This is a genomic window from Microbacterium sp. KNMS (assembly GCF_053851835.1).
In genome coordinates, this window is sequence record NZ_JBSQBP010000011.1 from 1 (window position 1) to 113,985 (window position 113,985).

General features: G+C 72.4%; 107 protein-coding genes, 1 tRNA gene and 1 pseudogene (1 of these 109 only partly in view). 86 read left to right on the forward strand and 23 right to left on the reverse strand.

Annotated elements, in window-relative coordinates:
- Positions 1-54: 54 nt before the first annotated feature.
- The gene (locus ACWXWW_RS08335; protein ID WP_455969601.1) at positions 55-1,458 is read right to left on the reverse strand and encodes an MFS transporter; all 1,404 of its coding nucleotides are present in this window, start codon (positions 1,456-1,458) and stop codon (positions 55-57) included.
- A 185-nt stretch (positions 1,459-1,643) separates the two neighbouring features.
- Between ACWXWW_RS08335 and trmD the strand changes: the two genes are divergently transcribed.
- A complete protein-coding gene (gene trmD, locus ACWXWW_RS08340; protein ID WP_271171723.1) occupies positions 1,644-2,342 on the forward strand; it encodes a tRNA (guanosine(37)-N1)-methyltransferase TrmD in 699 nt (232 codons plus the stop codon).
- 15 nt (positions 2,343-2,357) lie between these two features.
- Here trmD and ACWXWW_RS08345 read toward each other — a convergent pair whose 3' ends face one another.
- The 8 genes from ACWXWW_RS08345 to map form a co-directional block, all read right to left on the reverse strand.
- Positions 2,358-2,642, reverse strand: a complete 285-nt coding sequence (locus ACWXWW_RS08345) for a DUF6457 domain-containing protein (protein WP_271171724.1) — start codon at positions 2,640-2,642, stop codon at positions 2,358-2,360.
- Positions 2,626-3,204 carry a molybdenum cofactor guanylyltransferase gene (gene mobA / locus ACWXWW_RS08350; protein WP_455969602.1) on the reverse strand — a complete coding sequence of 193 codons (579 nt, stop codon included), beginning with the start codon at positions 3,202-3,204 and terminating at the stop codon, positions 2,626-2,628. The genes ACWXWW_RS08345 and mobA overlap by 17 nt, the downstream gene beginning before the upstream one ends.
- Complete coding sequence (locus ACWXWW_RS08355; protein ID WP_455969603.1) at positions 3,201-3,905, reverse strand: sirohydrochlorin chelatase; 705 nt, start codon at positions 3,903-3,905, stop codon at positions 3,201-3,203. Before ACWXWW_RS08355 ends, mobA begins: the two co-directional genes overlap by 4 nt.
- Positions 3,902-5,032 carry a uroporphyrinogen-III synthase gene (locus tag ACWXWW_RS08360; protein WP_271171727.1) on the reverse strand — a complete coding sequence of 377 codons (1,131 nt, stop codon included), beginning with the start codon at positions 5,030-5,032 and terminating at the stop codon, positions 3,902-3,904. The genes ACWXWW_RS08355 and ACWXWW_RS08360 overlap by 4 nt, the downstream gene beginning before the upstream one ends.
- Complete coding sequence (cobA, locus tag ACWXWW_RS08365; protein ID WP_455969604.1) at positions 5,029-6,264, reverse strand: uroporphyrinogen-III C-methyltransferase; 1,236 nt, start codon at positions 6,262-6,264, stop codon at positions 5,029-5,031. Before cobA ends, ACWXWW_RS08360 begins: the two co-directional genes overlap by 4 nt.
- Positions 6,265-6,268: 4 nt before the next feature.
- Entirely contained in the window at positions 6,269-6,679 is a 411-nt protein-coding gene (gene nirD, locus ACWXWW_RS08370) for a nitrite reductase small subunit NirD (RefSeq protein WP_271171729.1), read from the reverse strand.
- Positions 6,676-9,255: a nitrite reductase large subunit NirB gene (gene nirB, locus ACWXWW_RS08375; protein ID WP_455969605.1), complete on the reverse strand. Its 2,580-nt coding sequence runs from the start codon at positions 9,253-9,255 to the stop codon at positions 6,676-6,678. Before nirB ends, nirD begins: the two co-directional genes overlap by 4 nt.
- 139 nt (positions 9,256-9,394) lie before the next feature.
- Positions 9,395-10,168, reverse strand: a complete 774-nt coding sequence (gene map, locus ACWXWW_RS08380) for a type I methionyl aminopeptidase (RefSeq protein ID WP_271171731.1) — start codon at positions 10,166-10,168, stop codon at positions 9,395-9,397.
- Positions 10,169-10,413: 245 nt separating this feature from the next.
- Here map and rplS point away from each other — a divergent pair, with 245 nt between their 5' ends.
- From rplS to dprA, 7 genes are all read left to right on the forward strand, one after another.
- The gene (gene rplS / locus ACWXWW_RS08385) at positions 10,414-10,764 is read left to right on the forward strand and encodes a 50S ribosomal protein L19 (protein WP_271171732.1); all 351 of its coding nucleotides are present in this window, start codon (positions 10,414-10,416) and stop codon (positions 10,762-10,764) included.
- 113 nt (positions 10,765-10,877) lie between these two features.
- Entirely contained in the window at positions 10,878-11,645 is a 768-nt protein-coding gene (gene lepB, locus ACWXWW_RS08390) for a signal peptidase I (RefSeq protein ID WP_271171733.1), read from the forward strand.
- Positions 11,642-12,301, forward strand: coding sequence for a ribonuclease HII (locus ACWXWW_RS08395; RefSeq protein WP_455969606.1), 660 nt, complete (start codon positions 11,642-11,644; stop codon positions 12,299-12,301). Before lepB ends, ACWXWW_RS08395 begins: the two co-directional genes overlap by 4 nt.
- 53 nt (positions 12,302-12,354) lie before the next feature.
- Positions 12,355-12,681: a DUF2469 family protein gene (locus ACWXWW_RS08400; protein ID WP_271171735.1), complete on the forward strand. Its 327-nt coding sequence runs from the start codon at positions 12,355-12,357 to the stop codon at positions 12,679-12,681.
- A gap of 108 nt (positions 12,682-12,789) precedes the next feature.
- Entirely contained in the window at positions 12,790-13,152 is a 363-nt protein-coding gene (locus tag ACWXWW_RS08405) for a YraN family protein (protein WP_271171736.1), read from the forward strand.
- Positions 13,149-14,675 (forward strand): YifB family Mg chelatase-like AAA ATPase, encoded by a 1,527-nt coding sequence (locus ACWXWW_RS08410; RefSeq protein ID WP_455969608.1) that lies wholly within the window; start codon positions 13,149-13,151, stop codon positions 14,673-14,675. Before ACWXWW_RS08405 ends, ACWXWW_RS08410 begins: the two co-directional genes overlap by 4 nt.
- Before the next feature lie 158 nt (positions 14,676-14,833).
- Positions 14,834-15,832 carry a DNA-processing protein DprA gene (gene dprA / locus ACWXWW_RS08415; protein WP_455969659.1) on the forward strand — a complete coding sequence of 333 codons (999 nt, stop codon included), beginning with the start codon at positions 14,834-14,836 and terminating at the stop codon, positions 15,830-15,832.
- Positions 15,833-16,669: 837 nt separating this feature from the next.
- Here the strand turns inward: dprA and ACWXWW_RS08420 are convergent.
- From ACWXWW_RS08420 to ACWXWW_RS08430, 3 genes and pseudogenes are all read right to left on the reverse strand, one after another.
- Positions 16,670-16,885: pseudogene (locus ACWXWW_RS08420) on the reverse strand (helix-turn-helix domain-containing protein); the annotation flags it as partial.
- Positions 16,886-16,952: 67 nt separating this feature from the next.
- Positions 16,953-17,426: a hypothetical protein gene (locus ACWXWW_RS08425; RefSeq protein ID WP_455969609.1), complete on the reverse strand. Its 474-nt coding sequence runs from the start codon at positions 17,424-17,426 to the stop codon at positions 16,953-16,955.
- Positions 17,423-17,833 (reverse strand): DUF4383 domain-containing protein, encoded by a 411-nt coding sequence (locus tag ACWXWW_RS08430; protein ID WP_455969610.1) that lies wholly within the window; start codon positions 17,831-17,833, stop codon positions 17,423-17,425. Before ACWXWW_RS08430 ends, ACWXWW_RS08425 begins: the two co-directional genes overlap by 4 nt.
- A 129-nt stretch (positions 17,834-17,962) precedes the next feature.
- Between ACWXWW_RS08430 and ACWXWW_RS08435 the strand changes: the two genes are divergently transcribed.
- Entirely contained in the window at positions 17,963-18,865 is a 903-nt protein-coding gene (locus ACWXWW_RS08435; protein ID WP_421075466.1) for a tyrosine recombinase XerC, read from the forward strand.
- A 28-nt stretch (positions 18,866-18,893) separates the two neighbouring features.
- On the opposite strand, the gene ACWXWW_RS08440 is transcribed toward ACWXWW_RS08435, so the two are convergent.
- Positions 18,894-19,424: a murein hydrolase activator EnvC family protein gene (locus ACWXWW_RS08440; RefSeq protein ID WP_282977642.1), complete on the reverse strand. Its 531-nt coding sequence runs from the start codon at positions 19,422-19,424 to the stop codon at positions 18,894-18,896.
- 308 nt (positions 19,425-19,732) lie between these two features.
- Here ACWXWW_RS08440 and rpsB point away from each other — a divergent pair, with 308 nt between their 5' ends.
- The 9 genes from rpsB to ACWXWW_RS08485 all read left to right on the forward strand — a co-directional run bounded on the left by rpsB (position 19,733) and on the right by ACWXWW_RS08485 (position 26,298).
- Complete coding sequence (gene rpsB, locus ACWXWW_RS08445) at positions 19,733-20,560, forward strand: 30S ribosomal protein S2 (protein ID WP_282977643.1); 828 nt, start codon at positions 19,733-19,735, stop codon at positions 20,558-20,560.
- Positions 20,561-20,637: 77 nt separating this feature from the next.
- A complete protein-coding gene (gene tsf, locus ACWXWW_RS08450) occupies positions 20,638-21,465 on the forward strand; it encodes a translation elongation factor Ts (RefSeq protein ID WP_282977645.1) in 828 nt (275 codons plus the stop codon).
- A 142-nt stretch (positions 21,466-21,607) separates the two neighbouring features.
- A complete protein-coding gene (pyrH, locus tag ACWXWW_RS08455) occupies positions 21,608-22,321 on the forward strand; it encodes a UMP kinase (protein ID WP_271171746.1) in 714 nt (237 codons plus the stop codon).
- A 65-nt stretch (positions 22,322-22,386) separates the two neighbouring features.
- Positions 22,387-22,941, forward strand: coding sequence for a ribosome recycling factor (frr, locus tag ACWXWW_RS08460; RefSeq protein WP_455969611.1), 555 nt, complete (start codon positions 22,387-22,389; stop codon positions 22,939-22,941).
- A 7-nt stretch (positions 22,942-22,948) separates the two neighbouring features.
- Positions 22,949-23,938 (forward strand): phosphatidate cytidylyltransferase, encoded by a 990-nt coding sequence (locus tag ACWXWW_RS08465; RefSeq protein WP_271171748.1) that lies wholly within the window; start codon positions 22,949-22,951, stop codon positions 23,936-23,938.
- Entirely contained in the window at positions 23,935-24,495 is a 561-nt protein-coding gene (locus ACWXWW_RS08470; RefSeq protein ID WP_455969612.1) for a DivIVA domain-containing protein, read from the forward strand. The genes ACWXWW_RS08465 and ACWXWW_RS08470 overlap by 4 nt, the downstream gene beginning before the upstream one ends.
- Before the next feature lie 56 nt (positions 24,496-24,551).
- Positions 24,552-25,286: an aggregation-promoting factor C-terminal-like domain-containing protein gene (locus ACWXWW_RS08475; RefSeq protein WP_421075467.1), complete on the forward strand. Its 735-nt coding sequence runs from the start codon at positions 24,552-24,554 to the stop codon at positions 25,284-25,286.
- Between the two features lie 3 nt (positions 25,287-25,289).
- Positions 25,290-25,574, forward strand: coding sequence for a hypothetical protein (locus ACWXWW_RS08480; RefSeq protein ID WP_271171751.1), 285 nt, complete (start codon positions 25,290-25,292; stop codon positions 25,572-25,574).
- Positions 25,575-25,584: 10 nt separating this feature from the next.
- On the forward strand, positions 25,585-26,298 hold the full coding sequence (locus ACWXWW_RS08485; RefSeq protein ID WP_271171752.1) for an alpha/beta hydrolase: 714 nt from the start codon (positions 25,585-25,587) through the stop codon (positions 26,296-26,298).
- Here ACWXWW_RS08485 and ACWXWW_RS08490 read toward each other — a convergent pair whose 3' ends face one another.
- Positions 26,299-27,348, reverse strand: a complete 1,050-nt coding sequence (locus ACWXWW_RS08490; RefSeq protein ID WP_421075468.1) for an AI-2E family transporter — start codon at positions 27,346-27,348, stop codon at positions 26,299-26,301.
- 177 nt (positions 27,349-27,525) lie between these two features.
- Between ACWXWW_RS08490 and ACWXWW_RS08495 the strand changes: the two genes are divergently transcribed.
- From ACWXWW_RS08495 to ligA, 5 genes are read left to right on the forward strand one after another with little or no spacing between them, the layout of a single operon-like run.
- Positions 27,526-29,343: a glycosyl transferase gene (locus ACWXWW_RS08495; RefSeq protein ID WP_282977650.1), complete on the forward strand. Its 1,818-nt coding sequence runs from the start codon at positions 27,526-27,528 to the stop codon at positions 29,341-29,343.
- Positions 29,344-29,381: 38 nt separating this feature from the next.
- Complete coding sequence (locus ACWXWW_RS08500) at positions 29,382-30,323, forward strand: tetratricopeptide repeat protein (RefSeq protein WP_271171755.1); 942 nt, start codon at positions 29,382-29,384, stop codon at positions 30,321-30,323.
- Between the two features lie 13 nt (positions 30,324-30,336).
- Positions 30,337-31,530, forward strand: a complete 1,194-nt coding sequence (locus ACWXWW_RS08505) for a cysteine desulfurase family protein (protein ID WP_455969613.1) — start codon at positions 30,337-30,339, stop codon at positions 31,528-31,530.
- A gap of 10 nt (positions 31,531-31,540) precedes the next feature.
- Entirely contained in the window at positions 31,541-32,644 is a 1,104-nt protein-coding gene (gene mnmA / locus ACWXWW_RS08510; protein WP_421075471.1) for a tRNA 2-thiouridine(34) synthase MnmA, read from the forward strand.
- Between the two features lie 39 nt (positions 32,645-32,683).
- Positions 32,684-35,044, forward strand: a complete 2,361-nt coding sequence (gene ligA, locus ACWXWW_RS08515; protein WP_324011375.1) for an NAD-dependent DNA ligase LigA — start codon at positions 32,684-32,686, stop codon at positions 35,042-35,044.
- A gap of 6 nt (positions 35,045-35,050) precedes the next feature.
- Here ligA and ACWXWW_RS08520 read toward each other — a convergent pair whose 3' ends face one another.
- On the reverse strand, positions 35,051-36,754 hold the full coding sequence (locus ACWXWW_RS08520; RefSeq protein WP_455969614.1) for a long-chain-fatty-acid--CoA ligase: 1,704 nt from the start codon (positions 36,752-36,754) through the stop codon (positions 35,051-35,053).
- Between the two features lie 58 nt (positions 36,755-36,812).
- Here ACWXWW_RS08520 and gatC point away from each other — a divergent pair, with 58 nt between their 5' ends.
- The 11 genes from gatC (at position 36,813) to ACWXWW_RS08575 (ending at position 49,480) form a co-directional block, all read left to right on the forward strand.
- On the forward strand, positions 36,813-37,115 hold the full coding sequence (gene gatC, locus ACWXWW_RS08525) for an Asp-tRNA(Asn)/Glu-tRNA(Gln) amidotransferase subunit GatC (RefSeq protein ID WP_455969615.1): 303 nt from the start codon (positions 36,813-36,815) through the stop codon (positions 37,113-37,115).
- A complete protein-coding gene (gene gatA, locus ACWXWW_RS08530) occupies positions 37,112-38,641 on the forward strand; it encodes an Asp-tRNA(Asn)/Glu-tRNA(Gln) amidotransferase subunit GatA (protein ID WP_455969616.1) in 1,530 nt (509 codons plus the stop codon). Before gatC ends, gatA begins: the two co-directional genes overlap by 4 nt.
- The gene (gene gatB / locus ACWXWW_RS08535) at positions 38,641-40,155 is read left to right on the forward strand and encodes an Asp-tRNA(Asn)/Glu-tRNA(Gln) amidotransferase subunit GatB (protein WP_282977656.1); all 1,515 of its coding nucleotides are present in this window, start codon (positions 38,641-38,643) and stop codon (positions 40,153-40,155) included. The genes gatA and gatB overlap by 1 nt, the downstream gene beginning before the upstream one ends.
- 282 nt (positions 40,156-40,437) lie before the next feature.
- A complete protein-coding gene (locus tag ACWXWW_RS08540; protein ID WP_455969617.1) occupies positions 40,438-41,397 on the forward strand; it encodes a hypothetical protein in 960 nt (319 codons plus the stop codon).
- Positions 41,398-41,633: 236 nt separating this feature from the next.
- Positions 41,634-42,200, forward strand: coding sequence for a crossover junction endodeoxyribonuclease RuvC (gene ruvC / locus ACWXWW_RS08545; RefSeq protein WP_282977658.1), 567 nt, complete (start codon positions 41,634-41,636; stop codon positions 42,198-42,200).
- Between the two features lie 45 nt (positions 42,201-42,245).
- Positions 42,246-42,866 carry a Holliday junction branch migration protein RuvA gene (gene ruvA / locus ACWXWW_RS08550; RefSeq protein WP_455969618.1) on the forward strand — a complete coding sequence of 207 codons (621 nt, stop codon included), beginning with the start codon at positions 42,246-42,248 and terminating at the stop codon, positions 42,864-42,866.
- On the forward strand, positions 42,859-43,899 hold the full coding sequence (gene ruvB, locus ACWXWW_RS08555) for a Holliday junction branch migration DNA helicase RuvB (protein ID WP_271171766.1): 1,041 nt from the start codon (positions 42,859-42,861) through the stop codon (positions 43,897-43,899). Before ruvA ends, ruvB begins: the two co-directional genes overlap by 8 nt.
- An 87-nt stretch (positions 43,900-43,986) precedes the next feature.
- A complete protein-coding gene (locus ACWXWW_RS08560; protein WP_455969619.1) occupies positions 43,987-44,433 on the forward strand; it encodes a preprotein translocase subunit YajC in 447 nt (148 codons plus the stop codon).
- A gap of 64 nt (positions 44,434-44,497) precedes the next feature.
- Positions 44,498-46,195: a protein translocase subunit SecD gene (secD, locus tag ACWXWW_RS08565; protein WP_324011368.1), complete on the forward strand. Its 1,698-nt coding sequence runs from the start codon at positions 44,498-44,500 to the stop codon at positions 46,193-46,195.
- Entirely contained in the window at positions 46,195-47,166 is a 972-nt protein-coding gene (secF, locus tag ACWXWW_RS08570; RefSeq protein WP_271171769.1) for a protein translocase subunit SecF, read from the forward strand. Before secD ends, secF begins: the two co-directional genes overlap by 1 nt.
- A 43-nt stretch (positions 47,167-47,209) precedes the next feature.
- A complete protein-coding gene (locus ACWXWW_RS08575) occupies positions 47,210-49,480 on the forward strand; it encodes a RelA/SpoT family protein (RefSeq protein WP_374727728.1) in 2,271 nt (756 codons plus the stop codon).
- On the opposite strand, the gene ACWXWW_RS08580 is transcribed toward ACWXWW_RS08575, so the two are convergent.
- The 3 genes from ACWXWW_RS08580 to ACWXWW_RS08590 all read right to left on the reverse strand — a co-directional run bounded on the left by ACWXWW_RS08580 (position 49,459) and on the right by ACWXWW_RS08590 (position 52,114).
- Positions 49,459-50,046, reverse strand: a complete 588-nt coding sequence (locus ACWXWW_RS08580; protein WP_455969620.1) for an SAM-dependent methyltransferase — start codon at positions 50,044-50,046, stop codon at positions 49,459-49,461. The two genes, ACWXWW_RS08575 and ACWXWW_RS08580, sit on opposite strands and share 22 nt — an antisense overlap.
- A gap of 97 nt (positions 50,047-50,143) precedes the next feature.
- Entirely contained in the window at positions 50,144-51,724 is a 1,581-nt protein-coding gene (locus tag ACWXWW_RS08585; protein ID WP_455969621.1) for a DUF349 domain-containing protein, read from the reverse strand.
- Positions 51,725-51,811: 87 nt separating this feature from the next.
- Positions 51,812-52,114, reverse strand: coding sequence for a dioxygenase (locus ACWXWW_RS08590; RefSeq protein WP_324011365.1), 303 nt, complete (start codon positions 52,112-52,114; stop codon positions 51,812-51,814).
- Between the two features lie 125 nt (positions 52,115-52,239).
- Between ACWXWW_RS08590 and ACWXWW_RS08595 the strand changes: the two genes are divergently transcribed.
- From ACWXWW_RS08595 to ACWXWW_RS08815, 45 genes are all read left to right on the forward strand, one after another.
- Complete coding sequence (locus ACWXWW_RS08595; RefSeq protein WP_455969622.1) at positions 52,240-53,598, forward strand: replication-associated recombination protein A; 1,359 nt, start codon at positions 52,240-52,242, stop codon at positions 53,596-53,598.
- 164 nt (positions 53,599-53,762) lie between these two features.
- Complete coding sequence (gene rpsD, locus ACWXWW_RS08600; protein WP_271171775.1) at positions 53,763-54,392, forward strand: 30S ribosomal protein S4; 630 nt, start codon at positions 53,763-53,765, stop codon at positions 54,390-54,392.
- A gap of 147 nt (positions 54,393-54,539) precedes the next feature.
- Positions 54,540-54,728, forward strand: a complete 189-nt coding sequence (locus tag ACWXWW_RS08605) for a hypothetical protein (RefSeq protein ID WP_271171776.1) — start codon at positions 54,540-54,542, stop codon at positions 54,726-54,728.
- 71 nt (positions 54,729-54,799) lie between these two features.
- On the forward strand, positions 54,800-57,457 hold the full coding sequence (alaS, locus tag ACWXWW_RS08610; RefSeq protein WP_455969623.1) for an alanine--tRNA ligase: 2,658 nt from the start codon (positions 54,800-54,802) through the stop codon (positions 57,455-57,457).
- The gene (gene ruvX / locus ACWXWW_RS08615) at positions 57,454-57,921 is read left to right on the forward strand and encodes a Holliday junction resolvase RuvX (RefSeq protein ID WP_324011362.1); all 468 of its coding nucleotides are present in this window, start codon (positions 57,454-57,456) and stop codon (positions 57,919-57,921) included. Before alaS ends, ruvX begins: the two co-directional genes overlap by 4 nt.
- A gap of 8 nt (positions 57,922-57,929) precedes the next feature.
- Positions 57,930-59,261 carry an endolytic transglycosylase MltG gene (gene mltG / locus ACWXWW_RS08620; RefSeq protein WP_421075485.1) on the forward strand — a complete coding sequence of 444 codons (1,332 nt, stop codon included), beginning with the start codon at positions 57,930-57,932 and terminating at the stop codon, positions 59,259-59,261.
- On the forward strand, positions 59,254-60,111 hold the full coding sequence (locus ACWXWW_RS08625; RefSeq protein WP_282977671.1) for a shikimate dehydrogenase family protein: 858 nt from the start codon (positions 59,254-59,256) through the stop codon (positions 60,109-60,111). Before mltG ends, ACWXWW_RS08625 begins: the two co-directional genes overlap by 8 nt.
- A 5-nt stretch (positions 60,112-60,116) precedes the next feature.
- Entirely contained in the window at positions 60,117-61,328 is a 1,212-nt protein-coding gene (aroC, locus tag ACWXWW_RS08630) for a chorismate synthase (RefSeq protein WP_455969624.1), read from the forward strand.
- Positions 61,312-61,893, forward strand: coding sequence for a shikimate kinase (locus ACWXWW_RS08635; protein WP_271171782.1), 582 nt, complete (start codon positions 61,312-61,314; stop codon positions 61,891-61,893). The genes aroC and ACWXWW_RS08635 overlap by 17 nt, the downstream gene beginning before the upstream one ends.
- Positions 61,890-63,011, forward strand: coding sequence for a 3-dehydroquinate synthase (gene aroB / locus ACWXWW_RS08640; protein WP_455969625.1), 1,122 nt, complete (start codon positions 61,890-61,892; stop codon positions 63,009-63,011). Before ACWXWW_RS08635 ends, aroB begins: the two co-directional genes overlap by 4 nt.
- A 55-nt stretch (positions 63,012-63,066) precedes the next feature.
- A complete protein-coding gene (locus tag ACWXWW_RS08645; protein WP_309299952.1) occupies positions 63,067-63,858 on the forward strand; it encodes an ABC transporter substrate-binding protein in 792 nt (263 codons plus the stop codon).
- 12 nt (positions 63,859-63,870) lie between these two features.
- Positions 63,871-64,665, forward strand: coding sequence for an amino acid ABC transporter permease (locus ACWXWW_RS08650; protein ID WP_455969627.1), 795 nt, complete (start codon positions 63,871-63,873; stop codon positions 64,663-64,665).
- 17 nt (positions 64,666-64,682) lie between these two features.
- Positions 64,683-65,462, forward strand: a complete 780-nt coding sequence (locus ACWXWW_RS08655) for an amino acid ABC transporter ATP-binding protein (RefSeq protein WP_421075491.1) — start codon at positions 64,683-64,685, stop codon at positions 65,460-65,462.
- Positions 65,463-65,533: 71 nt separating this feature from the next.
- Positions 65,534-66,094 carry an elongation factor P gene (efp, locus tag ACWXWW_RS08660; protein WP_271171786.1) on the forward strand — a complete coding sequence of 187 codons (561 nt, stop codon included), beginning with the start codon at positions 65,534-65,536 and terminating at the stop codon, positions 66,092-66,094.
- 10 nt (positions 66,095-66,104) lie between these two features.
- A complete protein-coding gene (nusB, locus tag ACWXWW_RS08665) occupies positions 66,105-66,515 on the forward strand; it encodes a transcription antitermination factor NusB (RefSeq protein WP_271171787.1) in 411 nt (136 codons plus the stop codon).
- Between the two features lie 16 nt (positions 66,516-66,531).
- Positions 66,532-69,819 carry a DEAD/DEAH box helicase gene (locus tag ACWXWW_RS08670; protein ID WP_455969628.1) on the forward strand — a complete coding sequence of 1,096 codons (3,288 nt, stop codon included), beginning with the start codon at positions 66,532-66,534 and terminating at the stop codon, positions 69,817-69,819.
- 70 nt (positions 69,820-69,889) lie between these two features.
- On the forward strand, positions 69,890-70,426 hold the full coding sequence (gene pyrR / locus ACWXWW_RS08675; RefSeq protein ID WP_271171789.1) for a bifunctional pyr operon transcriptional regulator/uracil phosphoribosyltransferase PyrR: 537 nt from the start codon (positions 69,890-69,892) through the stop codon (positions 70,424-70,426).
- Positions 70,426-71,385: an aspartate carbamoyltransferase catalytic subunit gene (locus ACWXWW_RS08680; RefSeq protein ID WP_271171790.1), complete on the forward strand. Its 960-nt coding sequence runs from the start codon at positions 70,426-70,428 to the stop codon at positions 71,383-71,385. The genes pyrR and ACWXWW_RS08680 overlap by 1 nt, the downstream gene beginning before the upstream one ends.
- Complete coding sequence (locus ACWXWW_RS08685) at positions 71,382-72,692, forward strand: dihydroorotase (RefSeq protein WP_282977678.1); 1,311 nt, start codon at positions 71,382-71,384, stop codon at positions 72,690-72,692. The genes ACWXWW_RS08680 and ACWXWW_RS08685 overlap by 4 nt, the downstream gene beginning before the upstream one ends.
- Complete coding sequence (locus tag ACWXWW_RS08690; RefSeq protein WP_455969629.1) at positions 72,689-73,198, forward strand: PH-like domain-containing protein; 510 nt, start codon at positions 72,689-72,691, stop codon at positions 73,196-73,198. The genes ACWXWW_RS08685 and ACWXWW_RS08690 overlap by 4 nt, the downstream gene beginning before the upstream one ends.
- Positions 73,195-74,376 carry a glutamine-hydrolyzing carbamoyl-phosphate synthase small subunit gene (gene carA / locus ACWXWW_RS08695; protein WP_282977680.1) on the forward strand — a complete coding sequence of 394 codons (1,182 nt, stop codon included), beginning with the start codon at positions 73,195-73,197 and terminating at the stop codon, positions 74,374-74,376. Before ACWXWW_RS08690 ends, carA begins: the two co-directional genes overlap by 4 nt.
- Positions 74,369-77,671, forward strand: a complete 3,303-nt coding sequence (carB, locus tag ACWXWW_RS08700; RefSeq protein ID WP_282977681.1) for a carbamoyl-phosphate synthase large subunit — start codon at positions 74,369-74,371, stop codon at positions 77,669-77,671. Before carA ends, carB begins: the two co-directional genes overlap by 8 nt.
- Positions 77,671-78,522: an orotidine-5'-phosphate decarboxylase gene (pyrF, locus tag ACWXWW_RS08705; protein WP_421075496.1), complete on the forward strand. Its 852-nt coding sequence runs from the start codon at positions 77,671-77,673 to the stop codon at positions 78,520-78,522. Before carB ends, pyrF begins: the two co-directional genes overlap by 1 nt.
- Positions 78,515-79,438 (forward strand): guanylate kinase, encoded by a 924-nt coding sequence (gene gmk, locus ACWXWW_RS08710; protein WP_271171796.1) that lies wholly within the window; start codon positions 78,515-78,517, stop codon positions 79,436-79,438. The genes pyrF and gmk overlap by 8 nt, the downstream gene beginning before the upstream one ends.
- A 64-nt stretch (positions 79,439-79,502) precedes the next feature.
- Positions 79,503-79,757 (forward strand): DNA-directed RNA polymerase subunit omega, encoded by a 255-nt coding sequence (gene rpoZ / locus ACWXWW_RS08715; RefSeq protein ID WP_156241330.1) that lies wholly within the window; start codon positions 79,503-79,505, stop codon positions 79,755-79,757.
- 117 nt (positions 79,758-79,874) lie between these two features.
- A complete protein-coding gene (metK, locus tag ACWXWW_RS08720) occupies positions 79,875-81,065 on the forward strand; it encodes a methionine adenosyltransferase (RefSeq protein ID WP_271171797.1) in 1,191 nt (396 codons plus the stop codon).
- 16 nt (positions 81,066-81,081) lie between these two features.
- On the forward strand, positions 81,082-83,058 hold the full coding sequence (locus tag ACWXWW_RS08725) for a primosomal protein N' family DNA-binding protein (RefSeq protein WP_455969631.1): 1,977 nt from the start codon (positions 81,082-81,084) through the stop codon (positions 83,056-83,058).
- Positions 83,059-83,071: 13 nt separating this feature from the next.
- Complete coding sequence (gene fmt / locus ACWXWW_RS08730; RefSeq protein ID WP_455969632.1) at positions 83,072-84,007, forward strand: methionyl-tRNA formyltransferase; 936 nt, start codon at positions 83,072-83,074, stop codon at positions 84,005-84,007.
- A complete protein-coding gene (locus ACWXWW_RS08735) occupies positions 84,004-85,404 on the forward strand; it encodes an RsmB/NOP family class I SAM-dependent RNA methyltransferase (RefSeq protein ID WP_455969633.1) in 1,401 nt (466 codons plus the stop codon). The genes fmt and ACWXWW_RS08735 overlap by 4 nt, the downstream gene beginning before the upstream one ends.
- A gap of 27 nt (positions 85,405-85,431) precedes the next feature.
- Positions 85,432-86,115, forward strand: a complete 684-nt coding sequence (gene rpe / locus ACWXWW_RS08740) for a ribulose-phosphate 3-epimerase (protein WP_282977689.1) — start codon at positions 85,432-85,434, stop codon at positions 86,113-86,115.
- Between the two features lie 9 nt (positions 86,116-86,124).
- The gene (locus ACWXWW_RS08745) at positions 86,125-86,388 is read left to right on the forward strand and encodes a phosphoribosyl-ATP diphosphatase (protein WP_271171802.1); all 264 of its coding nucleotides are present in this window, start codon (positions 86,125-86,127) and stop codon (positions 86,386-86,388) included.
- Positions 86,389-86,432: 44 nt separating this feature from the next.
- Positions 86,433-87,272, forward strand: coding sequence for an ATP phosphoribosyltransferase (gene hisG, locus ACWXWW_RS08750; protein WP_271171803.1), 840 nt, complete (start codon positions 86,433-86,435; stop codon positions 87,270-87,272).
- Positions 87,272-88,033, forward strand: a complete 762-nt coding sequence (hisF, locus tag ACWXWW_RS08755) for an imidazole glycerol phosphate synthase subunit HisF (protein ID WP_271171804.1) — start codon at positions 87,272-87,274, stop codon at positions 88,031-88,033. The genes hisG and hisF overlap by 1 nt, the downstream gene beginning before the upstream one ends.
- Positions 88,030-88,404: a phosphoribosyl-AMP cyclohydrolase gene (gene hisI / locus ACWXWW_RS08760; protein ID WP_271171805.1), complete on the forward strand. Its 375-nt coding sequence runs from the start codon at positions 88,030-88,032 to the stop codon at positions 88,402-88,404. The genes hisF and hisI overlap by 4 nt, the downstream gene beginning before the upstream one ends.
- Positions 88,401-89,024: a Trp biosynthesis-associated membrane protein gene (locus ACWXWW_RS08765; protein ID WP_455969634.1), complete on the forward strand. Its 624-nt coding sequence runs from the start codon at positions 88,401-88,403 to the stop codon at positions 89,022-89,024. The genes hisI and ACWXWW_RS08765 overlap by 4 nt, the downstream gene beginning before the upstream one ends.
- A gap of 71 nt (positions 89,025-89,095) precedes the next feature.
- Positions 89,096-89,326 carry a DUF6704 family protein gene (locus ACWXWW_RS08770; protein WP_271171807.1) on the forward strand — a complete coding sequence of 77 codons (231 nt, stop codon included), beginning with the start codon at positions 89,096-89,098 and terminating at the stop codon, positions 89,324-89,326.
- Positions 89,326-90,132 carry an indole-3-glycerol phosphate synthase TrpC gene (gene trpC / locus ACWXWW_RS08775; RefSeq protein WP_455969636.1) on the forward strand — a complete coding sequence of 269 codons (807 nt, stop codon included), beginning with the start codon at positions 89,326-89,328 and terminating at the stop codon, positions 90,130-90,132. Before ACWXWW_RS08770 ends, trpC begins: the two co-directional genes overlap by 1 nt.
- Positions 90,129-91,337: a tryptophan synthase subunit beta gene (trpB, locus tag ACWXWW_RS08780; RefSeq protein ID WP_282977692.1), complete on the forward strand. Its 1,209-nt coding sequence runs from the start codon at positions 90,129-90,131 to the stop codon at positions 91,335-91,337. Before trpC ends, trpB begins: the two co-directional genes overlap by 4 nt.
- The gene (gene trpA / locus ACWXWW_RS08785; RefSeq protein WP_282977693.1) at positions 91,334-92,140 is read left to right on the forward strand and encodes a tryptophan synthase subunit alpha; all 807 of its coding nucleotides are present in this window, start codon (positions 91,334-91,336) and stop codon (positions 92,138-92,140) included. Before trpB ends, trpA begins: the two co-directional genes overlap by 4 nt.
- Before the next feature lie 10 nt (positions 92,141-92,150).
- A complete protein-coding gene (gene lgt, locus ACWXWW_RS08790) occupies positions 92,151-93,125 on the forward strand; it encodes a prolipoprotein diacylglyceryl transferase (protein WP_455969638.1) in 975 nt (324 codons plus the stop codon).
- A gap of 123 nt (positions 93,126-93,248) precedes the next feature.
- On the forward strand, positions 93,249-97,823 hold the full coding sequence (gene gltB, locus ACWXWW_RS08795) for a glutamate synthase large subunit (RefSeq protein WP_455969639.1): 4,575 nt from the start codon (positions 93,249-93,251) through the stop codon (positions 97,821-97,823).
- A complete protein-coding gene (locus ACWXWW_RS08800) occupies positions 97,816-99,273 on the forward strand; it encodes a glutamate synthase subunit beta (RefSeq protein ID WP_455969641.1) in 1,458 nt (485 codons plus the stop codon). Before gltB ends, ACWXWW_RS08800 begins: the two co-directional genes overlap by 8 nt.
- Positions 99,274-99,474: 201 nt before the next feature.
- Entirely contained in the window at positions 99,475-100,920 is a 1,446-nt protein-coding gene (pyk, locus tag ACWXWW_RS08805; RefSeq protein WP_271171814.1) for a pyruvate kinase, read from the forward strand.
- Positions 100,921-100,987: 67 nt separating this feature from the next.
- Positions 100,988-101,070 (forward strand) — tRNA-Leu (locus ACWXWW_RS08810).
- A gap of 35 nt (positions 101,071-101,105) precedes the next feature.
- Positions 101,106-101,723: an ANTAR domain-containing response regulator gene (locus ACWXWW_RS08815; protein WP_271171815.1), complete on the forward strand. Its 618-nt coding sequence runs from the start codon at positions 101,106-101,108 to the stop codon at positions 101,721-101,723.
- Between the two features lie 134 nt (positions 101,724-101,857).
- Here ACWXWW_RS08815 and ACWXWW_RS08820 read toward each other — a convergent pair whose 3' ends face one another.
- Positions 101,858-102,268 (reverse strand): hotdog fold thioesterase, encoded by a 411-nt coding sequence (locus ACWXWW_RS08820; RefSeq protein ID WP_282977697.1) that lies wholly within the window; start codon positions 102,266-102,268, stop codon positions 101,858-101,860.
- A 47-nt stretch (positions 102,269-102,315) separates the two neighbouring features.
- Here ACWXWW_RS08820 and polA point away from each other — a divergent pair, with 47 nt between their 5' ends.
- From polA to ACWXWW_RS08835, 3 genes are read left to right on the forward strand one after another with little or no spacing between them, the layout of a single operon-like run.
- Positions 102,316-104,946 carry a DNA polymerase I gene (gene polA, locus ACWXWW_RS08825; protein ID WP_455969642.1) on the forward strand — a complete coding sequence of 877 codons (2,631 nt, stop codon included), beginning with the start codon at positions 102,316-102,318 and terminating at the stop codon, positions 104,944-104,946.
- A 16-nt stretch (positions 104,947-104,962) separates the two neighbouring features.
- Entirely contained in the window at positions 104,963-106,636 is a 1,674-nt protein-coding gene (locus tag ACWXWW_RS08830) for a DUF885 domain-containing protein (protein ID WP_455969643.1), read from the forward strand.
- Between the two features lie 54 nt (positions 106,637-106,690).
- Positions 106,691-107,725: an LLM class flavin-dependent oxidoreductase gene (locus ACWXWW_RS08835; protein ID WP_455969644.1), complete on the forward strand. Its 1,035-nt coding sequence runs from the start codon at positions 106,691-106,693 to the stop codon at positions 107,723-107,725.
- 2 nt (positions 107,726-107,727) lie between these two features.
- Here the strand turns inward: ACWXWW_RS08835 and ACWXWW_RS08840 are convergent, their stop codons facing one another.
- The gene (locus ACWXWW_RS08840) at positions 107,728-109,011 is read right to left on the reverse strand and encodes an MFS transporter (RefSeq protein WP_455969660.1); all 1,284 of its coding nucleotides are present in this window, start codon (positions 109,009-109,011) and stop codon (positions 107,728-107,730) included.
- Between the two features lie 122 nt (positions 109,012-109,133).
- On the opposite strand from ACWXWW_RS08840, the gene ACWXWW_RS08845 reads away from it, so the two are divergent.
- From ACWXWW_RS08845 to ACWXWW_RS08860, 4 genes are read left to right on the forward strand one after another with little or no spacing between them, the layout of a single operon-like run.
- Positions 109,134-110,483: an MFS transporter gene (locus ACWXWW_RS08845; RefSeq protein ID WP_421075508.1), complete on the forward strand. Its 1,350-nt coding sequence runs from the start codon at positions 109,134-109,136 to the stop codon at positions 110,481-110,483.
- A 9-nt stretch (positions 110,484-110,492) separates the two neighbouring features.
- Positions 110,493-111,248: an SGNH/GDSL hydrolase family protein gene (locus tag ACWXWW_RS08850; RefSeq protein WP_455969645.1), complete on the forward strand. Its 756-nt coding sequence runs from the start codon at positions 110,493-110,495 to the stop codon at positions 111,246-111,248.
- Between the two features lie 47 nt (positions 111,249-111,295).
- Positions 111,296-112,318: an LLM class flavin-dependent oxidoreductase gene (locus ACWXWW_RS08855; RefSeq protein ID WP_282977703.1), complete on the forward strand. Its 1,023-nt coding sequence runs from the start codon at positions 111,296-111,298 to the stop codon at positions 112,316-112,318.
- A 19-nt stretch (positions 112,319-112,337) separates the two neighbouring features.
- A complete protein-coding gene (locus ACWXWW_RS08860) occupies positions 112,338-112,625 on the forward strand; it encodes a hypothetical protein (RefSeq protein WP_455969646.1) in 288 nt (95 codons plus the stop codon).
- Between the two features lie 3 nt (positions 112,626-112,628).
- On the opposite strand, the gene ACWXWW_RS08865 is transcribed toward ACWXWW_RS08860, so the two are convergent.
- The 3 genes in view from ACWXWW_RS08865 to ACWXWW_RS08875 are tightly spaced (at most 10 nt apart) and all read right to left on the reverse strand, a layout consistent with a single transcriptional unit that may run on beyond the window.
- Positions 112,629-113,357, reverse strand: a complete 729-nt coding sequence (locus ACWXWW_RS08865; RefSeq protein WP_282977705.1) for an SDR family NAD(P)-dependent oxidoreductase — start codon at positions 113,355-113,357, stop codon at positions 112,629-112,631.
- A 10-nt stretch (positions 113,358-113,367) separates the two neighbouring features.
- On the reverse strand, positions 113,368-113,709 hold the full coding sequence (locus tag ACWXWW_RS08870; protein WP_271171825.1) for a DMT family transporter: 342 nt from the start codon (positions 113,707-113,709) through the stop codon (positions 113,368-113,370).
- Position 113,710: 1 nt separating this feature from the next.
- Positions 113,711-113,985 carry the 3' portion of a DMT family transporter gene (locus ACWXWW_RS08875; RefSeq protein WP_271171826.1) on the reverse strand. The gene runs 40 nt beyond the window's last position, so 275 of the gene's 315 nt are visible here — the last part of the coding sequence; the start codon falls outside the window, past its right edge; it ends in the stop codon at positions 113,711-113,713.

Here is a 113,985-nt window from a genome sequence, read left to right on the forward strand (position 1 = left end):
GATACGACGATGGCCCGGTCTCGAGACCGGGCCATCGTCGTATCCGCGCGGAGCTCAGATGCGGTGACGCGCGAGCGACGCGCGCGGCACGGCGTACACGAGCGCCGTGATCGCGAGCAGCACGGCATAGAGGGCGATGAAGCCCCAGAAGGCGAGCGTGTAGCCGCCCGTCGCGGCCTGCGACGCGTTGAGCACCTGAGGGATGACGAAGCCGCCGTAGGCGCCGATCGCCGAGATGAGCCCGAGCGCCGCCGAGGCCTTGCGCTGGGTGCCGACCGAGTGCGCCTCTCCGGCCGTGGCCGCGCCGCGCGCGGCGAAGATGCTCGGGATCATCCGGTACGTCGCGCCGTTGCCGATGCCCGTCGCGAGGAACAGCACGAGGAAGCACGCGAGGAAGATCCAGAAGCTCCCGAGGGGGAGGGTGAGGATGAGCGCGAGCGTGGCGGCGATCATGAGCGCGAACGCGGCGATGGTCATCCGCGCGCCGCCGATGCGGTCGGCGAGCCGGCCGCCGTACGGGCGGGCGACCGATCCGACGAGCGCTCCGAGGAAGGCGAGCGTGAGCGACGCCGAGCCGACCTGGAAGGTGGAGAACGCGGGGAACTGATCGGCGATGAGCTTGGGGAACACGCTCGCGAAGCCGATGAACGAGCCGAACGTGCCGATGTAGAGGAGTGCCATGAGCCACAGGTGCGGCTCGCGGAGCGCGGCGGCCGCGCCCGCGACGTCGGCCTTCGCCGTCGAGAGGTTGTCCATGAAGCGCCATGCGCCCCACATCGCGACGAGGATGAGCGGAACCCACATCCATCCGGCGAGCTGGATGTTCAGCGTGCCGGCCGCGCCGAGCGTCACGACGATCGGGACGAGCAGCTGCGCGACCGACGTGCCGATGTTTCCGCCCGCGGCGTTCAGGCCGAGCGCCCAGCCCTTCTCCCGCTGGGGGAAGAAGTAGGTGATGTTCGCCATCGAGCTCGCGAAGTTGCCGCCGCCGGCGCCCGCGAGCGCGGCGACGAGGAGCAGCACGCCGAACGGGGTGTCCGGGTTCTGGACGACGATCCCGAGCAGGATCGTCGGGACGAGCAGGAGCCCCGCCGACACGATCGTCCAGTTGCGGCCGCCGAAGCGCGCGACCGCGAAGGTGTACGGGAAGCGCAGCGTCGCGCCGACGAGGCTCGGCAGGGAGATGAGCCAGAACTGCTCGCCGCTCGCGAGCGCGAACCCGGCGCTCGGCAGCATCACGACGACGATGCTCCAGAGCTGCCAGACGATGAAGCCGAGGAACTCGGCGAAGATCGACCATCCGAGGTTGCGCCGCGCGATGCGCCGGCCGGTGCTCTGCCAGAACGCCGGATCCTCGGCGTCCCAGCCGTCGACCCAGCGGCCGGGGCGGACGACGAGAGACGAGGCGGATGAGGGGAGGGTGGTGCTCTCGGGGGTGGTGCTCGTTGGCGTGGCCATGGCGTCTCCTGATGAGAGGTCCGACAGCGGAAAGGGATGCGCCTCCGACGCTAGGGGGCGCATGTTTCCGCGTGCGGGGGAGGCGGTGACGGACGCATCACCGTCCCGTCACGCGCCGCGCCCGGCCGCGATGACCGTCGTGTGACATGCCGGAAACACGGCTCCGGCGCTCCTAGACTGGGGGGATGCGCATCGACATCGTCACGATCTTCCCGGCGTTCTTCGATGTGCTCGACGTCTCCCTCATCGGCAAGGCGCGCGATCGCGGGCTGCTCGACCTGCGCGTCCACGATCTGCGCGATGCGACGCACGACCGGCACCGCACGGTCGACGACACGCCGTACGGCGGCGGGGCCGGCATGGTCATGAAGCCCGAGCCGTGGGGCGAGATGCTCGACGACGTGCTCGGCGACGACGCGGTGCTCATCGTCCCGTCGCCCGCGGGGGAGCGGTTCACGCAGGCCGTCGCGCGCGAGCTCGCCGACGAGCGCCAGCTCGTCTTCGCGTGCGGGCGCTACGAGGGGATCGACCAGCGGGTCATCGACCACTACGCCGAGCGCGGTCGCGTGCGGCTCGTGAGCCTCGGCGACTACGTCCTCAACGGGGGCGAGGTCGCCGCGATGGCGATGATCGAGGCCGTCGCGCGGCTCGTGCCGGGGGTCGTCGGCAACCCGGAGAGCCTCGTGGAGGAGTCGCACGAGATCGGGCTGCTCGAGTACCCGATCTACACGAAGCCCGCCGTCTGGCGCGGCCTCGAGGTGCCGCCCGTGCTGCTGAGCGGGAACCACGGTGCGGTCGACGCCTGGCGCAGGGAGCAGAGCATCGAGCGGACGCGCCGCGTCCGCCCCGACCTCCTGCCGGACGAGCTCCGCGCGGGCGAGTAGCGCCGCGAGGCGGCCCTACCGAGCCGCGCCGTCGCGCCACTGCGCGGCGAGAGCCGCGACGAGGCGCACGGCAGCCTCCGCCTCGTCGGCGGATCCGCCGCGCCGTCCTGCCGCGAGGCCCGCGAGGAAGGCGCTCACGGGCGCGGCCGGCCGCGCGACGTCGTGGGCCACATCGCGCGCGAGGTCGAGGACGAGCGCGATCGAGACCTCCTCGCGCGGCAGGTCGAGCCGTTCGCACACGGCGTCGACCCAGGTGTCGAGTGCCTCCGGAGGGAGGGTCCGGTCAGTGGTCTCGGTCATGGTGCCGCCCTTCGCCGCGTGCCCGCTCCAGATCCTGCCAGGTGTCGACGTCGGCGACCACTCCCTCATGCGCGCGGACGACCGAGATCGAGAGCTCGGCGATGAGCTCGCGGAACGACGCACCGGCGACGGGGATGCGCTTGGCGCGCTCGCGCAGCGCGCGCGTGCGGTAGCGGCCCACGAGCCACTGCGGACGCCCGCTCTCGTCGGCGAGGCACACGCCGTCGCCCGGGGGCAGGAGCGCCGCCGCGTCGTCGAGCACTCGGACCGCCTCCTCGACGCGAGGGAGGTCGGTGGCGAGCACGAGCACGCTCTCGGCGTCGACATGCGGCAGCGCGGCGGCCACCGCGGCGACGGGGCCGCCGTACTCCGGCTCCTCGCGCACCCAGAGGACGCCCTCGACTCCCGCACGCGGAGGGCCCACGACGACGACCGGGGCGCAGCCCGCGGCGGCGTCGAGCGCGCGGGCGAGGAGGGAGCGCCCATCGACGTCGAGCAGGGGCTTGTCGACGCCGCCGAGCCGGGACGCGCGCCCGCCCGCGAGGAGGATGGCCGCGGTCATGCCGCGGGCAGGAGCGCGAGCGCGTCGCGGTACCGCTCCGCCACGATGGCCGCGACGCGGCGGTCCGCGCCGAGCGGCGCGGTCACGACGTCGGCGCCGGCCTGGCGCACGAGGTTCGCGAAGAAGCCGGGCGCGAGGACGTAGCTCGCCGCGATGACGCGCGTTGCACCGGCCGCGCGGGCGGCCTCGACGGCGTCGGGGATGCGCGGATCGGCCCCCGCCGCGTACCCGATCGTCACGGGGACGGGCAGCACGCGACGCAGGCGCGCGGCGACCCCCTCGACATCGGCGACCGAAGCCGGGTTGGTCGATCCCGCCGCCGCGAGCACGACGTGATCGCCGTCGCGTCGGCCGGCCTCTGGCGCGTCGGCCTCGTCGAGTCGGGCCTCGAGGACGAGCGCGAGCAGGTCGTGGGGCCCGAGCGCCGGGGCCTTGACCACGTGCGGGAACGGCGCCACGGCGCGCGCGATGTCGACCTCGGTGTGGAACCCGGTCGAGAGGAGGAGCGGGACGACGACGGCGGGCCCGTCGGCTGCCACCCGGGCGACGACGTCGCCGACCTCGGGCTCCTCGACGTCGACGAACGCCTGCTCGACGCGCACATCCGGCAGGAGCGTGCGCACCTCGTCGACGAGCGCCCGCACGGCCTCGCGGCCCTCCTCGAAGCGGGTGCCGTGCGAGCACGCGATGAGCGTCGTCATTCCTGGTCCTCCACGTTGAGACGATAGCCGCGCTTGACCACCGTCTTGATGACATCCGGCACCCCGAGCGCCTCGCGCAGGCGCGCCACGGCCATCTCGACCGCATGCGAGTTCTGGCTCGAGCGCGGGAGGGCGTGCTGCAGCTCGGCGCGCGTGACGACCGCGCCGCGCGCGCGGAACAGCATGTCGAGCACGTCGATGCCCGTGCGCGAGAGCGGCACGAAGCGCCCCTCGATCACGGCGCCGCCGCTGCGCAGCTCGAAGCGGCCGGCGCTCGTCTGCGCGTGCGGGGCACCGCCCGCGCCGAAGTAGGCGACGACCGTGCGCACGAGGGAGCCGAGCCGACCCCGCTCGGCGACGACGGGGTGGAGTCGCGCGTCCTGCAGGGGGCCGGCCGTGATCGGTCCCACGGCGGCGAGGAGGAGCCGGCCCTGGGCTGCGCGGTCGCGGATGTCCTCGAGCGCGTGCGCCGCGGAGGCCGCGGCGACCCACTCGGCCGCGCCCGGCGCGGACGTGAAGAGCACGGCGTCGACCTCGCCGTCGCCGGCCTGGATGACCGACCGCAGCACGACCTGGGGGTCGGGCGGCGGGCCCCATCGGTACACGGTGAGGCTCACGACGTCGGCGCCGTGGCTCTCGAACAGCTCGTCGAGGCCGTCGGCGCCCGATCCATGGTGCTGCACGGCGATCCTGCGCCCCTCGACGCCCTGCGTCACGAGGTACTCGCCGAGCTCCGCGGACGTCTCGGACTCCGCGACCCAGTCCGCGGTGAAGCCCGCCTGCTGGACCGCGCCGCGCGCCTTCGGGCCGCGCGCGACGATCTGCGCGCGTGAGAGGGCGGCCGCGAGCTCGTCGGCGAGATCCGCCTCGAAGGCGGCCTCCATCCAGCCGCGGAAGCCGACTCCGGTCGTGGCGACGACGATGTCGGGCGGGTTGGCGATGAGCGCGCGCGTCGCGTCGACGAGCGCCTCGTCGTCGATGTGGGAGACGATCGTCACCGCGGGCGCCTGGCGCACCTGCGCTCCGTGGCGCTCGAGCGCGGCGGCGAGCTCGCCCGCGCGACGGTCGACGGCGATGACGACGGTGCAGCCGTCGAGGGCTGCGGAGAGGGGAGGACGTGCGGTCACGTGGTGGTGTCACCTGCCAGCTCGGGTTCGGGGAGGAGGAGGGATGCGCGCGCGACGTCTCCGATGACGATCACGGCCGGGTTGCGGACCCCCGCGGCGCGTGCATCGGCGACCGCGGCGGCAAGGGTCGTGCGTGTCGTGCGCTGCTGCGGGGTGTGCCCGCTCTCGACGATCGCCACCGGGCGGTCCTCCGGCACGCCGTGCGCGAGCGCCGCCGCGACGATGCGCGGGAGCGCCGCGACGCCCATGAGGAAGACCGTCGTGACAGCGGCATCGGCGAGCGCGGCGAGCGTCGTGTCGGCGATCTCGCCCTGGCCGTTCACGATGTGCACGGACGCGGCGGTTCCGCGGTGCGTGACCGGGATGCCCGCCGCCTGCGGCACGGAGACGGCGCTCGTCGGCCCGGGGACCACCTCGACCGGCACGCCGGCCGCGAGGCAGGCGGCGAGCTCCTCACCGCCGCGGCCGAAGACGAAGGGGTCGCCGCCCTTCAGCCGGACCACGCGGCGCCCGGCCTGCGCATGCGCCACGAGGAGCCGGTTGATCTCGTCCTGCGGCACGGGATGGTGGCCGGGGCGCTTCCCCACATCGATGACGAGCACGTCGGGGTCGAGCTCGGGCAGCAGCGCATCCGCCGGGCCGAGCCGGTCGGCGACGACGACGTCGGCCTCGGCGAGGAGCCGCCGCGCCCGCACGGTCATGAGGTCGACGGGGCCCGGGCCCCCTCCGACGAGGTCGACGCGGCCGGCCGCGCCGCCGCGGCGTCGGCGCAGCGGGAGGCGTCCCGAGACGAGGAGCCGCTCGATCGCGTCGCGGAGGCGCGCCGCGCGACCCGGGTCGACCCCGGCGTCGGACATCACGCCGACGACCACGTCGCCCGAGCGCGTGTCGGCGGCGATCCGCGCGGTGCCGTGCGCGCCATCCGATGCGTTGACGCACAGGACGCGCTGCGCCTCGCAGAGCGCGGCCACGCGCAGGTCGACCTGCAGGTCGCCCGTCGCCGTGTGCACGAGCCACGCTCCGTCGAGGTCCTCGCGGCGGAACCGCCGCGGCGCCCAGGGCACGCCGTGAGCCTCCACGAGGTCGCGGACCGCGGGCGAGAGGTCGGGGGCGACGACACGCGGGAGGGCGCCGTCGTCGAGGAAGCGCTGGAGCCGCCGCGCCGTGACCGCGCCGCCGCCGACGAGGAGCACATCGCGACCGGACAGCGAGACGCCGAGCATCGTGGTCATCGGCTCACTCCCATCGGATGTAGACGTCGTCGCCCTGCTGCGACACGGGCCAGACCCGCAGCGAGCGGGGATCCTTGCCCTGCGTGTCGAGGCACGCCCCCGTCCGGAGGTCGAACACCTGCTTGTACATCGGGGACGCGACGGTGGGGGTGTCCTGCCCCGACTCGACGTCCTGTCCGGTCTCGACGAAACGCCTTGTGCCGACGATACCGCGAGACATGACGTGCGCGTCGCTGTACGGGTCCAGGTTCGACACGGCGTGGATGGCGCCGCCGGGCAGGAGGAACAGGGCGATCTGCGTGTCGCCGATGAGCGCGGCGCGGCCGCGCTCGACCTCGAGGTCGGAGACGGCGCACACGCGCACCCAGGAGCGGGCGACGGGGGCCGTCGCGGGATCGGTCTGCGTGAGCGTCATCGACGCACCTCCAGGGTCGTGCCGGCGATGAGGACGCCGCCGGCGGCGCGCTCCTCGGGGCTGGCGGGGCGGATCTGACCGCGTTCCGGCACGAACGCGATCGAGGGATCGGGGGTGTCGGGGGCGTTCACGAAGGACTGGAAGCGCTTGAGCTTCTCGGGGTCGCGGAGCGTGGCCGCCCACTCGTCCTCGTAGTTGTCGATGTGCGCCGCCATCGCCGCGTCGAGGTCGGCGCAGATGCCGAGGCTGTCCTCGAAGATGACCTCCCGGAGGCCCTCGATGCCGCCCTCGAGCTCCTCGAACCACGGCGCCGTGCGCTGCAGGCGGTCGGCCGTGCGGATGTAGTACATGAAGAAGCGGTCGATGGCCGTGAGCAGCTCGGCGTCGCTGAGGCCCTCGGCGAGGAGCTGCGCGTGGCGCGGGGTGAAGCCGCCGTTGCCGCCCACGTACATGTTCCATCCCGTCTCGGTCGCGATCACGCCGACGTCCTTGCCGCGGGCCTCTGCGCACTCGCGCGCGCATCCCGAGACGCCGAGCTTGAGCTTGTGCGGGGCGCGCAGGCCGCGGTAGCGCAGCTCGAGCTGCACCGCCATGCCGACCGAGTCGAGGACGCCGTACCGGCACCAGGTCGATCCGACGCACGACTTCACCGTGCGCAGCGACTTGCCGTAGGCGTGGCCCGACTCGAACCCGGCGTCGATCAGCCGTGCCCAGATGGCGGGCAGCTGCTCGAGCCGCGCGCCGAACATGTCCACGCGCTGCCCGCCCGTGATCTTCGTGTACAGGCCGAAGTCGCGCGCGATCTCTCCGACCGCGATGAGGCCCTCCGGCGTGACCTCGCCGCCGGGCATCCGCGGGACGACCGAGTAGGTGCCGTCCTTCTGCATGTTGGCCATGACGTGGTCGTTCGTGTCCTGCAGCGTCGCGTTCTCGCCGTCGAGCACGTGGCGGCCGACGAGGACGGACAGGATGCTCGCGAGAGCGGGCTTGCAGATGTCGCAGCCGCGCCCCCGCCCGAAGCGCTCGATGACGGCGGAGAACGTGTCGAGACCCGAGACGCGGACGGCGTCGAAGAGCTGCCGCCGGGACATGTCGAAGTGCTCGCAGAGCGCGTTCGAGACGGTCTGCCCCATCTTCGCGAGCTCCTGGCCGACGATCTTCTTCACCGTGGTGAGACACGAGCCGCACGTGGCCCCCGCCTTCGTGCACGCCTTCACCTCGCCAGCGTCGGTGCAGCCGTCGTCGTGCACGGCCGAGCGGATGCGCCCCGCCGTGACGCTCGAGCACGAGCAGATGATCGCCTCGTCAGGGAGGTCGCCGCCGGGAGCCTCGACTCCGCCCTCGGGCATGAGGTAGGCGACGGGGTCGGCGCCCAGCGCGCTGCCCAGAAGCGGGCGCAGCGAGCCGTATGCCGACGCGTCGCCGACGAGGATGCCGCCGAGCAGGGTCTTGGCGTCGTCCGACAGCACGAGCTTCTTGTACACGCCGGCCACCGGGTCGGCGTAGCTGACGTCGAGAGCGCCCGGCGTGCGCGCGAACGCGTCGCCGAAGCTCGCGACGTCGACGCCCGAGAGCTTGAGCTTGGTGGAGTCGTCGAAGCCGGGGAAGGTCGCGTCGCCGCCCAGCAGCCGCGTCGCCGCGACCTCGGCCATGGCGTACCCGGGTGCGACGAGGCCGATGCACTGGCCGTCGAAGCTCGCGACCTCGCCGATCGCGAGGATCGACGGGTCGGCCGTGCGGCAGCGGTCGTCGATGACGACCCCGCCGCGTGGGTCCGCGGGGAGCCCGGCGGCACGGGCGAGCTCGTCGCGCGGGCGGACGCCCACCGTGAACACGACGATGTCGGCGCCGACGTAGGAGCCGTCCTGGAACTCGAGCCCCGCGACGCTGCCCGAGCGGTCGGGGTCGAGGCGGGTCGTGCGGGCCTGGGTCAGCACCTCGATCCCGCGCGCCTCGATGAGGCGCCGCAGCGCGTTGCCGCCGGCGAGATCGAGCTGGGCCGACATGAGGCGGTCGGACGACTGAACGACCGTGCAGGCGACGTCGAGGCCCTGGAGCGCTCCTGCCGCCTCGAGCCCGAGGAGCCCGCCGCCGATCACCTTGCCGACGAGCGGCCTGCCCAGCTGCGCCGACCGCGCGGCGACGAAGTCGCGCATGCGCTGCACGTCGTCGATCGTCCGGTAGACGAAGCAGCCGGGGAGGTCGGAGCCGTCGACGGCGACCTTCGCGGCGTAGGAGCCCGTCGCGAGGACGAGCGTGTCATAGGGGATGTCGCGGCGCGCGGCGGTCGTGACGGTGCGCTCCGCGCGGTTGATGCGGATGACCGGCTCTCCGGGGAGGAGCTCGACCCGATCGTCGTCGAAGACGCCGGGGTCGAGGGTCAGGTCGTCGGGGGTGGCTCCCGAGAAGAACGACGTGAGGCCGACCCGGTCGTATGGCAGACGGCGCTCCTCGCCGAGCACGGTGACGTGCCAGGGGTCCGTCGTGCGGCTGAGGAGGCTCTCGACGAAGCGATGCGCCACCATCCCGGCGCCGACGACGACGATGCGAGAGGGGAAGGGGTCCACGGCGGTCATGGCGGCTCCTGCGTTCGAGGGTCACTTCGAGGTCGTGACACGAACGTAGGAGCGCGGTGTTTCCCGTCTGCGCGGCCCGGGGTTTCCCCGAGCGAACGTTTCGCTCACAACCGCCTGAGCGGCGGATGTGAGGACGGCGTCAGAGGTGCGAGCGGTCCGTCAGGACGATCGGGCCGTCCTCCGTGATCGCGATGGTGTGCTCGCTGTGCGCGCCGCGCGAGCCGTCCGCGCTGCGCAGCGTCCAGCCATCCGGGTCGGTGACGAGCTCGTCGGTGCTCTGCAGGAACCACGGCTCGATCGCGATGACGAGACCCGGCTTGAGCGGGAAGCCGCGCCCGGGGCGGCCGTCGTTCGGGATGTGCGGGTCGCCGTGCATGATGCGGCCCACGCCGTGGCCGCCGAAGTCGGTGTTGATCGAGAGGCCGTCGGCACGCGCGATCTGCGAGATGGCCGCGGAGATGTCGCCCACGCGATTGCCCACCGTCGCGGCGGCGATCGCCGCGTCGAGCGCGCGCTCGGTCGTGTCGATGAGGGCGAGGTCCTCGTCGCGCGGGGTGCCGACGACGAACGAGACAGCGGAGTCGGCGACCCAGCCGTCGATCGAGACCGCGAAGTCGAGCGTGACGAGGTCGCCGTCGCGCAGCGCGTAGTCGTGCGGGAGCCCGTGGAGGACCGCGTCGTTGATCGACGTGCAGATGACCTTGCCGAACGGGCTCGCGCCGAACGACGGGTGGTAGTCGATGTAGCACGACTCGGCCCCTGCCCGGCGGATGAGCTCGTGTGCGCGACGGTCGATCGCGAGGAGGTTCGTGCCGACCTTCGTCTCCTCGCGGAGGGTCGCGAGGGTCTCCGCGACGAACCGGCCAGCCGGCCGCATCTGCTCGATCTCGGCCGGGGTGCGCAGTTCGATCATGGGTGTGTCCTCTCGCTCGAACCTCCATTCTCCCCGATGCGCGGCGAGGGGCGGCACCCGCGGATCGTGGCGCGGGTCCTGGTGTGAGACAATGGGATGTCGTGCTGTGACGACCGCGCCCGTCGGCGCGGGCCGTTTCGCGCTCTGCCGCAGGGGAGCCGAGGGTCCACGGGATCCCACATGCACGTGCGATACCCCATTTTCGAAGGCGGTCGACCTGAGGCGGCCGCAGGAAGAGAACCGTCATGCACATTCTCGACGCCGTCGATGCGGCTTCGCTCCGCTCCGACGTCCCCGCGTTCGGCCCCGGTGACACCGTCAAGGTGCACGTGAACATCGTCGAGGGCAGCCGCTCGCGCATCCAGGTGTTCCAGGGCGTCGTCATCCGCCGCCAGGGCTCGGGCGTGCGCGAGACCTTCACGGTCCGCAAGATCAGCTTCCAGGTCGGCGTGGAGCGCACGTTCCCCGTGCACTCGCCGGTCATCGACCACATCGAGGTCGTCACGCGCGGTGACGTGCGTCGCGCGAAGCTGTACTACCTGCGCGAGCTGCGCGGCAAGAAGGCGAAGATCAAGGAGAAGCGCGAGAACGCCTGATCTCACGCGATCCGAGCAGACACCCCGTGCCCCGCGGCACGGGGTGTCTGCGTTCATGTGAGATTCTGGAGGAACGCCCCCGTCACCTCGGCGGCGCGGACGCGAAGGACCCCATGACGAGCGACACCACGACCGCCGAGCAGCCGGAGCAGCGCGGACGGGGCATCCTCATGTTCCTGCGCGACATCGCCGTCATCGTGGTGGTCGCGCTGGTGGTGTCGTTCCTCATCAAGACGTTCATCGTCCGGTCGTTCTTCATCCCGTCGGCGTCGATGGAGGACACCCTCCAGATCGACGACCGCATCCTCGTGGACGAGCTCACGCCGCTGTGGACGGGCTACGAGCGCGGGGACATCGTCGTGTTCGAGGATCCGGGCGGCTGGCTCGATCCGCAGCCGAAGGCGCCCGAGCAGTCGCCGTTCATGGAGGCCGTCGACGGGCTCCTGACCCTCGTGGGGCTGTCGGCCGGCGATTCGGACGACCACCTCGTGAAGCGCATCATCGGGCTGCCGGGCGATCACGTCGAGTGCTGCAACGCTCTGGGGCAGATCACCGTCAACGGGGTGCCGGTCGACGAGCTCGGCTACCTCAAGCTGCCCGAGGGCGACACCCAGGCCTCGAACGACCCGTTCGACGTCGTCGTGCCGGAGGGCGCCCTGTGGGTGCTCGGCGACAACCGCGACAACTCGCGCGATGCGCGCTTCCACACGGACCAGCCCGGCGGCGGATTCGTGCCGATCGACAACGTCGTGGGCCGGGTGTTCCTCCTCACCTGGCCGCTCGACCGCTTCGGGACGGTCGACGGGCACCACGAGGTGTTCCGGGGCATCCCCGACCGCGAGGACGAGGCCGAGGAGGAGAAGGCGAGCGCCGCGGGATGACCGTCGTCGCACCGACCATCGCGCACGAGCGGGCGCTCCTCGCGGAGGCGCCGCTCGTCTTCGCGCTCGACGAGGTCGGGCGCGGCGCCCTCGCCGGGCCCGTGACCATCGGGGCATCCGTCGTGGACGCGGAGGCCGTCGCCTGCACGGTTCCCGAGGGGCTGCGCGACTCGAAGCTCGTCCCCGCCGGACGCCGCGCGGACGTCGCCGACCGCGCGGCCGCGTGGGTCAGGGCCAGCGCGCTCGGCTGGGCGACGGCCGCGGAGGTCGACGAGATCGGGATCATCCGCGCCCTGGGCCTCGCGGCCGTCCGCGCGCTCGCGTCGCTCGAGGAGCAGGGCTACGCGCCCGCGGCCGGGGTCGTGCTCCTCGACGGCAACCACGACTACATCTCGCCCGTGCGCGGCGCGGGGCTCGACATCCGCACGGTGGTCAAGGGCGACCGCGACTGCGCGTCGCTCGCTGCGGCATCGGTCATCGCGAAGGTCGCGCGCGACGGCCTCATGACCGGACTTCACGACGAGCTCCCGGTCTACGAATGGGCCAGCAACAAGGGCTACGCGAGCGCGACGCACCGTGCCGCGATCCGCGAGCACGGTCTGAGCGCGCACCACCGCCGGTCGTGGGCGATCGCCGACGCGCCCGCCCTGTTCTGAGCCGTCCTCGAGCGGCGCGACGCGGCATCCCGGACGCCTAGGATGGGAGGACCATGGATGACGATGTCTTCGAGGATTACGACCGCGAGCTCGAGCTGGCTCTGTTCCGCGAGTACCGCGACGTGGTCTCGCAGTTCCAGTTCGTGATCGAGACCGAGCGCCGCTTCTACCTCGCGAACGAGGTCGACGTCGTCCGTCACGACACCGAGACCGACTTCTACTTCGAGATCACGATGAAGGACGTCTGGGTCTGGGACATCTACCGCTCGGATCGCTTCGTGAAGTCGGTGCGCGTGCTCACGTTCAAGGACGTGAACATCGAGGAGCTGTCGCGCCGCGACTTCGAGCTGCCCGACGAGCTCTCGCTCGACGGCAAGTAGCATCCCCGCGCGGCGACGCCGTCTGCACAGGCGCGCCCCGCGGCGCGCCGTCTCCCCACCCGGCCGTCCGCCGCCGCATCCGGTCGTCCGTCCAGGCAGTCTGCCGTCATGGCACGGAAGGACGACCTCGGTCGAGCGGGCGAGGAGCGCGCGGCGCAGTACCTCTCATCGATCGGGTACGAGATCCTCGACCGCAACTGGCGGTGCGCTGACGGGGAGATCGACATCGTCGCGTGCCGCGGCACACGGCTCGCGGTCGTCGAGGTCAAGACGCGCACGGGCACGGCCTTCGGCCATCCGCTCGAGGCCGTCGACCGGCGCAAGCTGCGTCGGCTGTGGCGGCTCGCGGCGGCGTGGACCCGCGCGCACCCCGGAGCGCTGCTCGGCCGATCCCTCCGGATCGACGCGGTCGCGATCGTGGGCGCCGATCCCGGGACGGGCGCCCTCGAGCATCTCGAGGACCTCCGATGACGGTCGCGCGGACGTGGGCGGTCGCGCTCACCGGGCTCACGGGCGAGCTCGTCGAGGTGGAGGCCGACGTCACGTCGCATCAGCCGGAGATCCGGATCATCGGCCTCGCCGACCGCGCGCTCGGCGAGGCCGCGCGCCGGGTCACGAGCGCGTGCGAGAACAGCGGGCTCATGCTCCCGTACCGGCGCCTCACCGTGAACCTGTCGCCGGCGGGGCTCCCGAAGCACGGGACCGCATTCGATCTCGCGATCGCGGTGACCGCGCTGGCGACCGACGACCGCCTGCGCCGGTCATCGGCGGCCGAGGTCGTGCATCTCGGCGAGCTGGGGCTGGACGGGCGACTGCGGCCCGTGCCGGGCATCCTGCCGGCCGTGCGCGCCGCGGTCGCCGCGGGCCGCACCCGGGTCGTGGTCCCCTGGGCGAACCGGGAGGAGGCCGAGCTCGTCGCGGGCGCCGAGGTGCGCGGGGCGATCTCGCTCGCTCAGGTCGCGGCGTGGCACGGCTCCGAGGTGGAGGTGCCGGACGTCCCGCCGATCCCCGGCCCGCCGGCGCCCGAGGCCGACGAGGACGACGTCGACCTCGCTGACGTCGTGGGGCAGCGCGACGCCGTCGAGGCGCTCGTCGTGGCCGCGGCGGGCGGTCACCACGTGCTCATGTCGGGCCCGCCGGGAGCGGGCAAGACCATGCTCGCCCGACGTCTGCCCGGCATCCTCCCGCCGCTCGACGACGAGGCAGCCCTCGAGGCCGCATCGCTGCGGTCGCTCGCGGGGGAGCGGGTCGTGCGCCTCGACCGGCGGCCGCCGTTCGAGGCGCCCCACCACTCGGCGTCGACCGCCGCGCTCGTCGGCGGCGGGTCGCGCACCGTGCGGCCGGGTGCGATCGCGCGCGCGAGCCGCGGGGTGCTGTTCATCGACGAGGCGACCGAGGCGTCGTCGTCGACGCTCGACGCGCTGCGCCAGCCGCTCGAGCAGGGGCGCATCGACATCCACCGCGCGGGGTTCTCCGCGCGCTTCCCGGCGCGCTTCCAGCTCGTCCTCGCGATGAATCCCTGTCCGTGCGGGGAGTACGGCGTGCGCGGCGGGTCGTGCACGTGCTCTCCGCACATCATCCGCCGGTACGCGCAGCGCCTCTCGGGTCCGCTGCTCGACCGCATCGACATCGATCTGCACGTCGAGCGGATCGCGAGCATCGCGCAGACGCGCGCGGGAGACGCCATGTCATCGGAGGAGGGGCGGCAGCGCGTGCTCGCGGCGCGGGATCGGGCGCGGGAGCGGCTGTCGGGAACGCCCTGGCGTATCAACGCCGAGGTCCCCGGGACGTGGCTGCGGCGCGGGCCGCGAGCGCCTGACGCCGCGGCGCTGCGGGGGCTCGACGCCGCGCTCCAGCGCGGGCTCATCACCCTGAGGGGCTACGACCGCGTGCTGCGGGTCGCCTGGACGGTCGCCGATCTGGCCGGCAGGGACCGGCCGGACGCGGCGGATGTGGGCAGGGCGCTGTTCCTGAAGAAGGGGGTCGTGGCATGACGCTGCTCGACGACGATCGCGTGCGCCGAGCGGGCGCGCCGCACAGCCGGGAGGATCCGGCCCGTCTGGCGCGCGCGGTGTGGACCGCCATCGTCGAGCCGGGCGACGGGACCGCGGGCGCGCTCGTCGCGGCGCACGGTCCGGATGAGGCTCTGCGGATGGTCGAGGCGGGGCTGCACGACGGATCGCTCACGGAGCTGGGGCTGGGCGCGCAGGCGCTCGCGGCCGCTCGGTCGCGGTGGCAGCCGCGGCTCGACCCCGCGCACGTCGCGCAGGCCCTCGCGCAGGGCGCTCGCGCGGGGCTGGTGCTCGTGACCCCGGAGGACGCGGGGTGGCCCGAGCAGCTGACCGACCTCGGCACGCACGCGCCGCTCGCCCTGTGGACGAGAGGCGACGTGACGGGCCTCTCGCGCATCGCACGCTCGGTCGCGATCGTGGGCGCACGCGCGGCGACGCCATACGGGGAGCACGTCGCGGCCGAGCTCGCGGGCGAGCTCGCGTCCCGCGGCATCGGCGTGATCTCGGGCGCCGCGTACGGCATCGACGGCGCTGCCCATCGCGCGACGCTCGGCGTCGGCGGGCTGACGGTCGCGGTCGTCGCCGGCGGCGCCGACCGCGTGTATCCCGCCGGGCACGCTCGCCTGTTCGCCGACATCGCGCGCGTCGGCGCGATCGTGAGCGAGACGGCGCCGGGCGCGACGCCGACCAAGTGGCGGTTCCTCCAGCGGAATCGGTGCATCGCCGCGCTGAGCGCCGCGACGGTCGTCGTCGAGGCCGGCGCGCGCAGCGGCACGCTGAACACGGCAGGGCACGCCGCGGCGCTCGGGCGGCCGCTCGGAGCCGTGCCCGGACCCGTGACGAGTGCGACCTCGGCCGGCTGTCATCGCCTGCTGCGCGAGTTCGACGCGCAGTGCATCACGTCGGCCGCCGACGTCCTCGAGCTGATCGGCGAGGGAGCCGACGACGCGACCGCTCTGGGCGGTCCATCCGCGGAGGAGGTCCGCGTCCGCGATGCGCTCGCCTCCCGCTCCCCACGCGATGTCGATGAGATCGCACGGCGCAGCGGGATGGCCGTGGAGGCCGTGCAGGCCGCGCTCGGCCTGCTCGAGCTGGCCGGCGCGGTGCGACGGACGGACGGCGGCTGGGTGCTCGCCTGAGATCCGAGGGTTCCTGCGCTCACGACCCTCCGGCGATCGCCGCAGCCAGCCAGCGGCCGAGGTCTCCGAGACTCGGGCCGTCTCCGTCACCCCGCGTGCGGTGGGCGCCGTCGAGAAGGGCGGCATCCGGGTGCGGCCGCCGTTGACGATCGCGACCAGCTCGAGATAGCGGCCCTCGGTCGTGCGGTACTCCTCGTCCTCAAGGGACTCGAGGGTGAGGCTGTCGACCGTGCGATAGCGCTCGGCGAGCCGTGCGCGGAGGTCGTCGTCGGCCGCGACGCCGAACGTCCCGGCGAGCTCGTCGACCAGCTGTGCGGCGAGGGAGGCCACGTGGGGATCGTCCGCCGCGAGACCCGCCTGGTGAGCGGCCGTGAGCCGGCGCATCAGGTCGGCGCCTGCCGAGTGGATGAAGTCCTGCACGGGAGGCGAGGACATCTCCGGACCGGGGAACTGCGCGTACGTCGCGTGCAGGTAGGAGCGGATCGCCGCGCGGAACCGATCATCCTGCAGGAGCTCCGCGAGGCTCAGCCAGGCGTCGAGATGCTCGGGGGCCGGGTCGGGCGGCAGCACCGGCCGCACGTCGCGGATGCGCTCGGACGCCTCCTGCGGAAGGCCGGCGGTGACCTCGTCGAGGAAGTCGTCGATGAGCCGCTGACGCTCGGCATCGGGCATCGTCACGAGCCTGCGCAGGAGGTTCGCGCGCTCCGCCGTGCCCTCCTGTCGCACGAGCGCGCGGAGGACGGCGCGCTTCGCGTCCAGATCCGCGGCCCGCGTCTCGATCACGTGGAGATGCTCGGCGAGCACATCCCGCAGCGAGCTCGTCCCGGCGAGCACGCGGCGCACCTGCGGCAGACCGGTCTCGAGGTCGCGCAGCGTGCGGACGAGCTCGAGCCGGGCGATCGCGTCCACGTCGTAGAGGCGATGGCCTCCGTCGGTGGCGTCGGTCGCGTCGACGAGTCCCTCGTCGTCGTAGTAGCGGATGGCGCTGACGCTGAGTCCGGTGCGATGCGCCACCTCGCCGATGGAGGAGAGAGCGTTCTCGGAAGTGTTCATGTCCTCACCCTGAGGCCTCAAGCGGCTTGAGATGCAACCCCGATCTCGCGACAGCGGCTCCTCGCTCTCAGTGCGCGTGCCCGCCGTGCATCTCGCCGTGCGGCACCGCCTGCGTCCCGGGCTCGGTGAGCGACAGGGCAGGCGTCGTGACGGCGGCCACGAGCGTCGCGCCCAGGAGCATGCCGAGGACGGCGCGCGCGGTGCCGCCGCGCGCGGGGCGGGCCCTGCGGCGCACGGTGCGCGCGGCGGCCGCCGCCGCGACGAGCAGGAGCGCGATCGCGACGGCCATCGGAGCGGGACCCATCCCGCCCGCGACGCCGATCACCGTCGTCAGGAGGGCGAGGGCGAGCGAGCCGCCGAGCGCCGCGCGCGACGCGACGATGCGCCCGGCACGCAGGGCGGCCGCGCCCCAGCCCAGCTCGGCGACTCCGGCGGCGCACAGGAGAGCCAGCAGCCACCAGGGGGACCCCGCGGCGACGGCGAGATGGGCCAGGCCCGCCCCGCACGCGGCGAGGGCGGGCCAGGTGCCGGTGAACGTCACGCGATCGAATCCCGCCCCACGGACCGCTCGGCGCCGAGCCCCACCGCGAGGAGCACGAGAGCGCTCGCGAGGTGCAGGACGTGGTCTGCGGTGTTGAGCGCGAGGATGTTCAGAGCCGTGCCGGCGAGGAAGAAGCCCGCGATCCCGAGGAGGAGGTACGCGGCGCCGACGGTCGCGTTCACGGCCCTCGCCGCACGGACCCCCGCCATCCCGGCCGCGACGAGCGCGGCGCCGATCGCGAGGTGCGCGATGTTGTGGAGCGGATTCACCTGGAAGATCCCGAGCAGCAGCCCGCCCTCCGTGGCGAGGAATCCGACGCCGCCCGTCACGGCGAAGCCGAGCAGCCCGACGAGGACGTACACGGCTCCGAAGACGGTGGCGACGATCCGATTGACTGAGGTGCGCATGAGTTTGCTCCGTTCTGGCACGGTCCATCCGTGTCGATCTCTCTTCGGAGCCGCCGCCGATCCGGATGGGCGGCGTGCGAACCGGCGCGGCGCGCCCGGTCCCCGCGCGGGCCGGGGCACCATCGGAGGATGCAGCTGCTCCGCGCGATCGACGCGTTCGGCGCGCATCTCGAGACGGTGCGGCGCCTCTCGCCCGCGACCGTCCGCGCCTACCGAGCCGACCTCGCCGATCTCGCCGATGCGGTCGGCGATCGCGATCTCGCCGACGTCGACCTCGACGCGCTGCGCGACTGGCTGTGGCGCGCGACGCAGCGCGGCGACGCGCGCTCGACCGTCGCCCGGCGCACGTCGTCGGCGCGCGCGCTCTTCCGCTGGGCTCGCGAGGAGGGCCTCATCGAGGTGGACCCGAGCCTGCGCCTGGTCACGCCGAAGCGCGGCCGGACCCTGCCGCACGTCGCCGCGGCACCTGCCCTCGACGACCTCCTGCGCCGGATGGCCGCGGCTGCGGCCGACGGCGACCCGCTCGCGCTGCGCGACCACGCGCTCATCGAGCTCCTCTACGGCGCGGGCGTGCGGGTCTCGGAGCTGTGCGGCCTCGATGTCGACGACGTCGATCTCGATCGCGCCACGGCGCGCGTCGTCGGCAAGGGCGCCAAGGAGCGTGTCGTGCCGTTCGGAGCGCCGGCCGCGCGCGCGATCGGCGCGTACCTCACGCGCGGGCGCCCGGCGCTGGCCGCGCGCGGAGATGGAGCAGGCGCCGCGCTCTTCCTCGGCGCACGCGGTCGGCGCGTGGGGCCGCGCACGGTCTACGAGCTCGTCGCCCGCACCGTCGCGCCCGCGATGGGCGTCGAGACGGTGGGGCCGCACGCCCTGCGGCATTCCGCCGCGACGCACCTGCTGGATGGCGGCGCCGACCTCCGCGCGGTGCAGGAGATCCTCGGTCACGCGAGTCTCGGCACGACCCAGATCTACACGCACGTCTCCTCCGAGCGCCTCGCGGCGGCCTACCGCCTCGCGCATCCGCGCGCCTGACGCGCGATCGCCCGGAGGCGAGCCGCGCTCAACAGCAGGGGAGGAGCACCGCCCGGGGAACCCCGCCGAGCAGGAGGAGCGGGTTGATGTACTCGCCGTGGAGGCGCACCCCGAAGTGCACCGCGCCGGGCGCGGCGTGGCCGCCCGACGCGAGCGCGCCGATCTCCTGCCCGCGGGAGACCGCGTCGCCCACGGCGAGCTCGGTCGTCGCGGGCTCGAGCGTCGTGACGAGCCCGTCGCCGTGGTCGATCGTCAGGAGCGGCCGGTCGACCACGACCCCCGCGAATGCGATCACTCCCGACGCCGGGGCGCGCAGGGGAGCGGCATCGGCCGCGAGGTCGATGCCGCGGTGCCCCGGACCGTAGCGGTGCGGCGGCGCCTCGAAGGGGCGGACGATCCGGACGTCCTGGCTCACGGGCCACACCCACTGCTCGGCGGTCTCGATGCGGACCTCGGTGTCGGCCGGTGCCGCGGACGGCGCATGCGCCGCCGCGGGAGCCGCGCCGGCGCACACGAGTGCGACCAGGAGGACGAGGACGGAGCGGGCTGTGCGCTGCATGTCCTCAGCCTCGGCGCGCGCGGCGGCCCGCTTCGCTCGAATGCGCGGCGGGGGACGAGGGAGCCGCGTGTCGCGCGCCTGTGCACGCGCCGTGGGGGAGACGAGCGCCTGGTATGCTGGGGGATGCATCCCGTCTCGGGATGACTACGCGTGCCCTCAGCGACCTCGTCTCCGGACGATCGTCGTGGCGCGACTCCCCTCGGTCCCTTCTCGAAGGGCGGGAGTGCGTCGGGCACCAGGCTCGCCGATCGTCCGATCGGCGGAATCAACCGCATGGCGCGCGAGCGCCCAGATCAAGGAGCACGACCATGGCCGTCGTCACCATCCGCCAGCTGCTCGACAGCGGCGTCCACTTCGGACACCAGACCCGTCGCTGGAACCCGAAGGTCAAGCGCTTCATCCTCACGGAGCGCAGCGGCATCCACATCATCGACCTCCAGCAGTCGCTCGGCTACATCGACAAGGCCTACGACTTCGTCAAGGAGACCGTCGCGCGCGGCGGCACCATCCTCTTCGTCGGTACGAAGAAGCAGGCGCAGGAGGTGCTCGCCGAGCAGGCGACCCGCGTGGGCCAGCCCTACGTCAACGAGCGCTGGCTCGGCGGTCTGCTCACCAACTTCTCGACCGTGTCGAAGCGCCTCGCGCGCATGAAGGAGCTCGAGGAGCTCGACTTCGACGACCCGGCCGGCACGGGCTTCACCAAGAAGGAGCTCCTCCTCAAGCGCCGCGAGCTCGACAAGCTCCACAAGTCGCTCGGCGGCATCCGCAACCTCAGCAAGACGCCGTCGGCCCTGTGGGTCGTCGACGCCAAGCGCGAGCACCTCGCGATCGACGAGGCGAAGAAGCTCGGGATCCCCGTCATCGGCATCCTCGACACGAACGTCGACCCCGACGACCTGCAGTACCCGATCCCGGGCAACGACGACGCCATCCGCTCGGTCTCGCTGCTGACGCGCATCATCGCCGACGCCGCCGCCGAGGGCCTCCAGCAGAAGCACAACCCCGAGGGCGAGGCCGAGCCTCTCGCCGAGTGGGAGCGCGAGCTCCTCGAGCAGGGCTCGACCGAGGCGCCCGCCGAGGTCGCGGAGGCTCCCGCCGCCGAGGCCGCGCCGGCCGAGGCTCCCGCAGCGGAGTAATGCTCGACGAGGCGGGCCCCACCGGGCCCGCCTCGCTCAGGTCACCGTTCCACCACGAACAAGGAGAGCCAGCACCCATGGCCAACTTCAGCATCGCCGACATCAAGGCTCTGCGCGAGCAGCTCGGCACCGGCATGGTCGACACCAAGAAGGCGCTCGAGGAGGCTGACGGCGACGTCGAGAAGGCCGTCGAGATCCTCCGCCTCAAGGGCGCCAAGGGCAACGCGAAGCGCGCCGACCGCGCGACGAGCGAGGGCCTCGTGGTCGCCCGCGAGCAGGGCGGCAAGGCGACGCTCGTCGAGCTCGCGTGCGAGACCGACTTCGTCGCGAAGAACGACCGCTTCATCGCGCTCGCCGACAAGGTCGCCGACGCCGCCGCCGCGGCCGCCGCCGACTCGGTCGAGGAGGCCCTCGCGGCCACCGCGGGCGACCAGACGGTCGAGCAGCTCATCTCCGATGAGGCCGCGATCATCGGCGAGAAGGTCGAGCTCCGCCGCGTCCGCACCCTCGAGGGCGACGCGTTCCAGGTCTACCTGCACCGCACGAGCAAGGACCTGCCCCCGCAGGTCGGCGTCATCGTCGCGTACACGGGCGACGACGCGGAGACGGCGCGCAGCATCGCGCAGCACATCTCCTTCGCGAACCCGTCCTACCTCTCGCGCGACGAGGTCCCCGCGGCCGACGTCGAGAAGGAGCGCGAGATCGTCACCGAGATCTCCCGCAACGAGGGCAAGCCCGAGGCCGCCCTCCCGAAGATCGTCGAGGGACGCGTGAACGCGTTCTTCAAGCAGGTCGCGCTGCTCGACCAGGACTACGCGAAGGACAACAAGCTGTCCGTCGCGAAGGTCGCGCAGGACGCCGGCATCACGATCACGGGCTTCGCGCGTTTCAAGGTGGGCGCGTAACGACGTGACGGAAGGGGGCTCGGATCCGCGGATCCGAGCCCCCTTTCTCTGCGCGCGGAGGTCGACACGCGACATCCGCGTGCCTGCACAGGGAGCTGCCGCCTGCGACCGGTAGCGTGTATCGGCGACGAGAGGATCCACAGTGAGCGAAGTGACCAAGCGGCGGGTGCTGCTGAAGCTGTCCGGCGAGGCGTTCGGGGGAGGGCAGCTCGGGGTCAACCCGGATGTCGTCAGCCAGATCGCGCGCGAGATCGCGGAGGCGTCGCAGGACGTCGAGGTCGCGGTCGTCGTCGGCGGAGGCAACTTCTTCCGCGGCGCTGAGCTCTCCAAGAGCGGCATGGACCGGGCGCGCGCCGACTACATGGGCATGCTCGGGACGGTCATGAACGCCCTCGCCCTGCAGGACTTCCTCGAGCAGGCGGGCGCCGCCACGCGCGTGCAGTCCGCGATCGAGATGCGCCAGGTCGCCGAGCCGTACATCCCGCTGCGCGCGGAGCGCCACCTCGAGAAGGGCCGCGTCGTCATCTTCGGCGCGGGCGCCGGCCTGCCCTACTTCTCGACCGACACGGTCGCCGCGCAGCGGGCCCTCGAGATCCGCGCGACCGAGGTGCTCGTCGCGAAGAACGGCGTCGACGGCGTCTACACGGCCGATCCGCGCACGGACGCGACGGCGACGCGACTCGACCACGTCACCTACTCGGACGCCCTCATGCGCGGCCTCAAGGTCGTCGACGCGACGGCCTTCAGCCTCTGCATGGACAACGGGATGAACATGCGCGTGTTCGGCATGGAGCCCGCCGGCAACGTCACGGCCGCCCTGCGCGGCGAGCCCATCGGCACGCTCGTCACGGCGTGACCTCGCCGGGCGCCGGCACGGCGCCCACTAGACTTTCCCCAGCACCACCGACGAATGGAGTCACCGTGATCGCGGACGTTCTTGCCGATGCCACTGCCCGGATGGATCGGGCCGTCGAGGCGGCGAAGGAGGACTTCGCGACCGTGCGGACCGGCCGCGCGAACCCGCAGCTCTTCCAGCGCATCCTCGTCGACTACTACGGCACGCCCACGCCGCTCCAGCAGCTCGCGTCGCTCGCGAACCCCGAGGCGCGCACGCTCATCGTCACGCCCTACGACAAGTCGGCCCTCAAGGCGATCGAGGACGCGATCCGCGAGATGCCGAACCTCGGCGCCAACCCGACGAACGACGGCAACATCGTGCGCATCACGATGCCGGAGCTCACGCAGGAGCGCCGCAAGGAGTTCGTCAAGATCGTGCGCACGAAGGGCGAGGACGCCAAGGTCCGCCTGCGCGGCATCCGCCGTCAGGTGAAGGACGACCTCGACGCGCTCCGCGACGAGATCGGCGAGGACGACATCGTGCGCGGCGAGAAGGAGCTCGACGCCGTCACCAAGGCGCACGTGGACAAGATCGACGAGGCGCTGAAGCACAAAGAGGCAGAGCTCCTCGAGGTCTGACCTGGCGATGACGGACGTCCCCGGATCGGAGCCCCCGAGCGAGCCGCGCGGCGAGCAGGGCACGTTCCACGAGCGCGTGCACGCGGCGCGCGGCGAGTTCGAGCATCAGGTCGCGCATGCGCGCGAGCAGTTCGAGGAGAAGAACGAGCGCATCAAGCAGCGCACGGGGCGCGACCTCATCGCGGCGATCCTCGTCGGCGTCGCAGCGGGCGCGGCGGTCGTCGTCTCGCTGCTCGTCGTGAAGTGGCTCTTCGCCGTCGTCGCGCTGCTCGTGTCGGTGCTCGGCGTGCACGAGCTGTGGCGCGCGCTGCGCGACGGCGGCCGGCGCATCGACCTCGCTCCGCAGCTCGCGGCGGTCGTCCTCATCCTCGCCGCCGGCTACTTCGCCGACCTCTGGCTCCACTGGGTCGCCCTTTTCGCCGCCATGGCGCTCATCGTCGTGTGGCGCCTCCTCGCGCAGATGACGGCGCAGGACGGCCGCACGCCGCAGGACGTGCTGGCCGACGTGCTCGTCGGGGCATTCGTGCCGCTGTACGTCCCGTTCCTCGCGAGCCTCGCGCTCGTGCTCCTCCGCGAGGACCGCGGCGAGTGGTGGATCCTCGCGTTCCTCATCGTCGCGGTGGTCGCCGACACCGCGGCGTACGCATCCGGACTCGCGTTCGGCCGCCATCCGATGGCCCCGCGCATCAGCCCGAAGAAGACCTGGGAGGGATTCGCGGGCGCTGCCCTGGGTGCGCTCGTGGCGGGCGCGCTCCTCGCGCAGTTCATGCTGGGGATCCCGTGGTGGGCCGGTCTCGTCTTCGGCGCGGTCATCCTCTGCACGGCGACCGCGGGTGATCTCGGCGAGTCGATGATCAAGCGCGATCTGGGCATCAAGGACATGTCGTCCGCGCTCCCCGGCCACGGCGGAGTGCTCGACCGGCTCGACAGCATCCTGCCGTCGGCGGTGGCGACGCTCGCCCTGCACTTCCTCCTCTCACCTCTGGCGGTATCGTGACGGACTCCTCGACCACCCTGCCGTTCCCCCTCGCGACGGGCCGCGAGAAGGGCTACCAGCGCGACGCGGTGGATGCCTTCCTCGCTCGCGCCCGTGCCGCCTTCGAGCAGCAGGGGGACGACGAGCTCGATGCCGAGCAGGTGCGCTCGGCGGCCTTCCCGCTCGTGCGCGGCGGATACCGGATCTCCGCGGTCGATGCGGCCCTCGCCCGAGTCGAGGACGCGTTCGCCGCTCGGGAGCGCGAGCGCGCCGTCAGGACGGAGGGCGCCGACGCCTGGGTCGAGCGCACCCGCCGCGAGGCGCAGGTGGTGCTGGACCGACTCCAGCGGCCCGAGGGGGAGCGCTTCGCGCGCGTCGGCCTCCTGCGGTACGGATACGCCCGCTCCGAGGTCGACCTCGTGGCCGATCGCATCGTCGCCTACCTCGCGCAGGGCGCCCCGCTCACGGTCGAGCAGATCCGCCAGATGGCGTTCCGGATGACGCGCGACGGCTACCGCGAGGAGCAGGTCGACGCGGTCCTGGACGCGGTCATCGAGATCATGCTCGCCGTGCGCTGACCACCCGGGGGCCGGGTATGTCACAGTCGCATAACACACGCTAGACTCGAGGAACTGTGACTTCCGGACCCGAGCAGACCCGAGCCCTCACGCGCCGCGAGGCGCGCGCCATCGCGACCCAGCACGCGGCGCTCCTGCAGACGTCGACGCACGAGCGCACGCCCCGCCGTCGCGTGATGTCGGTGCTCGCGGGGCTCGCGGCCTTCGGCCTCCTGGGCGGCACGATCGTCACGACCGGCGCCTCGATGGCGCAGGCCGAGCAGGCGACCGAGGGGATGTCGTCGTTCGCCACGGCAGCCGACGAGGCGCAGGTCTACATCGCCGCGGCGGACCTCGCGCACGCGGGCAGCCTCGACTTCGGCGCCTACGAGGTGTACGTCAAGCCGACCCCCACGCCGACGCCCACCCCCGAGGTCGCGGAGGTCCCCGAGGGCGGCCAGCAGGCCCCTCAGCAGGAGAGCTGGGCCGCGCCGTTCGTCGCACCCGACCCCGGCACGGCGCAGGCGATCGCCTACGAGATGGTGACCGGCCGCGGCTGGAACGACAGCGAGTTCGCCTGCCTCGTCGCGCTCTGGAACCGCGAGTCGGGGTGGAACGTGAGCGCGTACAACCCGTCCAGCGGCGCCTACGGCATCCCGCAGTCGCTCCCGGGCAGCAAGATGGCGAGCCACGGCGCCGACTGGCAGACGAATCCCGCGACGCAGATCGCGTGGGGGCTGGACTACATCGGCGGCCGCTACGGCACGCCCTGCGGCGCGTGGGGGCACTCCGAGTCGGTCGGCTGGTACTGAGCCGTGCCGCGGTCGAACCGCCGCCGGCGCGACAGCGGCGGCGACGCCTCGCTCGACCGCCTCATCGCCGGCTGGCGTCGCACGGAGTTCCGGCGCGGGCACGAGTGGTCGGTGCAGCCGGTCGGTCCCGGCCGCTCGGAGAAGACGTACGCCTGCCCCGGCTGCGCGAACCTCATCGAGATCGGCGCCGCGCACGTCGTGGTGTGGCGCGAGGACGGCGTCCTCGGCCCCCAGGCGGATCTCGCGGCGCGCCGTCACTGGCACACCCACTGCTGGAAGCTGTTCTGAGGAGGACCGGATGGAGATCCGCGGAGCCGCCCTGCTGCCCGCGCGCCGCGAGGACATCGAGCTGCGCACGTCCGACGGGCTGACGCTCGTCGGCGAGCTCGCGACGCCGCTCGAGCGCGAGCCGGTCGCGACCCTCGTCACGCTCCACCCGCTGCCCACGGCGGGCGGCTTCATGGACTCGCACATCATCCGGAAGGCCGCAGCGCGCCTCCCCGCGCTCGCGGACCTCGCTGTCCTGCGCTTCAACACACGAGGGACGACGTCCCCGCGCGGTACGAGCGAGGGGGCCTTCGGAGACGGCGTCGCGGAGGCGGCCGACCTCGCGGCCGCCATGGACCTCGTCGCAGAGCGCGGTCTTCCCCGCCCCTGGCTTCTCGGATGGTCCTTCGGGACCGAGGTCGCGCTCAAGCACGGCCGTCCGCATCCGATCGAGGGCGCCATCCTGCTCTCCCCGCCGCTGCACCGGGCCGGGGACGACGACCTGCGCGCCTGGCAGGGCGACCCCCGGCCGCTCGTCGCGCTCATCCCCGAGTTCGACGACTACCTCCGCCCCGCGGAGGCCGCCGAGCGCTTCGCGCTCATCCCGCACCTCCGGCTCGTGCCCGTCGAGGGCGGCAAGCACCTGTGGGTGGGCGAGAAGCAGACCGCGCGCGTGCTGAACGAGATCGTCGAGGTCGTGAATCCCGCCGCGGCCCCCCTGCCGACGGAGTGGCCCGACGCCTGATCAGCGCGCGTTCATGCGCGGGATGAGCACCTGCCGGTAGATGATCAGCACGCTCGCGGCCACCGGGATCGCGATGAGCGCGCCGAGGAGGCCCAGCAGCGCGCCGCCCGCGAGCGCCGCGATCACGACGACGCCGCCGGGGACGGAGACCGCCCGGCTCATGATGCGGGGAGACAGGACGTACGCCTCGATCTGCATGTACACGAGGTAGTAGACGGCGGCGATGATCGCCGTCGTGGGGGAGCCGAGTCCGGGGATCAGACAGGTGAGAGCGATGATCGTCGAGCCCGAGATCGTGCCGACGAGCGGGATCATCGAGCCCAGGAAAGCGACGACCGCGAGGACGGTCGGGTAGGGGGCGTCGATGATCGTGAGGAAGATCGCGCTGAGCACGCCGTTGATCGCGGCGAGCGTGATCTGGCCCATGACGTAGTAGCCGACCGAGTCGGTGATCTGCTCGGCGATGTTCGTGAAGCCCTCGCGCTTCGACGCGGGCACCATGCGGTAGAGGGCCGACTTGAGCGACGGGGTCGACGCCGTGAGGTAGATCGTCAGGATGAGCACGATGAACGCGCCGAAGAGACCCTGGACGACATTGAGCGTGACGCCCACGACGCCTTCGCTGATCGTGTCGATGTTGCTCGTGAGCCAGTCGTTCACGAAGTCGAGGACGGTGTCGATCTCGAGCGTCGGGAAGGTCACGAGCGACCACTCGCGCAGATCGTCGAGGAAGGTCCCGCGGTTGACGATGAGCGTGATCTGGCCCACCAGCTGCCCGATCTGATCGACGAGCACCGGCAGGATGATCAGGACGATCCCGGTGAAGAGCCCGAGGACGGCGAGGATCGCGATCGTGACGGCCAGCCAGCGCGGGAGGCGGCGGCGCTCGAGCCACGAGACCACGGGGTCGAGGCCGAGCGAGATGAACAGCGCCGTCCCCACGTAGAGGATGATCGTCGAGAGCGACTGCAGGCCCTCGATGAGCAGCAGCCCCAGGCCGACGCCGAGCGTCGCGACGAGCGCGAGCCGGAACGGGTTGTGGATCTTCATACGCGCCCTTCTCCCGGCCGACGGCTGCGCGCCGCGGGCCTCTCGCCAGGATAGGGGTGCGTCGGCGCCGCGCCCGAGAGCGACCTGCTCGTGGGCGCCTTTCAGTTCGATTCGCTAACCTGAGCAGTCGGATGTCGAGACCCGCCGCCCTCGCGCGGGTCGGCGAGGAGTCATTTCGTGCGTTTCGTGTGGGCGGTTCTGGCCTTCGTGCTCGCGGCGGCGTCGTTCGGCGCCGGACTGGCGCAGCGCACCGTGTTCCTGGGCCCCGAGTCCGCCGAGCAGACCGTCTCGGTCGACGAGGAGCTGCCGTACCTCGTGATCGACGGCGACGCGTTCGCGCTGCGCCCCGGCGCGCAGACCCTCACGGTCCGGGGAGAGGGCCCCCTCTACACGGCCTACGGCCGCACCGCCGATCTCGAGGCGTGGCTCTCGGACCAGCGCTACAACCGCGTGAGCGCCGGCGACGGCGACGAGCTCGTGACGAGCGTCGTCGAGCCGGAGGTCGAGCCCACCGACGGCACCGAGGGTCGGAACCCGCAGGGATCCGACCTCTGGATCGAGGAGCAGACCGCCGAGGACGAGATCGTCCGGACGGATCAGCTCCCCGAGGGGATGAGCATGCTCGTCGCGGTCGACGGCAGCCAGCCGGCGCCGTCGGACGTGTCGATCGTGTGGCCGCTCGACCAGAAGACCCCCTGGTTCGGGCCGCTCATGGTCCTCGGCGGCATCTTCCTGGTGACGGGCCTCGTGCTGTACATCCTGGCGCTGCGCCACACCCGACGCCGGCGCGGCCCCATCCGCAAGGGCCCGGCCCTTCCTCCTGCCGAGGGAGACGACGACGGCGCATCGAAGGGCGTCATCTCGACGTCGCGCCGCGGTCGGCGGGCGCTCGTCGCCGTGCCCGCACTCGGCCTCTCCGTCGGCCTGCTCGCAGGGTGCACGGCAGACTCGTGGCCCGAGCTCGGCGGCGCCCCGACGCCGACCCCGACCCCGACGGCGACCGCCACGCTCGCGCCCGATCAGCAGCCGTCCTCCCTCACCGAGGCCCAGGCCGACCGCATTGTCGGCGAGATCTCGGAGACCGTCGCCGCGGCCGACGAGAGCCTCGACATCGACCTCGCCTCGCACCGCCTCTCGGGCCTCGCGCTCGAGACGCGCGAGGTCAACTACCGGCTCCGCGCCGAGATCGAGGACTACCCGCAGGCGGTCTCGATCCCGACCGGCCCCGCGAGCATCGTCCTGCCGCAGGCCGTCGAGGGATGGCCGCGGACGGCGCTGCTCATCGTCGCCGACGAGGACGACACGACGGTCGCCCCCACGATCCTCTCGATGACGCAGGACGACCCGTGGTCGCGCTACCGGGTCACCTACCTCGCCAACCTCGAGGCGGCGGCCGAGACGCCGCAGCTCGCGCCCGCGTGGCTGGGTGCCGCGCTCGTCGCCCCCGACTCGCCGTTCCTCGCGCTGGCGCCCGATCAGGTGGCGGCGGCCTACGCCGACATCATCGGCCGCGGCGAGGAGAGCGAGTACGCCGATCTCTTCGACATCTCGAACGACGGCTTCCTGACCGCCGTGGCCGAGAAGCGCCAGGCGACGATCGACAGCTTCAACGAGACCGGCGCCGAGACGGGCACGATCGAGTACGCGCAGGGGGCGAACCCGACGCCTCCGATCGCGCTGGCCACGCTCGACAGCGGCGCGATCGTCGCGGTCGGCGTCGACGAGACCGAGACCGTCCGCCCGACGAACGAGGACGCCGTCATCCGCTTCGAGGATGACGCGGCCCTCTCCCTCCTCACGGGGGAGACCGAGTCGCCCACGGGCGTCGAGACGCGCTACACCGATCAGCTCTTCTTCTTCGTGCCCGCGCAGGGGTCGGACGAGCGGATCCGCCTGCTCGGCTACACGTCCGCCATCCAGTCGGCCGAGCTCCTGCCCGAGCCCGAGGACGCCGAGGCCTCGGAGGGCGACGCCGACGCCCCGGAAGGCGAATAGGCTCGAAGTCTCCCCATCCCCGTCTCGGAAGGTGATCCATGAGTGACGTCGCCCCCGGCGCCGTGCTGCGCGGCGCTGTCGACCTGTCGACGCTGAAGAACCGCCCGGCCGCGCCCGCGTCGCCCCCGGCGGGCGGAGCGCCCGGCGCGCCGGCGCCGGCGCTCGTCTTCGATGTCACCGACGCGACCTTCGGCGAGGTCCTCGAGCTCTCCCAGCGCGTGCCGGTCGTCGTCGACCTGTGGGCCGAGTGGTGCGGCCCCTGCAAGCAGCTGAGCCCCGTTCTCGAGAAGGTCGTCGTCGAGCACGGCGGCCGGCTCGTCCTCGCGAAGGTCGACGTCGACGCGAACCCGCAGCTCTCGCAGGCGTTCCGCGCGCAGTCGATCCCGATGGTCGTCGCCCTGGTCGCCGGACAGCCCGTCCCGCTGTTCACCGGCGCCGTCCCGGAGGAGCAGGTGCGCCAGGTGTTCGCGCAGCTGCTGCAGCTCGCGGCGCAGAACGGGGTCACCGGGACGGTCCCCGTGCCGTCCGACGGCGATGCGCCGGCGGACGAGGCGGCCGCGCCCGCCCTGCCGCCGCTCCACCAGGAGGCGTTCGACGCGATCGAGGCGGGCGACTACACCCGCGCCGCCGACGCCTACGAGCGCGCGCTCAAGGAGAACCCGCGCGACGCGGAGGCCTCGGCCGGCCTCGCGCAGGTGCGGCTGCTGCACCGGATCCAGGGCGTCGACCTCCACGCGGCGCGCGCAGCCGCCGCCGCGGCGCCGGAGGACGTCGATGCCCAGCTCCTCGTGGCGGACCTCGACGTCGCGGGCGGGCACGTCGACGACGCCTTCGACCGGCTGCTGGACCTCTTCGCAGCGCTCCCGTCCGATCGGCGCGCCCCCGTGCAGGAGCGCCTCGTGGAGCTCTTCGGCGTCATCGGAGCCACCGACGCGCGGGTCGTCCGCGCGCGCGGGCGCCTGAGCTCGCTGCTGTTCTGACCGCGCGGTCGCTGTGAGCTCGTACCTCGACCACGCCGCGACCACGCCGCTGCGTCCCGAGGCGCGCGAGGCGTGGATCGAGGCGAGTGCGCTCGTGGGCAACGCGTCATCCGTGCACGGCGCGGGGCAGCGCGCGCGACGCGCGCTCGAGGACGCTCGCGAGCGCATCGCGCGCGCACTCGGATGCGAGCCGATCGAGGTCGTCCTGACCTCGGGCGGGACCGAGTCCGTCAACCTCGCCCTCAAGGGCCTCTGGTGGGCGCGCGCGGAGGGGCGCGACGTGATCGTGCTGCCAGACGGAGAGCACCACGCCGTGCTCGACACGGTGGACTGGCTTCGACGCGTCGAGGGCGCCGAGGTCGCGCCGGTCCCGATCGACGACCGTGCGCGCATCGATCCCGCGGCCTTCGCGCGCGTCGCCGCCGATCCGCGCGTCGCGCTCGCGACCGCGCTCGTCGCGAACAACGAGACGGGAACCGTGCAGGATGCGCCCGCCCTGAGCGCGGGCGCGGCGGAGGCGGGCGTGCCCCTTCACCTCGACGCGGTCGCCGCGCTCGGGCACCTCCCGGTCGACTTCCGCGCGTGGCGCGGTTCCGTCGACGGCGCGCGCGGACTGGTCGCGCTGAGCGTCTCCGGCCACAAGGTGGGAGCGCCGGTCGGCACAGGCGCGCTCGTCGTCTCGCGCGCGGCTGCGCCGCACGCTCTGCTCCACGGCGGCGGGCAGCAGCGCGCGCTGCGCTCGGGGACCCAGGACGTCGCGGGCGCCGCGGCCCTCGCGGTCGCCGTGGAGCTCGCGGAGCGCGAGCGCGAGACCGAGACCATCCGGATGGAGAGGCTACGCGCCCGCGTCGTCGGCCGCCTGCGGACCGAGCTCCCGGAGGCGGTGGTGCTGGGAGATGAGGAGCACCGTCTTCCCTCCACCCTCCATCTCCTGCTCCCCGGCGCGGCCGGGGAGTCGATGCTCTTCCTGCTCGACCAGGTGGGGATCGCCGTCTCGACGGGGTCGGCGTGCCAGGCGGGCGTCAGCGAGCCCTCGCACGTGGTGCTCGCGACGGGCCGCACCGAGCAGGAGGCGCGGCAGGTCCTGCGCATCTCGTTCGGGCGCACCTCCGTCGAGGCCGACGCGGAGGCGATCGCGACGGCGCTGCCCGCGGCGTACCGCCGCCTCGTCGCACGCTCTGGCCCCTCCTCAGGCGGGCGCTCGTAGACTGGAGGGCATGCGCGTCCTGGCGGCCATGAGCGGCGGAGTCGACTCCGCGGTCGCCGCTGCGCGCGCCGTCGAGGCCGGCCACGACGTCGTCGGCGTGCACCTCGCGCTCTCGCGTGCCGGGGGCACCCTGCGCACCGGCAGCCGGGGCTGCTGCACCATCGAGGACGCGATGGACGCGCGGCGCGTCGCCGACCGCCTCGGCATCCCGTTCTACGTGTGGGACTTCTCCGAGCGGTTCCGCGACGACGTCATCGACGACTTCCTGAGCGAGTACCGCGCGGGGCGCACCCCGAACCCGTGCATGCGCTGCAACGAGCGCATCAAGTTCGCCGCTCTCCTCGATCGCGCGCTCGAGCTGGGCTTCGACGCTGTCTGCACGGGCCACTACGCGATCCTGCGCGATGGGCCGCGCGGCCTCGAGCTGCACCGATCGAGCGAGGAGGCGAAGGACCAGTCCTACGTCCTCGGGGTGCTCACGGCCGAGCAGCTCGCGCACACGTACTTCCCGCTCGGCGACACGCCATCGAAGGCGCTCGTGCGCGCCGAGGCCGAGGCTCGCGGCTTCTCCGTCGCGTCCAAGCCCGACAGCTACGACATCTGCTTCATCCCCGACGGGGACACCCGCGGCTACCTGGCCGAGCGCATGGGGGCGGCTCCCGGCGACATCGTCGACCGCACGGGCTCGGTCGTCGGCAGCCATGAGGGGGCGCACGCGTTCACCGTGGGGCAGCGCAGGGGGCTGCGGCTCGGCGTGCCGGCACCCGACGGGAAGCCGCGCTTCGTCCTCGAGGTCCGCCCGGTGTCCAACGAGGTCGTCGTCGGCCCGAAGGAGGCGCTCGCGACCGCCGAGATCGCCGGCGCGCGCTACACGTGGGCCGGTGCGGCGCCCGAGACGCCCGACGAGCCGTTCGCGTGCGACGTGCAGATCCGCGCGCACGCCGACCCGGTCCCCGCCATCGCCGTCGTGCGCGGGGGAGAGCTCGTCGTCACGCCGGAAGCGCCCCTCGACGGCGTCGCGCCCGGTCAGACCGCCGTCATCTACGACGGCACGCGCGTCGTCGGCCAGTGCACGATCGACCGGACCGTGAGCGCCGTGCCCGTCGAGGCGTGACACGCCGCGGATGTCCGACCCGGTTCCTAGACTGAGAGCGTGACCGACGGCGACTTCGAGCTCCCCGACCTGACCCTCGACGAGGCGCGCGCCGAGGCGGCGACCCTCACCGAGCAGATCCTCCGCGCACGCGACGCGTACTACGGCGAGGACGCGGCCCTCGTCGACGACGCGACCTACGACGGATGGCTGCAGCGGCTCGAGGCGATCGAGCGGCGCCATCCGGAGCTGCAGGGACAGGACTCGCCCACCCAGACCGTCGGCGCGGCCGACGCCACGATGCTCGCGCCCGTCCAGCACGCCGAGCGCATGCTGAGCCTCGACAACGTCTTCTCCCTCGAGGAGCTCGCGGAGTGGTGCGCGAAGACCCAGGCGTCGGCGGGGCGCGCCGTGCGCTGGCTGACCGAGCTCAAGATCGACGGGCTGGCGATCGCGCTGCGCTATGAGCACGGCGTCCTCACCTCGGCGGCCACGCGCGGCGACGGACGCGTCGGCGAGGATGTCCGCGTCAACGCGCTGCGGGTCGCCGGGATCCCCGAGCGGCTCTCGGGGACGGGCCATCCGCCGCTCGTGGAGGTGCGCGGCGAGGTGTTCATCCCGGTCGCGGCGTTCGAGGAGCTGAACGCGCTGCAGGCCCGCCTGCGCGAGCGCGTCGTCTCCGAGGCGGCGGCGCGCCCCGGATTCGACGAGGAGAAGGCTCGCCGCAGCGCCGACCGGCGCTTCCCGGCGTTCGCCAACCCGCGCAACGCCGCCAGCGGCGGCCTCCGGCAGCAGCTCGACAAGAAGGATGGTCTCGAGCTCGAAGCGGGCATCGCGCGGATCGAGTCGCTGCGGCTGTATGTGCACGGGATCGGCGCGTGGCCCGATCCGCCGGTCGCGTCGCAGAGCGAGGTCTACGGCCTGCTCGCCGAGTGGGGTCTGCCGACGAGCCCCTATCTGCGCACGTCGGACGACGTGGACGGCGTCCTGGATTTCGTCGCGCATTACGGAGAGCACCGGCACTCGGTCGAGCACGAGCTCGACGGCATCGTCATCAAGGTCGACGAGCTCGCCCTGCACGACGAGCTCGGCGCGACGAGCCGCGCGCCGCGGTGGGCGATCGCCTACAAGTACCCTCCCGAGCAGGTGAACACCGAGCTCCTCGACATCGTGGTCTCGGTGGGGCGCACAGGGCGCGCGACACCGTACGCCGTCATGAAGCCCGTTCTCGTGGCGGGCAGCGTCGTGCGCCAGGCGACGCTGCACAACCAGGACGTCGTGAAGGCCAAGGGCGTGCTGATCGGCGACACCGTCGTGCTGCGCAAGGCGGGAGACGTCATCCCCGAGGTGCTCGGCCCGGTGGCCGAGCTGCGCGACGGCTCGGAGCGGGCGTTCGTCATGCCCGAGACGTGCCCCGAGTGCGGCACGCCGCTGCGCCCCATGAAGGAGGGCGACATCGACCTCCGGTGCCCCAACGCGAAGGACTGCCCCGCCCAGGTGCGCGGCCGCGTCGAGCACATCGGCTCGCGTGGCGCGCTCGACATCGAGGCGCTCGGCGAGGTCACGGCGGCCGCGCTCACCCAGCCGTCCGTTCCCGCAGAGCCGCCGCTGCGCACCGAGGCCGGTCTGTTCGAGCTCACCATGGAGCAGCTCGTGCCGATCGAGGTGATCGTGCGCGACGCCGAGACCGGCGAGAAGCGCGTCGATGAGGCGACCGGCGAGTTCGTGCGCCGCGCCCCGTTCCAGCGGCGGGAGCTGACCTACCCGCCGGGCTGGGAGGATGCGACGCCGTCCGAGCGGCGAGCGGCGGGCGTCCGCAAGGACCACGTCGTGCTCCACCCGTCCGCTCAGGCCGAGAAGCTCCTCGAGGAGCTCGAGAAGGCCAAGACGAAGGAGCTGTGGCGCCTGCTCGTCGCGCTCAACATCCGTCACGTCGGCCCCGTCGCCGCGCGCGCCCTCGCCGGCTGGTTCGGCTCGCTCGATGCGATCCGCGCGGCATCGCGCGACGAGCTCGCCGCCGTCGACGGCGTCGGCGGGATCATCGCCGACTCGCTCCTGGACTGGTTCGACGTGGACTGGCATCGCGAGATCGTCGACCGGTGGACGGCGGCGGGCGTGCGCTTCCACACGCCCGGCCATCCGGGGCCCGGGGCGGCCGAGGCGGAGGGCGGTGTGCTCTCGGGTCTCACGGTCGTCGCGACCGGCAGCCTCGAGGGGTACACGCGCGAGGGCGCCCAGGAGGCGATCATGCGAGCCGGGGGGAAGGCCGCGTCGAGCGTGAGCAAGAAGACCGACTTCGTCGCGGCCGGGCCGGGGGCGGGGTCGAAGCTCGCGAAGGCGGAGGCGCTCGGCGTGCGCATCATCGACGCCGCGCAGTTCCACCTCCTCGTGACGGAGGGGCCCGCCGCGCTGGGGGAGTGAGGCCGGTCAGCCGCCCGACGTGAGCGCGAGGAGTCGCTCCCGCACCTCGCGGCGCAGCACTTTGCCGATCATCGAGGTCGGCAGCTCGTCGACGACGAAGACCCGACGGGGGACCTTGTACGGCGTGAGGATCCCGCGCGCGAACGCCCGGACATCCTCTTCGTCGACCTCGGCTCCCTCGTCGAGGACGATCGCGGCGACGACCTCCTCCCCGCTGTGCGCGCTCGGCAGCCCCACCACGGCGGCGTCGGCAACGGACGGATGCTGGCGGAGCGCGATCTCGACCTCGGTCGGCGACACGTTGAAGCCGCCCGTGATGATGAGCTCCTTGATGCGGTCGACGATCGAGATGAAGCCGTCCTCGTCCATCGTGACGACGTCGCCCGTGCGGAACCAGTCCTCGTGGAAGACCGCGGCGGTGGCCTCCGGCCGGCCGTAGTACCCGTCGAAGACCTGCGGACCCCGTACGAGCAGCTCGCCGGGGGCGCCCGGCGCTGCATCGCGCGACGGGTCGTCCGGGTCGGCGACCCGCACCTCGGTGCCCGGGAGCGGCAGGCCGATCGCGCCGGCCTTCCGGTTCTCCGAGACGGGATTGACGATGAGCACGGGCGAGCACTCGGAGAGGCCGTAGCCCTCGACGAGGTAGCCGCCCGTCTCCTCCTCCCACGGCACGACGAGCTGCTCGTCGAGCGCCATCGCGCCCGAGACGCCGATGCGCGTCCCGGCGAGCGACACGCCCTTCTCTCGCGCGCGCTTGAGCAGGCGCTCCGCGATCGGCGGGACGAGGGGCAGCACGGTCGCGGGGTGGCGTCGCGTCACGGCGAGCACCATGTCGGGATCGAACTTCGGGAAGAGCACGAGGCGCGCGGCCTGCGACATGGCGAAGGTGAGACACAGGGTCAGGCCGTAGGCGTGGAACATCGGGAGCACGGCGTACACGACCGTGCCCTCGCCGCGCGCGACGCCCGGCGTCCACGCGCGCGCCTGCGCGGCGTTGGCGAGCAGATTGCGGTGCGTGAGCGCCGCGCCCTTGGGATCGCCGGTCGTGCCGCTCGTGTACTGGATGATCGCGAGGTCGTCGGTCGCGGGCCGCGGGTGAGACGCCGGCAGCGGGTCGTGCCTGACGACGTCCTCCCACGCGTCGGCGCCCCGCACGGACGTCGTGAGCTGGGCACGCGTCTCGCGCAGCTTCGGCACGGGCAGCCGCAGCGCCAGCTGCATGAGACGCGGCATGCCGCGCGTGATGTCGACCGAGATCAGCGTCTTCACGGCGAGGTCGGCGGGGAACGCGCGCACGGTGTCGACGAGGGTGCTCCACACGATGGCGTGCTTCGCGCCGTGATCCTCGAACTGCTTGCGCAGCTCGCGGGGCGTGTAGAGCGGGTTGTGCTCGACGACCACGGCCCCGATCCGGAGCACGGCGTAGAAGGCGACGATGTGCTGCGGGCAGTTCGGCAGGATGATCGCGACGGGGTCGCCCTTGCGGACGCCTCGGGCGAGGAGGCCGGCGGCGGCCCGGTCGATCTGGGCGCGGAGGTCGGCGTAGTCCACGACCCGCCCGAAGAACTGCAGCGCGGGGGCGCCGGGGAAGTCCCGTGCCGAGGCGTCGACGAGGTCGAGGAGCGATCCGCTGATCGGAGGCAGATCGTGGGGCACGCCCTCCGCGTAGGAGGAAACCCAGGGACGGGGCGGGTCGAACGGCTGCGTCACGCCTCCAGCCTAGGGGCGCGCAGCCGGAGCGCAGACCGCCACCGCCTAGACTTGTCGGGTGTCTGAAATCACCCCTGATCTCGTGCGCCATCTCGGTGTGCTCGCCCGGATCCAGCTCGACGACGAGGAGGTGACCCGCCTCACCGGAGAGCTCGACGCGATCGTCGACAACATCGCGAAGGTCGGCGAGGTCGCGACCTCCGACGTCCCGGCGACGAGCCATCCCATCCCGATGCAGAACGTCTTCCGCGCCGACGAGGTCGGCCGCATGCTCACGACCGAGCAGGCGCTGCAGAACGCGCCGGACGCCGACGGCGCCCGGTTCCGCGTGACGGCCATCCTGGGTGAGGAGGAGCAGTGAGCGACATCATCCGACTGACCGCCGCCGACCTCGCCGAGAAGCTCTCCGCGGGCGAGATCTCGAGCGTCGAGGCCACGCAGGCGCACCTCGACCGCATCGCCGAGGTGGACGGCGACGTGCACGCCTTCCTCCACGTGAGCGATCACGCGCTCGAGGCCGCCGAGGCCGTCGACCGCCGTCGCGCGGCGGGCGAGGATCTCGGACCCGTCGCGGGCGTCCCGCTCGCGATCAAGGACGTGCTCGTGACGACCGACATGCCGTCGACGTCCGGCTCGCGCATCCTCGAGGGGTACATGTCGCCGTTCGACGCGACGGTCGTCGCCCGGGCGCGCGCGGCGGGCCTCGTGCCGCTCGGCAAGACGAACATGGACGAGTTCGCGATGGGGTCGTCGACCGAGCACTCGGCCTACGGGCCCACGCGCAACCCGTGGGACCTCGACCGCATCCCCGGCGGATCGGGCGGCGGGTCCGCGGCCGCCGTCGCGGCCTTCGAGGCGCCGCTCGCGCTCGGCTCCGACACGGGCGGATCGATCCGCCAGCCCGCGCACGTCACCGGCACGGTCGGCGTGAAGCCGACCTACGGCGGCGTGAGCCGCTACGGCGCGATCGCCCTCGCATCGTCGCTCGACCAGATCGGCCCGGTCACCCGGACGGTGCTCGACTCCGCGCTCCTGCACGACGTCGTGGGCGGGCACGACCCGCACGACGCGACGTCGCTCGCGGACGCGTGGCCCTCGTTCGCCGACGCGGCCCGCGAGGGCGCGCGCGGCGAGGTGCTGAAGGGCCTGCGCGTCGGCGTCGTGAAGGAGCTTCCCGACAGCGGCTTCCAGCCGGGCGTCGCGGAGTCGTTCCGGGCGGCGCTCGAGACGCTCGAGGCGCAGGGCGCGGAGATCGTCGAGGTCAGTGCCCCGCACTTCGAGTACGCGGTCGCCGCGTACTACCTCATCCTCCCCGCCGAGGCCTCGAGCAACCTCGCGAAGTTCGACTCCGTGCGCTTCGGCATGCGCGTCGACGTCCCCGGAGGGACGGTCGAGGACGTCATGTCGGCCACGCGCGACGCGGGCTTCGGCCCCGAGGTCAAGCGCCGCATCATCCTCGGCACCTACGCGCTGTCCGCCGGGTACTACGACGCCTACTACGGCAGCGCGCAGAAGGTCCGCACGCTCATCCAGCAGGACTTCGCGCGCGCGTTCTCGGACGTCGACGTCATCGCGACGCCGACCGCGCCGACGACCGCGTTCCGCATCGGCGAGAAGATCGACGACCCGCTCTCGATGTACCTCAACGACCTCACGACGATCCCCGCCAACCTCGCGGGCGTGCCCGGCATCTCGATCCCGTCCGGTCTCGCGTCGGACGACGGGCTGCCCACCGGCATCCAGTTCCTCGCGCCGGCGCGCGAGGACGCCCGCCTCTACCGCGTCGGGGCCGCCCTCGAGGCGCTGCTCGTCGACGCGTGGGGCGGCCCGCTGCTGGACCGCGCGCCGCGACTGGGCGGATCGCTGCTCGAAGGAGGGGCCCGCTGATGGCCAAGGACAAGCTGATGGACTTCGACAAGGCCCTCGAGCTCTTCGAGCCCGTGATCGGCCTCGAGGTCCACGTCGAGCTCAACACGAAGACGAAGATGTTCTCCGAGGCGGGCAACCCCGCCCACTCGGCGTTCCACGACGCCGAGCCGAACACGCTCGTCGCGCCCGTCGACCTGGGCCTTCCCGGCTCCATGCCGACGGTCAACGCGGAGGCCATCCGCTCGTCGATCAGCCTCGGGCTCGCGCTGGGCTGCTCGATCGCGCCGTCGAGCCGGTTCGCGCGCAAGAACTACTTCTATCCCGATCTCGGGAAGAACTACCAGATCAGCCAGTACGACGAACCGATCGCCTACGAGGGTGAGATCGAGGTGGAGCTCGAGGGCGGCGACGTCTTCCGCATCCCGATCGAGCGCGCGCACATGGAGGAGGATGCCGGCAAGCTCACGCACGTGGGCGGCTCGACCGGCCGCATCCAGGGAGCGGAGTACTCGCTCGTCGACTACAACCGGGCGGGCGTGCCGCTCGTCGAGATCGTCACGAAGCCGATCTTCGGGGCGGAGCATCGCGCACCTGAGCTCGCGAAGGCGTACCTCGCGACGATCCGCGAGATCGCGCGCGGCCTGGGCATCTCCGAGGCGCGCATGGAGCGCGGGAACATCCGGTGCGACGCGAACGTCTCGCTCCGCCCGCGCGGCGCCGAGCGGCTCGGCACCCGCACCGAGACGAAGAACGTGAACTCGATGCGCTCGGTCGAGCGCGCCGTGCGCTACGAGATCCGGCGTCAGGCCGCGATCCTCGCCGAGGGCGGCACGATCATCCAGGAGACCCGGCACTGGCACGAGGACACCGGCACGACCTCGCCGGGCCGTCCGAAGTCGGACGCCGACGACTACCGGTACTTCCCGGAACCCGACCTCCTGCCGGTCGAGCCGACCGAGGCCCTCATCGAGGAGCTGCGCGCTGCGCTGCCGGAGCCGCCCGCGGCACGCCGTCGTCGTCTCAAGACGGAGTGGGGCTTCACCGACCTCGAGTTCCAGGACGTCGCGAACGGCGGGCTGCTCGCGGAGGTCGAGGCCACGGTCGCCGCCGGTGCGTCGCCCGCGGCCGCCCGCAAGTGGTGGACGGGCGAGATCACCCGCATCGCGAACGCGGAGGGCCGCGAGCCCGCCGAGCTCGTGGCCCCGGCCGACGTCGCCGCCCTCCAGGGGCTCGTCGAGGCGGGCACGCTCACCGACAAGCTCGCGCGCCAGGTGCTCGAGGGTGTCATCGCGGGCGAGGGGACCCCGCAGGAGGTGGTCGACGCCCGCGGACTCGCGGTCGTGTCGGACGACGGCGCCCTCGTGGCCGCGATCGACGACGCCCTCGCCGCGCAGCCGGATGTGCTCGCGAAGATCAAGGACGGCAAGGTCCAGGCCGCGGGCGCCATCATCGGCGCCGTCATGAAGGCCATGAAGGGCCAGGCCGACGCCGCGCGCGTGCGCGAGCTCGTCCTCGAGCGCGCGCAGCAGTAGCGCCACACGGGAGTCCGCGCCTCGGCGCGGGCTCCCGTCCGTGCGTCAACGCGCGTGCCGACCCCGGCTCATCCGGGCCTCGCGCCGAGCGGGGGGCCCTGCCGCGGCGCTCGGCGCGCGCACCCTCGCCGGGCGCCGGCGTGCTGTCTCGACGGCGCGAGCGCGCGACGGGGCCTGTGCGCCGGGGTGTCGCCGTGTGCACGTCGTGCGCCGTCCGGCGCGTCGCGTCCACAGCAGCGCCTCGGCGCGGATGCGGCGTCGACGAGACCAGAGCCTGATGTCATGTCCGAGCTCGTCTCTCCGCCGATCCTGCCCTCGCCGATCCCGCTGCTCCTGCCGCGCGACTCGGATGTCCGTCTCGACCGCGCGCAGCAGCGGGGCAGGCTCGTGCGCCTCTTCCGCGGGGTGTACGCCGAGGCCGCGGCGTATCGCGGACTGAGACCGTGGGAGCGCTACCTCGCGCGCGTGCACGCCTTCGCCCTCCTCCATCCCGAGGCCGTCCTCTGTCTCGAATCCGCGGCGGCTCTGCAGGGCGCACCCGTCTTCGGCCACCCCGACGAGGTGCACGTGCTGACGGCGAACGGCACCTCCCGCGCGACCGCGGGAGTCCGAGCGCACCGGAGCGCCCGGCCGCGAGAGCTCGTCAGCGTCGCGGGAGTCACGGCGGTCGGCCCGGCCGACACCGCGCTCGATGTCGCTCGCCTCCGGCACCCTGCCATCGGAACGGCGATGCTCGACGCGCTCCTGCGACGCGCGGACGCACCGGATGGCGCCGAACTGCTCCGACGGAACGCGCGGTGGAGAGGTGCCCGCGGCCGCGCGAAGGCGGAGGAGGCCATCCGATTCGCGGACGGACTCGCCGAGACCCCGCTGGAGAGCGCGAGCCGGTGCGTCGTGGCGTGGTCCGGTTTCGACGTCCCCGAGCTCCAGGTCGTCGTGCCGACGCGCGGTGGCGAGTTCCGCGTCGACATGCGGTGGCGCGCGGAGCGCATCACCGGCGAGGCGGACGGCGCTCTCAAGTACGACGGCTCGCGGGGCGCTCCCGCGGAGGCCATCCTCGCCGAGAAGCGGCGAGAGCGCTTCCTTCGCGAGTGCGGCGAGGTCGTGCGGTGGGGATGGTCGGAGGTGCGGGCGCCCGCGGAGCTGATCGCCGCGCTCCGCACCGTGGGGCTGCCGCAGCGTCGCGCACCCCGCGACGCTCTGCTCATGACGCTTCCCGCTGCGCTCGGCGCGCGCCCGTGAGACCGCGAACCAGCGCCGAGACTGCGCCTGGGCGCCCAGGGGCACAGCGGCGGCGCGCCTCCGGGCGCGGGCGCGCACCCTCGGCGCCGGGCCGCACTCTCGGCGCCGGGCCGCACTCTCGGCGCCGGGCCGCACTCTCGGCGCCGGGCCGGCGTGTCGGCGCCGGGGACGGATCCGGCGCAGGGGTTCCGGCGCGGGGTCCCGGGGCGGATGCCACGGGCGCGTAGCGTGGAGGCATGCGCGTGCTCGGCATCGACCCCGGACTCACCCGCTGCGGAGTGGGCGTCGTCGACGTGCAGCGCGATCGCACCGCCGCGCTCGTGCACGTGGGCGTCGTCCGGTCGCCCGTCGACGCGACCGTGGCCGAGCGGCTCGCGATCATCGCGCGCGGCATCCGCGAGGTGCTGGCCGCGCACGCGCCCGACGTCGTGGCCGTGGAACGCGTGTTCGCGCAGCAGAACCGCTCGACCGTGATGGGAACGGCGCAGGCGGCCGGCGTCGCGCTGCTCCTCGCCGCGGAGGCGGGCCTGCCGACAGCGACCCACACGCCCAGCGAGGTCAAGGCGGCGATCACGGGCTACGGCTCGGCCGACAAGCTCCAGGTGCAGACGATGGTCGCGCGGGTCCTGCGGCTCGACGAGCTGCCACGCCCGGCCGACGCCGCCGACGCGCTCGCGCTCGCGCTCTGCCACGCATGGCGGGGCGGCCCCGCTCCGACCGCGGCGACGGCGGACGCGCTCACCCCCGCCCAGCGGGCCTGGGCGGCCGCGGAGCGGCGCACGCGCGGCGCGGTCGCGCGGTGAGCGTGTCGTCTCGAACATAGGTACGACGCACCGTAGGGTGGAGGGATGATCTCGTCTCTGCGCGGAACCGTGCTGCACACCGGCGCCGACAGCGTCATCGTCGAGGTCGGGGGTGTCGGCCTGTCCGTGGCGGTCCCCGTCGACGTCGCCCGCACCGCGCGGACGGGGGAGCAGATCCTCCTGCACACGCACCTCATCGTCCGCGAGGATCAGCTCGCGCTGTTCGGGTTCGCCGAGCGCGACGAGCTCGAGGTGTTCGCGATCCTCCTCGGCGTGACGGGCGTGGGCCCGAAGTCGGCGCTCGGCGTGCTGTCGAGCCTCACGATCGACCAGATCGCGGAGGCCGTCGCGAACGAGGACGACAAGCCGTTCCGGAAGGTGTCCGGCATCGGGCCGAAGACCGCCAAGCTCATCGCCCTGCAGCTCCAGGGCAAGCTCGCCGCCCCCGCGCCGTCGGCGGCGCGCGTCGGCGGCGCCCCGCACGACGTCGTCTCGCAGGTCACGCAGGCGGTGACGGGGCTCGGATGGCCCGAGCGCGTCGCCGCCGATGCGGTGGCCGCGGCCGCGGAGACCGCGTCCGACGCGGATCGCGCCTCGGTCCAGGCGCTGCTGCGCCTCACGCTCGCGGCGCTGGGCCCCGCGCAGCCGGGAGGCGCACGTGGCTGAGCGCGACATCGCATCGCCCGAGCCCGCAGACGACACCGAGCTCGCGATCGAGGGGGCGCTGCGTCCCGCGAGCCTCGAGGAGTTCGTCGGCCAGCACAAGGTGCGCGGCCAGCTCCAGCTCCTCCTCGACGCCGCGCGCATCCAGGACCGCCCCGCCGACCACATCCTCCTGGCCGGACCGCCCGGCCTCGGCAAGACGACGCTCGCCATGATCGTCGCGCACGAGAGCGGCCGCCCGCTGCGGATGTCGAGCGGCCCGGCCATCCAGCACGCGGGCGACCTCGCGGCGCTCCTGTCGAGCCTCGTGCCGGGGGAGGTGCTCTTCATCGACGAGATCCACCGGATGGCCCGCACGGCCGAGGAGATGCTCTACCTCGCGATGGAGGACTTCCGGATCGACATCATGGTCGGCAAGGGCGCGGGCGCGACGAGCATCCCGCTCGACCTGGCGCCGTTCACCCTCGTGGGCGCGACGACGCGGTCGGGAATGCTGCCGAACCCGCTGCGCGACCGGTTCGGCTTCACGGCGCACCTCGAGTACTACGAGCCGGAGGAGCTCGAGCAGGTCATCGCGCGCTCGGCGCGGGTGATCGGGATGGACCTCGCCGGTCCGCAGCGCGAGGAGATCGCCCGCCGATCACGCGGGACGCCCCGCATCGCCAACCGGCTGCTGCGGCGCGTGCGCGACTTCGCGCTCGTGCGTGCAGGCGGCAGGGCGGCGACCCTCGAGGACGTCCGCGCCGCGCTCGAGCTGTACGACGTCGACCGCATCGGTCTCGATCGCCTCGACCGGGCGGTGCTCGACGCGCTCGTGCGGCGGTTCCGCGGCGGCCCCGTCGGGCTCGGCACGCTCGCGGTGTCGGTCGGGGAGGAGGCCGACACGGTCGAGAGCGTGGTCGAGCCGTACCTCGTCCGCATCGGCTTCATGGGGCGCACGCCCCGGGGCCGGATCGCGACCCCCGAGGCCTACGCGCACCTCGGCGTCGCCCACGCCGCGCACGGGCAGACGCCGCTGAAACTCGATGACCTATAATCGCTGAAGACTTCGCGTCGGGCTCTCCGGCGTCGTCACCCTCCCGAGCCGATGACGGCTCACGCACGTCTGAAAGGCGCTTCCTCCATGGATATCCTCCTCCTCGTCGTCCTGGCCGCGCTGCTGGTGTTCATGTTCATCAGCTCGCGCCGCCGCACCAAGAAGATGAAGGAGGAGCAGGAGCGCCGCCAGCTGCAGATGGTGCCCGGCGCGCGCATCATGACGCGCAGCGGCCTGTTCGGCACGATCGTCGCCTTCGACCCCGAGGACCTCACGAAGCCCGCCGAGGTCGAGATCGCGCCCGGCGTCGTGATCGAGGTGCACGCCCAGGCGATCGACCTCGCTCCCGAGACGGCTGTCGCGGAGACGGCCGACGAGGAGGCTCCGGCGGACGAGGAGCCGGCCGACGCCGAGCAGGAGCTGCTCAACCTCAGCGGCGCCGACGTCGAGAAGCCCACGACCGACGACCGCACGCCGGACGCCGACGGCACGGGCTCGACCGAGCTCCCGGGCGACGACAAGCCCAAGAACTGACATCTCCCTGACCGGCCGGCCCGCGGAGAGCGGGGCGGTCGGCCGACCGGAAAGCTGACGTCCCGTGGCGACATCCTCACCGACGCGCAGAGCGCTGCGCACTCTCACCGGCCTCCTCGCCCTGACCGCGGTGCTCTTCGGCATCAACGCGCTCGGCGTGCACGTGTTCCAGAAGAGCTCGTGGGTCCCCGAGCTCGCGCTCGACCTCCAGGGCGGCACGCAGATCATCCTGGAGGCGCAGACCGACGGCGCGACCCCGACCGACGAGCAGATGCGCCAGGCGGTGACGATCATCCGCCAGCGCGTGGACGCATCCGGCGTCTCCGAGGCCGAGGTGACGACGCAGGGCGCGAGCAACATCGTCGTGCAGATCCCCGGCGTCGCCGACGACGCGACGCGCGAGCGCGTCCAGGCGAGCGCGCAGATGCAGCTGCGCAAGGTGCTGTACGCCAACCAGGCGTCCAACACGTTCGTGGGCGAGGACGGCGAGACGACGCCCTACCCGACGCCCGACCCGTCGCTTCCCGCCACGCCCACGGCCGAGCCGACCGCGGGCAACGACCCCGCGTGGATCACGCCGCGGCTCCAGGCGGAGTACCTCGCCTACGACTGCGCCCAGCCGAGCGACCCGGCCGCGGCGTCGCCCGATCAGCCGCTCATCGCGTGCGACGAGTCGGGCACGGCCAAGTACCTCCTCGGGCCGCTCGAGATGGACGGCTCGTCGATCACCGACGCGCAGGCGGTCGTGCAGCAGCAGAACGGCCAGTGGGCCGTGCAGCTGCGCTTCGACGCGGAGGGCACCGAGACCTTCGGCGAGGTCAGCCAGGCGCTCTACGGCCAGACCCAGCCGTACAACATGTTCGCGTTCGTGCTGGACGGGAAGGTCATCTCGGCGCCGACCATGGACGCCGTGATCACCGACGGGCGCCCGAGCATCTCGGGCCAGGGCATCACGCAGGAGACCGCGCAGACCCTCGCCGATCAGCTGAAGTTCGGCGCCCTGCCGATCAGCTTCGAGGTCGTCTCGTCCGACACGATCTCCGCGACGCTCGGCTCGCAGCAGCTGCAGATCGGCCTCATCGCCGGCCTCATCGGTCTCGGGCTCGTCGCGCTGTACGTCGTCGCCATCAGCTACCGGGCGCTCGGCTTCGTGATCATCGCGTCGCTCGCCGTGATGGCGGTGCTCACCTACATCCTCCTCTGCATCCTCTCGTGGCGCCTCGGCTACCGGCTCTCGCTCGCGGGCGTCGCGGGCCTCATCGTGACGATCGGCTTCACCGCCGACTCGTTCATCGTCTACTTCGAGCGCATCCGAGACGAGCTGCGCGACGGGAAGACGATCACCGGGGCGGTCGAGGACGGCTGGGCGCGCGCGAAGCGCACGATCTACATCTCGAAGTCGATCAACATCCTCGCCGCCGTGGTGCTGTACATCCTCGCCGACGCGACCGTGAAGGGCTTCGCGTTCACCCTGGGCCTCACGACCGTCCTCGACGTGCTGATCTTCGTGATCTTCACGCACCCGGTCATGCAGCTGCTCGCGCGCACGCGCTTCTTCGGCGGCGGCCATCCGCTGTCCGGTCTCGACCCCGAGGCGCTCGGCGCCGTGTACCGCGGGCGCGCCCAGTTCCGCGAGCCCGTCGCCGTCGCGCCGCGCGCGCAGCGCGCGCGAGGGGAAGCGGAGCGACGCCAGACCATCGCGGAACGGAAGGAAGCCGAGCGCCTCGCAGCCGAGCGCGTCGGCAAGGAGGAGAACGTCTGATGCGCTCGATGGCACAGTGGGGCAACGACCTCTACACGGGCAAGGCGTCGGTTCCGTTCGTCGGCCGCCGCAGGACCTGGTTCATCCTCGCGATCGCGCTCATCGCGCTCTCGGTGCTCGCGCCGTTCGTGCGCGGCGTCGAGCTGTCGATCGAGTTCACCGGCGGGTCGCAGTACACCGTGTCGGCTCCGTCGAGCACCGACCAGTCGATCGCGACCGAGGCGGTCCACTCGGTCGTCCCGGACGCCGAGGCGAAGGTGACGGTCGTCGGCGGCGCCGACATCCGCGTGCAGACCTCGCAGATGTCGCAGGACGAGACGCGCGAGGTCTCCGCTGCCCTCGCCGAGGGGTACGGCGTCGATCAGGCCGAGGTGACCGACTCGTTCATCGGCCCGACCTGGGGCGCCGACGTGACCCGCCAGTCGCTGTGGGGGCTCGGCGTCTTCCTCCTGCTGACGTTCGTCATCCTGGCGATCTACTTCCGCACGTGGAAGATGTCCGTCGCGGCGATCATCGGCCTCGTCGACGTTCTCGTCATCACGATCGGGATCTACTCGCTCGCGGGCTTCGCGATCTCGCCCGCCGCCGTGATCGGCTTCCTGACGATCCTCGGCTACTCGCTGTACGACACGACCGTCGTGTTCGACAAGATCCGCGAGAACACAGCGGAGGATGGCGAGATCTCCGGCCGCACGTTCGGCGAGTCGGTGAACCTCGGCGTCAACCAGACCCTCATCCGCTCGATCAACACGTCGATCGTCGCCGCCCTGCCGGTGGCCGCGATCCTCTTCATCGGCGTGTTCTGGCTGGGCGCGGAGACCCTCTCCGACATCTCGCTGTCGATCTTCGTGGGCATCATCGTGGCCACGTACTCGACGCTGTTCGTGTCGGCCCCGCTGTACTCGCTCATGCGCGAGAAGGAGCCCGCCATCGCGCAGCGCGACGCGCGCGTGCTCGAGGCCCGGGCTTGACCGCGACCCCCGCACCGGCGCGCGTCCGGCCGGGCGTAGGATGATGTCCACGCCCGGCGGGCGCGGGAGGAGAGCGATGGCGGACAGCATCTCGAGCCCGACGAGCCTGCGCCGGCTCGTGCCGCGGATCTTCTCGAGGGCACCCCGCTACGCCGACCTCTCCAAGCTCCTCACCTCGGTGCGCGCGAATCACCCGCGCGGCGACATCGCGATCATCGAGCGCGCGTACCAGGTCGCGGCGGAGAAGCACCGGGGCCAGAAGCGCCAGAGCGGCGAGCCGTACATCACGCACCCGCTCGCGGTCGCCGAGATCCTCGCGGATCTCGGGCTCGGCCCGAAGGCGATCGCCGCGGCCCTGCTGCACGACACCGTCGAGGACACGGGGTACCCGCTCGAGGACCTCCGCGCCGAGTTCGGCGACGAGGTGGCCCTCCTCGTCGACGGCGTCACGAAGCTCGACAAGGTCAAGTACGGCGAGAGCGCCCAGGCCGAGACCGTCCGCAAGATGATCGTCGCGATGTCCAAGGACATCCGGGTGCTCGTCATCAAGCTCGCCGACCGCCTGCACAACGCGCGCACGTGGGGCTTCGTGCCCCCCGAGAAGGCGAAGAAGAAGGCGACGGAGACCCTCGAGATCTACGCGCCGCTCGCGCACCGACTGGGCATCCAGGCGATCAAGTCCGAGCTCGAGGACCTCTCCTTCGCCGTGCTGTACCCCAAGATCTACAACGAGATCGACAGCCTCGTGAAGCAGCGCACCCCGCAGCGCGAGCAGTACGTGCAGCGCGTCATCGACGACGTGAGCATCGACCTGCACGAGCTCCGGATCCGCGGGACCGTCGTCGGCCGTCCGAAGCAGCTCTACTCGGTGTACCAGAAGATGGTCGTGCGCGGACGCGAGTTCGACGACATCTACGACCTCATCGGCATCCGGGTGATCGTGAGCAGCGTGCGCGACTGCTATGCGGTGCTCGGCGCGATCCACGCGCGCTGGACGCCGCTTCCCGGGCGCTTCAAGGACTACATCGCGACCCCCAAGTTCAATCTCTACCGGTCCCTGCACACGACCGTGATCGGCCCGGGCGGGCGCACGGTCGAGATCCAGATCCGCACGCAGGAGATGCACCAGCAGGCCGAGTACGGCGTCGCCGCGCACTGGAAGTACAAGGAGCGGATGGCCTCGGGCCAGGTCGACGAGCGGCTGTCCGACACCGACATGGCCTGGGTCGCGCGCCTGAGCGACTGGCAGGCCGAGACGAAGGATCCGGGCGAGTTCCTCGACTCGCTGCGCTTCGAGATCGGCGCGAAGGAGGTCTACGTCTTCACGCCGAAGGGACGCGTGATCGGCCTGCCCGCGGGCGCGACCCCCGTCGACTTCGCCTACGCCGTGCACACCGAGATCGGCCATCGCACGATGGGCGCCAAGGTCAACGGACGTCTCGTGCCGCTGGACTCCCAGCTGAACTCGGGCGACATCGTCGAGGTCTTCACCTCGAAGAACCCCGACGCGGGCCCGAGCCAGGACTGGCTCGCGTTCGTCAAGAGCTCGCGCGCGCGCAACAAGATCCGCGGCTGGTTCACGAAGGAGCGCCGCGACGAGGCCATCGAGCAGGGCAAGGAGGCCATCGCGCGCGCGATGCGCCGCCACAACATGCCGCTGCAGAACCTCAAGGACTCGCTCGCGGAGGTCGCGCACCAGCTGCGCCTCGAGGACGTCTCCGCGCTCTACGCCGCGGTCGGCGAGGGGCACACCTCGACGCAGTCGGTGCTCGAGAAGGTCACCGCGCTGCACCAGACGGTCGAGCCCGCCACGGGTCCGCTCGACCTGCCGGCGACCGCGTCGCAGCGGAAGGTGCACGGCGGGGACTCCGGGGTCCTCGTGCGCGGAGCCGACGACATCCTCGTGAAGCTCGCGAAGTGCTGCACGCCCGTGCCCGGGGACGAGATCGTCGGCTTCATCACGCGCGGGCAGGGCGTCTCGGTGCACCGCGCGGACTGCACGAACGTCCGTGCGCTCAAGGACAACCCCGAGCGGATGATCGACGTCGAGTGGGCGCCGACGACCAAGAGCGTCTTCCTCGTGCAGATCCAGGTCGAGGCCCTCGACCGCGCAGGCCTCCTGTCCGACATCACGCGCGTGCTCAGCGAGCATCACGTCAACATCCTGTCGGCGAACGTGTCCACGACGCGCGAGCGCCTCGCGATCTCGCGGTACGTGTTCGAGATGGGCGACACGGTGCATCTCGATCGCGTGCTGAACGCCGTGCGCCGCATCGACGGCGTCTACGACGTCTACCGCGTGACGTCCTCCTGATCGGCCGCGCCGCGGCCGTACGGTCCGAGCTCGTGGAGGAGGGCGACGGCCGCGACCGCGTGGGTGCGCCGAGGATGCGCACGGAACCACGCGAGCGCCGCGCGGCGCGTGGACTCGTCGGCGGCGAGGCGCGCCACCGCATCGGCTGATCCGCGGTCTCGCGGATCGGGACGCGCGGCGTCCCGCGCCAGGTCGGCGAGGGTGCGCGCCGGCGTGGCGACCGCGGTGTCGCCGAGGAGAGCGACGTCGGCGGGGGAGAGCTCCTGGTCGTGGAAGCGGAGACGCCGATCGACGACGCGGGTGATGCGCCAGGGGACCGCGCGCTGCACGTCGAGCGGGTCCGGCGGCTCGCCGGTCGCCCCGTGGATCCAGGCCGCCGCCATCCCGACGAACGCGCAGCTCGGCGACAGAAGCGGCGCGAGCGCCGCGGCCCGGACGAGCGGCGGGGTGGGCGCGTCCGCGGGCAGGAAGCCCTCCCCGAACGGGACGAGCTCGCCGTCGAGGCACGCCGCGCGCAGCTCCGCGACGCTGAAGCGCCGCCCGGGGAAGAGGACGGCGGTGCTCATGCGGGCCAGTGTCCCGCGCGCGTCGGGGGTCGCGTGGATGCCTGTGGACGACGAAGCGGCCCCCGTCCGGTGGACGAGGGCCGCTTGCGGCGCGCGGTCAGCCGCCGATCGCGCGCAGCCAGGTCTGTCGGGCCTCGAGCGCCTCCTTGGCGTCGGCGATCGCCTTGCGGTCGCCCTTCGCCTCGGCGGCGGCGAGCTCCTCCTGGAGCTTCTCGATCGCCTCGCGGAGCTGGCTGCCGAGGTCGTTGGCGCGGGCCTTCGTCTCCGGGTTGTTGCGCTTCCAGTCGAGGTCCTCGCGCTGCTTGAGCTCCTGCTCGATCTTGCGGAGCTGGTCGTCGAGCCCGCGCTCGACGTCGCGCGGGAAGATGCGGCCCACCTCGTCCCAGCGGCGCTGGATGCCCGTCAGGATGCGTCGCGCCTCGGTCAGGTCCTTCGTGTCCGGGACGACCTTCGCCTCCTCGAGCAGGGCCTTGCGCGCCTCGATGCGGGGAGCCGACTCGGCCTGCTCGGCGGCGTCGCGCTCGGCGCGCGCCTGGTACAGGGCGTCGCCGGCCGCCTTGAAGCGCGCCCAGAGCGCGTCGTCGGCCTTGCGGCCTGCGCGGCCCGAGCGCTTCCACTCGTCGAGGAGCGTGCGGTAGGCGGGGATGCCCTCCTCGCCGCGCGGCGCGAGCGCCTCGGCCCGCTCGATGAGGCGGTTCTTCGCGTCCCGCGCGGCCTTGTGCACCTCGTCGAGCTCGGCGAAGAACGCGCGACGCTGACGCTCGACCGTCGAGCGGGCATCGCGGAATCGCTTCCACAGCGCCTGCGCCTGCGCCTTGGGAAGGCGCGGCCCATTCTGCTGGTGGTTCTGCCAGGCCGCGAAGAGGTCGGACAGCTCGGCCGTCGCCTGCTTCCACTGGACCGTCTTGGGATCGCGCGCCGCGAGGGCCTCGGCCTTCTCGACGATCGCGGTGCGCTCGACGATCGCGGCCTCGACGGCGGCGCGGGCGGCCGCGGCCTCCTCGGCCGTCGCCTCGGCGAGCGCCTCGATGAGCGTCGTCAGCCGCTTCTCGAGGCCGGCGAGGTCGCCCACGGCCGTCGCGCCGACGACGTCCTTCTGAAGGCGGGTGGCCTGACCGCGCAGGTCGCTCGCGGAGGCGCCGCCGCGCGTGTGGCGCTGCTCGAGGGTCGCGACCTTGAACTCGAGGTCGGCGAACTTGCGCACGAAGTAGTCGAGCGCCTCCTGCGGCGTGCCGTCGGGGAACTCGCCGACGACGCGCCACTGGTCGCCCTCGCGGACGGACACGACGCCGTTCTCGGTCACGCGGCCCCAGGTCTCCTCGACGACGACGGCGCCGGGCTCGGTCGGCTCGGCGGACGCCGCGGGAGCCGGAGGACCCGGACGCGGCGACGGAACGGGGGCGGGCGCCTCGGCGGCGGGCGCAGGCTCGGGCTCGGCCGGGGTCTCGTCCGTCGGAACGGGTGCGTCCTCGGCGGGCGTCTCGTCGGCGGGAGCCGCCGGGCTCGCGGCGTCATCGCCGTCGGGGGCGGGGACCTCGCCGGCCTCGACGACGGCGCTGTCGGCGATGGCCTTCTCCGTGAGCGCGTCCGCGTCGGCGGTCGTCGCTTCGACGTCGGCCGCGACGGCCGCCTCCTCGGGCGTGGAGTCGGTCTGGGGGGTGTGCTCGGGAATCGACACAGGAATCTCCTTGCGCGGGCATCCGCGGGAGGGGAACAGGACGCGCCCCAGCCTAGTACGGGCCGTGGCCGCGGTCTGCGGCGGACGTCATTCCGCTGCGGGCGTCTCCGAGGGTGCGGGCGTCGTGGCCGCGGGCGTCTCGAGCGGCGCCGGGACGGTGGTTCCGGTCGGCGACGGCGTCGGGGTCGGCTCCGGTGCGCCGGGGCCGACGGAGTAGAACAGCGCCTGCGCCGCGATGGCGCCCGCGATGACGACGGCTGCGGCGCTCAGGGCGATGACGTTGTCGCGTCGACGTCGGGCGACCTGCGTCTCGTGGAGACGCCTGCGGGCCTCGTACAGACGCGCGCGCTCACGCGCCTCGCGCTCGGCACGGTTCTTCCCGTTGGCCAACGGATTCTCCTTCGTTCACGGTCTGAGCCGGGCAAGAGACTACGCCGCCGCCCCGCGGGCTCCCAAACCCGTGCCGTGTCGCCCTGGCCCAGGCCGGTGTCGGCGGTCCGGACTAGCCTGGAACGATGACCTCCGCCTCCGCGCTCTTCCAGGGGCAGGCGCCGCTCGCCGTGCGCATGCGCCCGACGTCGCTGAGCGAGGTCGCCGGCCAGGCGCACCTGCTGCGGCCGGGCTCGCCGATCGTCGCCCTCGCCGATCCGAACGCGACCAAGCCCGGCACCGTCTCGGTCATCCTCTGGGGGCCTCCCGGCACGGGGAAGACGACGCTCGCGCAGGCCATCGCGCGCTCGTCGGGCCGCCGCTTCGTCGAGCTGTCGGCGATCACCGCGGGCGTGAAGGATGTGCGCGAGGTCATGCAGGAGGCGCTCAATCAGCGCGACCTGTACGGGCAGTCGACCATCCTCTTCCTCGACGAGATCCACCGGTTCACGAAGGCGCAGCAGGACGCGCTCCTCCCTGGCGTCGAGAACGGCTGGGTCATCCTCATCGCGGCGACCACCGAGAACCCGTCGTTCTCGGTGATCTCGCCGCTCCTGTCGCGCTCGCTCCTCCTCACGCTCCAGCCGCTCACCGACGACGACCTCGGCTCGCTCATCGACCGCGCCGTGTCCGATGCGCGCGGACTCGCCGACGCGGTCGTGCTGGCGCCCGAGGCGCGCGCCGCGCTCATCCAGCTCGCGTCGGGCGACGCGCGACGGGCGCTCACGGCGCTCGAGGCGAGCGCGGGGGTCGCCGCGTCGGAGGCGGCGGACGACCGCGCGACGGCAGAGGAGCGAGACGCCGACGTCCGGCCCCTGATCACCGCCGACCACGTGTCCCAGGCCGTCGACCGCGCGCTCCTGCGGTACGACCGCCAGGGCGACGAGCACTACGACGTCATCAGCGCGTTCATCAAGTCGATCAGGGGCTCCGACCCCGACGCCGCCGTGCACTACCTCGCGCGGATGATCGAGGCGGGGGAGGATCCGCGCTTCATCGCGCGCCGCCTCGTCGTCCACGCCGCGGAGGACATCGGTCTCGCCGACCCGCAGGCGCTCCAGATCGCGGTCGCCGCGGCCGACGCGGTCGCCTTCATCGGCATGCCGGAGGGGCGCATCCCGCTCGCCGAGGCGACGATCTACCTCGCGACCGCGGCGAAGTCGAACGCCGCGTACCGTGCGATCAGCTCGGCGATCGCGGATGTGAAGGCCGGGCGGATGGGGCCCGTGCCGAAGCACCTCCGCGACGCGCACTACGCGGGGGCGAAGCGCCTGGGGCACGGCAAGGGCTACCTCTATCCGCACGACAGCGACGTCGGCGTCGTGCCGCAGCAGTACCTGCCGGACGAGCTCGTCGGCACCCGCTACTACGAGCCGACGAACCACGGCGGCGAGCGCGAGGTGTCGGCACGGCTCGAGCGCATCCGCCGCATCCTCGAGGGCTGATCGCCGAGCGTCGTCGCCGGCGCGGTCTGATAAGCTGAGTCGGCTCGAAATCCGGGCACATCCCTCTTCGCATTCCTCCGGGCAGTCCGGCGTACGCCCACAACGGGAGAAGAGCGATGTACGTCCGTGTGTCCGCGACAGTCGCGGCCACGTGAAAGGAAACCATGGTCACCAAGTCCCAGGACCGCCGCAAGGTCCGCCTCTCGCGCGCGCTCGGCGTCGCGCTCACCCCGAAGGCCGCGCGCTACCTCGAGAAGCGCCCCTACGGCCCCGGCCAGCACGGCCGCACCAAGCGCAAGGCCGACAGCGACTACGCCGTCCGCCTGCGTGAGAAGCAGCGTCTGCGCGAGCAGTACGGCATCCGCGAGAAGCAGCTGCGCATCGCGTTCAACGAGGCCCGTCGCCAGGACGGCCTGACCGGTGAGAACCTCGTCGAGCTCCTCGAGATGCGCCTCGACGCCCTCGTGCTGCGTTCGGGCTTCGCCCGCACGACGGCGCAGGCTCGCCAGTTCGTGGTGCACCGCCACATCCTCGTCGACGGCAAGATCGTCGACCGTCCCTCGTTCCGCGTGAAGCCGGGCCAGACCATCGAGGTCAAGGCCAAGAGCGAGGCGCTGGAGCCCTTCCAGGTCGCAGCGGCCGGCGGTCACGCCGAGGTCCTGCCCCCGGTCCCGGGCTACATCGAGGTCGAGCTCGACAAGCTCCAGGCGAAGCTCGTGCGTCGTCCGAAGCGCGTCGAGGTGCCCGTCACCTGCGACGTGCAGCTCGTCGTCGAGTACTACGCGGCGCGCTGATCGCGCATCGCGACACGCGTCGGGAGGGCGTCGGGGCTTCGGCCCCGGCGCCCTCTCGCTTTCGCGCTCCCTTTCGGAACTAGGATGGGAGGACGCCGCGCCGCACGCGCGGCGCCGACGGACGCGACGGGCGCGAGGACGGATGACATGAAGAAGCTGCTGTGGTTCCTGCTCGGCATCGGGGGCGGCCTCGTCGTCGCGCACCTCATGAACAAGGACCCCCGCGGCCACGAGCTCCTCGCGGCGATCGACGCGCGCATCGACGAGTTCACCGAGCGCATGTCGGATGCCTACAACGCGGAGGCAGCCCGCCGCGGCGCCGCCGTCGACGCCTGACCCTCGACGTTCCCGCGGCCGCCCGATCGGCGGCCGCTTTCGCACGTACAGCAAGGACGAATCCCCACCTCATGAAGACCGCGGAGATCGCGCAGCGCTACCTCGACTACTTCGAGAAGAACGATCACACCATCGTGCCCTCGGCGTCGCTCGTGAGCGACGACCCGTCGATCATGTTCACGATCGCGGGCATGGTGCCGTTCATCCCGTACCTGACGGGAGTGGTGCCCGCACCGTACCCGCGCGCGGCCGATGTGCAGAAGTGCATCCGGACGAACGACATCGAGGAGGTCGGCAAGACCGCCCGCCACGGCACGTTCTTCCAGATGCTCGGCAACTGGTCGTTCGGCGACTACTTCAAGGAGGGCGCGATCGCGTACGCGTGGGAGCTCCTCACGACGAGCGAGGCGGATGGCGGGCTCGGGTTCGCCGAGCGCGACCTGTGGGTCACGGTGTACGAGGACGACGACGAGGCCGCCGCGCTGTGGCGGAAGGTCGCCGGCATCCCCGCGGAGCGCATCCAGCGACTCGGACGCGCGGACAACTTCTGGACGACCGGCCAGCCGGGACCGGCCGGACCGTGCTCGGAGATCTACGTCGACCGGGGGCCCGCCTACGGCCGCGACGGCGGCCCCGCGGTCGACGACAGCCGCTTCCTCGAGATCTGGAACCTCGTGTTCATGCAGAACGCGATCGAGAACGTGCGGTCCAAGACCGAGTTCGACATCGTCGGCGAGCTGCCGAAGAAGAACATCGATACGGGCATGGGTCTCGAGCGCGTCGCGTTCCTCAAGCAGGGCGTCGAGAACATGTACGAGACCGACCAGGTGCGTCCCGTGCTCGACCGCGCGGTCGAGCTCTCCGGCCGCCGCTACGGGGTCGACCACGGCGACGACGTGCGCTTCCGCGTCATCGCCGACCACGTGCGCTCGTCGCTCATGCTCCTCAGCGACGGCGTCACGCCCTCGAACGAGGGCCGGGGCTACATCCTGCGCCGACTCATGCGGCGCACGGTCCGCTCGATGCGCCTGCTCGGCGTCGAGGAGGCCACCTTCCCCGCGCTCTTCGAGGCGTCGCGCGACGCCATGAAGGCCGGCTACCCCGAGGTCGAGTCCGACTGGCAGCGGATCTCGTCGTACGCGTTCGCCGAGGAGGAGACCTTCCTGCGCACGCTCACGGCGGGCTCGACCATCCTCGACACGGCCGTGTCGAAGACGAAGGCGGCCGGCGGCGCGACGCTCGCGGGCCCCGAGGCGTTCCTCCTGCACGACACCTACGGCTTCCCGATCGATCTCACCCTCGAGATCGCCGAGGAGGCCGGACTCGGCGTCGACCGCGACGCCTTCGACGCGCTCATGCAGGAGCAGAAGCAGCGCGCGAAGGCCGACGCCCGCTCCCGCAAGCGCGCGATCGCCGACGTCGGCGTGTACCGCGAGTTCCGCGCACTCGGAGAGACGCAGTTCACGGGGTACACCGATCTCGAGACCGAGTCGACCGTGCTCGGCGTGCTCGTCGACGGCCTCAGCGTGCCGCAGGCGCTCCAGGGGCAGATCGCCGAGGTCATCCTCGCGGAGACCTCGCTCTACGCGGAGTCGGGCGGACAGGTCGCCGACAAGGGCACGATCGTCGGCCCGGGCTTCGAGCTCGAGGTGCTCGACGTCCAGCGCCCGGTCGCGGGCCTCGTGAGCCACACGGTCGAGGTCACGCGCGGCGAGGTCGGCGTCGGCCAGCCCGCGACGACGGTCGTCGACGCGGCGAACCGCCGCGCCGCGACGCAGGCGCACTCCGCGACGCACCTCGTGCACGCCGCGCTGCGCGACACGCTCGGCAAGGGCGCGACGCAGGCCGGCTCGCTCAACCGCGCGGGATACCTCCGCTTCGACTTCACGTGGGGGCAGGCGCTGAGCCCCGCCACGCGGAGCGAGATCGAGGAGATCGCCAACAACGCCGTGCGGGACAACCTCGAGGTGACCACGCGTGTGCTGTCGCTGGACGAGGCGAAGGCCGCGGGCGCGATGGCGCTGTTCGGCGAGAAGTACGGCGAGAAGGTCCGGATGGTCGACATCGGCGGACCCTGGTCGCGGGAGCTGTGCGGCGGCACGCACGTATCGACGTCGGCGGAGGTCGGGCTCATCAGCATCACGGGCGAGTCCTCGGTCGGCGCGTCCAACCGCCGGGTCGAGGCCCTGGTCGGGCTCGACGCGTTCCGCGAGCTGACCGCCGAGCGCGCGCTCGTGAACGAGCTCACGGCCGCCCTCAAGACGCCGAAGGAGCAGTTGCCGGCGCGGGTCTCCGAGCTCGCCGCCGCCCTCAAGGCGGCCGAGAAGCGGATCGCCCAGTTCGAGGCGAAGGCCCTCGCCGAGCGCGTGCCGGCGCTCGCGGACGCCGCGGTGCGCACGGGCGCCTACCGGGTCGTCGCGGAGTCCCTCGGATCGGTCGGCTCGCCCGACGACGTGCGCGCCCTCGTGACGCAGGTGCGCGACCGGCTCGGGGCGGATGCGGCCGTGGTGGCCCTCGGCGCCGAGGTGTCGGGACGGCCCGTGGTCATCGTCGCGACCAACGAGGCGGCCCGGAGCGCCGGCGCGAAGGCCGGCGCGCTCGCGAAGGCCGCGGCCGCCGCTCTCGGCGGCGGCGGAGGCGGGCGCGACGACATGGCGCAGGGCGGCGGCGCCGACGCGACCGCCCTGCCGGCCGCGCTCGACGCGGTGCGCGCGGGTCTCGCTGCATGACCGGGTTCCGCCGGGGCGTCCGCCTCGGCGTCGACGTGGGGAAGGCGCGCGTGGGCGTCGCGCGGTGCGACCCCGACGGGATGCTCGCCGTGCCCGTCGAGACCGTGCCGCGCGACGACCGCTCGATCGCGCGGCTCGTCGAGCTCGCGGCCGAGCACGAGCCGGTCGAGATCGTCGTCGGGCTCCCGCTCAACATGCGCGGCGACGACACGCCCTCGACGCAGGACGCGCGGGACTTCGCCGCCGAGCTCGCGACCGCGCAGGCGGCGCCCGTGCGCATGGTCGACGAGCGGCTCAGCACCGTGAGCGCTCACACGGCGCTGCGGCAGTCCGGCCGATCCCAGAAGGGGTCGCGTAGCATTGTCGACCAGGTCGCCGCGGTCGTGCTGCTGCAGCACGCGGTCGACACGGAGAAGCAGACGGGGGTCGCCCCCGGGATCGCCGTCCGCACCGGTTTGGAGTAGACATCCGCATGCCCGATTCCCCCGATCCCCGCGCCGAGCGCGCCCTCACCCGGCGCGAGCGCCGTGAGCGCGAGCTCGCGGCGGAGGCGCGGCGCAAGCTGCCCAGCGCTGCGGCGCACGACGTCGCGGGCGCCGCGGCGCCCCTCGCTGCTCCGGCTCCCGAACGGCAGGCGGCGGAGCCCGCACCCGAGGACCGGCGTCCGGCCGGCCTCGAGGACCTGTTCGCCCCCGAGCACGCGGAGCGCCCGGCGAAGCGCAGGGGAAGCCGGCTCGGCTGCCTCATCTCCGCTCTCATCGTCCTCCTGCTGCTCGGCGGTGTCGTCGCGGGCGGTCTGTGGGTCTGGAGCGCATACGGCGAGCGCATCGCGTCGGTGATGGGCTGGGACGGCCCGCATGACTACGAGGAGGGGCAGGCGACCGGCGAGGCGCTCGTCACGATCTCCGAGGGCGACACCGGAGAGGCCATCTCGCAGACGCTGCACGAGGCCGGCGTCACGCTCGAGAGCGACTCCTTCTACCGCCACCTCATCGAGACCGGCGACGAGACGACCTTCCAGCCCGGCGTGTACCAGCTGCAGAGGAAGATGACCTCGGCTGCCGCGCTCGAGGCGCTGAACGACCCCGCGACGCGCCTCGAGAACACCGTGCTCATCACGGAGGGCAGCTTTGCCGCCGATGCGCTCGAGAACATCGCGGAGGTCACCGACATCCCGCTCGAGGAGCTCCAGGCCGCGGCGGAGGACTACACGCGCTTCGGCATCCCCGAAGAGGCGCCGAGCATCGAGGGCTACCTGTTCCCCGCGACGTACACGTTCGATCCCGACGCGACAGCCGACGACGTCATCCGCGTGCTCGTGGACGAGATGTTCGAGCGTCTCGACGCACAGGGCGTCGCGCCGGAGAACCGCTTCGAGATCCTCACGATGGCCGCGCTCGTGCAGCGCGAGGCCGGCGGCGAGGACGACATGCCCAAGATCGCGCGCGTGTTCTACAACCGCGTCGAGCAGGGCATGCTCCTGCAGTCCGACGCGACGGTCGCCTACGGCGCCGACAGCACCCACACCGTGTGGACGACCGACGAGCAGCGCGCCGACGCGTCGAACCCGTACAACACGTACGTGCACGAGGGGCTGCCCGCAGGACCCATCGGCCTCCCCGGCGAGGCCGCGATCGCCGCGGCCATCTCGCCCGCGGAAGGGGACTGGCTGTACTTCGTGCCGGTCGACCTCGCCACCGGCGAGACCGTGTTCTCGAGCACCCTCGCCGAGCACGAGGCCGCCGTGGCACGCCTCCAGGAGTGGTGCAGGGCGAGCGAGGAGAACTCGACCTACTGTGAGTGAGATCCGTCTCGAGGTCTGGGGCGACCCGATCGCGCACAGCCGCTCGCCGCAGCTCCACGGGGCCGCGTACCGCGTGCTCGGGCTCGACTGGGTCTTCGAGCGGCGGCGGGTCTCCCGCGACGCGTTCGACGCCGCTCTCGCGGAGCGCGCATGGCGTGGTCTCGCCGTGACGATGCCGCTCAAGGAGCAGGCGCACCGCGCGGCGGCGTGGCGCGGGCGACGCGCCGAGCTCACGGGCGCGGTCAACACGCTGTTCTTCGGCACGCCGTCACCCGACCTGCCGGGCATCGCGCAGTGGGACGGCGAGGGCCCGCTCGGGTTCAACACCGACGTCGGCGGGATCGTCCGCGCGCTCGACGAGCTCGGCATCAGGCGGCTCGAGACCGCGCGCATCGCGGGGGCGGGAGCGACCGCGTCCTCCGCGCTCGTCGCGGTGGGGGAGATGGGCGCGCGTCGCGTCGACGTCGTCGCCCGCAGCGCCGAGCGCGCGGCGCCCCTCGTGGCGATCGGCGAGCGCGCGGGGATCGACGTGCGGGTGTCGTCGTTCGACCATCCGCACGCGCCGGCCGACCTCACGATCGCGACGCTCCCCGGCGGGGCGGAGCTGCCCGGTGCGCAGGCGGACCGCCTCGCGGCGGCCGGAGGGCCGCTCTTCGACGTGGCGTACGCGCCGTGGCCGTCGGCGCTCGCCCGACGCTGGGCGGACGGCGATGCGCACTCGGGTCTCGGGATGCTGCTGCACCAGGCCGTTCTGCAGGTGCGGATCTTCACGACGGGCGACCCCGAGGCGCCCCTCGACCGCGAGGACGAGGTCGTGGCCGCGATGCGCTCCGCGCTCATGGGAGACTAGTGGCCATGCTCCGCGTGCTGACCGCCGGCGAATCGCACGGCCCCGAACTCATCGCCATCATGGAGGGACTGCCCGCAGGCGTCCCCGTCACGGCCTCCGCCATCCAGGAAGACCTGCAGCGCCGCAAGCTGGGCTACGGGCGCGGATCGCGCATGAAGTTCGAGCAGGACGAGCTGTCGATCTCGGGCGGCATCCGCCACGGCCTCAGCATGGGCAGCCCGATCGCCCTGCGCATCGGCAACACCGAGTGGCCGAAGTGGACCGAGGTGATGAGCGCGGAGCCCGTCGAGCTCACGGAGAAGTCGCGCGGCCGCGGCGCCCCGCTCACCCGCCCGCGCCCCGGACACGCCGATCTCGTGGGCATGCAGAAGTACGGCTTCGACGAGGCGCGGCCGATCCTCGAGCGCGCGAGCGCCCGCGAGACCGCCGCCCGCGTCGCACTCGGCGCCGTGGCGCGGTGCTTCCTCGGCGAGCTGGGCATCCGCCTCGTGAGCCACACGCTGTCGATCGGCCCCGTGCGCGTGCCGGATGACGCGCCGCTCCCCGCGCCCGACGACGTCGCCGCGCTCGACGCGGATCCGCTGCGCTGCTTCGATGCGGACACGAGCGCGCGGATGGTCGCCGAGGTCGATGCCGCCAAGAAGGACGGCGACACGCTCGGCGGCATCGTCGAGGTGCTCGCGTACGGCCTGCCCCCGGGGCTCGGCTCGCACGTGCACTGGGACCGCCGCCTCGACGCGAAGCTCGCGCAGGCGCTCATGAGCATCCAGGCGATCAAGGGCGTCGAGGTCGGCGACGGCTTCGAGACCACCCGGCGCCGCGGGTCGCAGGCGCACGACGAGCTGTTCGCCGGCGACGACGGCATCGTGCGCGGCTCCGACCGCGCGGGCGGCACCGAGGGCGGGATGTCCACGGGCACGATCCTGCGTGTGCGGGCCGGCATGAAGCCGATCGCGACCGTGCCGCACGCGCTCCGGACGATCGACGTCGCGACCGGCGACACCGCGTCGGCGCATCACCAGCGCTCCGACGTCTGCGCCGTGCCGGCTGCCGGCGTCGTCGCCGAGGCGATGACGGCGATCGTGCTGGCCGAGGCCGTGCTCGAGAAGTTCGGCGGCGACTCGGTCGCCGAGACGCGCCGCAACCTCGAGGCCTACCTCGCCGCGATCCCCGAGACGCAGCGCACGGCCGCCCTCGCGCATGACGCCGTCCTCTGACGGCCACGCGGCAGGCGCGATCGTCTTCGTCGGCCCGATGGGGGCCGGCAAGTCGAGCCTCGGCAAGCGCGTCGCGCGCGCCCTCGGTCTCCCGTTCACCGACACCGACACCGCGATCGTCCGCGCGCACGGCCCGATCGCCGAGCTCTTCGCGCGCGAGGGCGAGGCGCGCTTCCGCGAGATCGAGCGCGAGGCCGTGCGCACGGCGCTCGAGGGCGGCGGCGTCGTGGCGCTCGGGGGAGGCGCCGTCCTCTCCGCCGAGACGCGCGAGCGCCTGCGCGCGCACCGCGTCGTGCTCCTGACGGTCGACGAGACCGCGATCGCCCACCGCATCCGGGGCCAGAAGCGCCCGCTGCTCAACGGCGACGTCGATCCGGTGGCCGAGTGGGCGCGCATCCGCGCCGAGCGCGAGCCCCTGTACGCGGAGGTGGCGGACGCCGTGTTCGACACGTCGCGCGGCCCGACCCAGCGCACGGTCGAGCGGATCGTGGCGTGGCTGCGCGGCGACGAGCCCGCCGACGACGAGACGACAGCGCGCGCGGCGCGCACGGAGGAGGAGTCATGAGCGACACCGTGATCAGCGTGGCCGGCACGCCAGGGTACGACGTCATCGTCGGCAGCGGGGTGCTCGCGCGCCTCGGCGAGGTGCTCCCGCCGGCTGCGAAGAAGGTGCTCGTCGTGCACCAGCCCTCGCTCGGGGCGCGCGCGGAGGAGCTGCGCGAGCGCCTCATGGGCGGCACGGGGCGCGAGGTCCTCCTCGCCGAGGTTCCCGACGCGGAGCAGGCCAAGCGCGTCGAGGTCGCCGCGTTCTGCTGGCAGATCATGGGACAGGCCGACTTCACGCGCACGGACGCGGTCGTCGGGCTCGGCGGCGGCGCCGTGACCGACCTCGCGGGCTTCGTCGCGGCCACGTGGCTGCGCGGCGTCGACGTCGTGCAGATCCCCACGACCGTCCTCGGCATGGTCGATGCGGCCGTCGGCGGCAAGACCGGCATCAACACCGCGGAGGGCAAGAACCTCGTCGGCGCGTTCTGGGCGCCCCGCGCCGTGCTGTGCGACCTCGACCTGCTCGCGACCCTGCCGCAGAACGAGGCCGTCGCGGGATTCGCCGAGGTCGTGAAGGCCGGCTTCATCCGGTACCCGGAGATCCTCGACATCGTCGAGGCCGATCCGGCCCGTGCGACCGACCCGTCGACCCCCGAGTTCCGCCGCTGCATCGAGCTCGCGATCCGGATGAAGGCCGACGTCGTGGGGGAGGACTTCCGCGAGTCGGGCGTGCGCGAGACGCTCAACTACGGCCACACCCTGGGCCACGCGATCGAGCACGCGGAGCGCTACCGCTGGCGGCACGGCGCGGCCGTCTCGATCGGCATGATGTACGCCGCCGAGCTGTCGCGACTCGCGGGCCGGCTCTCGGACGCCGCCGTCGACCGCCACCGCGCCATCCTCACCGCGCTCGGGCTGCCCACGACGTACCGGATGGGCGCGTGGACGCAGCTGCTGGCCACCATGCAGCGCGACAAGAAGGCGCGCGCGGGCATGCTGCGGTTCGTGCTCCTCGACGACATCGGGAAGCCGACGGTCGCGCAGGCGCCCGACGAGTCACTCCTCTTCGCGGCATACCAGGAGATCGGCGAGGAGGACGCGGGTCGCATCCTCCAGGCCGGCCGACCCCGTGACTAGGATGGCCCAACAGCACCCGAGAGTCCCTCTCGTCACCCAGAAGGAAGGCGTCGCGATGATGCAGCTCCGCTCCCGTGCGATCACCGCACTGCTCGTCACCGGCACGGCCGGCCTCGCCCTCGCAGGATGCGCCTCCGGCGCCGGCGAGGAGCCGGCCGAGGAGGGCGGCGTCTCCCTCGTCGAGCCCGGCACGTTCACCGTCTGCTCCGACATCCCCTACGAGCCGTTCGAGTTCATCGACGACAACGGCGACACCGTCGGCTTCGACATCGACATCGCCAACGAGATCGCGGCCGACCTGGACGCCGAGCTCGAGGTGATCGTCGACTCGTTCGAGTCCATCCAGTCGGGCCTGTCGTTCGACAAGTGCGACGCGGCGATCTCCTCGATCTCGATCACCGAGGAGCGCAAGGGCAACATGGACTTCTCCGAGCCCTACATGGACGACGACCTCACGCTCATCGCGAGCGCGGACTCCGGCATCACCGACCTCGAGTCGGCGGTCGGCAAGCAGGTCGGCGTGCAGTCGGGGACGACGGGCGAGGCGTACGCGCAGGAGAACGGCATCTCGCCGATCGGCTTCGAGAACGCCGGCCTCCAGCTCGAGGCGCTCAAGGCCGGGACGGTCGACGCCGTGCTCGGGAACGTCTCGGTCCTCGCGTACGGCGTGAAGGACGAGGAGGGCTTCGAGCGCGTGGCCGACTTCGAGACCGGCGAGAAGCTCGGCATCGCGGTCGAGAAGGGCGACACGGCGCTGCTCGAGGTCGTGAACGGCACTCTGCAGCGCCTGACCGAGTCCGGCGAGCTCGACGAGCTCAAGGCGACCTGGTTCGGCGAGGGCTCCTAGGCGGGGCGCCCGATGGCACTCACCGCACGCCAGCGCGCGCGGACGGCGCAGTACGCGCAGGCTGGGGTCTTCGTCGCGCTGATCGTCGTCCTGGCGATCGTCATCGACTGGCCGCGGATCCTCGACTCGTTCTTCGACTTCCCGGCCGTCGCGGGGATGTTCCCCGGGATCATCCTCGTCGGGCTCAAGAACACGATCGTCTACACGATCGTGTCCTTCGCGCTCGGCCTCGCGCTCGGGATGCTCCTGGCGCTCATGAAGCTGTCATCGTTCGCGCCGTACCGCTGGATCGCGACCGCGTACATCGAGTTCTTCCGCGGCATCCCCGCGCTGCTCGTGTTCATCGCCTTCGGGTTCGGCGTGCCGGCCGCGTTCCCGGGGACGCGCTGGCCGACGATCCTCGTCGTGATGCTCTCGCTCGGGATCGTCGCCGCCGCGTACATCGCCGAGACGCTCAGGGCGGGCCTGCAGGCCGTCCCGCGCGGCCAGTACGAGGCCGCGCGGTCGCTCGGGATGCCCGGATGGCGCGCGATGCTCACGATCGTCATCCCGCAGGCGTTCCGGATGGTGCTGCCCCCGCTGACGAACGAGTTCATCCTCGTCACGAAGGACACATCGCTCATCTACGTGATCGGCCTCGCCGCCGAGAGCTTCGAGCTCACCAAGCTCGGCCGCGACGGCATCCTGCAGTACGGCGCCGGCATCACCCCGCTCGTCGTCGCGGGCGCCATGTACCTCATCATCACGCTGCCGCTCAGCCAGCTGTCGCGGCGCTTCGAGTCCCGCACGGCGCGGACCAGGCGATAGACGTCGGAGGACGAGACATGACCGGCACATCCGAGAACGCCGCGCAGTTCGGCGTCGTGATCCGCGGGCTGCGGAAGTCGTACGGCTCGAACGAGGTGCTCAAGGGCATCGACCTCGAGGTCGCTCCCGGCGAGGTCGTCTGCCTCATCGGGCCGTCGGGCTCGGGCAAGTCGACGCTGCTGCGCTGCGTCAACCTCCTCGAGGAGCCGACCGGCGGCGCGATCGAGGTCGGCGGCCGCGAGGTCACCGACCCCGACCTCGACATCGACGAGCTGCGCCGCCACGTGGGGATGGTGTTCCAGCAGTTCAACCTCTTCCCGCACCTCACGGTCCTCGAGAACTGCACGGTCGCGCAGCTCAAGGTCCTGCGGCGGCCGAAGGCGGAGGCCGAGCGCATCGCGCAGGCCAACCTCGACCGCGTGGGGCTGGGCGCGCTCGCGGGACGGTACCCCGACCAGCTGTCGGGGGGCCAGCAGCAGCGCGTCGCGATCGCGCGGTCGCTCTCGATGGATCCCCACCTCATGCTGTTCGACGAGCCGACATCGGCGCTCGATCCCGAGACGGTCGGCGACGTGCTCGCGATCATGCGGCAGCTGGCCGACGACGGCATGACGATGCTCGTGGTCACCCACGAGATGGAGTTCGCGCGGGTCGTCGCGGACCGCGTCGTCTTCATGGACGGCGGCGTCGTCGTGGAGGAGGGCCCGGCGGCGCAGGTGATCGGCAGCCCGCAGACCCCGCGCATGCAGGACTTCCTGAAGCGGGTCATCCATCCGACGCACGTCGATCTGAACTAGGATCTTCTCTCGGCCCGTCCGCGGGCCCTGAGTTCTCTCGACGAATCCACACGAACGGATCACTTACGCACATGGCATCCACCGCAGACATCAAGAACGGCGTCGTCCTCGCCATCGACGGACAGCTCTGGAGCGTGGTGGAGTTCCAGCACGTCAAGCCCGGCAAGGGCGGCGCCTTCGTGCGCACCAAGCTGAAGAACGTCGTGTCCGGCAAGGTGGTCGACCGCACGTTCAACGCGGGCGCCAAGGTCGACATCCAGAACGTCGACCGCCGCGACTTCACGTACCTCTACAACGACGGCGACTCGTTCGTCTTCATGGACGCGACGGACTACGACCAGATCAACGTGCCGGCCGCTGTCGTCGGCGACGCGTCGAACTACCTGCTCGAGAACCAGCTCGTCACGATCGCGCTGCACGACGGCCAGCCGCTGTACCTCGACATGCCGGCGTCGGTCGTGCTCGAGATCACGTACACCGAGCCCGGCCTGCAGGGCGACCGCTCGTCGGCCGGCACGAAGCCCGCGACCGTCGAGACGGGCGCGGAGATCCAGGTCCCGCTGTTCCTCGAGACCGGCACGAAGGTCAAGGTCGACACCCGCACGGGCGACTACCTCGGCCGCGTGAACTGAAGCCGCGCGAGTGAGCGCACGCACCAAGGCGCGCAAGCGCGCCCTCGACATCCTCTTCTCCTCGGACGTCCGCGGCGACGCCCTCGAGGTGACGCTCGCCGCGGAGGCGAAGCGCGCGGCGGGGGAGCCCGCCCGACAGGCGTCGTGGCTGTACGCGCGCGACATCGTCGACGGCGTGATCGACCACCGCGACGAGATCGACGAGCAGATCACGACGCACAGCCGCGACTGGAGACTCGAGCGCATGCCCGCGGTCGACCGGGCGCTGCTGCGCATCGGCACGTGGGAGATCCTCTTCAACGACGAGGTCCCGACGGCCGTCGCGATCGACGAGGCCGTGGAGCTCGCCAAGGAGCTCTCCACCGAGGAGTCCGGCGCCTTCGTGCACGGCGTCCTCGCGCGCATCGCGCGCTCGAACTGACCTCGGTCCGCTCCGCGTGCCCGCGCCGTACGTCCCCGTCGACGCCATCCGCAGGATGGCGGACGACGGAGCGTACGCGCGCGGGCTCGCGTACTTCCAGGAGGGCGCGGTCGAGCACGCGCGGTGGATGACCGACGGCGTCACCCTGACCGCGCGCGTCGCCGGATCGTCGGCGCGCAGCTACACCGTGCGGGTGCGGTTCGACGCGCGGACGTCGGCGATCGTCGCATCGCAGTGCAGCTGCCCCCTGCGCAGCCGCTGCAAGCACGTCGTCGCGGCGCTGCTCGCGGGCAACGCGCAGCAGCGGAACGCCGCGCAGGGGCGGCGCCCCGACGGAGCCGGCGCCTCGTGGCGCAGCCTCGTGACGCCCGCCGAGACCGCGACGGCGCCCGACACGGTCCCGCTCGCGCTCGGGGTCGAGCTGCGGCACCGGCCAGCGCGCTCGGCGGGCGGATGGCAGGCGCGGCGCGCCGAGGCCGCGCATCCGCGTCAGCTCGAGCGCGGCACGGCCGGCGAGCTGTTCGTGGGGCTGCGGCCGCTCCTGCGCAGCGACCGCTCGGGCGCGTGGATCAAGGGCGATGCGTCGTGGGACGCCGTCCGACGGCCCGGCAGCCGATTCCCGCACGCGCAGTCGCGCTGGTTCGCCGAGCTCTACAGCATCGCGCGCGACGTGTTCCGGCTCGACGCGTTCGGCGACGGATCGGAGTGGCTCACGCTCGACTCGATCCCGTCCGCCCTGCTCTGGACGCACCTGCGCGCGGCCGACGGCCTCGGCATCCCCCTCGTGCCGACGCAGAAGCTCCTCGACGTGCGGCTCGCGCGGTCGGCGTCCGCGCGGGTGCGCATCGACGAGGCGGACGACGGCGCGCTGAGCGTGCGGGCGGAGATCGAGATCGACGGCGCGCCGGTCGACCTCGCCTCGGTCCGCCCTGTCGCGCGCTCGGGCGTCTACGCGTTCGCTTCTGAGGGCGGACGCATCTCCCTCACGCTCGCACCGGTCGCACTGGCCGATCCGGTCGCCCTCCTCGTCGGCGCGCAGGGCGAGCTCGACGTGCCGGCCGAGGATGCGGAGGAGTTCGTCCGCGACGCCCTGCCCGTGATCGCGCGCCGGGTCGAGGTGCGCGCTCCCGAGGGCATCGAGGTGCCGGAGCGGCCGGCTCCGCAGGCGGTGATCGCCGTGACGTTCCATCCCGGCGACCGCACGACGTACGCGCTGTCGTGCGCCTACGCGGGGTTCGCGCGCCATCCGCTGGGCGAGCCGGGCGGCCCGGCCTCGCCGGACCCGGATCGGGACGGCGCGGCCGAGGCGGCGCTCGCGGAGCGCATCGCGCGCGCGTGGGAGGGCGCTGCCGACGTGCCGTTCGCCCCGTCGGGCGAGCTGCGCGACGTCGACGCGGCGGAGTTCTCGGAGCGCATCCTGCCCGCGCTCGAGGCGGAGGGCGTCCGCGTCGAGACGAGCGGCTCGCGGCGGCGGTACCGCGAGCTCGCCGGCGTGCCAGAGATCTCGGTCTCGACCGTCGAGAGCACCGACGCCGACTGGTTCGATCTCGGCGTCGTCGTGACCATCGACGGCCGCCGCATCCCGTTCGCCCCGCTCTTCACCGCGATCAGCCAGCGCCGCAAGAAGCTGCTGCTCGCCGACGGCGACTACTTCTCGCTCGCGCACCCGGCGCTGCAGCGGCTCCGCGATCTCGTGGACGAGGCCGCGACACTGTCGGAGTGGGAGGCCGGACCGCGCATCAGCCGCTATCAGACGGCGCTCTGGGCGGACTTCGAGGACCTCGCAGACGAGTCCGCGCCGGCGGCGTCGTGGCGGGCGACGGCCGAGGGCCTGCGCGACATCGACCGGATCGAGCCGACCCCGCCGCCTGCGGGGCTCGCGGCACGTCTGCGGCCCTACCAGCAGGCGGGTCTCGACTGGCTCGCGTTCCTGTGGCGGCATCGCCTGGGCGGGATCCTCGCCGACGACATGGGGCTCGGCAAGACGATCCAGATGCTCGCGCTCATCCTGCACACGCGCGAGGCGGGGGAGCGGCGCCCGTTCCTCGTCGTCGCGCCCACGTCCGTCACCGCGACCTGGCGCGACGAGGCGGCGCGCTTCGCGCCATCGCTGCGCGTCCACCGGATCGACGCGACGCGCACGAAGCGGTCGGGCACGCTCGCCGACGCCGCGGCCGATGCCGACATCGTCGTGACGTCGTATGCGCTGCTGCGGCTCGACGCGGCGGAGTACGCGGGGGTCGAATGGGCGGGCCTCATCCTCGACGAGGCGCAGTTCGCGAAGAACCCGCAGACGGGCGTGCACCGGGCAGCGGCCGACCTCCGAGCCGACGTGACGTTCGCCGTGACGGGCACCCCGCTCGAGAACGGGCTCTCCGAGCTCTGGGCGCTCCTCTCGCTCGCGGCCCCCGGGCTGTTCCCCTCGGCACGGCGGTTCCGCGAGGAGTACATCGGGCCGATCGAGAAGGGGAAGGTCCCCGAGAACCAGGAGGGCGCCGACTACCGCGAGCGCCGCCTCGCCCGCCTGCGCCGCCGCATCCGCCCCCTCATGCTCCGGCGCACGAAGGAGCTCGTCGCGGACGACCTGCCGCCCAAGCAGGAGCAGAGGCTGCACGTCGAGCTGAGCGCCGCGCACCGCGAGGTGTACGACACCGTGCTCCAGCGCGAGCGCCAGAAGGTGCTCGGGCTGCTCGACGACCTCGACCGCAATCGCTTCATCGTGTTCCGGTCGCTCACCCTCCTGCGCCTGCTGAGCCTCGCGCCCGAGCTCGTCGATCCCGCGCACGCGCACATCCCCTCGAGCAAGCTCGACGCGCTCGTCGAGCAGCTGTCCGAGGTCATCGCCGAGGGGCACAGGGCGCTCGTCTTCAGCCAGTTCACGTCGTACCTCGACATCGTCGCCGCGCGACTCGATCGCGAGGGCATCGCGCACGCGCACCTCGACGGCTCGACCCGCGACCGTCCCGCCGTCGTGGAGTCCTTCCGCTCGGGCGACGCGCCGGTCTTCCTCATCAGCCTCAAGGCCGGCGGATTCGGGCTCACGCTCACGGAAGCCGACTACGTGTACCTCCTCGACCCCTGGTGGAACCCCGCGGCTGAGGCGCAGGCCGTCGACCGCGCGCATCGCATCGGGCAGACCAAGCAGGTGATGGTCTACCGGATGATCGCGGCCGACACGATCGAGGAGAAGGTCATGGCCCTGCAGGAGCGCAAGGCGCGCCTGTTCTCGGCGGTCATGGACGACGACGCGCTCTTCTCGCAGGCGCTCACGGCCGACGACATCCGCGGCCTGCTCGAGCCCTGACGCGCACCCGGTAGACTGGAGCCATCTGCACCTTTAACACCGTCCCGTGAGGCGGAGAAGGGAGCGGCGGATGAGCACGAGAACCGTGCTGCATGACGCTGACATCGCCCGTGCCCTGACGCGGATCGCCCACGAGATCCTCGAGTCCAACAAGGGCCCCGACGACCTCGTCCTCCTCGGCATCCCGACCAGGGGCGTCACGCTCGCCCGTCGTCTCGCGGCGCTCGTCGAGCGCTTCGGCGGCCGCCCCGTGCCCGTCGGCTCGCTCGACGTCACGATGTACCGCGACGACCTCGCGAAGCACCCCACGCGCGCGCCGCGCCCGACCGAGATCCCGCCCGGGGGCATCGACGGCCGGACCGTCGTCCTCGTCGACGACGTGCTCTTCTCGGGCCGCAGCATCCGCGCTGCGCTGGACGCCCTCAACGACATCGGCCGCCCGTCCGCCGTGCGCCTCGCGATCCTCGTCGACCGCGGCCACCGCGAGCTCCCGATCCGCCCCGACTTCGTCGGCAAGAACCTCCCGTCCTCGCGCGCCGAGCGCGTGAACGTGCGCCTCGCCGACGTCGACGGGGAAGAGCACGTGTCGATCGAGACGGCCGGCTGATGCGGCACCTGCTCGACACCCGCACGCTCGGCCGCGCCGACGCCATCCGCATCCTCGACGTCGCGGAGGACATGGCCGACACCCAGGAGCGCGAGGTCAAGAAGCTGCCGACCCTGCGCGGCCGCACGGTCGTCAACCTCTTCTTCGAGGACTCGACCCGCACGCGCATCTCGTTCGAGGCCGCCGCGAAGCGCCTCTCCGCCGACGTCATCAACTTCTCGGCGAAGGGATCGAGCGTCTCGAAGGGCGAGAGCCTCCAGGACACCGCGCAGACCCTGCAGGCGATGGGCGCCGACGCCGTCGTCATCCGGCACGGCGCGTCCGGAGCGCCGCGCACGCTCGCGACGAGCGGCTGGATCTCGGCCGGCGTCGTGAACGCGGGCGACGGGACGCACGAGCACCCGACGCAGGCGCTCCTGGACGCCTTCACGATGCGCAAGCGCCGGTACGGGGCGGCCAGTCGCGGTCGCGACCTCGCGGGCTACCGCGTCGCGATCGTCGGCGACATCCTGCACTCGCGCGTCGCGCGGTCGAACGTCTGGCTCCTCGCGACCCTCGGCGCCGAGGTCACGCTCGTCGCGCCGCCGACGCTCCTCCCGCAGGACGTGTCGCAGTGGCCCGTGACCGTGCGCTACGACCTCGACGAGGCCATCGCCGCGCGGCCCGACGCGCTCATGATGCTGCGGATCCAGCTCGAGCGGATGAACGCCGCCTATTTCCCCTCGGAGCGGGAGTATTCGCGGCGCTGGGGCCTCGACCCCGAGCGCTTCGCCACGCTGCCGGAGGATACGATTGTCATGCACCCCGGGCCCATGAACCGGGGACTGGAGATCTCCGCAGCCGCAGCCGACTCGCCCCGGGCCACCGTGCTCGAGCAGGTGCGAGCCGGCGTGTCGGTGCGGATGGCCGTGCTCTACCTGCTTCTCGCGGGGGAGCGGGAGAGCGAGGGAACGAAGTGACCGAGTCGACATCCCTTCTCATCCGAGGAGCCGCGATCGAGGGCGGCGAGACGGCCGACATCCTCGTCGAGGACGGCCGCATCGCGGAGGTCGGCACGGGCCTCAGCCGGGCCGGCGCCCGCATCATCGACGCCGCAGGGCTCATCGCGCTGCCCGGTCTGGTCGACCTCCACACCCACCTGCGCGAGCCCGGCTACGAGGCGAGCGAGACCATCCTGACCGGCACCCGTGCCGCGGCCGCCGGCGGCTTCACGGCCGTGTTCGCGATGCCCAACACCTCTCCCGTCGCGGATGTCGCGGGCGTCGTCGAGCAGGAGCTCGCGCTCGGCGAGGCGGCGGGCTACGCGACCGTGCAGCCGATCGGCGCCGTGACCGTCGGCCAGAAGGGCGAGCGCCTCGCCGAGCTCGGCGCGATGGCCGACTCGCGTGCGCGCGTGCGCGTCTTCAGCGACGACGGGTTCTGCGTGTGGGATCCGCTCATCATGCGCCGCGCGCTCGAGTACGTGAAGGCGTTCGACGGCGTCGTCGCCCAGCACGCGCAGGACCCCCGCCTCACGGAGGGCGCCCAGATGAACGAGGGCGTCGTCTCGGCCGAGCTGGGGCTCGCGGGATGGCCGGCGGTCGCCGAGGAGTCGATCATCGCGCGCGACGTGCTCCTCGCCGAGCACGTGGGCTCGCGCCTGCACGTCTGCCACCTGTCGACCGCGGGGTCGGTCGACATCATCCGATGGGCGAAGAAGCGCGGCATCGACGTGACCGCGGAGGTGACGCCGCACCACCTCCTCCTCACGGACGAGCTCGTGCGCGGGTACGACGCGCGCTTCAAGGTCAATCCGCCGCTGCGGCGCGAGGAGGACGTCCTGGCCGTGCGCGAGGGCCTCGCGGACGGCACGATCGACATCGTCGCCACCGACCACGCGCCGCATCCCGCCGAGAGCAAGAGCTGCGAGTGGGCGGCCGCGGCCAACGGCATGGTCGGCCTCGAGAGCGCGCTGCGCGTCGTGCACGAGGCGATGGTCGCGACGGGCCTCATCGGATGGCAGGACGTCGCGCGCGTCCTGTCGAAGGCGCCCGCCCGGATCGGGCGGCTCGCGGGGCACGGCACGCCGATCGCGGCCGGCGAGCCGGCCGAGATCGCGCTCTACGACCCGCGGCCGTCCGCCCCGTTCGGCGCAGCCGACCTGCGCGGGCGCAGCGCGAACTCGCCCTACCTCGGGCGCGAGCTGCCCGGTCGCGTGATGTGGACCATCCACCGCGGCTCCCTCACGCTCGCCGACGGCGAGCTCGTCGAGCGGGAGGGCGCATGAGCGCGTACCTCCCCGGCCTCCTCATGATGGCGGCGATCGCGGCGGTCATCCTCGGCGCGATGGCGTGGGGATGGCGCCGACGATCCCGGCGGGACGCCGGCACCTCCGCGCCCGTGCGCGCGGCGGAGGGCGCCGAGACGGCCCGCTTCGACGGCCTCTACGTCGCCACGACCCGCCACGACCAGCCGCTCGATCGGCTCGCCGTGCGGCACCTCGAGTTCCGGGCGAAGGCGGGCGTCACGGTGACGGACCGCGGCGTCGCCCTCGACCTCGCCGGGGCGCCCGGCATCTTCCTCCGCGCGGACGAGCTCGTCGGCGCGGGCCGCGCGACCTGGACCATCGACCGCGTCGTCGAGACGGACGGCCTCGTGCTCATCGCGTGGCGCGCCTCCGACGGCACCCTCTGCGATTCCTATGTGCGCCTTCAGGGCGACGATCCCGACGCGCTCGTCGCGGCGATCGAAGACCTGCGCACCTACCCGACCCCCACAGGAGCGACCTCATGACCTCTCTGCTCGACCGCGACCCCGCGGTCCTCGTCCTCGAAGACGGCACGCGCTTCGCCGGTTACGCCTACGGTGCGCGCGGCACGACCCTCGGCGAGGTCGTCTTCTCGACCGGCATGACCGGCTACCAGGAGACGCTCACCGACCCCTCGTACGCGGGTCAGATCGTGCTGCAGACCGCGCCGCACATCGGGAACACCGGCGTCAACACCGAGGACCCCGAGTCCCGCCGCATCTGGGTGTCGGGCTACATCGTGCGCGACCCCAGCCGGGTCGTGTCGAACTGGCGCGCGGAGGAGCCGCTCGACGCGGCGCTCGAGCGTGACGGCGTCGTCGGGATCAGCGGCATCGACACGCGCGCCGTGACCCGTCACATCCGCTCGGCCGGCTCGATGCGCGGCGGCGTGTTCTCGGGCGAGGCCGCCGGCCTCGCCGCCGACGAGCAGCTGCGCATCGTGACCGAGGCGCCCGCGATGGCCGGCCGCAACCTCTCGGCCGAGGTCTCGGTCGATGTCGCCGCCGTCACGCCTGCGCAGGGCGACCGCATCGGCAGCCTCGCCGTCATCGACCTCGGCATCAAGCAGGCGACGGTGGAGAACCTCGCCCGACGCGGCTTCGAGGTGCACGTGCTGCCGCAGAGCACGACCTTCGAGGAGCTCAAGGCCATCGACCCCGTCGCGGTGTTCTACTCGAACGGCCCCGGCGACCCCGCCGCGAGCGACGCCCACGTCGCCCTCCTGCAGAGCGTGCTGCGCGACGGCCTGCCGTTCTTCGGCATCTGCTTCGGCAACCAGCTCCTCGGCCGCGCGCTCGGCCTCGGCACCTACAAGCTGCCCTTCGGCCACCGCGGGATCAACCAGCCGGTGCGCGACAAGCTCACGGGCCGCGTCGAGATCACGGCGCACAACCACGGGTTCGCCGTGGACGCCCCGATCGACGAGGTCTTCGAGAGCCCCGCCGGGTTCGGCCGCGTCGAGGTCAGCCACGTGGGCCTCAACGACGACGTCGTGGAGGGCCTGCGCGCCCTCGACATCCCGGCGTTCTCCGTGCAGTACCACCCCGAGGCCGCGGGCGGTCCGCACGACGCCAACTACCTCTTCGACCGCTTCGTCGACATGGTGCGCGACACCATCTCGGCTCGCTCCGCTCGCTCAACGTCCGAGGAAGACAATGCCTAAGCGCCCCGACATCCAGTCCGTGCTCGTCATCGGGTCGGGCCCGATCGTGATCGGCCAGGCCTGCGAGTTCGACTACTCCGGCACCCAGGCGTGCCGCGTGCTCCGGGAGGAGGGCGTCCGCGTCATCCTCGTGAACTCGAACCCCGCGACGATCATGACCGACCCCGACTTCGCCGACGCGACGTACATCGAGCCGATCACGCCCGAGGTCATCGAGACGATCATCGCGAAGGAGAAGCCCGACGCGATCCTGCCGACGCTGGGCGGCCAGACCGCGCTGAACGCGGCGATGGCCCTGCACGAGCGCGGCATCCTCGAGAAGTACGACGTCGAGCTCATCGGCGCCAAGGTCGACGCCATCCGCAAGGGCGAGGACCGCCAGGTGTTCAAGGAGCTCGTCGTCGAGGCGGGCGCCGAGGTCGCGCGCAGCCGCATCGCCCACACGATGGAGGAGGTGCTCGAGGCGGCAGAGGACCTCGGCTACCCGCTCGTCGTGCGCCCCTCGTTCACGATGGGCGGCCTGGGGTCGGGCTTCGCCTACGACGAGGCGGACCTGCGCCGCATCGCGGGCGCGGGCCTGCACGAGTCGTCCACGACCGAGGTGCTCCTCGAGGAGTCGATCCTCGGCTGGAAGGAGTACGAGCTCGAGCTCATGCGCGACACGGCCGACAACACGGTCGTCGTCTGCACGATCGAGAACGTCGACCCGGTCGGCGTGCACACGGGCGACTCGATCACGGTCGCCCCATCGCTCACGCTCACCGACCGCGAGTACCAGCGCCTGCGCGACATCGGGATCGACATCATCCGCGCCGTGGGCGTCGACACCGGCGGCTGCAACATCCAGTTCGCGATCAACCCCGAGAACGGGCGCATCATCGTCATCGAGATGAACCCGCGCGTCTCCCGCTCGTCGGCGCTCGCGTCGAAGGCGACGGGCTTCCCGATCGCCAAGCTCGCGGCCAAGCTGGCCCTGGGCTACCGCCTCGACGAGGTGCCCAACGACATCACGCAGGTCACGCCGGCCTCGTTCGAGCCCACGCTCGACTACGTCGTCGTCAAGGTCCCGCGCTTCGCGTTCGAGAAGTTCCCGGCCGCCGACCCCACGCTCACCACGACCATGAAGTCGGTCGGCGAGGCCATGGCGATCGGCCGCAACTACACGACCGCCCTGCAGAAGGCGCTCCGCTCCGTCGAGAAGCGCGGCTCGAGCTTCCACTGGGGCGAGGAGACGCGCTCGGTCGAGGAGCTCCTCGAGACGATCAAGACGCCGACCGACGGCCGCATCGTCGACGTGCAGCAGGCGCTGCGCCTCGGCGCGACGGTCGAGCAGGTGTTCGCGTCGACGGCCATCGACCCGTGGTTCCTCGACCAGATCGTCCTCATCAACGAGGTCGCGCAGGCCGTCGCCGACGCCGCGGAGCTCGACGAGCGGGCCATCCGCCTGGCCAAGGACCACGGATTCTCGGACGTCCAGATCGCGCAGCTGCGCGGCCTGTCCGAGGCGGAGGTGCGCGGCATCCGCCACGGCCTCGGCATCCGCCCCGTGTTCAAGACGGTCGACACGTGCGCGGGCGAGTTCCCCGCGCAGACGCCCTACCACTACTCGAGCTACGAGTCCGAGACCGAGGTCACGCCGTCCGACCGCCGCAAGGTCGTCATCATCGGCTCGGGCCCGAACCGCATCGGCCAGGGCGTCGAGTTCGACTACTCGTGCGTGCACGCCTCGTTCGCGATGAGCGACGCCGGATTCGAGACGGTCATGGTCAACTGCAACCCGGAGACGGTCTCGACCGACTACGACACCTCCGACCGCCTGTACTTCGAGCCGCTCACGCTCGAGGACGTGCTCGAGGTCCTCCACGCCGAGGCCCAGTCGGGCGAGATCTTCGGCGTCATCTGCCAGCTCGGGGGGCAGACGCCCCTCGGGCTCGCGAAGGGCATCGAGGACGCGGGCTACCGCATCCTCGGCACGAGCCCCGCGGCGATCGACCTCGCCGAGGAGCGCGGCCTGTTCTCCGAGATCCTCGAGCGCGCCGCCCTCGTCGCGCCCCGCAACGGCACCGCGACCGACGTCGAGGGCGCCGTCGCGATCGCCGAGGAGATCGGCTACCCCGTGCTCGTGCGCCCGAGCTTCGTGCTCGGCGGGCGCGGCATGGAGATCGTGTACGACACGGCGAGCCTGCGCGACTACTTCGTCCGCATCGCCGACCAGGCAATCATCGGCCCCGGCCAGCCGCTCCTCGTCGACCGCTTCCTCGACGACGCGGTGGAGATCGACGTCGACGCGCTCTACGACGGGCACGAGCTGTACGTGGGCGGCATCATGGAGCACCTCGAGGAGGCCGGCATCCACTCCGGCGACTCGAGCTGCACGCTGCCGCCGATGTCGCTCGGCCGCACCGAGATCGACCGCGTGCGCGAGGCGACCCTCGCGATCGCCCAGGGCGTGGGCGTGCGCGGGCTGCTGAACGTGCAGTTCGCGATCAGCGCCGGCGTGCTCTACGTCATCGAGGCGAACCCCCGCGCGAGCCGCACGGTGCCGTTCGTGTCGAAGGCGCTCGGCATCCCGCTCGCGAAGGCGGCGAGCCGGGTCATGGCGGGCACGACGATCGCCGAGCTCAAGGCGGAGGGCATGCTGCCCGAGCAGGACGGCTCGCGGGTCTCGCTCGACACGCCCGTCGCCGTCAAGGAGGCCGTGCTGCCGTTCAAGCGCTTCCGCACGCGCGAGGGCGCGGTGGTCGACTCCGTGCTCGGCCCGGAGATGCGCTCGACGGGAGAGGTCATGGGCATCGACCGCGACTTCCCGACCGCGTTCGCGAAGAGCCAGGCGGCCGCGTATGGCGGGATCCCGCTGTCGGGCACCGTGTTCATCTCGGTGGCCGACAGCGACAAGCGCGACGTCATCCTGCCCGCGCACCGTCTGCGCCAGCTGGGCTTCCGCCTGCTCGCGACCGAGGGCACCGCCGAGATCCTCATGCGCAACGGCATCGAGGTCGAGGTGGTCCGCAAGTACAGCGAGACGCAGGACTCGGGCGTGCCGAACATCGTCGACCTCATCAACGAGGGGCGCGTGGACATCATCGTGAACACCCCCAGCGGGATGTCGGCGCGCGCGGACGGCTACGAGATCCGCGCCGCGGCGGTGGGCGCCGACAAGGCGCTCTTCACGACCATCTCGGTGCTCGGCGCCGCGGTGAGCGCGATGGACTCGATGGGCGGCGGCTTCGGCGTGCGCAGCCTGCAGGAGTACGCCTCCGACCGCGTCCAGCGCGAGGCGGCGGTGAGCGCGTAGTGCCGTCGTTCGGAGAGCGGGTCCGCGCCGTCCTCGACGCGCGCGGCCCGCTCTGCGTCGGGATCGACCCGCACCTTCCGCTGCTCGCGCAGTGGGGTCTCGAGGCGGATGCCGCGGGCGCGCGGGCGTTCGGGCTGCGCGTCGTCGAGGCGGCCGCGGGGCGCGCAGGCTTCGTCAAGCCGCAGGTGTCGTTCTACGAGCGCTTCGGGTCGGCGGGGATCGCCGCTCTCGAGGACGTGCTCGCGGCGGCGCGCGCGGCCGATCTCGTGGTGATCGCGGACGCCAAGCGCGGCGACATCGGATCGACCATGGACGCGTACGGCGCGGCGTGGCTCACGCCGGGGTCGCCGCTCGAGGCCGACGCGCTCACGGTGAGCCCGTATCTGGGCGTGGGCGCGCTCGAGGGCACGCTGGCCCTCGCGGATGAGCACGGCAAGGGCGCGTTCGTCCTCGCCGCAACGAGCAACCCCGAGGCGACCGCCCTCCAGCGTGCGACCGCCGACGGCTCGAGCGTCGCGGCGGCGATCGTGGCCGAGGTGTCGGCGCGCAACGCGCGCGTCGCGCGCGAGGGGGAGTGGGGCAGCACGGGCTTCGTCATCGGCGCCACGGTCGACTGGCACGCGGCGGGGCTGGCGCCGTTCGCTCCGCCCGCGCCCATCCTCGCGCCAGGGTTCGGGTTCCAGGGCGCCGCCGCGGCCGCGCTGCCCGAGGTCTTCCGCGAGATGGCGCCGTGCGTCATCGCATCCGAGAGCCGCAGCATCCTCGCCGCCGGCCCGGACGGCCTCGCCCAGGCGATCGCCGACGCCGCGGCCGCCTACCGGGGATCGTCGGAGGGAGAAGCCGATGTCTGAGAGCACCGCACCGGGCCGTCCGAAGCCGCCCGAGGTGGACCGCGCCGCCGCATCGCGGAAGGCGGTCGCCGCGCGGCGCGCGCGGGCGAGCCTCAAGCGCGACCTCGCGACCCGCGTCGTCACGCCGCAGGAGGTCCTGCGTCGGGCCGAGGCCGACCCGCAGTCCGCGGCCGGCACGATGCGCGTGCCCGAGTTCCTCATGGCGCTCCCCGCGATCGGCGAGGGCAAGCGCGACCGCGTGCTCGAGGAGCTGGCGATCTCGCCGGTCAAGCGGCTGGGCGGCCTCGGCAGCCGGCAGCGGCACGCTCTGCGCGGCTGGCTCGACAGTCGGATGCCCGAGCCGCAGGCGCGGCCCGGTCGGAGCCGGCTCATCGTCCTCGCCGGGCCGACCGCGGTGGGCAAGGGAACGGTCGCGGCGCACATCCGCGAGCACCATCCGGAGCTCCTCATCTCGGTCTCCGCGACCACGCGCGCGCCGCGGCCGGGTGAGGTCGACGGCCAGCACTACTACTTCGTCGACGACGCCGAGTTCGATCGGCTCATCGCGGACGGCGAGCTGCTCGAGTACGCGGTCGTGCACAACCGGCACCGCTACGGCACGCCGCGCAAGCCGATCGAGCGGGCCCTCGCCGAGGGGCGCGCCGTGCTGCTCGAGATCGACCTGCAGGGCGCCCGTCAGGTGCGCGCGGCCGATCCGTCGGCGACGCTCGTCTTCCTCCTCCCGCCGAGCTGGGACGAGCTGACCGCGCGGCTGGTCGGGCGCGGCACCGAGGACGAGGAGGAGCGGGCCCGTCGCCTGCGCACGGCGCGCACCGAGCTCGCCGCGCAGAACGAGTTCGATTTCCGCATCGTGAACGAGTCGGTCGCCGAGGCCGCGCGCCAGGTCGTAGACTTGGTGCAGGCGTCTGCGCGCTGACACCCGCGCGCCATCCCGCCATGGTCTCGACGAGCGACCGACGTCGCCGAACAGGAGGACTGCTATGAGCAGTGAGCACAAGGGCATCATCGACCCGCCCATCGACGAGCTTCTCGACAAGGTCGACTCGAAGTACCAGCTGGTGATCTACGGCGCCAAGCGCGCGCGTCAGATCAACGACTACTACACGGACCTCCACGAGGGGAACCTGTTCGACAACGTCGGGCCCCTCGTCGACTCGTCGGTCGAGGACAAGCCGCTGACGATCGCGCTGCACGAGATCCACCAGGACAAGCTGCGCCTGCGCCCCGCGGAGTGACCGCGTAAGAACTCGTCACACCGACAGGGCCTCCGTCACCGCGTGTCGGGGGCCCTCGTCATACTGGAGGGCGCGGTGCCCGCAGGCGCCGCGCCCGCCCGATCGTCTGGAGCCGCCATGAGCCTGCGCCTGTTCACGTCCGAGTCGGTCACCGAAGGACACCCCGACAAGATCTGCGACCAGATCTCGGACAGCATCCTCGACGGGCTCCTGGCGGTCGACCGCGACAGCCGCGTGGCCGTCGAGACGCTCGTGACGACCGGGCTCGTGCACGTCGCGGGCGAGATCCGCACCGACGGCTACGTCGAGATCCCCGCGATCGTGCGGCGCGTGATCAACCGCATCGGCTACACCTCGAGCGACATGGGCTTCGACGGCGACTCGTGCGGCGTGAGCGTCTCGGTCGGCGAGCAGTCGAGCGACATCGCGCACGGCGTCGACAAGGCGCTCGAGCAGCGCGAGGGCGACTCGATCGACCGCTTCGACGTGCTCGGAGCGGGAGACCAGGGCATCATGTTCGGCTTCGCCACGAACGAGACCCCGCAGCTCATGCCGATGGCGGCATGGACGGCGCACCGGCTCGCCGAGCGCCTCACGGAGGTGCGCCGCAGCGGCGAGCTGCCGTTCCTGCGCCCCGACGGCAAGACCCAGGTCACGCTCGGCTACGAGGGATTCACTCCCCGGACGATCGACGCGGTCGTGCTCTCGACGCAGCACCACCCGAAGATGACGCAGGAGGAGCTCCGCGACGAGGTCGAGAGGTCGGTCATCCGCCCCGTCCTCGAGCAGACCGGGCTCGACGCCGAGGGCGTCAAGCTCTACATCAACCCCGCAGGGCCGTTCGTGACGGGCGGTCCGAAGGGTGACGCGGGCCTCACGGGGCGCAAGATCATCATCGACACGTACGGCGGCGCGTCGCGCCACGGCGGCGGCGCCTTCAGCGGCAAGGACCCGTCGAAGGTCGACCGCTCGGCCGCATACGCCATGCGGTGGGTCGCGAAGAACGCGGTGGCGGCAGGACTCGCCGATCGCCTCGAGGTGCAGGTCGCGTACGCGATCGGCAAGGCGAACCCGGTGGGCCTGTACGTCGAGTCCTTCGGGACGGGCAAGGTCTCGGACGACGTGATCATCCGCGCGATCGAGCAGGTCTTCGACCTGCGCCCCGCGGCGATCATCGAGCACCTCGACCTGCTGCGCCCGATCTACGCGCAGACCGCCGCGTACGGCCACTTCGGCCGCGAGCTGCCCGACTTCACCTGGGAGCAGACCACGCGCGTCGAGGAGCTGCGGCGCGCCGCAGGGCTCTGACGACGGGACGCGGGCGATGACACGCCGCATCGCGCGCGTGCAGCTCGACTCCCCGCTGCCGCAGCTCGACCGGCTCTTCGACTACGCGATCCCGCGCGAGCTCCTCGACGACGTCGCGCAGGGCGTGCGGGTGAAGGTGCCCCTGCGGACGGCCGGGCGGGTCGTCGAGGGCTTCGTCGTCGAGATCGACGACGAGGACGACGCCGACCGGCCGCTGTCGGAGATCGACCAGGTCGTCTCGAGCGCGCCCGTTCTGCCCGAGCGCCTCTACCGTCTCGCGCGCTCGGTCGCCGACCGTGCGGCGGGCTCCGCCGCGGACGTCCTGCGCCTCGCCGTGCCCAAGCGGATGGTGAGGGCCGAGAAGGCGTGGCTCGCGTCAGAGGCGCGCACGGCGCCGGTGGTGCTGTCGGCGGAGAGGCGGCGGGCCGAGGCGGTGCTCGAGGAGTTCCCGACACTGCGCGAGCAGCTGCTCGCGGGGGAGCGCGTCGCGGTGGATGCGCCGCCGCGGCTCGTCGACGGCCGGCCGGCCTGGGCGCGCCTGCTCGCGGCCGCCGCCGCCACGATGCTCGCCGCCGGACGCTCGGCGATCGTCGCGGTCCCGGACCACCGAGATCTCGACCTCCTGCAGGAGCAGCTCCTCCCGCTGGTCCCGGACGGGGCGATCGTCCGCCACGATGCGGGTCAGTCCGGCCCCGAGCGCTACGCGGGATACCTGCGCACGCTCGAGGCCGCGCCGTGCATCGTGATCGGCAACCGCTCGGCCGTCTACGCACCCGTGAGCGACGCGGGGCTCGTCGCGATCTGGGACGACGGCGACCCGCTGCTCGAGGAGCCGCTCGCGCCGTACGCCCACGCGCGCGACGTCGCTCTCGTGCGCCAGAGCATCGACGGCTGCGCGCTCCTGTTCGCCGGGCACACGCGGACGACCGACGTCGAGCGGCTCGTGTCGATCGGGTTCGTCGCGGAGGTGCAGGCGCCGCGCCGGATCGCGCCGCGCGTGGTGCTCAGCACAGCTCCCGAGCACGAGCAGGTCGCCGCGCGCATCCCGTCGGCGAGCTTCCGCGCCGTGCGCGAGGCGATCGCCGAGGGACCCGTGCTCGTCCAGGTCGCGCGTCCGGGCTATGCGCCGTCGCTCGTGTGCGCGGACTGCCGCACGCCGACGCGCTGCGCCCACTGCGGAGGACCGCTCCACGCGCGAGCGCGCGGTGCGACGCCCGTGTGCGCGTGGTGCGGGCGGTCGGCTCATGCGTGGTCCTGCCCGCAGTGCTCATCGACGCGGCTCCGGCTCGCGTCATCGGGCAGCGAGCGCACGGCCGACGAGCTCGGTCGCGCGTTCCCCGGTGCGCGGGTCGTCGTGGCCGACGGCGCGCATCCCGTCCGGGAGGTCGACGACCGGCCGGCGCTCGTCGTCGCGACGCGCGGCGCCGAGCCGCTCGCGCCGGGCGGCTACCGCGCCGTGCTCCTCCTGGACGGCGACCGCATGCTCCAGGCGCCCGACCTCAGGATCGGCGAGCACTGCCTGCGCTGGTGGTCGAACGCCGCGGCCCTCGCGGCGCCCGACGCGCCCGTGCATCTCGTCGGGGTGTCGGGGCCGGTCGGCCGAGCCCTCGCGAGCTGGACGCAGCCGCACTACGCCCGGCTGGAGCTCGGCGAGCGCGCGCCCCTGCGCATGCCGCCGGCCTCGCGCGTGGCCCGGCTGGAGGGCGACACGGCGGCCGTCGACGCGGCGCTCCGCTCGCTCGCGGAGGACGTGCCCGGGCTCCCGCTCGACGCGATCCTCGGGCCGGTGCCGATCGATCGCGACGGGTATCCGGGCTCGCGCGCGCTCATCCGCTTCGACTACGGCCGCGGTCCGGCGGTGACCCGGTCGCTGCGCGCGTCGGTCGTCGCGGCGGCCATGAAGGCCCGCGGCCGCGCGAAGGACTCACGAAGCCGCAAGGCGGCCCGCAATACACTCGCAGTGCGCGTCGACATCGCCGACCCCGAGCTCTGAAGGACCAGCCGTCATGACCTCCCCTCGCCCGCTCCGGCTCGTGTTCGCCGGCACCCCCGACGTCGCCGTGCCCTCGCTGCGCGCCCTGCACGCGGCGGGTCACGACATCGCGGCCGTCGTCACGCGCCCCGACGCGCCGCTCGGCCGCAAGCGCGTGCTCACCCCGTCGCCCGTCGCGCAGGCGGCCGACGAGCTCGGCCTGCGCGTGATCAGGGCCGCGCGCCTCGACGCCGACGCGACCGAGGCGATCACCGCTCTGGCCCCCGAGCTCGCCGTCGTCGTCGCCTACGGCGGCCTGGTGCGCGAGCCCCTCCTGTCGGCTCCGCGGCACGGATGGATCAACCTCCACTTCTCGCTCCTGCCGCGCTGGCGCGGGGCCGCCCCCGTGCAGCACGCGCTCATCGCGGGCGACGCCGAGCTCGGGACCGCCGTGTTCCAGCTCGTGCGCGAGCTCGACGCGGGCGACGTCTACGCGCAGGAGGCCGTGCCGCTTCCCGACGACGCGACGGCGGGGGAGGCCCTCGCGGTCCTCGCCGAGGCCGGCGCGGCGCAGCTCGTCGACGTCGTGTCGACCATCGCCGCGGGGAACGCGCAGGCGAGGCCGCAGGAGGGCGACCCGACCCCGGCACCCAAGCTCGAGCTCGCCGACGGCCTCCTCGAGTGGACCGAGCCCGCGGACCGCGTGTTCGCGCGGTACCGGGGCGTGACGCCCGAGCCGGGCGCGCACACGACGCTCGACGGCGCGCGCTTCAAGATCCTGCGGATGGCGAGGGCGGGCGCGGGCGCGCCGCTCGCGCCGGGGGAGACCGCGGCGGCGAAGGACGGCGTCCTCGTCGGCACCGGGACCGAGCCGCTTCTGCTGACCCGCGTCCAGCCGGCGGGCAAGGGGGCGATGGCCGCGGCCGACTGGTTCCGCGGGCTGCGCGAGACGGCGCGGCTGGGCGCATGAGCGCCGCACCACGCCGCGGCGACCGCCGCACCGTCGTCCGGGTGCAGCCGGCCCGCCAGGTCGCGTTCGCCGTGCTGCGCGCGGTGTCGTCGTCCGACGCGTACGCGAACCTCCTGCTGCCGCGCGAGATCGAGCGCGCGGGCCTCACAGGACCCGACGCGGGCCTCGCGACCGAGCTCGCATACGGCACGCTCCGCCGTCTCGGGACGTACGACGCGATCATCCGCCTCGCAGCCGATCGCGAGCCGGATGCGATCGATGCGCCCGTGCTCGATGCCCTGCGCCTCGGCGCGCACCAGCTCCTCGCGACGCGCGTGGCGCCGCATGCCGCCGTCAACGAGTCTGTCCAGCTCGTGCGCGACGAGGCGGGGCCGCGCGCCGCGGGCTTCGCGAATGCCGTGCTGCGGAGGGTCGGCCAGGACGATCTCGCCACGTGGACCGACCGGGCGGCCGCGTCGGCCCGATCCGACGACGAGCGCCTCGCGATCGCGTCGGCGCACCCGGTGTGGGTGATCCGCGCGCTGCGGCGCGCCCTCGCGGCCGAGGGGCGCGAGAGCGAGCTCGACGCGCTGCTCGCGGCCGACAACGCCTCGCCGTCGGTGACGATGGCGGCGCTGCCCGGTCTCGCGGAGGCGCAGGGCGAGCCGACGCCGCACTCCCCGGTGGGCTTCCGCCTCGGCGGCGGCGATCCCGAGCCCCTCGTGCGCGCATCGGGCGGAGCCCTGCGCGTGCAGGACGAGGGCTCGCAGCTCGTCGCGCTCGCGCTGTCGCGCCTCGCACCGGTCGCGCCGGCCGAGCGGTGGCTCGACCTGTGCGCGGGCCCGGGCGGCAAGACCGCGCTCCTCGCCGCGGAGGCGCTCGCGGGCGGCGCGCGCCTCGAGGCGAACGAGGTCGTGCCCGCGCGGGCCGGCCTCGTGCGCAGGGCGCTCGCCCCTGTGCCGCTCGAGGTCGTCGTGCACGAGAGGGACGGGCGGGAGCTCGCGGCCGCCCAGCCCGGCTCGTTCGACCGGATCCTCGTCGACGCGCCGTGCACGGGGCTCGGCGCTCTCCGTCGGCGGCCGGAGGCGCGGTGGCGCAAGCAGCCGTCCGATGTCGCCGAGCTCGCCGTCATCCAGGCACAGCTGCTCGACGCCGCGGTCACCGCGCTCGCGCCGGGCGGCACGGTCGCGTACGTGACGTGCTCCCCGCATCTCGCGGAGACGTCGGCGATCGTGCGCGAGATCGTCGAGCGACGCGGATCCGACGTCGAGGAGCTCGACGCCCGCGCCGCGCTGCAGGCGGTCGCCCGCACGCCCCTCGACCTCCCCGCCCCGGCCGACGGGTCGGGCCACGCGCAGCTGTGGCCGCATCGGCACGGGACCGACGCGATGTTCCTCGCGCTCCTGCGGAGGCGGTGACCCGCCGCGACGCGCGATAATGGCGGGGTGACACTCCCCGGCGCGCCGCGCATCAACCCGAGCATCCTGTCCGCCGACTTCGTCAACATGCAGGCCGACCTCGAGCGGATCGCGACGGCCGACTTCGTGCATGTGGACGTCATGGACAACCACTTCGTGCCGAACCTCACGTTCGGGCCGCAGATGGTGCAGCGCATCCAGGAGACGAGCCCCGTGCCGCTCGACGTCCACCTCATGATCACGGATGCGAACCGGTGGGCGCCGGGCTACGCCGAGCTGGGGGCGGCGTCGGTGACGTTCCACCTCGAGGCGTCGCACGACCCGGTCGCGCTCGCCCGCCGCCTGCGCGGCATCGGCGCGAGGGCCGGTGTCGCCATCAAGCCCGGCACGCCGGCCGACGCCCTCTACGAGCACCTGCACGAGTTCGACCAGATCCTCGTGATGACCGTCGAGCCCGGGTTCGGCGGCCAGTCCTTCATGCCCGAGATGATGCCCAAGCTCCGGGCCCTCGCCGAGGAGGCGCGTCGCGTCGGGGCGCCGGTGTGGTTCCAGGTGGACGGCGGCATCTCCGAGTCCACGATCGCGCAGGCCGCCGAGGCCGGCGCCGACACGTTCGTCGCGGGCTCCGCGGTGTTCGGCGCCGCGGACATCGACGTCGCGATCGCCGACCTCCGCGCCCTCGCCGCGGAGCACGTGCACGCGAACCGGTAGCCTTGACGGGTGAAGAACTTCGACGACCTGTTCGCCGAGCTGGCTGAGAAGGCCCAGACGCGTCCGGAGGGCTCCGGGACCGTCAAGGAGCTCGACGCCGGCATCCACTTCATCGGCAAGAAGATCGTGGAAGAGGCCGCCGAGGTGTGGATGGCCGCGGAGTACGAGTCCGACGCCGAGGCCGCGGAGGAGATCTCGCAGCTGCTGTACCACCTCCAGGTGCTCATGCTCGCGAAGGGCCTCACCCTCGAGGACGTGTACCGACATCTGTGAGCCGCACCGCTCATCCGTCTGACACCCCGATCGAAAGACCTCGCATGCTCCGCATCGCCGTTCCCAACAAGGGCTCGCTCTCCGAGACCGCCGCCGAGATGCTCGCGGAGGCCGGCTACGCCGGTCGCCGCGACTCGAAGTCGCTGCACCTCATCGACGCCGCCAACGACGTCGAGTTCTTCTACCTGCGCCCGCGCGACATCGCCACGTACGTCTCCGCCGGCGCGCTCGACGTCGGCATCACCGGCCGCGACCTGCTCCTGGACGTGCGGATGTCCGCCCGGGAGATCGAGACGCTCGGCTTCGCGACGTCGACGTTCCGCTTCGCCGCCCCTCCCGGGCGCTTCGCGGGCGTGGCCGATCTCGACGGCGCGCGCATCGCGACGTCGTACCCCGGGCTCGTCGACTCGTTCCTCGACAGCCACGGCGTCGCCGCCGACCTCGTGCCGCTGGACGGCGCCGTGGAGTCGGCCGTCGAGCTCGGCGTCGCCGACGCGATCGCCGACGTCGTCGAGACCGGCACGACCCTCCGGCAGGCCGGACTCGACATCTTCGGGCCCGTGATCCTCGAGTCCGAGGCCGTGCTCATCCAGGGCCCGCGCGAGCACGCGGGCATCGAGACGCTCCTGCGCCGCCTGCGCGGCGTGATGGTCGCCCGGCAGTACGTCATGCTCGACTACGACCTCCCCGCGGCGCTCGTCGACCGCGCCGTGGAGATCGCCTCCGGCATCGAGTCGCCCACCGTGTCGCCGCTGCGCGACCCCGAGTGGGTGGCCGTGCGCGTCATGGTCCCGCGCCGCGGCGTGAACCGCGTGATGGACGAGCTGTACGGCATCGGCGCGCGCGCGATACTCGTCACGGCCATCCACAACGCGCGCCTCTGATGAGCGTCGTCACCCGGGTCATCCCGTGCCTCGACGTGGCCGGCGGCCGCGTCGTCAAGGGCGTCAACTTCGAGAACCTCCGCGAGATGGGCGACCCCGTCGAGCTCGCCCGCCGGTACTTCGAGCAGGGCGCCGACGAGCTCACCTTCCTCGACGTCACGGCGACGGTCGACGAGCGCGCCACGACCTACGATGTCGTGCGGCGCACGGCCGAGGAGGTCTTCATCCCGCTCACGGTGGGCGGCGGCGTCCGCTCGGTCGACGACGTCGCGCGGCTCCAGGGCGTGGGCGCCGACAAGGTGGGCGTCAACTCGGCCGCGATCGCCCGCCCCGGTCTGCTCGACGAGATCGCCGACCGGTTCGGCGCGCAGGCGCTCGTGCTCTCGCTCGATGTCAAGCGCTCGCCCCGCACGCCCTCCGGGTTCGTCGTGACGACCCACGGCGGCAAGAAGGAGACCGACCTCGACGCGCTCGCGTGGGCGCGCGAGGCGATCGAGCGCGGCGCGGGCGAGCTGCTCGTGAACTCGATCGACGCCGACGGCACGAAGGCCGGCTTCGACCTCGAGCTCGTGGGGCTCATGCGCGAGCTCGCGAGCGTGCCCGTGATCGCGTCGGGCGGGGCAGGCGACGTGTCGCACTTCGCGCCCGCCGTGCGCGCGGGCGCCGACGCGGTGCTCGCGGCGAGCGTCTTCCACTCGGGCCAGATGACGATCGGCGAGGTCAAGCAGGCGCTGCGCGCCGACGGGATCGAGACGCGATGAGCGAGGTCGACGACCGCATCGCGCGCGTGGCGTTCGGCCCCGACGGGCTCGTCCCCGCGATCGTGCAGCAGTGGGACACGCGCGAGGTGCTCATGCTCGCGTGGATGGACGCCGAGGCCCTGCGCCGCACGCTGACCTCGGGACGGGTGACCTACTGGTCGAGGTCGCGGCGCGAGTACTGGCGCAAGGGCGACACGTCCGGGCACATCCAGATCGTGAAGGGCGCGAAGCTCGACTGCGACGGCGACGTCGTCCTGCTCGAGATCGACCAGATCGGGCCCGCGTGCCACACGAACACGCGCACGTGCTTCGACAGCGACACCTCCCGCCCCGAGGTGGGCGACCGCGACCTCCACCCGGTGGTCGGATGACCGACGGGCGGATGGGCGCGGCGCCCGGCGAGGGGGCGCTCGCGCGGCGCGGGCGGATGATCGCGGTGCTCGCGGCGCTCTCGGGCGCGGCGCTCGCGCTGATCGGATCGACGCAGACGTGGCTCACCGCCTCGGTCGCCGGCGCGACGCTCCCGGTCGCCGGCTCCGAGGCGGTCTCGGTGCTCCAGCCGCTCTCGCTCGCGGCCCTCGCGCTGTCGCTCGTGCTCGCGATCGTGGGCCCGGTCGTCCGCTACGTCCTCGCGGCGCTCGCGGTCGCGGTCGGCGGAGGGATCGCGTGGCTGAGCGCTGCGCTCGTGGCGGCACCGCGCGCGACGGCGGCGTCGGCCGTCGTCACCGAGCACACCGGCATCGCCGGGGAGTCGGCGATCGAGGACCTCGTGCAGGGGATGACCCTCACCCCGTGGCCGGCGGTGACCATCGTCGCGGGCGCGCTCATCGCGCTCGCGGGCCTGTGGACCCTCGGCACCGCTCACGCATGGCGGCGCGCGGGGCGCCGCTACGAGAAGCGCTCCGCCCGCACGGCCGCGGCCGACGACGCCCCGCTCGATGCGATCGACTCGTGGGACGACCTGTCCCGCGGCGACGACCCCACCCGCTGACGGCGGCAGGGGCCAGCGCCCGGCCCCGATAGACTGGACGACGTTCCCAGCAGCACGGAGGATGACACGACATGACCCACTCGATCGACGACCCCGGACACGGACACTCGCCCGCCGCCTGGAGCGCTGTGCTCATCATGCTCCTCGGGCTCTCCGTCGCCGCGGTCGCGCTGTTCCTGTGGGTGCCGTGGCTGCTCATCGCCTCGGCCGCGGTCTTCCTGATCGGACCCATCGTGGGCTTCATCCTCACGAAGGCGGGCTACGGCGCAGGCGGATCCAAGTACCAGCCCAAGGCGCACTGATGTCGCTCCTGGCCGAGCTCACGGCCGGGGCCGTCGAGGACGCCGAGGCGCGCAGGGCCGAGCGGCCCTCGGCCCTCGTCGAGAGCGCAGCCGCCGCACAGGCGCCTGCGCTCGACGTCGTCTCCGCGCTCCGTCCCGACGCCCGGGTGAAGATCATCGCCGAGGTGAAGCGCGCGAGCCCCTCGCGCGGCGACCTCGCCGCGATCCCCGACCCCGCGCTGCAGGCGGGGCTGTACGAGCAGGGCGGAGCGTCGGCCATCTCGGTTCTCACCGAGCAGCGCCGGTTCAAGGGCAGTCTCGCCGACCTCGCGGCGGTGCGCGCCCGCGTCTCGCTCCCGGTGCTGCGCAAGGACTTCATCGCGACCCCGTACCAGGTGCTCGAGGCCCGCGCGGCCGGCGCCGACATCGTGCTGCTCATCGTGGCGGCGCTCGAGCAGCCCGTGCTCGAGGAGCTCTACCGGCTCACGATCGAGCTCGGGATGACGCCCCTCGTCGAGGCCCACTCCGCCGATGAGGTCGCGCGCGCCGCGGATCTGGGCGCCGATCTCATCGGCGTGAACGCACGCGACCTGTCGACCTTCGAGCTCGACCGCGACCTGTTCGGGCGGCTCGTCGACGGCTTCCCCGCCGGCGCGATCCGCATCGCCGAGTCGGCGGTGCTCTCTCCCGATGACGTCGCGCACTACCGCGAGGCGGGCGCGGATGTCGTGCTCGTGGGCGAAGCGCTCGTCACGGGCGACCCGGTTTCCACGCTCGGCGCGTTCCTCGCCGCCGGCGACTTCGCAGCAGGGGAGAGGCGCGCATGAGCCTTCGCGAGCAGCCCGGCCCGTTCTTCGGCGACTTCGGCGGGCGCTACATGCCCGAGTCGCTCATCGCGGCGATCGACGAGCTCGCGGTCGCGCACGAGGAGGCGATGGCCGACCCCGCCTTCCACGCAGAGCTGAACGCGCTCCTCGCGGACTACGCCGGCCGCCCGTCGGCCCTCACGGAGGTGCCGCGCTTCGCGGAGCATGCGGGCGGCGCCCGCATCTTCCTCAAGCGCGAGGATCTCAACCACACGGGCAGCCACAAGATCAACAACGTCCTCGGCCAGGCGCTGCTCACGAGGCGGCTCGGCAAGACGCGCGTGATCGCCGAGACGGGCGCCGGCCAGCACGGCGTCGCCACGGCGACCGCGGCCGCGCTCTTCGGGCTCGAGTGCCGCATCTACATGGGCGAGGTCGACACCGAGCGCCAGGCGCTCAACGTGGCGCGCATGCGCCTGCTGGGCGCCGAGGTCGTGGCCGTCAAGACCGGCTCGCGCACCCTCAAGGACGCGATCAACGAGGCGTACCGCGAGTGGGTGTCGAGCGTCGAGACGACGAACTACATCTTCGGCACGGCCGCGGGCCCGCACCCGTTCCCCGCGATGGTCCGCGATTTCCAGAAGATCATCTCCGACGAGGCGCGCGCGCAGCTCCTCGAGCGCGTCGGGCGCCTGCCCGACGCCGTCCTGGCGTGCGTCGGCGGCGGATCGAACGCGATCGGCATGTTCGACGCGTTCATCGACGACCCCGGCGTGCGGCTCTTCGGCGTCGAGGCGGCGGGCGACGGCGTCGACACCCCGCGTCACGCCGCGTCGATCGAGCGCGGTCGTCCGGGCGTCCTGCACGGAGCGCGCACCTTCGTGCTGCAGGACGAGGACGGCCAGACCGTCGAGTCGCACTCGATCTCCGCCGGCCTGGACTATCCGGGCGTCGGCCCCGAGCACTCGTGGCTCGCCTCGATCGGGCGCGCGGAGTACATCCCCGCGACCGACGCCGAGGCGATGGACGCGCTGCGCCTGCTGAGCCGGACCGAGGGCATCATCCCCGCGATCGAGTCGGCCCATGCGCTCGCCGGCGCGCTGCGGATCGGGCGCGAGCTCGGGCCGGACGCCGTGCTCGCGGTGTGCCTCTCCGGCCGCGGCGACAAGGACATGGACACGGCCGCCCGCTGGTTCGGCCTCTACGACGAGGGAGCCGACGCGTGAGCCGTGTCGAGGACGCGATCGCCCGGGCCGCTGCCGACGGACGAGGAGCCTTCATCGGCTACCTCCCTGTGGGGTTCCCCGACCTGCAGACGAGCATCGACGCGGCCGTCGCCCTCGCCGAGAACGGCGTCGACATCATCGAGCTGGGCCCGCCCTACAGCGACCCCGTGATGGACGGCCCCATCATCCAGGAGGCGACGAACGCGGCGCTCCAGGCGGGCTTCCGCACCGAGCACCTCTTCACGGCACTGCGCGAGATCACGGCGCGCACCGATGTGCCCGTGCTCGTCATGACGTACTGGAACCTCGTCGTCCAGCGCGGCGTCGACCGCTACGCCGACGAGGTGCGCGCCGCGGGCGGCGCGGGGCTCATCACGCCGGACATCACCCCGGACGCCGCGGCCGACTGGATCGCCGCGTCCGAGCGCACGGGACTGGACCGCGTCTTCCTCGCGGCGCCGACCTCGACCGACGACCGGCTCGATCTCATCGTCGGCGCGACGACGGGCTTCGTCTACACCGTCTCGACCATGGGGATCACGGGGGAGCGCGCGGAGCTCGACAAGGCCGCCAGGGCGCTCGTGGGCCGCCTGCGCGCGCACGGCGCCGCACGCGCGTGCGTCGGCATCGGCGTCTCGAGCGCCGAGCACATCGCGAGCATCGTGGAGTACGCCGACGGCGCGATCGTCGGCACCGCCCTCGTGCGCGCGCTGCGGGACGGCGGGGTCGAGGGCCTCGCCGAGAAGACCCGCGAGCTCGCGGCGGGCACCGTGCGTCACGGAGCCGCACCCGAGAGGAATTAGACTCTCGATCATGCTGTCCTCCGCCCTGACGAGCGTCGTCGCGAGCATCCCCAGCCCCCCGGAGTCGTTCTTCGAGATCGGCCCGCTGCGAATCCACTACTACGCCCTGTGCATCATCACGGGCATCGTCGTGGCGACGCTCATCACGAACCGCCGTCTCACGCGGCGCGGGGCGGAGCCGTGGGTCGTCATCGACATCGCGCTCCTCGCGGTGCCGCTCGCGATCGTGGGCGCGCGCGCCTACCACGTGCTCACGCACTGGGGCTTCTACTTCGGCGAGGGCGCCAACCCGTGGAACCCGCTCGAGCCCGGCTCGGTGTGGGCGATCTGGGAGGGCGGCATCGCCATCTTCGGCGCGCTGCTGGGCGGCGCGCTCGGCGCGTGGCTCGGCTGCCGGTGGACCGGCATCCGGTTCTGGACGTTCGCCGACGCGCTCGCGCCCGGCCTCCTGCTCGCGCAGGCGCTCGGCCGCTTCGGCAACTGGTTCAACCACGAGCTGTTCGGCTGGCCGACCGACCTCCCCTGGGGCCTCGAGATCGAGCCCGACAACACCGCCTTCCCGCCGGGGCTCCCCGACGACACGCTGTTCCACCCGACCTTCCTCTACGAGATCGTCTGGAACGTCATCGGCGTCGTCCTGCTCTTCTGGCTCGGCCGGAGCCTCGCGTTCCAGTGGGGACGGCTGTTCGCGGTCTACCTCATCTGGTACGGCGCGGGCCGCGTCGTCTGGGAGACCATCCGCATCGACCCGAGCGAGATCATCCTCGGCCTGCGCACGAACGTGTGGGGCGCGATCGCCGCGATCGTCGTGGGCGCCGTCGTCCTCGTCGTGCAGGCGCGGCACACGGGCCTCGAGCCCAGCCCCTACCGACCGGGCCGCGAGCGGACCGACGCGGACGCGCTACAATCGCAGGGCGACTTCGTCGATGTCAGCGAACCCCCCGCGTCGGAAGCCGCTCTGAAGCCGTCGCCACAAGCACCGTAGCGATGATCCCGCCCCTCTGCTGTCCTTTCGGAAAGGGCACGAGGATGATCGAGCGCGCGAGACGGCGTCCACTGGGCCAACGTCGTCCCGCGCTACGCAACCGACCCCGAGGACGGTAGACACATGTACTTCCAGCCCCCTTACGGAGCCTCCGGCGCGTACCCCCCGAAGCAGGGGATGTACAACCCGGCGTTCGAGAAGGACGCCTGCGGCCTGGCCATGGTCGCGACCCTGCGCGGCGAGGCGGGGCACGACATCGTCGACCTCGCTCTCGAGGCGCTGCGCAACCTCGAGCACCGCGGCGCCATCGGCTCCGATGCGGGCACGGGCGACGGCGCGGGCATCCTCACGCAGATGCCCGACGGCTTCCTGCGCTCGGTCGTCGACTTCGACCTCCCGGTCGTCGGCGAGTACGCGGCCGGCCTCTCGTTCCTCCCGACGGACGACGCGGCGCGCGCCGCGCAGAAGGACGGCATCGCCGCCATCGCGGCGGAGGAGGGGCTCTCGATCCTCGGCTGGCGCGAGGTGCCGGTGGACCCCGAGCACCTCGGACGCCTGGCCGGCGAGGCCCGCCCCGCGATCGAGCAGATCTTCCTCACGAGCGCGCCCGTCGACGGGCGCCCCGGTCTCTCCGGGATCGACCTCGACCGCCGCGCCTACCGTCTCCGCAAGCGCGCCCAGCACGAGCTCGACGCCTACTTCGTGTCGCTCTCGAGCCGCACCCTCGGCTACAAGGGCATGGTCACGACGCTCCAGCTCGAGCCGTTCTACCTCGACCTGCAGGACGAGCGCTTCACGACCGAGCTCGCCGTCGTGCACTCGCGCTACTCGACGAACACGTTCCCGTCGTGGCCGCTCGCCCAGCCGCTGCGCATGACGGCGCACAACGGCGAGATCAACACCGTCGGCGGCAACCGCAACTGGATGCGCGCGCGCCAGTCGCAGCTCGAGAGCGAGCTGCTCGGCGACATCCGCCCGCTCCTGCCGATCTGCAGCGACACCGAGAGCGACTCGGCGTCGTTCGACGAGGTGCTCGAGCTGCTCACGCTCACGGGCCGCTCGCTTCCGCACGCGATGCTCATGATGGTGCCGGAGGCCTACGAGAAGAAGGCGTACGTCGACCCCGACCTCCGCGCGTTCTACGAGTACCACGCGGGCCAGATGGAGCCGTGGGACGGCCCCGCCGCCCTCATCGCGACCGACGGCACGCTCGTGTGCGCGACGCTCGACCGCAACGGCCTGCGGCCCGGCCGTTGGACCGTGACGAAGGACGGCCTCGTCGTGATCGGCTCGGAGACGGGCGTCCTCGACTTCGCCCCCGAGCGCATCGAGCGCCGCGGCCGCCTGCGCCCCGGCACGATGTTCGTCGTCGACACCGCCGAGCGCCGCATCATCGCGGACGACGAGGTCAAGGCCCAGCTCGCGAAGCTCGAGCCCTGGCAGGAGTGGCTCGACAAGGGCACCGTCCGCCTCGCCGACCTCCCCGAGCGCGAGCACCTCGTGCACCCGATCGCGTCGATCACGCGCCGTCAGCGGACCTTCGGCTACACCGAGGAGGAGGTCCGGATCCTCCTGCGCCCCATGGGCCAGACGGGCGTCGAGCCCCTCGGCGCCATGGGGTCGGACACGCCGATCGCCGTGCTCAGCAAGCGCCCGCGCCTGCTGTTCGACTACTTCACGCAGCAGTTCGCGCAGGTCACGAACCCGCCGCTCGACTCCATCCGCGAAGAGGTCGTGACGAGCCTCAAGCTCGGCCTCGGCCCCGAGCCGAACCTGCTCTCGTGGGGGCCGGAGCACGCGCGCAGCGTCATCCTCGACTTCCCGGTCATCGACAACGACGAGCTCGCGAAGATCCAGCACATCGACAGCGCCCTGCCCGGGCGAACGTCGGTCACGCTGCGCTCGCTCTACCGCGTGTCGGCGGGCGAGAAGGGCCTGCAGAAGCGCCTCGAGCAGATGTGCGCCGAGGCCGACCGCGCGATCGAGGACGGCGCGGAGTTCATCGTCATCAGCGACCGCGACTCGAACCAGGACCTCGCGCCCATCCCGTCGCTGCTCGCGGTCTCGGCCGTGCACCACCACCTCATCCGCCGCGAGACCCGGATGAAGGTCGGGCTCGTGGTCGAGGCGGGCGACGTGCGCGAGGTGCACCACGTCGCGACGCTGCTCGGCTACGGCGCGACCGCCGTGAACCCGTACCTCGCGATGGAGACGGTCGAGTACCTCGTCCGCTCCGGCGCGATCGCGGGCGTCACGCCGCAGAAGGCCGTCAAGAACCTCATCTACGCGCTCGGCAAGGGCGTGCTGAAGATCATGTCCAAGATGGGCATCTCGACCGTGTCGTCGTACTCGGGCGCGCAGGTGTTCGAGGCCGTGGGCCTCGCGCAGCCGTTCGTCGACCAGTACTTCACCGGGACCGAGTCGAAGATCGGCGGCATCGGGCTCTCGCACATCGCGCGCGAGAACGCCGAGCGCCACGCGTTCGCGTACCCCGAGGACCCGGCCGTGCGCACGCACGAGCGCCTGTGGACCGGCGGCGAGTACCAGTGGCGCCGCGACGGGTCGCCCCACCTCTTCACGCCCGAGACGATCTTCCGCCTGCAGCACTCCACGCGCACGGGCAGCTACGAGATCTTCCGCGAGTACACCCGTCTCGTCGACGAGCAGGCGGAGGAGCTCAAGACGCTCCGCGGCCTCTTCGCCTTCAAGAAGGGGGTGCGCCCGCCGGTGCCGATCGACGAGGTCGAGCCGGTCTCCGAGATCGTGAAGCGGTTCTCGACGGGCGCCATGAGCTACGGCTCCATCTCGCGCGAGGCGCACGAGACCCTCGCGATCGCGATGAACCGCCTCGGCGCGAAGTCGAACACGGGCGAGGGCGGCGAGGACGTCGACCGCCTCCTCGATCCCGAGCGCCGCAGCGCCATCAAGCAGGTCGCCTCGGGCCGCTTCGGCGTCACGAGCATGTACCTCACGCACGCGGACGACATCCAGATCAAGCTCGCGCAGGGCGCCAAGCCCGGCGAGGGCGGTCAGCTGCCGCCCGGCAAGGTGTACCCGTGGGTCGCGCGCACGCGGCACGCGACCGCGGGGGTGGGCCTCATCTCGCCGCCCCCGCACCACGACATCTACTCGATCGAGGACCTGAAGCAGCTCATCTTCGACCTCAAGCGGTCGAACCCCGAGGCGCGCATCCACACGAAGCTCGTGAGCCAGTCGGGCATCGGCGCGGTCGCCGCGGGCGTCGCGAAGGCGCTCAGCGACGTCATCCTCGTGTCGGGCCACGACGGCGGGACGGGCGCGAGCCCGCTCAACTCGCTCAAGCACGCCGGCACGCCGTGGGAGCTGGGGCTCGCCGAGACGCAGCAGACGCTCATGCTCAACGGCATGCGCGACCGCGTCGTCGTGCAGGTCGACGGCCAGATGAAGACCGGCCGCGACGTCGTCATCGGCGCCCTGCTGGGTGCCGAGGAGTTCGGCTTCGCGACGGCGCCGCTCGTCGTGAGCGGCTGCATCATGATGCGCGTCTGCCACCTGGACACGTGTCCCGTGGGCGTCGCGACCCAGAACCCGCTGCTGCGCAGCCGCTTCACGGGCAAGGCCGAGCACGTCGTGAACTTCATGCAGTTCATCGCGCAGGAGGTGCGCGAGTACCTCGCCGAGCTCGGCTTCCGCTCGATCGACGAGGCGGTCGGCCACGTCGAGGTGCTCGACGTGGATCGCGCGATCGACCACTGGAAGGCCGACGGACTCGACCTGTCGCCGGTCCTCGAGGGGCCCGCGTTCGCGGACGAGGAGCCGCGCCGCCACGCGCGCGCGCAGGACCACGAGCTGGACGAGCACTTCGACGTGCAGCTCATCGAGCGCGCGCGCGACGTCATCGAGAACGGGGGAGAGATCACGATCGACCTCCCGGTGCGGAACACCGCGCGCGCGGTCGGCACGCTGCTCGGCCACCACGTCACGAAGGCGCAGGGCGAGCACGGTCTCAAGGCCGGCTCGATCACCGTCAACCTGACCGGCTCGGCCGGGCAGTCCTTCGGGGCGTTCCTGCCGAACGGCATCACGCTGCGCCTCGAGGGCGACTCGAACGACTACGTCGGCAAGGGCCTCTCGGGCGGCCAGATCGTCGTGCGCCCCGCGCGCGGCGCGACATTCGACGCCTCCGAGAACGTCATCGCCGGCAACGTCATCGGCTACGGCGCCACGCAGGGGACCCTCTTCCTGCGCGGCATGGTCGGCGAGCGCTTCTTCGTGCGCAACTCCGGCGCGACCGCGGTCGTCGAGGGCGTGGGCGACCACGCGCTCGAGTACATGACCGGCGGCCTCGCGGTCATCCTGGGCCGCACGGGGCGCAACCTCGGCGCCGGCATGTCGGGCGGGACGGCCTACGTCCACCGCCTCGACGAGAAGCTCGTGAACCGCGAGGCTCTCGCATCGGGCGAGCTCACGCTCGGCCCCCTCGGATCCGGCGACGCCGAGATCCTGCGCGATCTGCTCCAGCAGCACGTCGCGGAGACCGAGTCCGAGCTGGCCCAGCGCATGCTCGACGACTTCGAGAACGCCGTCGAGGAGTTCGTGCGGGTCCTCCCGCGCGACTACGCCGCCGTGCTCGAGACGCGTCAGGCGGCCGAGGCCGAGGGACTCGACCCCGACGGCGACGTCGTCTGGAACCGCATCATGGAGGTGACGGGTGGCTGACCCGAAGGGCTTTCTGAAGATCACCGAGCGCGAGCTGCCCGCTCGCCGGCCGGTGCCCGTGCGCATCCTCGACTGGAAGGAGGTGTACGAGCCGGGCGACTCGGCCGTGCTCCGCCGCCAGGCCGGGCGCTGCATGGACTGCGGCGTGCCGTTCTGCCACCAGGGATGCCCGCTGGGCAACCTCATCCCGGAGTGGAACGACCTCATGTGGCGCGGCGAGGGCCGCACCGCGATCGAGCGCCTGCACGCGACGAACAACTTCCCGGAGTTCACCGGGCGTCTGTGCCCTGCGCCCTGCGAGAGCGCGTGCGTGCTCGGCATCAACCAGCCGGCCGTCACGATCAAGCAGATCGAGGTCTCGACGATCGACGAGGCGTTCGCCAACGGCTGGGTCGAGCCCAAGCCCCCGGCGCGCCTCACCGGCAAGACCGTCGCGGTGGTCGGCTCGGGCCCCGCGGGGCTCGCGGCCGCACAGCAGCTGACGCGCGCGGGCCACACGGTCGCCGTGTACGAGCGCGACGATCGCATCGGCGGCCTCCTGCGCTACGGCATCCCCGACTTCAAGATGGAGAAGCGGCACCTCGAGGCGCGCCTGCGCCAGATGCAGGACGAGGGCACGCGCTTCCGGGCGGGCGTCGAGATCGGCGTGGACATCACGTGGGACGACCTCCGCGCGCGCTACGACGCCGTCGTGGTCGCGACGGGTGCCACGGTGCCGCGCGACCTGCCGATCCCGGGCCGCGAGCTCGACGGCGTGCACTTCGCGATGGAGTACCTCGTCGAGTCGAACAAGGTCGTCGCGGGCGACCAGGTCGCGAACCAGATCTCGGCCGAGGGCAAGCACGTCGTCGTCATCGGCGGCGGCGACACCGGCGCGGACTGCATCGGCACGGCGCACCGCCAGGGCGCGCTGAGCGTGACGAACCTCGCGATCGGCAAGCGGCCGTCCGACGACCGCCCCGAGCACCAGCCGTGGCCGATGATGCCGCAGGTGTTCGAGGTCTCGTCGGCGCACGAGGAGGGCGGCGAGCGCCACTACCTGGCCTCGACGGTCGAGTTCGTGGCCAACGACGCGGGCGAGGTCCGCGGTCTCGTCGTCGCGGAGACGGAGTTCGTCGACGGCCGCCGCGTGCCGAAGCCCGGCACCGAGCGCGAGATCCCCGCCGACCTCGTCCTCATCGCGATGGGCTTCACGGGCCCCGAGCGCGAGCACCTCGAGGCGCAGCTGCAGGCGCAGTTCACCTCGCGCGGGAACGTCGATCGCGACGCGTCGTTCCAGGCGACCGCGCCCGGCGTGTTCGTCGCGGGCGACGCCGGCCGCGGCCAGTCGCTCATCGTGTGGGCGATCGCCGAGGGCCGCTCGGTGGCCGCCGAGGTCGACGCCTTCCTCATGGGCGAGACGCAGCTGCCGGCGCCGGTCCGCCCGACCGACGTCGCCATCGGCGTCTGACTCCGACACGCGTGGACGGCGGCCGGGAGCACACGATGCTCCCGGCCGCCGTCGTGTGCGCGTGAATCGGATGGCCGGGTGCGCGTAGTGTGGGGTGTGCATCCGGTGGAACCGCGATGGGCCTCGTGCGGAGCGCCCATCGACCCGACGGACGCGGATGCGTCCACAACAGAAGAAGCAAGCAGTGCGGAAGGCAAGCTTTTGAGACGTGCCAAGATCGTCGCCACGCTGGGACCCGCCACCTCGACCAAGGAGACCGTGAAGTCTCTCATCGAGGCCGGACTCGACGTGGCGCGCTTCAACCTCAGCCACGGTGACTACACCGTCCACGACAACAACTTCGCGAACGTGCGCGCGGCCGCCGAGGAGCTCGGCAAGCCGGTCGCCATCCTCGTCGACCTGCAGGGACCCAAGATCCGGCTCGGCAAGTTCGAGAACGGCCCGCACGAGCTGGCCGAGGGCGACATCTTCAAGATCACGACCGAGGACATCCTCGGCACCAAGGAGATCGTCGGGACGACGTTCAAGGGCCTCCCGAACGACGTGAAGCCCGGCGACTTCCTCCTCATCGACGACGGCAAGGTCCGCGTCAAGGTCCTCGAGACCGACGGCACGGTCGTGACGACCGAGGTCGTCGTCGCCGGCGCGGTCTCGAACAACAAGGGCATCAACCTGCCCGGCGTCGCGGTGAACGTGCCCGCGCTCAGCGAGAAGGACGAGGCGGACCTCCGCTACGGCCTCCGCAACGGCGCCGACATCATCGCCCTCTCGTTCGTGCGCAACGCGAAGGACGTGCAGCGCGCGCACGTGATCATGGCGGAGGAGGGGCGCCGCGTCCCGATCATCGCCAAGATCGAGAAGCCGCAGGCGGTCGACCACCTCGAGGAGATCATCGACGCGTTCGACGGCATCATGGTCGCGCGCGGCGACCTCGGCGTCGAGCTGCCGCTCGAGGCCGTGCCGATCGTGCAGAAGCACGCGGTCGAGCTCGCGCGCCGGATGGCCAAGCCGGTCATCGTCGCGACGCAGATGCTCGAGTCCATGATCTCGAGCCCGGTGCCGACCCGCGCCGAGACGAGCGACGTCGCGAACGCGGTCCTCGACGGCGCCGACGCGGTCATGCTCTCGGGCGAGACGAGCGTGGGCGAGTACCCCGCGATCACCGTCCAGACCATGGCGCGCATCATCGAGTCGACCGAGGACCACGGTCTCGAGCGCATCGCGCCGCTCACGGCCAAGCCCCGCACGCAGGGCGGCGCCATCACGCTGGCCGCGATCGAGGTCGCCGACTTCGTCGACGCGAAGTTCCTGTGCGTGTTCACGCAGTCGGGCGACTCGGCGCGCCGCATGTCGCGCCTGCGCTCCCCGCGGCCGATGATCGCCTTCACGCAGGACGAGGCCATCCGCCGCCGGATGGCGCTCACGTGGGGCATCCGCTCGGCTCTCGTCGAGCAGGTCGAGCACACCGACCGGATGTTCCTCCAGGTCGACGACTACCTGCTCGCGAACGACCTCGCGAAGGTCGGCGACAAGGTCATCGTCATCTCGGGATCCCCTCCCGGGATCTCGGGCTCGACCAACGACCTGCGCGTGCACCGCGTGGGCGACGCGGTGCACGGCGCCGCGCCCGTCTACAAGAACGCCTAGCGCGACGCGCCAGCGACGGGGTCCGGTTCAGCACCGGACCCCGTTTGCCGTATCGTCGGGGATGCATGCCGGTGTGGCGGAATGGCAGACGCGGAGCACTCAAAATGCTCTGTCCGAAAGGGCGTGTGGGTTCGACCCCCACCACCGGCACGAACTCCCAGCCACGAGACCTCTAGGATGGAACGGTGACCGAAGAGCAGACCGAGAAGAGCACCGCGACGGCGCCCCGTCGTGTGGTGGTCGCCGAAGACGAGTCCCTCATCCGCCTCGACATCGTGGAGATCCTCCGCGACAACGGGTACGACGTCGTGGGCGAGGCCGGCGACGGCGAGACCGCGGTGCAGCTGGCGACCGAGCTGCGGCCCGACCTCGTCATCATGGACGTCAAGATGCCCCAGCTCGACGGCATCAGCGCCGCGGAGAAGCTCAGCAAGAATCACATCGCGCCCGTCGTCCTGCTCACGGCCTTCAGCCAGAAGGAGCTCGTCGAGCGCGCGAGCGAGGCCGGTGCCCTCGCATACGTCGTGAAGCCGTTCACGCCCAACGACCTGCTCCCCGCGATCGAGATCGCGCTGGCCCGTCACGACCAGATCATCACGCTCGAGGCCGAGGTGAGCGATATGGTCGAGCGCTTCGAGACCCGCAAGCTCGTCGACCGCGCCAAGGGCCTCCTCAACGAGAAGATGGGGCTGTCCGAGCCTGAGGCGTTCCGCTGGATCCAGAAGGCCTCCATGGACCGCCGCCTCACGATGCAGGACGTCGCGAAGGCCATCATCGAGCAGCTCGCTCCGAAGAAGAGCTGAGCAGCAGCACACGCACGACGGGCCGGACCTCCTCGGAGGTCCGGCCCTTCGACGTATCGCGGGCGGTTCACGACGTCGTCTCGCGACGTTTCGACTCGCTCCGCTCGCTCAACGACCGGGGCTGTTCGCTTCGCTCACCGATCCTTCAGGATGTTCGTGATGCGGACGGTCGAGCAGCGCCGGCCCTCCTCGTTCGTGACGACGATCTCGTGCACGGTGAGCGTGCGCCCGAGGTGGATCGGCGTGCACACGCCCGTCACACGTCCGCTCGTCGCCGAGGCGGTGTGGGTCGCGTTGATGTCGACGCCCACGGCGAGCTTGTCGGGGCCCGCGAAGAGGTTGGCGGCCATCGATCCGAGCGACTCGCCGAGCACGACGTAGGCGCCGCCGTGCAGGAGGCCGACCGGCTGGGTGTTGCCCTCGACGGGCATCGTCGCGACCGCGCGCTCCACGGTGAACTCCGTGAACTCGATCCCCATCCGCTCGGCGAGCGCGCCCATCCCGCGCGCCTTCGCCCACGCCATCCCGTCGATCAGCTCCGTCATCCTGCTCCTGTCGTTCGGATGTCGCCACCCCTCGTTACGCTGGACGGGTGACGGACTCCACGAAGCCTACTCTGCTCGTCGTCGACGGCCATTCGCTCGCCTTCCGGGCGTTCTTCGCCCTCCCGGTCGAGAACTTCTCCACATCCGACGGTCAGCACACGAACGCCATCCACGGCTTCCTGTCGATGTTCATCAACCTCCTGCGCGACGAGGACCCGACCCACGTCGCGGTCGCCTTCGACGTGTCCCGCGAGTCGTTCCGCACGCGGGAGTACGCGGAGTACAAGGGCACGCGCGCCGAGACGCCCGCCGAGTTCAAGGGCCAGATCCCGCTCCTGCAGGAGTGCCTGCGAGCCATGAACGTGACCGTCCTCGAGAAGCCCGACTACGAGGCCGACGACATCCTCGCGACGCTCGCGACGCGCGGCGCCGAGGCGGGCTGGAACGTGCTCGTCTGCTCGGGCGATCGCGACACCATCCAGCTCGTGAACGACGACATCACCCTGCTGTACCCCTCGGTGCAGGGCGTGTCGAAGCTCAAGCGGTACGACCCCGCGGCGGTCGTCGAGAAGTACGGCCTGCCGCCCGAGATGTACCCCGACATCGCGGCGCTCGTCGGCGAGACGAGCGACAACCTGCCCGGCGTGCCCAAGGTGGGCGAGAAGACGGCGGTCAAGTGGCTCACGCAGTTCGGCTCGCTCGACGCGCTGCTCGAGGGAGCCGACTCGATCAAGGGCGTCGTCGGCGGCAATCTGCGCGAGCACATCGAGGACGTGCGCCGCAACCGGCGCCTCAACCGCCTGCTGCGCGACGTCGAGCTGCCCGTCGAGCTCGACGACCTGAAGCGCGACGGCATCGACGCGCAGGCCCTGCGCGACGTGTTCGCGCGGCTCGAGTTCCGCGCGCTCATGAGCCGCGTGCTGCAGGTCGCGGGCGCCCCGGCCGACGGCGTCGAGGCGGAGCCCGCTGTCGAGGTGCCCGCGCCGACCGAGATCCCCGCGGCTGAGCTCGCCGCGTGGGTCGACGCGGCGGCCGACGGCGAGGTCGGCGTCACGCTCTTGATCGCGGGCGGCCTTCCCGTGCGCGTGGGCCTCGCGACCGAGGCCTCGATCGTCGAGGCCGAGTGGAGCGACGAGGTGCGCGACGCGCTCGCGCCCTGGCTCGCATCCGACGCCCCGAAGGTGCTCGCCGATGCGAAGCCGCAGGTCAAGGCGCTGCGGCGCGCGGGGCTCGACGTGGCGGGGCTGGCCTTCGACGTGCTGCTGGGCGGATGGCTCCTGAGGCCGAGCTTCCCCGACAAGACGCTCGCGAACCTCGTCGACACGTATCTGCAGGAGAAGCTGCCGGAAGCCGACCCCTCGCAGCTCGTGCCCGAGAGCGAGGGGGCGACGCCCGGCCAGCGCTCGTGGTTCACCGTGCGCGTGGCGCAGGCCCTGCGGGCGGCGCTGCCCGAGTCGGTCGTCCCCGTCCTCACCGACATCGAGCTGCCGACCCTCCTCGCCCTCGCCGACATGGAGCTCGCGGGGGTGGCCGTCTCGCACGAGAAGCTGTCGGCGTTCTCGAGCGAGCTGGGCGCCCGCGCGCAGCAGCTCGCGCAGGACGCCTACGCCACGATCGGGCACGAGGTGAATCTCGGGTCGCCCAAGCAGCTGCAGGAGGTGCTGTTCGTCGAGCTCGACCTGCCGAAGACCCGCAAGACGAAGACGGGGTACACGACCGACGCCGGCGCGCTCGCGGAGCTGCAGGAGAAGGCCGACCACCCGTTCCTCGGCCTCCTGCTCGCGCACCGCGAGGCGACGAAGCTCAAGCAGATCATCGACGGACTCGACCTCGCGATCGGCGACGACCACCGCGTCCACACGACCTACGTGCAGACCGGGTCGCAGACCGGCCGCCTGTCGAGCACCGACCCGAACCTGCAGAACATCCCGGTGCGCACCGAGGAGTCGCGTCGCATCCGCTCGGCCTTCGAGGTCGGCGAGGGCTTCGACACGCTGCTGACGGCCGACTACTCGCAGATCGAGATGCGCATCATGGCGCACCTCTCGGGCGACCCCGGGCTCATCGAGGCGTTCAACGCGGGGGAGGACCTGCACCGGTTCGTCGGCGCGCGCGTCTTCGGGGTCGCCCCCGAGGAGGTCACGAGCGAGATGCGCACGAAGGTCAAGGCGATGTCGTACGGCCTCGTGTACGGCCTCTCGGCATTCGGCCTGTCCAAGCAGCTGCGCATCGAGCAGTCCGAGGCGAAGACCCTCATGCTCGAGTACTTCGCCCGGTTCGGCGCGGTGCGCGACTACCTCCGCTCGTCGGTCGAGAAGGCCCGGGTCGACGGCTACACCGAGACGATCTTCGGCCGTCGTCGCCCGTTCCCCGACCTGACGAGCCCGAACCGCGTGCTGCGGGAGAACGCCGAGCGCGCCGCGCTCAACGCCCCCATCCAGGGCTCCGCTGCCGACATCATGAAGATCGCGCTCTTCCGCGTGCACCAGGACCTCCTCGGTCTCCGCTCGCGGCTGCTCCTGCAGATCCACGATGAGATCGTCGTCGAGGTCGCGCCGGGCGAGCGCGACGAGGTCGAGCGCATCGTGCGCGAGCGGATGGCGGGAGCCGCCGAGCTCACCGTCCCGCTCGACGTGCAGATCGGCCTCGGCGCCGACTGGAACCAGGCAGCCCACTGACATGGAGGAGAACGCCATGACGCCCGACGCGCGCCCGCAGACCGAGATCGACCGCATCGCGGAGGGCTGGGTCGACACGCTCGTCGAGCTGTCGCCCATCCTCGCGACGTACATCGGGCGCGACGAGGCGAACGACCGCTACGACGACTTCAGCCCCGAGGGGGTGGAGCGTCACGCCGAAGCGGCTCGCTCGGCCCTCGCCGCGCTCGACGCCGCCGAGCCCGTCGACGATGTCGACCGGGTCACCCGGGCAGACCTCTCGAGCGAGCTCCGACTCGGTCTCGAGCTGCACGAGGCGCGGTGGCACCTGCGCGACCTCAATGTCATCGCGAGCGCGCCTCAGGACATCCGCCAGGTCTACGACCTCATGCCGACCGGCACGTCCGACGAGTGGGCCGTCATCGCGCGGCGCCTGGGCGCCGTGCCCGCGGCTGTCGACGGGTACATCGCGACGCTGCGCGAGGGCATCGCGCAGGGCGTGGTGCCCGCCGTGCGGCAGGTGCGCGAGGTGGCAGCGCAGATCCCGCGCTACACGGCCGCCGACGGGTTCTTCGCGGGCCTCGCATCCGACGCGACGGCCGACGGCGCGGAGCTGCCCGGCGCGCTCGCGTCCGACCTGGAGCGGGGCTCGCGCGCGGCACGCGAGGCCTACGATCGCCTCGAGCGGTTCCTGACCGCGGAGCTCGCCGGAGCGGCCGGCGAGGACGACGCCGTGGGGCGCGAGCTCTACGCCCTCAACTCGCGCCGCTTCCTGGGCGCGACGATCGACCTCGACGAGACGTACAAGTGGGGCATCGAGGAGCTCGCCCGCATGGTCGCCGAGCAGGAGTCGATCGCACGGGAGATCGTGCCGGGAGCGAGCGTCGCGGAGGCCGTCGCGTTCCTCGAGGCCGACCCGTCGCGCAAGCTCGTGGGGACCGAGGCGCTGCGGGAGTGGATGCAGGAGACGAGCGATCGCGCGGTCGCGGAGCTGGGCCGCTCGCACTTCGACATCCCCGAGCCCGTCCGACGGCTCGAGTGCATGATCGCCCCCACCGAGGAGGGCGGCATCTACTACACGGGCCCGACGGATGACTTCTCGCGGCCCGGGCGCATGTGGTGGTCCGTGCCGGAGGGCGTCACCGAGTTCGACACGTGGCGCGAGCTGACGACCGTGTACCACGAGGGGGTCCCGGGGCATCACCTGCAGATCGGGCAGGCCGTGCACAACCGTGCCGAGCTCAACAGCTGGCGGCGACTGCTCGCCGGCACCTCGGGCCACGCGGAGGGGTGGGCGCTGTACGCCGAGCGGCTCATGGAGCAGCTGGGCTACCTCGACGATCCGGCTGACCGCCTGGGGATGCTCGACGGCCAGCGCATGCGCGCGGCGCGGGTCGTGCTCGACATCGGCGTGCACCTCGGCAAGCCGCGCCCCGACGGGGAGGGCACGTGGGACGCCGATTTCGCGCTCGGGTTCCTGCGCGAGAACGTCAACATGTCCGACGAGTTCGTGCGGTTCGAGGTGAACCGGTACCTCGGCTGGCCCGGCCAGGCGCCCGCGTACAAGGTCGGCCAGCGCATCTGGGAGCAGGTGCGCGACGCCTATGCCGCGCAGCGCGGCGACGCGTTCTCGATCAAGGAGTTCCACCGGCGCGCGCTCGACATGGGCGGCGTGGGCCTCGACACGCTCAAGACCGCGCTGCTCGCCTGAGGGAATGCGGCCGCGGTCCGCGCGGTTCATGCGGATGAATAGAGAGGATCCGACATGGACATCGAACTCGGGCTCGACACCTTCGGCGACGTCACGCGCGGCGCCGACGGCGAGCTGATCCCCCACGCCCAGACCATCCGCAACGTCGTCGCGCAGGCGCAGCTCGCCGACGAGGTCGGGCTGCACTTCTTCGGCGTGGGCGAGCACCATCGGCGCGACTTCGCGGTCTCGAGTCCTGAGACGGTCCTCGCCGCGATCGCGGCGACCACGACCCGGATCCGGATCGGCAGCGCCGTCACGGTGCTCTCGAGCGACGACCCGGTCCGGGTGTTCGAGCGGTTCGCGACGGTCGACGCGCTCTCGAACGGCCGGGCGGAGGTCGTCGCGGGTCGCGGCTCGTTCGTCGAGTCGTTCCCGCTGTTCGGCTACGACCTGCGCGACTACGAGGCGCTCTTCGAGGAGAAGCTCGACCTCCTCGTCCGGCTGCTGCGCGAGGAGCCGGTCACCTGGACCGGCACGATGCGCCCCGCGCTCGACAGCGCGGACGTCTTCCCCAAGACCGAGCACGGCATGCCGCTGTGGGTCGGCGTGGGCGGGTCGCCCGAGTCGGTCGTGCGGGCGGCCCGGCACGGCGCGCGGCTCATGCTCGCCATCATCGGCGGTGCGCCGCGCCGGTTCGCGCCGTTCGTCGACCTCTACCGCCGTTCGCTCACGTCGTTCGAGAAGCCCGACCTGCCCGTCGCCGTGCACTCCCCGGGGCATGTCGCGGAGACCGACGAGCAGGCGTGGGAGGAGGCGTACCCGGGCTTCCAGGCGATGCACGACACGATCGGCGCCGAGCGCGGGTGGCCGCCGTACAGCCGCATGCGGTTCCAGCACGAGGTCGGGCCCGAGGGCGCCGTGTACGCGGGGTCGCCGGAGACCGTGGCCCGCAAGATCGCCGACACCGTGCGCGCGCTGGGCGTGCAGCGCTTCGACCTGAAGTACGCGACCGGCACGATGCCGCACGAGCTCATGATGAAGAGCATCGAGCTCTACGGCACCCGCGTGCTCCCGCGCGTGCGCGAGCTGCTGGCCGAGGCGGGCTGACCTCAGCGCTCCCCGCGCGGCTTGTCGAGGCCCATCCGGATCCGCGTGCGCTTGCGCTCGCGGATGATGAACGCCGCGCCCACGAGCCAGATCGGGATCTGCGTGAGGAACGCGATCCGGAACGCCTCGAGCGAGTAGGCCGCGGGGTCGCTCGCGCCCTGCAGGTCGAGGGCGACGCCGATGAACAGGATCGCGAGGAGGCCGGCGAGGAAGCCTCCGACGTTCGTGATGCCCGTCGCGGTGCTCAGCTGGTGCGAGGGGTTGAAGGTCCGCGCGTGGTCGAACGCGATCATCGACGCCGGGCCGCCGAGCGCGAGCGCGACGGCGAGCAGGAGGAGCACCGCGAACGGGGCGGGGCCCGGCCACGCGAGCACGGCGATCCACGCGATGAGCTGGATGGCGACGATCGGCAGGACGAGGAGGTGCGAGCGTCGCGTGGGGTTGCGCGAGGACAGGATGCCGATGAGCGGCCCGAACACGATGCCCATGAGCACGAAGACGCTCTGCACGGTCGACGCCTGAGCGGCCGAGAGCCCCTCGCCCGCGGTGAGGAACGGGAAGCCCCACAGCATGACGAACGCCGTGCCCGCGAACGGAGTCGTGAAGTGCGACCAGAAGGCCAGGCGCGTGCCCGGGTTCGCCCAGGCGGCGCGGATGCCGACGCGCGTGTCGATCGCGCTCGTGACGACTCGGATCGCGCCCGTCTCGGTGTCCACGGACACATCGGCCTCGCGCTCGGGCGGGTGGTTCCGCACGAGCGCCACGATGAGGATCGTGAAGAGCACGGCGAGGCCGGCGAGGCTCCCGAACGCGATCGACCACGACGTGGCATGCAGGAGCGCGGCGAGGGGGAGGATGGCCACGAGCTGGCCCATCTGCCCGACGATGCCCGTGAGCTGCACCATGATCGGGTTGCGCTGGGCGGGGAACCACGTCGCGACGAGACGGAGCGCGCTCGGGAAGATCGCGGCGTCTCCGGCCCCCAGCAGCATGCGCGCGAAGATCGCGACGCCGACGTTGGGGGAGACCGCCATGATGAGCTGACCGGCCGCCATCACGGCCATCCCGATCGCCATGATCGGGCGCGCGCCGAACCGGTCGAGCCAGAGGCCGATCGGGATCTGCATGAGGCCGTAGACGCCGAGCTGCAGCACCGCGAACATCGACAGCGTCGACGCGTCGGCGCTGAAGTGCTCGGCGGCATCGACGCCGACGGCGGACAGCGAGGTGCGGTTCGCGACCGAGAGCACATACGCGAGGACCGCGACGATCCAGATCGTCCACATCCACGCGGCTGACGGGGGCGCGATGCGGGCTCTCACATGTCCTCCGGGTGTTGGGGAAGTCGTCCTCTCAGGCTACTCCTGGCCGCGCGCGCTTCATGTCGAGGTGACACTAACCTGGAGGCATGGCGAACCCCTCTGCGCGTCTGGATGACCTCCCGTTCAACCGGCAGCATGCGCGGCTCCTCACGGGATCCGGCATCGGGTGGGCGCTCGACGCGATGGACGTCGGCCTCATCTCGTTCATCATCGCCGCGCTCACGGCGCAGTGGGGGATCACGGGCGCCGAGGCGGGGCTCATCACCTCGGTCGGCTTCGTCGGGATGGCCCTGGGCGCGAGCCTCGGGGGCCTGCTCGCCGACAAGCTGGGGCGCCGCCAGGTCTTCGCGCTCACCCTGCTCGTCTACGGCGTCGCGACCGGGGCCAGCGCGCTCGTCGGCGGCGTCGCGATGCTCATCGTGCTGCGGTTCTTCGTGGGGCTCGGACTCGGGTCAGAGCTGCCCGTCGCGTCGACGTACGTCGCCGAGTTCGCGCCCGCGCGCATCCGGGGGCGCCTCGTGGTCGTGCTCGAGGCGTTCTGGGCCATCGGCTGGACGCTCGCGGCGCTCATCGGGACGTTCGTCGTCGGGGCCTCCGACGACGGATGGCGGTGGGCGTTCCTGCTCGGCGCCGTCCCGGCGGCGTACGCGCTCGTCATCCGCTGGGGGATGCCGGAGTCGCCGCGCTGGCTCGAGTCGAAGGGGCGGCACGCCGAGGCCGAGGCGATCGTGCGGCGCTTCGAGGCCGCGTCACGGCGGCCCGCACCGAGCGCCGCTCCCGCGCCGAAGCCGACCCCGTACGCCGCGGCCCCGCTTCAGGGGGCATCGGCCGTCGGCGCGCTGTGGTCGCCCGCGCTCCGCGTGCGCACGAGCGCGATCTGGCTCGTGTGGTTCTGCGTGAACTTCTCCTACTACGGGGCGTTCATCTGGATCCCGACGATCCTCGTGCAGCAGGGCTACGACCTCGTCCGCTCGTTCGAGTTCACGCTGCTCATCACCCTCGCGCAGCTGCCCGGCTACGCGGTCGCCGCCTGGCTCATCGAGGTCTGGGGGCGCCGCATCACGCTCTCGACGTTCCTCGTCGGATCCGCGGTCGCGGCCATCCTCTACGGCACGTCGGGCGAGCTGTGGCAGATCCTCCTCTACGGCTCGCTGCTGTCGTTCTTCAACCTCGGCGCGTGGGGTGCGCTCTACGCGGTGACCCCCGAGCTCTACCCCACGAGCGTGCGGGCGACGGGCGCGGGATGGGCGGCCGGCGCCGGGCGGATCGCATCCATCATCGCCCCGCTGTTCACTCCGTGGGCGCTGACCGTCGGCGGCGCGGGCCTCGTGTTCACGGTGTTCTCGGCGTTCTTCGCGATCGCGGCGCTCGGGACCATCCCGCTCGCCGACAAGCGCGGGGAGGTGCTCGAGGCCACGCTCGCGGACGCTCGATAGCCTGGGTGGATGACGATCCGCTACGTCGCCATCGGCGACTCGTTCACAGAGGGCGTGGGAGACGAGCTGCCGGATGGCCGCCCGCGCGGGTGGGCCGACATCGCCGCCCAGGGATGGGCCGACAGCCTCGGCGAGCCGATCGAGTACGCGAACCTGGCCATCCGTGGGCGGCTCGCCTGGCCGATCGTCGATGAGCAGCTCGAGCCGGCGCTCGCCCTGCGCCCCACGCACCTGTCGTTCAACGGGGGCGGCAACGACATGCTGCGCCCGGGCGTCGCGATCGAGAGCATCGCGGACGCCTTCTCGCGTGTGCTCGCGCGCTGCGACGAGGAGGGCGTGCGCCTCATCCTGCTGTCGGGAGCGAATCCGTCGGCCGGGCTTCCGCTGTCGGGGCTCATCCAGCGACGCGGAGACGAGCTGTCGGCGGCGGTGCTTCGCCGGATCGAGGTGCGGGGCGACGTCATCCAGGCACTCAACTGGCCCGATCGCGTGCTGTCGCGGCCCGAGTTCTGGTCTGCCGATCGGCTGCACATGAACGTGCGCGGGCATCACCGTGTCGCGGCGCGCGTCCTCACGGCGCTCGGCGCGGACGCGCCCGAGACCTGGTGGGATCTCCCACACGAGGGCGTCGTGCACCTCGAGCGCACGCGGTACTACCGCGAGCACGTTCTCCCGTGGGTGAAGCGCCGCTTGACGCGCCGCTCGTCGGGAGACGGACGTCAGGCGAAGTACGCGAGCTGGACGACGATCGCCCCCGCGACCTGACCTATTCAATGGAATAAAACGCGCGGCACCCGTGGTTGCATGGTGACGTGAAGCGCATCGGATTCCTCTCCTTCGGCCATTGGACGCCGCACCCCGAGTCGGCGACGCGCAGCGCGGCCGACGTGCTGCTGCAGTCCATCGAGCTCGCGCAGGCGGCCGAGGACCTCGGCGCCGACGGCGCGTACTTCCGCGTCCACCACTTCGCGCGGCAGCTCGCGTCGCCCTTCCCGCTGCTCGCCGCCGCGGGCGCGAAGACGAGCCGCATCGAGCTCGGCACGGGCGTGATCGACATGCGGTACGAGAACCCGATGTACATGGTCGAGGACGCCGGAGCCGCCGACCTGATCTCGGGCGGCCGACTGCAGCTCGGCATCTCGCGCGGGTCACCCGAGCAGGTGGTCGACGGATGGCGCTACTTCGGCTACCAGGCGGCCGAGGACGACCCGTCGGGGGCGCAGGCCGCCCGCCAGAAGACCGAGCTCCTGCTCACGCTGCTCGAGGGCCAGGGCTTCGCCGAGCCGAACCCGCGCCCGATGTTCCCGAACCCGCCGGGGCTGCTCCGGCTCGAGCCGCACTCGGAGGGACTCCGGCAGCGGATCTGGTGGGGTGCGGGCTCGAACGCGACGGCGGTGTGGGCGGCGCAGCACGGCATGAACCTCATGAGCTCGACGCTCAAGGACGACGAGAGCGGCGAGCCCTTCCACGTGCAGCAGGCCGCGCAGATCCGGGCGTTCCGCGAGGAGTGGGCGCGTCACGATCACGGGTTCGAGCCGCGCGTCTCGGTCTCACGGTCGATCTTCGCGATCGTCGACGACCGCGATCGCCGCTACTTCCTGGGCAGCGGCGAGCGCGACGACCAGTTCGGCTACATCGACAGCACGCGCTCGGTCTTCGGGCGCTCGTATGCGGGCGAGCCCGACGAGCTGATCGAGGAGCTCGCGGGGGATGAGGCGATCGCCGAGGCCGACACGCTGCTCCTGACGGTGCCCAACCAGCTCGGCGTCGATTACAACGCGCACGCGATCGAGTCGATCCTCCGTCACGTCGCTCCGGGCCTCGGCTGGCGCTGAGCGGCCGTAGTCTCGGATCATGACGAGTCCCGAGGTCAATGCGCTCGCCTTCAACGTGTCGATCCCCGAGCATCTCCGGTGGCGCGACGAACGGCGCGGCGAGGAGTTCGAGCTGCAGAGCATCACGGTGCGGCTGCTGCCCGACGGCTCGCTCGCCGCGAAGGCGTACGGTCGGCCCACGGCCGGCGGCCGCGGGGCGTACGTGTCCTTCGCGGTCCGGCGCGACGCCGAGATCGACGCGCTCATCGATGCCGCGGCCGGCGAGGCGGCACGCCTCTGGGCAGCGCATCGCGGGCTCGACCGCTGAGAATCAGCGCCCGCCGGTGACGCGGATGGTCGCGCCGGCCGCGTAGGACGCGTCGGGGGAGAGGGCGAAGGCGACGACTCCGGCGACCTCCTCGGGCCGGCCGGCGCGCCCCAGCGGATGCGCGGCCGCGACGCGCGCCGGGCGCCCGGGGTCGCCCGCATCGGCGTGGATGTCGGTCTCGATCGTTCCGGGCGCGACGCCGATGACGCGGATCCCTCGCGCGGCGGCCTCGATCGCGAGACCCTTCGTGAGGGCGTCGACTCCTGCCTTCGCGGCGGCGTAGTGGACGTACTCGCCGGGCGAGCCGGTCGTCGCCGCCCCGGACGACATGTTCACGAGGACGCCGCCGTCGGGCAGCTGGGACACGGCGCGGCGCGCGACGAGGACCGCCGCGGTGAGGTTGAGGTCGATGACCGTCCGGATGACGTCGACCGGGGTGTCGACGAGAGGGCCGATGTGGAGCGTCGCGCCCGCGTTGTTGACGACGCCGGTGAGGCGCGCGGGATCGGCGGCCGCGAACAGCGTCTCGATGCCGGTGTCGGTGGTCACGTCGGCCCGCACCACGCGGCACTGCGCGCCGAGATCCTCCATCTCGGCGCGCGTGCGCGCAGCGGCGCCCTCGTCCCGCGTGAAGCCGAGGACGAGATCGTGGCCGTCGGATGCGAGGCGTCGCGCGATCGCGGCGCCGATCCCGCGCGTGCCTCCGGTGATCAGGGTGAGAGGGCGTGACACGCCTCTCACGTTAGTCGTCGGCGGGTTCGGGACGGCCATCCGGGACGAGCTTGAGGCCCACGACCGCGAGGATGATGCCGGCGAGGAAGACGACCTTCCACAGCGACACCGGCTCGACCCCGGTGGCCATGGCCCACACGACGGTGAGCGCCGCCCCGATGCCGGTCCAGACCGCGTACGCGGTGCCGATCGGGATGCGCTTCACGGCCCAACCGAGGCCGACCAGGCTGAGCACGGCCGTGATGGCGAAGACGAGCGTCGGGATGGGCTGCGTGAAGCCCTCGGAGAGGCCGAGTGCCGTCGCCCACACGGCCTCGAGGAGGCCGCTCGCGATGAGGACGAGCCATGCCATGTCAGCTCACCGCCTTGAGACCCGCGATGCAGGCCACGAGCAGCACGAGCAGGGCGATGCGCGCGGCGCTCGCCTTCTCCTGCTTCGTCACGATCGCCCAGACGACCGTCAGCGTCGCGCCCACGCCGACCCAGACCGCGTACGCGGTGCCCGTGGGCAGTTCGTTCATCGCCCACGCGAGGCCGCAGAGGCTCAGCAGCATGGTCGCGAAGAACAGGACGGTGGGCTTCCATCGCCGGAAGCCCTTCGATGCGGCGAGCGCCGAGGCCCATACGG

Bases quoted from the DNA above. Each gene is read 5' to 3' on its own strand.
- efp (WP_271171786.1), top strand. From the start codon at position 65,534: ATGGCATCCACCGCAGACATCAAGAACGGCGTCGTCCTCGCCATCGAC.
- ACWXWW_RS08560 (WP_455969619.1), top strand. From the start codon at position 43,987: ATGGATATCCTCCTCCTCGTCGTCCTGGCCGCGCTGCTGGTGTTCATG.
- cobA (WP_455969604.1), bottom strand. From the start codon at position 6,264: ATGACCACGATGCTCGGCGTCTCGCTGTCCGGTCGCGATGTGCTCCTC.
- ACWXWW_RS08335 (WP_455969601.1), bottom strand. From the start codon at position 1,458: ATGGCCACGCCAACGAGCACCACCCCCGAGAGCACCACCCTCCCCTCA.
- ACWXWW_RS08870 (WP_271171825.1), bottom strand. From the start codon at position 113,709: ATGGCATGGCTCGTCCTCATCGCGAGCGGCCTCCTCGAGGCCGTGTGG.
- pyrR (WP_271171789.1), top strand. From the start codon at position 69,890: ATGAGCACGAGAACCGTGCTGCATGACGCTGACATCGCCCGTGCCCTG.
- ACWXWW_RS08430 (WP_455969610.1), bottom strand. From the start codon at position 17,833: ATGCGCACCTCAGTCAATCGGATCGTCGCCACCGTCTTCGGAGCCGTG.
- ACWXWW_RS08845 (WP_421075508.1), top strand. From the start codon at position 109,134: ATGGCGAACCCCTCTGCGCGTCTGGATGACCTCCCGTTCAACCGGCAG.
- ACWXWW_RS08645 (WP_309299952.1), top strand. From the start codon at position 63,067: ATGATGCAGCTCCGCTCCCGTGCGATCACCGCACTGCTCGTCACCGGC.
- ACWXWW_RS08435 (WP_421075466.1), top strand. From the start codon at position 17,963: ATGCAGCTGCTCCGCGCGATCGACGCGTTCGGCGCGCATCTCGAGACG.
- ACWXWW_RS08850 (WP_455969645.1), top strand. From the start codon at position 110,493: ATGACGATCCGCTACGTCGCCATCGGCGACTCGTTCACAGAGGGCGTG.
- alaS (WP_455969623.1), top strand. From the start codon at position 54,800: ATGAAGACCGCGGAGATCGCGCAGCGCTACCTCGACTACTTCGAGAAG.
- ACWXWW_RS08345 (WP_271171724.1), bottom strand. From the start codon at position 2,642: ATGACCGAGACCACTGACCGGACCCTCCCTCCGGAGGCACTCGACACC.
- ACWXWW_RS08735 (WP_455969633.1), top strand. From the start codon at position 84,004: ATGAGCGCCGCACCACGCCGCGGCGACCGCCGCACCGTCGTCCGGGTG.
- mnmA (WP_421075471.1), top strand. From the start codon at position 31,541: ATGCGCGTCCTGGCGGCCATGAGCGGCGGAGTCGACTCCGCGGTCGCC.
- ACWXWW_RS08605 (WP_271171776.1), top strand. From the start codon at position 54,540: ATGAAGAAGCTGCTGTGGTTCCTGCTCGGCATCGGGGGCGGCCTCGTC.
- hisI (WP_271171805.1), top strand. From the start codon at position 88,030: ATGAGCGAGGTCGACGACCGCATCGCGCGCGTGGCGTTCGGCCCCGAC.
- rplS (WP_271171732.1), top strand. From the start codon at position 10,414: ATGCACATTCTCGACGCCGTCGATGCGGCTTCGCTCCGCTCCGACGTC.
- lgt (WP_455969638.1), top strand. From the start codon at position 92,151: ATGCTGTCCTCCGCCCTGACGAGCGTCGTCGCGAGCATCCCCAGCCCC.
- tsf (WP_282977645.1), top strand. From the start codon at position 20,638: ATGGCCAACTTCAGCATCGCCGACATCAAGGCTCTGCGCGAGCAGCTC.
- lepB (WP_271171733.1), top strand. From the start codon at position 10,878: ATGACGAGCGACACCACGACCGCCGAGCAGCCGGAGCAGCGCGGACGG.
- rpsB (WP_282977643.1), top strand. From the start codon at position 19,733: ATGGCCGTCGTCACCATCCGCCAGCTGCTCGACAGCGGCGTCCACTTC.
- ACWXWW_RS08440 (WP_282977642.1), bottom strand. From the start codon at position 19,424: ATGCAGCGCACAGCCCGCTCCGTCCTCGTCCTCCTGGTCGCACTCGTG.
- ACWXWW_RS08490 (WP_421075468.1), bottom strand. From the start codon at position 27,348: ATGAAGATCCACAACCCGTTCCGGCTCGCGCTCGTCGCGACGCTCGGC.
- mobA (WP_455969602.1), bottom strand. From the start codon at position 3,204: ATGACCGCGGCCATCCTCCTCGCGGGCGGGCGCGCGTCCCGGCTCGGC.
- ACWXWW_RS08355 (WP_455969603.1), bottom strand. From the start codon at position 3,905: ATGACGACGCTCATCGCGTGCTCGCACGGCACCCGCTTCGAGGAGGGC.
- metK (WP_271171797.1), top strand. From the start codon at position 79,875: ATGAGCCTGCGCCTGTTCACGTCCGAGTCGGTCACCGAAGGACACCCC.
- ACWXWW_RS08725 (WP_455969631.1), top strand. From the start codon at position 81,082: ATGACACGCCGCATCGCGCGCGTGCAGCTCGACTCCCCGCTGCCGCAG.
- ACWXWW_RS08580 (WP_455969620.1), bottom strand. From the start codon at position 50,046: ATGAGCACCGCCGTCCTCTTCCCCGGGCGGCGCTTCAGCGTCGCGGAG.
- gltB (WP_455969639.1), top strand. From the start codon at position 93,249: ATGTACTTCCAGCCCCCTTACGGAGCCTCCGGCGCGTACCCCCCGAAG.
- ACWXWW_RS08680 (WP_271171790.1), top strand. From the start codon at position 70,426: ATGCGGCACCTGCTCGACACCCGCACGCTCGGCCGCGCCGACGCCATC.
- dprA (WP_455969659.1), top strand. From the start codon at position 14,834: ATGGTCGAGGCGGGGCTGCACGACGGATCGCTCACGGAGCTGGGGCTG.
- aroC (WP_455969624.1), top strand. From the start codon at position 60,117: ATGCTCCGCGTGCTGACCGCCGGCGAATCGCACGGCCCCGAACTCATC.
- ACWXWW_RS08830 (WP_455969643.1), top strand. From the start codon at position 104,963: ATGACGCCCGACGCGCGCCCGCAGACCGAGATCGACCGCATCGCGGAG.
- ACWXWW_RS08485 (WP_271171752.1), top strand. From the start codon at position 25,585: ATGGAGATCCGCGGAGCCGCCCTGCTGCCCGCGCGCCGCGAGGACATC.
- trpB (WP_282977692.1), top strand. From the start codon at position 90,129: ATGAGCCTTCGCGAGCAGCCCGGCCCGTTCTTCGGCGACTTCGGCGGG.
- ACWXWW_RS08575 (WP_374727728.1), top strand. From the start codon at position 47,210: ATGTCCACGCCCGGCGGGCGCGGGAGGAGAGCGATGGCGGACAGCATC.
- hisG (WP_271171803.1), top strand. From the start codon at position 86,433: ATGCTCCGCATCGCCGTTCCCAACAAGGGCTCGCTCTCCGAGACCGCC.
- ACWXWW_RS08820 (WP_282977697.1), bottom strand. From the start codon at position 102,268: ATGACGGAGCTGATCGACGGGATGGCGTGGGCGAAGGCGCGCGGGATG.
- carB (WP_282977681.1), top strand. From the start codon at position 74,369: ATGCCTAAGCGCCCCGACATCCAGTCCGTGCTCGTCATCGGGTCGGGC.
- ACWXWW_RS08635 (WP_271171782.1), top strand. From the start codon at position 61,312: ATGACGCCGTCCTCTGACGGCCACGCGGCAGGCGCGATCGTCTTCGTC.
- trmD (WP_271171723.1), top strand. From the start codon at position 1,644: ATGCGCATCGACATCGTCACGATCTTCCCGGCGTTCTTCGATGTGCTC.
- ACWXWW_RS08835 (WP_455969644.1), top strand. From the start codon at position 106,691: ATGGACATCGAACTCGGGCTCGACACCTTCGGCGACGTCACGCGCGGC.
- ACWXWW_RS08395 (WP_455969606.1), top strand. From the start codon at position 11,642: ATGACCGTCGTCGCACCGACCATCGCGCACGAGCGGGCGCTCCTCGCG.
- ACWXWW_RS08765 (WP_455969634.1), top strand. From the start codon at position 88,401: ATGACCGACGGGCGGATGGGCGCGGCGCCCGGCGAGGGGGCGCTCGCG.
- trpC (WP_455969636.1), top strand. From the start codon at position 89,326: ATGTCGCTCCTGGCCGAGCTCACGGCCGGGGCCGTCGAGGACGCCGAG.
- nirB (WP_455969605.1), bottom strand. From the start codon at position 9,255: ATGACCGCCGTGGACCCCTTCCCCTCTCGCATCGTCGTCGTCGGCGCC.
- carA (WP_282977680.1), top strand. From the start codon at position 73,195: ATGACCTCTCTGCTCGACCGCGACCCCGCGGTCCTCGTCCTCGAAGAC.
- ACWXWW_RS08690 (WP_455969629.1), top strand. From the start codon at position 72,689: ATGAGCGCGTACCTCCCCGGCCTCCTCATGATGGCGGCGATCGCGGCG.
- ruvX (WP_324011362.1), top strand. From the start codon at position 57,454: ATGACCGGGTTCCGCCGGGGCGTCCGCCTCGGCGTCGACGTGGGGAAG.
- rpoZ (WP_156241330.1), top strand. From the start codon at position 79,503: ATGAGCAGTGAGCACAAGGGCATCATCGACCCGCCCATCGACGAGCTT.
- ruvA (WP_455969618.1), top strand. From the start codon at position 42,246: ATGATCTCGTCTCTGCGCGGAACCGTGCTGCACACCGGCGCCGACAGC.
- nirD (WP_271171729.1), bottom strand. From the start codon at position 6,679: ATGACGCTCACGCAGACCGATCCCGCGACGGCCCCCGTCGCCCGCTCC.
- ACWXWW_RS08465 (WP_271171748.1), top strand. From the start codon at position 22,949: ATGACGGACGTCCCCGGATCGGAGCCCCCGAGCGAGCCGCGCGGCGAG.
- rpsD (WP_271171775.1), top strand. From the start codon at position 53,763: ATGGTCACCAAGTCCCAGGACCGCCGCAAGGTCCGCCTCTCGCGCGCG.
- ACWXWW_RS08650 (WP_455969627.1), top strand. From the start codon at position 63,871: ATGGCACTCACCGCACGCCAGCGCGCGCGGACGGCGCAGTACGCGCAG.
- ACWXWW_RS08840 (WP_455969660.1), bottom strand. From the start codon at position 109,011: ATGTGGACGATCTGGATCGTCGCGGTCCTCGCGTATGTGCTCTCGGTC.
- ruvC (WP_282977658.1), top strand. From the start codon at position 41,634: ATGCGCGTGCTCGGCATCGACCCCGGACTCACCCGCTGCGGAGTGGGC.
- aroB (WP_455969625.1), top strand. From the start codon at position 61,890: ATGAGCGACACCGTGATCAGCGTGGCCGGCACGCCAGGGTACGACGTC.
- ACWXWW_RS08410 (WP_455969608.1), top strand. From the start codon at position 13,149: ATGACGGTCGCGCGGACGTGGGCGGTCGCGCTCACCGGGCTCACGGGC.
- ACWXWW_RS08405 (WP_271171736.1), top strand. From the start codon at position 12,790: ATGGCACGGAAGGACGACCTCGGTCGAGCGGGCGAGGAGCGCGCGGCG.
- gmk (WP_271171796.1), top strand. From the start codon at position 78,515: ATGTCTGAGAGCACCGCACCGGGCCGTCCGAAGCCGCCCGAGGTGGAC.
- ACWXWW_RS08655 (WP_421075491.1), top strand. From the start codon at position 64,683: ATGACCGGCACATCCGAGAACGCCGCGCAGTTCGGCGTCGTGATCCGC.
- hisF (WP_271171804.1), top strand. From the start codon at position 87,272: ATGAGCGTCGTCACCCGGGTCATCCCGTGCCTCGACGTGGCCGGCGGC.
- ACWXWW_RS08400 (WP_271171735.1), top strand. From the start codon at position 12,355: ATGGATGACGATGTCTTCGAGGATTACGACCGCGAGCTCGAGCTGGCT.
- fmt (WP_455969632.1), top strand. From the start codon at position 83,072: ATGACCTCCCCTCGCCCGCTCCGGCTCGTGTTCGCCGGCACCCCCGAC.
- ACWXWW_RS08770 (WP_271171807.1), top strand. From the start codon at position 89,096: ATGACCCACTCGATCGACGACCCCGGACACGGACACTCGCCCGCCGCC.
- map (WP_271171731.1), bottom strand. From the start codon at position 10,168: ATGATCGAACTGCGCACCCCGGCCGAGATCGAGCAGATGCGGCCGGCT.
- ACWXWW_RS08860 (WP_455969646.1), top strand. From the start codon at position 112,338: ATGACGAGTCCCGAGGTCAATGCGCTCGCCTTCAACGTGTCGATCCCC.
- mltG (WP_421075485.1), top strand. From the start codon at position 57,930: ATGCCCGATTCCCCCGATCCCCGCGCCGAGCGCGCCCTCACCCGGCGC.
- ACWXWW_RS08540 (WP_455969617.1), top strand. From the start codon at position 40,438: ATGTCCGAGCTCGTCTCTCCGCCGATCCTGCCCTCGCCGATCCCGCTG.
- gatB (WP_282977656.1), top strand. From the start codon at position 38,641: ATGGCCAAGGACAAGCTGATGGACTTCGACAAGGCCCTCGAGCTCTTC.
- ACWXWW_RS08500 (WP_271171755.1), top strand. From the start codon at position 29,382: ATGAGTGACGTCGCCCCCGGCGCCGTGCTGCGCGGCGCTGTCGACCTG.
- secF (WP_271171769.1), top strand. From the start codon at position 46,195: ATGCGCTCGATGGCACAGTGGGGCAACGACCTCTACACGGGCAAGGCG.
- ACWXWW_RS08595 (WP_455969622.1), top strand. From the start codon at position 52,240: ATGACCTCCGCCTCCGCGCTCTTCCAGGGGCAGGCGCCGCTCGCCGTG.